At 60.1% G+C, this 96641-nt stretch carries 91 protein-coding genes and 8 pseudogenes; 47 read left to right on the forward strand and 52 right to left on the reverse strand.

All coding sequences use genetic code 11. From position 1 onward, the window contains the following. The 10 genes and pseudogenes from V6M90_RS26210 to tnpC (V6M90_RS26255) all read left to right on the forward strand — a co-directional run. Nucleotides 1–114, forward strand: a pseudogene (locus tag V6M90_RS26210) (inositol 2-dehydrogenase); the annotation flags it as partial. A gap of 97 nt (nt 115–211) precedes the next feature. Beyond that, entirely contained in the window at nt 212–1072 is an 861-nt protein-coding gene (locus V6M90_RS26215; RefSeq protein ID WP_332847370.1) for a sugar phosphate isomerase/epimerase family protein, read from the forward strand. 16 nt (nt 1073–1088) lie between these two features. Further along, nucleotides 1089–2117: a Gfo/Idh/MocA family oxidoreductase gene (locus V6M90_RS26220; RefSeq protein ID WP_332847407.1), complete on the forward strand. Its 1029-nt coding sequence runs from the start codon at nt 1089–1091 to the stop codon at nt 2115–2117. Between the two features lie 152 nt (nt 2118–2269). Further along, complete coding sequence (locus V6M90_RS26225) at nt 2270–2449, forward strand: hypothetical protein (RefSeq protein WP_076952495.1); 180 nt, start codon at nt 2270–2272, stop codon at nt 2447–2449. 60 nt (nt 2450–2509) lie between these two features. Next, nucleotides 2510–3445: a sugar ABC transporter substrate-binding protein gene (locus V6M90_RS26230; RefSeq protein ID WP_332847371.1), complete on the forward strand. Its 936-nt coding sequence runs from the start codon at nt 2510–2512 to the stop codon at nt 3443–3445. Nucleotides 3446–3511: 66 nt separating this feature from the next. After that, nucleotides 3512–5065, forward strand: a complete 1554-nt coding sequence (locus tag V6M90_RS26235; RefSeq protein WP_332847372.1) for a sugar ABC transporter ATP-binding protein — start codon at nt 3512–3514, stop codon at nt 5063–5065. Nucleotides 5066–5090: 25 nt separating this feature from the next. Continuing rightward, nucleotides 5091–6113, forward strand: coding sequence for an ABC transporter permease (locus V6M90_RS26240; RefSeq protein ID WP_076952492.1), 1023 nt, complete (start codon nt 5091–5093; stop codon nt 6111–6113). A gap of 795 nt (nt 6114–6908) precedes the next feature. Continuing rightward, nucleotides 6909–7238, forward strand: a pseudogene (locus V6M90_RS26245) (sulfonate ABC transporter permease); the annotation flags it as partial. A 215-nt stretch (nt 7239–7453) separates the two neighbouring features. Next, the gene (gene tnpB, locus V6M90_RS26250) at nt 7454–7789 is read left to right on the forward strand and encodes an IS66 family insertion sequence element accessory protein TnpB (RefSeq protein ID WP_017279403.1); all 336 of its coding nucleotides are present in this window, start codon (nt 7454–7456) and stop codon (nt 7787–7789) included. A gap of 83 nt (nt 7790–7872) precedes the next feature. Continuing rightward, nucleotides 7873–9399 (forward strand): annotated as a pseudogene (gene tnpC / locus V6M90_RS26255) (IS66 family transposase). A gap of 786 nt (nt 9400–10185) precedes the next feature. On the opposite strand, the gene V6M90_RS26260 reads toward tnpC (V6M90_RS26255), so the two are convergent. The 5 genes from V6M90_RS26260 to V6M90_RS26280 all read right to left on the reverse strand — a co-directional run bounded on the left by V6M90_RS26260 (nt 10186) and on the right by V6M90_RS26280 (nt 15608). Then, nucleotides 10186–10584: a hypothetical protein gene (locus tag V6M90_RS26260; RefSeq protein WP_332847373.1), complete on the reverse strand. Its 399-nt coding sequence runs from the start codon at nt 10582–10584 to the stop codon at nt 10186–10188. Between the two features lie 98 nt (nt 10585–10682). Then, nucleotides 10683–11063 (reverse strand): hypothetical protein, encoded by a 381-nt coding sequence (locus V6M90_RS26265; RefSeq protein ID WP_332847410.1) that lies wholly within the window; start codon nt 11061–11063, stop codon nt 10683–10685. A gap of 513 nt (nt 11064–11576) precedes the next feature. After that, complete coding sequence (locus V6M90_RS26270; protein ID WP_332847374.1) at nt 11577–13187, reverse strand: arylsulfatase; 1611 nt, start codon at nt 13185–13187, stop codon at nt 11577–11579. Nucleotides 13188–13203: 16 nt separating this feature from the next. Then, a complete protein-coding gene (locus V6M90_RS26275; RefSeq protein ID WP_332847375.1) occupies nt 13204–14019 on the reverse strand; it encodes an ABC transporter ATP-binding protein in 816 nt (271 codons plus the stop codon). Further along, entirely contained in the window at nt 14016–15608 is a 1593-nt protein-coding gene (locus V6M90_RS26280) for an ABC transporter permease (protein ID WP_027607858.1), read from the reverse strand. Before V6M90_RS26280 ends, V6M90_RS26275 begins: the two co-directional genes overlap by 4 nt. Before the next feature lie 288 nt (nt 15609–15896). Between V6M90_RS26280 and V6M90_RS26285 the strand changes: the two genes are divergently transcribed. Next, a complete protein-coding gene (locus V6M90_RS26285; RefSeq protein WP_332847376.1) occupies nt 15897–16898 on the forward strand; it encodes an ABC transporter substrate-binding protein in 1002 nt (333 codons plus the stop codon). A 53-nt stretch (nt 16899–16951) separates the two neighbouring features. Here V6M90_RS26285 and V6M90_RS26290 read toward each other — a convergent pair whose 3' ends face one another. Then, a complete protein-coding gene (locus V6M90_RS26290; protein ID WP_332847377.1) occupies nt 16952–17872 on the reverse strand; it encodes a LysR family transcriptional regulator in 921 nt (306 codons plus the stop codon). 179 nt (nt 17873–18051) lie between these two features. On the opposite strand from V6M90_RS26290, the gene V6M90_RS26295 reads away from it, so the two are divergent. Then, nucleotides 18052–18957: a TauD/TfdA dioxygenase family protein gene (locus tag V6M90_RS26295; protein ID WP_053137649.1), complete on the forward strand. Its 906-nt coding sequence runs from the start codon at nt 18052–18054 to the stop codon at nt 18955–18957. Between the two features lie 57 nt (nt 18958–19014). On the opposite strand, the gene V6M90_RS26300 is transcribed toward V6M90_RS26295, so the two are convergent. Further along, nucleotides 19015–20622 carry an alkaline phosphatase family protein gene (locus V6M90_RS26300; RefSeq protein WP_332847378.1) on the reverse strand — a complete coding sequence of 536 codons (1608 nt, stop codon included), beginning with the start codon at nt 20620–20622 and terminating at the stop codon, nt 19015–19017. A gap of 100 nt (nt 20623–20722) precedes the next feature. After that, nucleotides 20723–21667: a LysR family transcriptional regulator gene (locus tag V6M90_RS26305; protein ID WP_332847379.1), complete on the reverse strand. Its 945-nt coding sequence runs from the start codon at nt 21665–21667 to the stop codon at nt 20723–20725. A gap of 155 nt (nt 21668–21822) precedes the next feature. Here V6M90_RS26305 and V6M90_RS26310 point away from each other — a divergent pair, with 155 nt between their 5' ends. Then, the gene (locus V6M90_RS26310) at nt 21823–24171 is read left to right on the forward strand and encodes a TonB-dependent receptor (protein WP_332847380.1); all 2349 of its coding nucleotides are present in this window, start codon (nt 21823–21825) and stop codon (nt 24169–24171) included. Here V6M90_RS26310 and V6M90_RS26315 read toward each other — a convergent pair. Beyond that, nucleotides 24142–25329: a CynX/NimT family MFS transporter gene (locus tag V6M90_RS26315; protein ID WP_141605251.1), complete on the reverse strand. Its 1188-nt coding sequence runs from the start codon at nt 25327–25329 to the stop codon at nt 24142–24144. The two genes, V6M90_RS26310 and V6M90_RS26315, sit on opposite strands and share 30 nt — an antisense overlap. A 108-nt stretch (nt 25330–25437) precedes the next feature. Here V6M90_RS26315 and V6M90_RS26320 point away from each other — a divergent pair, with 108 nt between their 5' ends. The 6 genes and pseudogenes from V6M90_RS26320 (at nt 25438) to V6M90_RS30345 (ending at nt 29602) form a co-directional block, all read left to right on the forward strand. Further along, the gene (locus V6M90_RS26320; protein WP_332847381.1) at nt 25438–26304 is read left to right on the forward strand and encodes a LysR family transcriptional regulator; all 867 of its coding nucleotides are present in this window, start codon (nt 25438–25440) and stop codon (nt 26302–26304) included. Between the two features lie 223 nt (nt 26305–26527). Beyond that, nucleotides 26528–27343 (forward strand): energy transducer TonB, encoded by an 816-nt coding sequence (locus tag V6M90_RS26325; protein ID WP_332847382.1) that lies wholly within the window; start codon nt 26528–26530, stop codon nt 27341–27343. A gap of 54 nt (nt 27344–27397) precedes the next feature. Next, nucleotides 27398–28117 (forward strand): MotA/TolQ/ExbB proton channel family protein, encoded by a 720-nt coding sequence (locus V6M90_RS26330; RefSeq protein WP_027607855.1) that lies wholly within the window; start codon nt 27398–27400, stop codon nt 28115–28117. A gap of 1 nt (nt 28118) precedes the next feature. Further along, complete coding sequence (locus tag V6M90_RS26335) at nt 28119–28520, forward strand: ExbD/TolR family protein (RefSeq protein WP_034148436.1); 402 nt, start codon at nt 28119–28121, stop codon at nt 28518–28520. Between the two features lie 224 nt (nt 28521–28744). After that, nucleotides 28745–29281: pseudogene (locus V6M90_RS30340) on the forward strand (sigma-54 factor interaction domain-containing protein); the annotation flags it as partial. A 90-nt stretch (nt 29282–29371) separates the two neighbouring features. Next, complete coding sequence (locus V6M90_RS30345; RefSeq protein ID WP_456300341.1) at nt 29372–29602, forward strand: AAA-type ATPase lid domain-containing protein; 231 nt, start codon at nt 29372–29374, stop codon at nt 29600–29602. Between the two features lie 141 nt (nt 29603–29743). On the opposite strand, the pseudogene V6M90_RS30290 reads toward V6M90_RS30345, so the two are convergent. From V6M90_RS30290 to V6M90_RS26370, 7 genes and pseudogenes are all read right to left on the reverse strand, one after another. Next, nucleotides 29744–29928 (reverse strand): annotated as a pseudogene (locus V6M90_RS30290) (alkanesulfonate monooxygenase); the annotation flags it as partial. 271 nt (nt 29929–30199) lie between these two features. Continuing rightward, the gene (locus V6M90_RS26345; RefSeq protein ID WP_332847383.1) at nt 30200–30370 is read right to left on the reverse strand and encodes an LLM class oxidoreductase; all 171 of its coding nucleotides are present in this window, start codon (nt 30368–30370) and stop codon (nt 30200–30202) included. A 126-nt stretch (nt 30371–30496) separates the two neighbouring features. After that, complete coding sequence (locus V6M90_RS26350; protein ID WP_332847384.1) at nt 30497–30619, reverse strand: hypothetical protein; 123 nt, start codon at nt 30617–30619, stop codon at nt 30497–30499. A gap of 279 nt (nt 30620–30898) precedes the next feature. Next, a complete protein-coding gene (locus tag V6M90_RS26355) occupies nt 30899–31915 on the reverse strand; it encodes a SphA family protein (protein WP_332847385.1) in 1017 nt (338 codons plus the stop codon). Nucleotides 31916–32330: 415 nt separating this feature from the next. After that, a complete protein-coding gene (locus V6M90_RS26360) occupies nt 32331–32543 on the reverse strand; it encodes a transposase (RefSeq protein WP_332847386.1) in 213 nt (70 codons plus the stop codon). Between the two features lie 56 nt (nt 32544–32599). Continuing rightward, nucleotides 32600–33082, reverse strand: a complete 483-nt coding sequence (locus tag V6M90_RS26365) for a transposase (protein ID WP_332847387.1) — start codon at nt 33080–33082, stop codon at nt 32600–32602. 112 nt (nt 33083–33194) lie between these two features. Further along, entirely contained in the window at nt 33195–34313 is a 1119-nt protein-coding gene (locus V6M90_RS26370; protein ID WP_332847388.1) for a hypothetical protein, read from the reverse strand. A gap of 134 nt (nt 34314–34447) precedes the next feature. On the opposite strand from V6M90_RS26370, the pseudogene istB reads away from it, so the two are divergent. Together istB and V6M90_RS26380 are read left to right on the forward strand one after the other, a co-directional pair. After that, nucleotides 34448–35113: pseudogene (istB, locus tag V6M90_RS26375) on the forward strand (IS21-like element ISPsy20 family helper ATPase IstB); the annotation flags it as partial. An 81-nt stretch (nt 35114–35194) separates the two neighbouring features. Further along, nucleotides 35195–35704 (forward strand): reverse transcriptase domain-containing protein, encoded by a 510-nt coding sequence (locus tag V6M90_RS26380; protein WP_332847389.1) that lies wholly within the window; start codon nt 35195–35197, stop codon nt 35702–35704. Nucleotides 35705–35802: 98 nt separating this feature from the next. On the opposite strand, the gene V6M90_RS26385 is transcribed toward V6M90_RS26380, so the two are convergent. From V6M90_RS26385 to V6M90_RS26400, 4 genes are all read right to left on the reverse strand, one after another. Continuing rightward, nucleotides 35803–36150 carry a zinc-binding dehydrogenase gene (locus V6M90_RS26385; RefSeq protein ID WP_332847390.1) on the reverse strand — a complete coding sequence of 116 codons (348 nt, stop codon included), beginning with the start codon at nt 36148–36150 and terminating at the stop codon, nt 35803–35805. Nucleotides 36151–36172: 22 nt separating this feature from the next. Next, nucleotides 36173–36727: an NADP-dependent oxidoreductase gene (locus V6M90_RS26390; protein WP_332847391.1), complete on the reverse strand. Its 555-nt coding sequence runs from the start codon at nt 36725–36727 to the stop codon at nt 36173–36175. Nucleotides 36728–36797: 70 nt separating this feature from the next. Next, nucleotides 36798–37211 (reverse strand): DoxX family protein, encoded by a 414-nt coding sequence (locus V6M90_RS26395; protein ID WP_332847392.1) that lies wholly within the window; start codon nt 37209–37211, stop codon nt 36798–36800. A 48-nt stretch (nt 37212–37259) separates the two neighbouring features. After that, nucleotides 37260–38150: a DODA-type extradiol aromatic ring-opening family dioxygenase gene (locus tag V6M90_RS26400; RefSeq protein WP_332847393.1), complete on the reverse strand. Its 891-nt coding sequence runs from the start codon at nt 38148–38150 to the stop codon at nt 37260–37262. Between the two features lie 126 nt (nt 38151–38276). Between V6M90_RS26400 and V6M90_RS26405 the strand changes: the two genes are divergently transcribed. Both V6M90_RS26405 and V6M90_RS26410 read left to right on the forward strand, forming a co-directional pair. After that, nucleotides 38277–39179, forward strand: a complete 903-nt coding sequence (locus V6M90_RS26405; protein ID WP_332847394.1) for a LysR family transcriptional regulator — start codon at nt 38277–38279, stop codon at nt 39177–39179. Nucleotides 39180–39607: 428 nt separating this feature from the next. Beyond that, on the forward strand, nt 39608–40138 hold the full coding sequence (locus V6M90_RS26410; protein ID WP_332847395.1) for an SDR family NAD(P)-dependent oxidoreductase: 531 nt from the start codon (nt 39608–39610) through the stop codon (nt 40136–40138). A gap of 48 nt (nt 40139–40186) precedes the next feature. Here the strand turns inward: V6M90_RS26410 and tnpC (V6M90_RS26415) are convergent. Beyond that, a pseudogene (gene tnpC / locus V6M90_RS26415) lies at nt 40187–41645 on the reverse strand (IS66 family transposase). Nucleotides 41646–41718: 73 nt separating this feature from the next. Further along, nucleotides 41719–42042: an IS66 family insertion sequence element accessory protein TnpB gene (tnpB, locus tag V6M90_RS26420; protein ID WP_332847396.1), complete on the reverse strand. Its 324-nt coding sequence runs from the start codon at nt 42040–42042 to the stop codon at nt 41719–41721. A gap of 146 nt (nt 42043–42188) precedes the next feature. Between tnpB (V6M90_RS26420) and V6M90_RS26425 the strand changes: the two genes are divergently transcribed. After that, entirely contained in the window at nt 42189–42623 is a 435-nt protein-coding gene (locus V6M90_RS26425) for a hypothetical protein (RefSeq protein WP_332847408.1), read from the forward strand. A gap of 396 nt (nt 42624–43019) precedes the next feature. On the opposite strand, the gene V6M90_RS26430 is transcribed toward V6M90_RS26425, so the two are convergent. Both V6M90_RS26430 and V6M90_RS26435 read right to left on the reverse strand, forming a co-directional pair. After that, a complete protein-coding gene (locus tag V6M90_RS26430; protein ID WP_003172936.1) occupies nt 43020–44186 on the reverse strand; it encodes a catalase family protein in 1167 nt (388 codons plus the stop codon). Beyond that, entirely contained in the window at nt 44183–45991 is a 1809-nt protein-coding gene (locus V6M90_RS26435; RefSeq protein ID WP_332847397.1) for a di-heme-cytochrome C peroxidase, read from the reverse strand. The genes V6M90_RS26430 and V6M90_RS26435 overlap by 4 nt, the downstream gene beginning before the upstream one ends. Nucleotides 45992–46249: 258 nt before the next feature. Between V6M90_RS26435 and V6M90_RS26440 the strand changes: the two genes are divergently transcribed. The 4 genes from V6M90_RS26440 (at nt 46250) to V6M90_RS26455 (ending at nt 48585) form a co-directional block, all read left to right on the forward strand. After that, complete coding sequence (locus V6M90_RS26440; protein ID WP_003172938.1) at nt 46250–46981, forward strand: FKBP-type peptidyl-prolyl cis-trans isomerase; 732 nt, start codon at nt 46250–46252, stop codon at nt 46979–46981. 345 nt (nt 46982–47326) lie between these two features. Continuing rightward, entirely contained in the window at nt 47327–47782 is a 456-nt protein-coding gene (locus tag V6M90_RS26445; protein ID WP_078823893.1) for a YkvA family protein, read from the forward strand. A gap of 96 nt (nt 47783–47878) precedes the next feature. After that, the gene (locus V6M90_RS26450; RefSeq protein WP_332847398.1) at nt 47879–48217 is read left to right on the forward strand and encodes a helix-turn-helix domain-containing protein; all 339 of its coding nucleotides are present in this window, start codon (nt 47879–47881) and stop codon (nt 48215–48217) included. Further along, a complete protein-coding gene (locus tag V6M90_RS26455; RefSeq protein WP_003172941.1) occupies nt 48214–48585 on the forward strand; it encodes a hypothetical protein in 372 nt (123 codons plus the stop codon). Before V6M90_RS26450 ends, V6M90_RS26455 begins: the two co-directional genes overlap by 4 nt. On the opposite strand, the gene V6M90_RS26460 is transcribed toward V6M90_RS26455, so the two are convergent. Together V6M90_RS26460 and V6M90_RS26465 are read right to left on the reverse strand one after the other, a co-directional pair. Beyond that, nucleotides 48582–50348 (reverse strand): bifunctional diguanylate cyclase/phosphodiesterase, encoded by a 1767-nt coding sequence (locus tag V6M90_RS26460; protein WP_003172943.1) that lies wholly within the window; start codon nt 50346–50348, stop codon nt 48582–48584. The genes V6M90_RS26455 and V6M90_RS26460 overlap by 4 nt on opposite strands. A 117-nt stretch (nt 50349–50465) precedes the next feature. Next, nucleotides 50466–52547, reverse strand: coding sequence for a carboxy terminal-processing peptidase (locus tag V6M90_RS26465; protein WP_332847399.1), 2082 nt, complete (start codon nt 52545–52547; stop codon nt 50466–50468). A 138-nt stretch (nt 52548–52685) separates the two neighbouring features. On the opposite strand from V6M90_RS26465, the pseudogene V6M90_RS26470 reads away from it, so the two are divergent. Next, nucleotides 52686–52817, forward strand: a pseudogene (locus V6M90_RS26470) (NAD(P)H-quinone oxidoreductase); the annotation flags it as partial. Nucleotides 52818–52875: 58 nt separating this feature from the next. On the opposite strand, the gene V6M90_RS26475 reads toward V6M90_RS26470, so the two are convergent. Next, nucleotides 52876–53682: a hypothetical protein gene (locus tag V6M90_RS26475; protein ID WP_141063670.1), complete on the reverse strand. Its 807-nt coding sequence runs from the start codon at nt 53680–53682 to the stop codon at nt 52876–52878. A gap of 99 nt (nt 53683–53781) precedes the next feature. Further along, the gene (locus V6M90_RS26480) at nt 53782–54744 is read right to left on the reverse strand and encodes an alpha/beta hydrolase (protein ID WP_332847400.1); all 963 of its coding nucleotides are present in this window, start codon (nt 54742–54744) and stop codon (nt 53782–53784) included. Between the two features lie 143 nt (nt 54745–54887). Here V6M90_RS26480 and aroC point away from each other — a divergent pair, with 143 nt between their 5' ends. The 4 genes from aroC to V6M90_RS26500 all read left to right on the forward strand — a co-directional run bounded on the left by aroC (nt 54888) and on the right by V6M90_RS26500 (nt 58157). After that, entirely contained in the window at nt 54888–55979 is a 1092-nt protein-coding gene (gene aroC, locus V6M90_RS26485) for a chorismate synthase (RefSeq protein WP_003172947.1), read from the forward strand. Nucleotides 55980–55983: 4 nt separating this feature from the next. Continuing rightward, on the forward strand, nt 55984–57150 hold the full coding sequence (locus V6M90_RS26490; RefSeq protein WP_332847409.1) for an MFS transporter: 1167 nt from the start codon (nt 55984–55986) through the stop codon (nt 57148–57150). Further along, entirely contained in the window at nt 57147–57677 is a 531-nt protein-coding gene (locus V6M90_RS26495; RefSeq protein WP_141063667.1) for an acireductone dioxygenase, read from the forward strand. Before V6M90_RS26490 ends, V6M90_RS26495 begins: the two co-directional genes overlap by 4 nt. Before the next feature lie 210 nt (nt 57678–57887). Beyond that, nucleotides 57888–58157, forward strand: coding sequence for a response regulator transcription factor (locus tag V6M90_RS26500; RefSeq protein WP_003172950.1), 270 nt, complete (start codon nt 57888–57890; stop codon nt 58155–58157). Nucleotides 58158–58231: 74 nt separating this feature from the next. Here the strand turns inward: V6M90_RS26500 and V6M90_RS26505 are convergent, their stop codons facing one another. Then, complete coding sequence (locus tag V6M90_RS26505; protein WP_003172952.1) at nt 58232–58510, reverse strand: DUF3509 domain-containing protein; 279 nt, start codon at nt 58508–58510, stop codon at nt 58232–58234. A 394-nt stretch (nt 58511–58904) separates the two neighbouring features. Between V6M90_RS26505 and V6M90_RS26510 the strand changes: the two genes are divergently transcribed. The 5 genes from V6M90_RS26510 to V6M90_RS26530 all read left to right on the forward strand — a co-directional run bounded on the left by V6M90_RS26510 (nt 58905) and on the right by V6M90_RS26530 (nt 64553). Continuing rightward, complete coding sequence (locus V6M90_RS26510) at nt 58905–60731, forward strand: long-chain-acyl-CoA synthetase (RefSeq protein WP_332847401.1); 1827 nt, start codon at nt 58905–58907, stop codon at nt 60729–60731. Between the two features lie 96 nt (nt 60732–60827). After that, a complete protein-coding gene (locus tag V6M90_RS26515) occupies nt 60828–61343 on the forward strand; it encodes an ankyrin repeat domain-containing protein (protein ID WP_003172954.1) in 516 nt (171 codons plus the stop codon). A gap of 41 nt (nt 61344–61384) precedes the next feature. Then, nucleotides 61385–61915 carry a hypothetical protein gene (locus tag V6M90_RS26520; protein ID WP_305428959.1) on the forward strand — a complete coding sequence of 177 codons (531 nt, stop codon included), beginning with the start codon at nt 61385–61387 and terminating at the stop codon, nt 61913–61915. A 67-nt stretch (nt 61916–61982) separates the two neighbouring features. Next, entirely contained in the window at nt 61983–62174 is a 192-nt protein-coding gene (locus V6M90_RS26525) for a PLDc N-terminal domain-containing protein (protein ID WP_003172956.1), read from the forward strand. 291 nt (nt 62175–62465) lie between these two features. After that, nucleotides 62466–64553 carry an LTA synthase family protein gene (locus V6M90_RS26530; protein WP_003172958.1) on the forward strand — a complete coding sequence of 696 codons (2088 nt, stop codon included), beginning with the start codon at nt 62466–62468 and terminating at the stop codon, nt 64551–64553. A 52-nt stretch (nt 64554–64605) separates the two neighbouring features. Here V6M90_RS26530 and V6M90_RS26535 read toward each other — a convergent pair whose 3' ends face one another. Further along, complete coding sequence (locus V6M90_RS26535) at nt 64606–64758, reverse strand: DUF3309 family protein (RefSeq protein WP_015885095.1); 153 nt, start codon at nt 64756–64758, stop codon at nt 64606–64608. A 328-nt stretch (nt 64759–65086) separates the two neighbouring features. Here V6M90_RS26535 and V6M90_RS26540 point away from each other — a divergent pair, with 328 nt between their 5' ends. Together V6M90_RS26540 and csrA are read left to right on the forward strand one after the other, a co-directional pair. After that, complete coding sequence (locus V6M90_RS26540; protein ID WP_003172960.1) at nt 65087–65902, forward strand: SDR family oxidoreductase; 816 nt, start codon at nt 65087–65089, stop codon at nt 65900–65902. Between the two features lie 127 nt (nt 65903–66029). Then, complete coding sequence (csrA, locus tag V6M90_RS26545; protein WP_003172961.1) at nt 66030–66227, forward strand: carbon storage regulator CsrA; 198 nt, start codon at nt 66030–66032, stop codon at nt 66225–66227. Nucleotides 66228–66235: 8 nt separating this feature from the next. Here the strand turns inward: csrA and V6M90_RS26550 are convergent, their stop codons facing one another. From V6M90_RS26550 to mnmC, 5 genes are all read right to left on the reverse strand, one after another. Beyond that, the gene (locus tag V6M90_RS26550) at nt 66236–66463 is read right to left on the reverse strand and encodes a YheU family protein (RefSeq protein WP_003172962.1); all 228 of its coding nucleotides are present in this window, start codon (nt 66461–66463) and stop codon (nt 66236–66238) included. A 59-nt stretch (nt 66464–66522) separates the two neighbouring features. Further along, nucleotides 66523–67707 (reverse strand): osmoprotectant NAGGN system M42 family peptidase, encoded by a 1185-nt coding sequence (locus V6M90_RS26555; RefSeq protein ID WP_078732404.1) that lies wholly within the window; start codon nt 67705–67707, stop codon nt 66523–66525. Between the two features lie 163 nt (nt 67708–67870). Then, nucleotides 67871–69619: an N-acetylglutaminylglutamine synthetase gene (ngg, locus tag V6M90_RS26560; protein ID WP_003172964.1), complete on the reverse strand. Its 1749-nt coding sequence runs from the start codon at nt 69617–69619 to the stop codon at nt 67871–67873. A gap of 3 nt (nt 69620–69622) precedes the next feature. After that, the gene (locus tag V6M90_RS26565; RefSeq protein WP_003172965.1) at nt 69623–71395 is read right to left on the reverse strand and encodes an N-acetylglutaminylglutamine amidotransferase; all 1773 of its coding nucleotides are present in this window, start codon (nt 71393–71395) and stop codon (nt 69623–69625) included. Between the two features lie 224 nt (nt 71396–71619). Further along, nucleotides 71620–73605 (reverse strand): bifunctional tRNA (5-methylaminomethyl-2-thiouridine)(34)-methyltransferase MnmD/FAD-dependent 5-carboxymethylaminomethyl-2-thiouridine(34) oxidoreductase MnmC, encoded by a 1986-nt coding sequence (mnmC, locus tag V6M90_RS26570; RefSeq protein WP_003172967.1) that lies wholly within the window; start codon nt 73603–73605, stop codon nt 71620–71622. A gap of 154 nt (nt 73606–73759) precedes the next feature. Between mnmC and pap the strand changes: the two genes are divergently transcribed. Together pap and V6M90_RS26580 are read left to right on the forward strand one after the other, a co-directional pair. Then, nucleotides 73760–75274: a polyphosphate:AMP phosphotransferase gene (gene pap / locus V6M90_RS26575; RefSeq protein WP_141063619.1), complete on the forward strand. Its 1515-nt coding sequence runs from the start codon at nt 73760–73762 to the stop codon at nt 75272–75274. A gap of 171 nt (nt 75275–75445) precedes the next feature. Then, nucleotides 75446–76630, forward strand: a complete 1185-nt coding sequence (locus V6M90_RS26580; RefSeq protein ID WP_332847402.1) for a thiolase family protein — start codon at nt 75446–75448, stop codon at nt 76628–76630. A 64-nt stretch (nt 76631–76694) separates the two neighbouring features. Here V6M90_RS26580 and V6M90_RS26585 read toward each other — a convergent pair whose 3' ends face one another. The 6 genes from V6M90_RS26585 to V6M90_RS26610 form a co-directional block, all read right to left on the reverse strand. Further along, nucleotides 76695–77348, reverse strand: coding sequence for an HAD family hydrolase (locus tag V6M90_RS26585; protein WP_003172970.1), 654 nt, complete (start codon nt 77346–77348; stop codon nt 76695–76697). A 29-nt stretch (nt 77349–77377) separates the two neighbouring features. Then, complete coding sequence (locus tag V6M90_RS26590; RefSeq protein ID WP_305428966.1) at nt 77378–78367, reverse strand: ABC transporter ATP-binding protein; 990 nt, start codon at nt 78365–78367, stop codon at nt 77378–77380. Then, nucleotides 78364–79164 (reverse strand): ABC transporter permease, encoded by an 801-nt coding sequence (locus V6M90_RS26595; protein WP_003172972.1) that lies wholly within the window; start codon nt 79162–79164, stop codon nt 78364–78366. Before V6M90_RS26595 ends, V6M90_RS26590 begins: the two co-directional genes overlap by 4 nt. After that, a complete protein-coding gene (locus tag V6M90_RS26600; protein WP_176156617.1) occupies nt 79151–79987 on the reverse strand; it encodes an ABC transporter permease in 837 nt (278 codons plus the stop codon). The genes V6M90_RS26595 and V6M90_RS26600 overlap by 14 nt, the downstream gene beginning before the upstream one ends. 5 nt (nt 79988–79992) lie before the next feature. Then, nucleotides 79993–80799 carry an alkaline phosphatase family protein gene (locus V6M90_RS26605; protein WP_042944435.1) on the reverse strand — a complete coding sequence of 269 codons (807 nt, stop codon included), beginning with the start codon at nt 80797–80799 and terminating at the stop codon, nt 79993–79995. A gap of 143 nt (nt 80800–80942) precedes the next feature. Continuing rightward, the gene (locus tag V6M90_RS26610) at nt 80943–82019 is read right to left on the reverse strand and encodes an ABC transporter substrate-binding protein (protein ID WP_003172975.1); all 1077 of its coding nucleotides are present in this window, start codon (nt 82017–82019) and stop codon (nt 80943–80945) included. Nucleotides 82020–82370: 351 nt separating this feature from the next. Between V6M90_RS26610 and V6M90_RS26615 the strand changes: the two genes are divergently transcribed. After that, a complete protein-coding gene (locus V6M90_RS26615) occupies nt 82371–83096 on the forward strand; it encodes a UTRA domain-containing protein (protein WP_003172976.1) in 726 nt (241 codons plus the stop codon). A gap of 61 nt (nt 83097–83157) precedes the next feature. Here V6M90_RS26615 and V6M90_RS26620 read toward each other — a convergent pair whose 3' ends face one another. From V6M90_RS26620 to soxR, 5 genes are all read right to left on the reverse strand, one after another. Beyond that, nucleotides 83158–83487, reverse strand: a complete 330-nt coding sequence (locus V6M90_RS26620; RefSeq protein ID WP_003172977.1) for a hypothetical protein — start codon at nt 83485–83487, stop codon at nt 83158–83160. Further along, complete coding sequence (locus V6M90_RS26625) at nt 83484–84023, reverse strand: hypothetical protein (RefSeq protein ID WP_003172978.1); 540 nt, start codon at nt 84021–84023, stop codon at nt 83484–83486. Before V6M90_RS26625 ends, V6M90_RS26620 begins: the two co-directional genes overlap by 4 nt. After that, on the reverse strand, nt 84020–85222 hold the full coding sequence (locus tag V6M90_RS26630) for a PepSY-associated TM helix domain-containing protein (protein ID WP_003172979.1): 1203 nt from the start codon (nt 85220–85222) through the stop codon (nt 84020–84022). Before V6M90_RS26630 ends, V6M90_RS26625 begins: the two co-directional genes overlap by 4 nt. A 290-nt stretch (nt 85223–85512) precedes the next feature. After that, nucleotides 85513–85971, reverse strand: coding sequence for a VOC family protein (locus tag V6M90_RS26635; protein ID WP_003172980.1), 459 nt, complete (start codon nt 85969–85971; stop codon nt 85513–85515). 89 nt (nt 85972–86060) lie between these two features. Continuing rightward, on the reverse strand, nt 86061–86501 hold the full coding sequence (gene soxR, locus V6M90_RS26640; protein ID WP_332847403.1) for a redox-sensitive transcriptional activator SoxR: 441 nt from the start codon (nt 86499–86501) through the stop codon (nt 86061–86063). A 98-nt stretch (nt 86502–86599) separates the two neighbouring features. On the opposite strand from soxR, the gene V6M90_RS26645 reads away from it, so the two are divergent. Then, complete coding sequence (locus tag V6M90_RS26645) at nt 86600–86965, forward strand: antibiotic biosynthesis monooxygenase (protein WP_003172982.1); 366 nt, start codon at nt 86600–86602, stop codon at nt 86963–86965. Here the strand turns inward: V6M90_RS26645 and V6M90_RS26650 are convergent. The 4 genes from V6M90_RS26650 to msuE all read right to left on the reverse strand — a co-directional run bounded on the left by V6M90_RS26650 (nt 86954) and on the right by msuE (nt 91013). Further along, nucleotides 86954–88057, reverse strand: a complete 1104-nt coding sequence (locus V6M90_RS26650; protein WP_003172983.1) for a sigma-54 interaction domain-containing protein — start codon at nt 88055–88057, stop codon at nt 86954–86956. The genes V6M90_RS26645 and V6M90_RS26650 overlap by 12 nt on opposite strands. 12 nt (nt 88058–88069) lie before the next feature. Continuing rightward, entirely contained in the window at nt 88070–89221 is a 1152-nt protein-coding gene (locus V6M90_RS26655) for an acyl-CoA dehydrogenase family protein (RefSeq protein ID WP_181408598.1), read from the reverse strand. Nucleotides 89222–89297: 76 nt separating this feature from the next. Beyond that, the gene (ssuD, locus tag V6M90_RS26660; protein WP_141063615.1) at nt 89298–90440 is read right to left on the reverse strand and encodes an FMNH2-dependent alkanesulfonate monooxygenase; all 1143 of its coding nucleotides are present in this window, start codon (nt 90438–90440) and stop codon (nt 89298–89300) included. A gap of 9 nt (nt 90441–90449) precedes the next feature. Then, a complete protein-coding gene (msuE, locus tag V6M90_RS26665) occupies nt 90450–91013 on the reverse strand; it encodes an FMN reductase (protein ID WP_003172986.1) in 564 nt (187 codons plus the stop codon). Nucleotides 91014–91411: 398 nt separating this feature from the next. Here msuE and V6M90_RS26670 point away from each other — a divergent pair, with 398 nt between their 5' ends. The 3 genes from V6M90_RS26670 to V6M90_RS26680 all read left to right on the forward strand — a co-directional run bounded on the left by V6M90_RS26670 (nt 91412) and on the right by V6M90_RS26680 (nt 94924). Further along, nucleotides 91412–91681 (forward strand): hypothetical protein, encoded by a 270-nt coding sequence (locus V6M90_RS26670; protein WP_003172987.1) that lies wholly within the window; start codon nt 91412–91414, stop codon nt 91679–91681. A 234-nt stretch (nt 91682–91915) separates the two neighbouring features. Beyond that, nucleotides 91916–93076: a cysteine desulfurase family protein gene (locus tag V6M90_RS26675; protein ID WP_003172988.1), complete on the forward strand. Its 1161-nt coding sequence runs from the start codon at nt 91916–91918 to the stop codon at nt 93074–93076. Nucleotides 93077–93115: 39 nt separating this feature from the next. Next, nucleotides 93116–94924: an aminopeptidase P family protein gene (locus V6M90_RS26680; protein ID WP_332847404.1), complete on the forward strand. Its 1809-nt coding sequence runs from the start codon at nt 93116–93118 to the stop codon at nt 94922–94924. 99 nt (nt 94925–95023) lie between these two features. Here the strand turns inward: V6M90_RS26680 and V6M90_RS26685 are convergent, their stop codons facing one another. Then, nucleotides 95024–95305 carry a hypothetical protein gene (locus V6M90_RS26685; protein WP_332847405.1) on the reverse strand — a complete coding sequence of 94 codons (282 nt, stop codon included), beginning with the start codon at nt 95303–95305 and terminating at the stop codon, nt 95024–95026. Between the two features lie 168 nt (nt 95306–95473). After that, nucleotides 95474–96361, reverse strand: coding sequence for a threonine/homoserine exporter RhtA (gene rhtA / locus V6M90_RS26690; protein WP_332847406.1), 888 nt, complete (start codon nt 96359–96361; stop codon nt 95474–95476). Nucleotides 96362–96641: the final 280 nt, after the last annotated feature.

Genomic DNA, 96641 nt, shown 5'->3' on the forward strand with positions numbered 1-96641 from the left:
TCGGCATGGGATGGGTTTGCGGCGGCGGTGGCGGCGGATGCGTGTATTGAAGCGCAGGGCAGTGAGCAGATCGTCAAAGTCGGCCTGCCGCCACGCCCGCACTTATACGGCTGAGTAATATTTCACTGACGGCATTCGGTCAATGTGGGAGGAGGCTAACCAGCTCCCACTTCGGATCGGGTTCCTGTTTCAGAAATAGGAGTACCTGAACATGCGCATCGCACTAGACCCCTACATGTACCGCCATCTGCCCCTTGGCCAGATGGTCGACAAAGCTGCCGAGCTTGGCTACCAGTATATCGAGCTGTCGCCCCGTGAAGACTTCTTGCCGTTCTACAAAGCCGCCCGCGTCGATCGCGGGCGCATCAAGGAGTTTCGCAAAGCTTTGAGTGATGCAGGCGTGCAACTGTCCTCGCTGTTGCCCATGTACCATTGGGCCGCCGCCGACGAAGGCTTGCGCGTGGCTGCGGTGCGTAACTGGAAACGTGCGATCCAGATCGCCGTGGAAATGGATTGTGAGCTGGTCAACACCGAATTCACCGGGCAGTCGGACAACCCCCTGGTCTGCGAAAACCAGTTCATGCGTTCCATGGACGAGCTGATACCGGAGTTCGAGCGCGAAGGCGTCAAGCTGGATATCCAGGCGCATCCGTACGATTTTTGCGAACGCAACAATGAGTCGGTGGACATCATTCGTGGCCTTGATCGCGATTGGATCAACTATCTATACGCCGCACCACACACCTTCTTTTACGACGACGGAAAAGGCGATATCGCCTCGATGCTCAAGTATGCCGGCTCCAAGCTGAGCCACTTGATCATTGCCGATACCTACAATCACCGCGCGTCGTCTAACTTGCGTTACATCGTCAATCCGCCAGGCGTGACGGCGACCGTGCATCAGCACCTGGACATCGGCCAGGGCGAAGTGAACTGGGACGCGTTTTTTGGCACGCTGCGCGAGATCGAGTTCGATGGTATCGCCACCGTCTCGGTGTTCGCCTGGGAAGACCGCCCGGATGAATCCAACCGGATGATGCTGGAGCGGGTAACCCGTGAACTGTGTCGATAAAGGAGCTGACCCCATGATGCGTATTGGACTCGTGGGCTACGGTCACGGCGGCCGCTTCTTTCACGCACCGTTGATTGCAACGCTGCCCGGTGCAATCTTTGTCGGTGTAGTGACCCGCTCGCCCGAGCGGCGCCAACAGTTGGCCACCGATCACCCAGGCCTGAAGGCTTATGACAGCATTGGCCAGATCGTCAAAGCTGGCGTGGATGTCCTGGTGGTTTCCACCACGCTCAAGGGCCGCCCGGCCCTGGTGCTGGAAGCCATTGAACACTGCGTTGACGTAGTCAGCGACAAGCCCTTCGCCGCCAACGCCGAGCAGGCCCAGGCGCTGATTACCGCCGCCGAACGCCAGGGCGTGTTGCTCAGCGTTTACCAGAACCGGCGCTGGGACTCCGATTACCTGACCCTGCGAAAACTCATCGACGCCGGCGCTCTTGGCCAGATCAGCCGCTTCGAATCCCGCGTGGAGCGCTACAGCCCACATGCGGTGGGCAATGCCAGCGGCGGCGGTTGGCTGCGCGACCTGGGCAGCCACTTGGTGGACCAGGCGCTGCAACTGTTCGGCCCGGTGGAGCAGGTGTTTGCGCAATTGCATTACACCGCTGAACACCCCAGCGTCGACCACGGTTTCTTCGTCTCCCTGACCCACGCCAACGGCGTGATTTCCCACCTGTGGGGCAACGCCCTGCAAAACTGCCAGGCGCCGCGGTTCCGCGTGAGTGGCAGTTTGGGCTGTTACACCGTTGACGGCCTGGACGGTCAGGAAGAAGCGCTGATGGCCGGCAAATCACCAAAAACCGAAGGCGAGCACTGGGGCGCCGAGGAACATCGGCGCTGGGGCTGGTTCGAACAAGGCCCGGAGCGCGAACGGGTACCGTCGGAGAAAGGTTGCTGGACGCAGTTCTATCGCCAGTTGCAAGCGGCTGTGCAAGGGCAGGGGCCGTTACCGGTGGATGCCCGTGATGCGCTGGAAACCACCCGTGTACTGGACGCCGCGCGTCTCAGCGCGGAGCGCCGGCAGGTCATCGACATGGCGGCGCTGTAGGAGATTTCCAAAAAAAATAGAACAAAATTCTAAAAGATGTTGATATGGAAATTTTTTTCCAATAAAGTCTTTTCCAGGTTGCAGAAAGTACGTTCGGACGCGATTCGGGCGACTCAACAAAAACAAGATCAAAAACAACCAGGTACCGTCAGATGAAAATCTTCAACGCTGTACTGCGCGTTTTACGCCCTGCCCACACGCCACGCGGTCTGCCCCGCGCCCGGCCGTTCTATTTCTCCTTCCTCAACGTGCTGTGCGTCGAAAACCAAGGCGCGCTGGTGTGCTGCATTCCGGGAGCACCGGTGGTTCGGCTGCCGTCATCTTCTCTCTGAGCTCATATCTGATAAACGCTACGTCCAAAAAACCAACAAGAAAGTGGAGACAGACCGTTCATGAAGACCCCGATCCGTTTTACCGCGCTGGCCCTGTCGTTGATGCTGGGCAGCGGTGTCGCGTGCGCCGCCGACCTTAAAGTGGGCGTGAGCATGTCCGCCTTCGATGACACCTTCCTGACCTACCTGCGTGAAGACATGGACAAGCAGGCCAAGTCCTATCCCAAGGGTGACGGCGTGCAATTGCAGTTCGAAGACGCGCGCGCCGACGTGGTCAAGCAACTGAGCCAGGTCGAGAACTTTATCAGCCAGAAGGTCGATGCGATCATCGTCAACCCGGTTGATACCGCGTCGACCAAAAACATCATCAACGCCGCCAGCAAGGCCGGCATCCCGCTGGTGTTCGTCAACCGTCGTCCCGACCAGAAAGACTTGCCCAAGGGCGTGGTAGCGGTGACTTCCGATGACCTCGAAGCGGGCAGGATGCAAATGCAGTACATCGCCGAAAAGATGGGTGGCAAGGGCAAAATCGTGATTTTGCTGGGTGACCTGGCCAACAATGCCACCACCAATCGGACCAAAGGCGTGAAAGAGGTTCTGGCTAAATACCCCGACATCAAGATCGAGCAGGAACAGACCGGTACCTGGCTGCGTGACCGCGGCATGACCCTGGTCAACGACTGGCTGACCCAGGGCCGCGAGTTCAACGCCGTGCTCGCCAACAACGATGAAATGGCGATCGGTGCATCCATGGCCCTCAAGTCCGCAGGTACCAAGCCGGGCAGCGTATTGATCGCGGGAGTTGATGGCACGCCGGATGGTTTGAATGCGATCACCCGGGGTGACATGGCCGCCTCGGCGTTCCAGGACGCCAAAGGGCAAGCGGTCGGTTCGGTGGAAGCGGCGCGCAAGATGGCGAAGAACGAGCCGGTCGAGCAGAACGTGATCATCCCGTACCAATTGATCACCCCGGACAACGTCAAAAACTTCAAATAGCCCCGACACAAAAAACAATAAGCCGGCAGGGCGGTCACGGCCGCCCTGCAGAAGGAGAACCTCCCTATGCTCGCTCAAGCGACGTCTTCCCAGCCTCCCGGTACGCTGTCCCCTGAGCTGGAAGAACCCTACCTGTTGGAAATCGTCAACGTCAGCAAAGGCTTTCCCGGCGTCGTTGCCTTGGCGGACGTGCAATTGCGCGTACGCCCAGGCTCGGTCCTGGCGCTGATGGGCGAGAACGGTGCCGGCAAGTCCACCCTGATGAAAATCATCGCCGGTATCTACCAGCCCGACGCCGGCCAGATTCGTCTGCGCGGCAATCCGATCCGCTTTGACACGCCGCTGGACGCCCAAAAGGCCGGCATTGCGATGATTCACCAGGAACTCAACCTGATGCCGCACATGAGCATCGCCGAGAACATCTGGATCGGCCGCGAGCAGCTCAACGGCTTGCACATGGTCAACCACCGCGAAATGCACCGCTGCACCGCCGAGTTGCTGGCGCGCCTGCGCATCAACCTGGACCCCGAGGAACAGGTGGGCAACCTGAGCATCGCCGAACGGCAGATGGTCGAGATTGCCAAGGCCGTGTCCTACGATTCCGACATCCTGATCATGGATGAACCGACGTCGGCGATTACCGAGAAAGAAGTGGCCCACCTGTTTTCGATCATTGCCGACCTCAAGTCCCAGGGCAAAGGCATCGTCTACATCACTCATAAAATGAACGAAGTGTTTGCCATCGCCGATGAAGTGGCGGTGTTTCGCGACGGCCAGTACATCGGCCTGCAGCGTGCCGACAGCATGAACAGCGACAGCCTGATTTCGATGATGGTGGGGCGTGAGCTGAGCCAGCTGTTCCCGGTGCGCGAAACGCCGATCGGCGATTTGCTGCTGTCGGTGCGTGACCTGCGCCTGGACGGTATGTTCAAGGACGTGTCGTTCGACCTGCACGCCGGGGAAATCCTCGGCATCGCCGGCTTGATGGGCTCGGGCCGCACCAATGTGGCGGAAACCCTTTTCGGCATCACCCCAAGCAGCGGCGGGCAGATCACCCTCGATGGCGAACCGGTGCGCATCACGGACCCGCACATGGCCATCGAGAAGGGCTTTGCGCTGTTGACCGAGGACCGCAAGCTCAGTGGCCTGTTCCCGTGCCTGTCGGTGCTGGAAAACATGGAGATGGCCGTGCTGCCGCACTATTCGGGCAATGGTTTTATCCAGCAAAAAGCCCTGCGCGCGCTGTGCGAAGACATGTGCAAGAAATTGCGGGTGAAAACCCCGTCTCTTGAGCAGTGCATCGACACCTTGTCCGGCGGGAACCAGCAAAAGGCCTTGCTCGCGCGCTGGCTGATGACCAACCCACGCCTGCTGATCCTGGATGAGCCGACCCGCGGCATCGACGTTGGCGCCAAGGCTGAGATCTACCGCTTGATTTCCTTCCTTGCCAGCGAAGGCATGGCGGTGATCATGATTTCCTCGGAGCTGCCCGAAGTGCTGGGCATGAGCGACCGGGTGATGGTGATGCACGAAGGCGAACTGATGGGCACCCTGGACCGCAGTGAAACGACCCAGGAAAAAGTCATGCAGTTGGCTTCCGGAATGACGGCAGTCCACTGACCACAGAATAAGAAGGTGATTGGCTATGAACGCAATAACAGACAACAAGCCTGCCACGGCCCCGGCCAAGCAACGGCGTCGCTTGCCCACCGAGCTGAGTATCTTCCTGGTGCTGATCGGCATCGGCCTGGTGTTTGAGCTGTTCGGCTGGATCGTGCGTGACCAGAGCTTCCTGATGAACTCCCAGCGCCTGGTGCTGATGATCCTGCAAGTGTCGATCATTGGCCTGCTGGCCATTGGTGTGACCCAGGTCATTATCACCACCGGCATCGACTTGTCCTCGGGCTCGGTACTCGCGCTGTCGGCGATGATCGCTGCCAGCCTGGCGCAAACCTCTGACTTTTCCCGGGCGGTGTTTCCGAGCCTGACCGACCTGCCGGTGTGGATCCCGGTGGCGATGGGCCTTGGCGTGGGGCTGCTGGCGGGGGCGATCAATGGCAGCATCATCGCTGTCACGGGCATCCCGCCGTTCATTGCCACCCTGGGCATGATGGTGTCGGCCCGTGGCCTGGCGCGTTACTACACCGAAGGCCAGCCGGTGAGCATGCTCTCGGACTCCTACACGGCCATCGGCCATGGCGCGATGCCGGTGATCATCTTCCTGGTGGTGGCGGTGATCTTCCATATCGCCCTGCGCTACACCAAGTACGGCAAGTACACCTACGCCATCGGCGGCAACATGCAGGCAGCGCGCACCTCGGGCATCAACGTCAAGCGCCACCTGATCATCGTCTACAGCATCGCCGGTTTGCTCGCAGGCCTGGCGGGCGTGGTGGCTTCGGCGCGTGCCGCCACCGGCCAGGCCGGCATGGGCATGTCCTACGAGTTGGATGCGATTGCCGCCGCGGTGATCGGCGGCACCAGCCTGGCGGGCGGGGTAGGGCGCATCACCGGCACCGTGATCGGCGCGCTGATCCTGGGGGTGATGGCCAGCGGGTTCACCTTTGTCGGGGTGGACGCGTATATCCAGGACATCATCAAGGGCTTGATCATCGTAGTGGCAGTGGTGATCGACCAATACCGCAACAAGCGCAAGCTCAAGCGATGATCATAGTTAGTAAAACAGGTTGTTATAGTTTCATTTGCCAAAAACCTAGCTAGGGTTGCTAAAATTGTTGTGCTGACCCCAAGTACCGGTAATGTGACATTATCGAAAATATGTTATTGCTAGCTGAAGGGGCACGCCGGATCAAGACCGGCTTCGATACGCTCCTGAAAAGCTGCGAGGCGATGGTTCAATTGTCTTATTCCATGCAATTTTTGCGATATCTATTTTCCTATAACGACGAGTCCCCAAAAGCAGCGACCACTGCCCACAATTAGCAGTGTAGTCCGGACTATTTTTAGTCCGGGGGGGGGGGGGGCGGAGCACTGGGAGTAGTTGATTTTTCAGTGACCTGCTTGAATTTCGATCAAATGCGGCACAATCCAGCGTGCTGATCATCATTTTCTCCCGTTCTTCTTCAAGCTTGCAGTGCCTCTCGGTCTATGCATAGGGGATGGATATGCGCGTAACCGCAGGGGATGGGCCACTTCTTTAAAGGCGGGTAGTTTTTTCTGCGACCTGAGTGACGGTTCGAATCTCGAACTATTTGGGGCAGCACTGGTTCTGCGGTTTCAATAATAGGCGAGCGACGACATAGGGCGCCAACACCCTTACCACCACCTTTCGTATAGCGAACTGACAGCAATATTTATGCACTTGTAATATTCAGATAGTAGAGTTGGATTGTCTCCGCCAGATCCGCTGCCTGGCTCATGGAGAAAGCGCCCCCGCTTTGGTGGGTTGCTCCTCACCCTCATCGTACCTATCTGAAGTTGTATGCTGTGGGAATGACAGCCTATGAATAGAGTGTTCCGTGAATTTTTGCCGGCCTCCACGCTGCGGTTGCTGCCTAACCGCTGGAACTTAGTCGCCCTGCCGCTGGTGATCGGCTTTCTACTATTGTTCTCTATTACCGCTCGGGAAACCTGGGCCCCCATCACCACATTGGAAAGTGACGTCATCTCTCTGGACCCGGCCAACCTGCCGGAGTATGCGATGCGCACTACCCTGCGCATGCTGGCGGCGATGGTTGCTGCGCTGATTTTCACCTTGTTGTACGGCACTCTGGCCGCCAAAAGCCGACGCGCCGAAAAATTGTTGGTGTCAGTGCTTGATATTGTGCAATCGGGGTCAGATCATCCATAAATGGATACGCGTGCATGCGCAGAAAAACCTGACACTTCAAACCGCCTTCATCCCGGTCAAGACATCGCCGCCGGTGCCGATGCATCAGGCCCTTCCTGCCACGATCCGAATCGAAGTGCCGCATTCAAAAGGCGTAGTTGTGGTGAGCCGGCAGAAAATGCAGCGGGGTGTTCTGCTTTCCTGCGAGGCCTGCTGCGATGATCCGCATCGACTCCATCTGGCTCGCCACCGAGCCCATGGACATGCGCGCCGGCACTGAAACTGCGCTGGCGCGGGTCGTGGCGGTGTTCGGTGCGGCGAAGCCGCACTGTGCTTATCTGTTTGCCAACCGTCGTGCCAATCGCATGAAAGTGCTGGTGCATGATGGCTTGGGGATTTGGCTTGCAGCACGGCGCTTGAATCAAGGGCGCTTCTTTTGGCCGGGCGTGCGGCACGGCTCTGAAGTCGAGTTGGATGCAGAGCAACTTCAAGCCTTGGTGCTCGGTTTACCTTGGCAACGCGTCGGTTCCGGAGGAGCCATCACGGTGCTCTAACTTGTCTGCCATGGCGCGCTTGCCAGCGCAATTGGCCCATCCGTCTATCGCCGCCACTAGCCCTCTCTGGCAAAATCGGTGGCATGACTTCGCATCCGAATCTCGATCAATTAAACCCTGAAGAACTGCGCGCCTTGGCGGCGCAGTTGATCCAGCGCGTCGAGACGATGGACAAGCAAATCACTCATCACAAGTCGGTCAACGAGAAACTGGCCCACGAGATCGCACTGCTCAAACGCTTCAAGTTTGCCAAGCGCAGCGAGCAGTTGAGCCCGAATCAAGCCAGCCTGCTCGACGGCTTGATCGATACGGATATCGCCGCTATCGAAGCCGAACTTGAGGCGCTGCAACCGGCACCTGTCGAAGCCAAAGTGCGCCAGCAACCCAAGCGCGCACCGCTGCCACCGCAGTTTCCTCGCACGCTGATCCATCACGAACCAGACAGCAGCCACTGCCAGTGCGGTTGCGCCCTCAAGCGCATCGGCGAGGATGTCAGCGAGAAGCTCGACTACACGCCGGGCGTGTTCACCGTGGAGCGTCACATCCGTGGCAAGTGGGTCTGCGATCAGTGCGAAACCCTGATCCAGGCACCGGCTCCGGCGCAGGTCATCGACAAGGGCATCCCGACCGCCGGCCTGCTGGCCCACATCATGGTGGCCAAGTTCGCCGACCATCTGCCGCTGTATCGCCAAGAGAAAATCTTCGGCCGCGCCGGGCTGCCCATCGCCCGTTCGACCTTGGCGCAGTGGGTGGGCAACTGCGGCGTGCAATTACAGCCGCTGGTTGATGCGTTGCGCGAAGCCGTGCTGACGCATGGCGTCGTCCACGCTGACGAAACGCCGGTACAAATGCTGACGCCTGGCGCGAAGAAAACTCATCGCGCTTACGTCTGGGCCTATGCCACCAGTCAGTTCTCCAACCTGACGACGGTCGTTTACGACTTCAGCCCGAGCCGCGCTGGCGAACATGCCCGAGCCTTCTTGGGCAGTTGGAACGGCAAGCTGGTCTGCGATGACTTTGACGGCTACAAGGCAGGCTTTGAACTGGGCGTTACGGAGATCGGCTGCATGGCCCATGCCCGCCGGAAGCTCTTCGACTTGCACGCGACCAACAAGAGCCAGGTCGCCGAAAAAGCGCTGCACTACATCGCGGCCTTGTACGAAGTTGAGCGAGAAGTCCGAGAGCTGGAGCCGGGTGATCGGCAGCGAATACGGCAGGAAAAAGCAGCGCCAATCGCCGACGCACTTCATACCTGGATGATCGCCCAAAGATAGCTTGTGCCTGAGGGTTCGGCCATCGCCAAGGCGCTGGATTACAGCCTCAAACGCTGGATAGCGCTGACGCGCTATCTCGATGACGGTGCTGTGCCCATCGATAATAACTGGTGCCAGAATCAAATCCGGCCGTGGGCTCTTGGGCGCTCGAACTGGCTGTTCGCGGGCTCGTTACGCAGCGGTAAACGTGCGGCGGCGATCATGAGTTTGATCCAGACGGCACGGCTCAACGGGCATGATCCGTATGCTTACTTGAAGGATGTTCTTACACGCCTGCCGACGCAGCGTGCGAGTGAGATTACCGCGCTGTTGCCGCACAGGTGGGCGCCCGTTTAATCACACAAGGTGTGTTGGGCGGACGCTTACCGAAATAGAACTCAATTTCATCAAATAAAGGCTACGAGCAAGCATCGACCCGGTAATAGTTGATAGAGTTTGCAATAAAGAAAAAATGACTATGGCACTGAATCCCGCAGTCAGGTGAGCACTAGTGCGACTAAAAAGCCTTTGCCCTCGGCCTGAGTATTTCTCGCCGACTGTCTTCCGAGTATTGAAATCAAGCACGTCAGATTTTATGTGTTTGCTAGTTTTCTATCTGTTGTTTTGTCTGGTCAACAATGGGAGCTTTGGGACAACTGCACCATCTTAGAACTAAGTAGATCATGCCCATGCTTCGCTGCTTTGAGATCCTGACCTAGTGCTGCAGTGGCAAAGAAACTATATATTTAAAAGCTAAAATTTTTCAGGCTGATTGGCTCGGTCTCAGTGTAACGACGTCCATGCAGAGTGTTCTGTTAAAATAGTACGAAGTCTCGCTGCCACCTTCAGCAGCGTAAAAGCCTGGCGTCCAATATCGTCAGCGAAATTATTATTTTTTGCAGTAGTAAGTGTGTTTGCAGTCTCAAGTAAATTTATGATTTCGGCGTTCAGTGCCTGTACCGACTTGAATACTTGGTGATTAACGGAGTGGCCCATAGTCATTTGTCCGTAAATGTTAACTTGTTGATATAGTTTCTGAGAAATGCTCAATAGTGTTTTAGCTCGATCCTGAAAGCTGAATGTGACCCTTTCCTGTTGCCTTAGGCCAGCGCGGTAACCGTGAAATGGTTAAGAGGCTGTCTATTATTCACTGGTATAGCTGAACTGCGTTATTTTCAACTGGTCGCGTTCCTTTGCTTCCGGAAGGATCTCGGCCATTTGCTTGATTTGGACTATATGTGCATCGATTAGACGCAACATTAGCTCACGCACAACTTGGCCAAATCGCTCTTCTTCCTGAAGTGGCAGAGGGAAAAGGCGTCTGATTGCTGAGTTCTTAGGCCATCCGGAACACAAACGAGTTTCGAAATGATGGATCGTGTTGACGTTGGCTGAGGAGACAGTGACTGTCAGATCGTCATATGGGGGCTTGGTGGTATCATTTTTACCTGAATAAGCCCCTTTACGAGTGGCCACCGCTTCAATCTTAATGAGTAGTCCATCACCATCAGGCTTGGCTGTGATGCGGGTCTGTTTTTTCATTTTCGTTCCTCTAGAACAACCGGCTATTCCGGTCTGCTTCTAATGACTTCGCCCAGTGTCCGATACCAGTGACATTTTTTGCTGCTCGTCACCGTCTGTTAGGATGATTTTCGTTCTGTTTTCAGACTTTTGGTGGCTGTCCCACCCCAACCAACATTCGCTGTGCTTCCAGAAGTGCTCGGCGTATTGGTGGTATCACTGTCGATGCCACTCGCAGCAGCGGCATATCCCTCGTCGTAGGGACGCTGATCGGACATCATCCAGGAATGGATTAACCAGCCGTCCACCTTCGCTTTCGTCAACTCGAGAGGTAGCTTAATCATTTGTGTCTCCGTGAAACTTCGGAGACTCATTAGACCATTACACCCTTCTTTACGGCGCTGCATGATTGGACGTAAACCCAGCATAAAAACAAGGATGATTATTGAAGCGAAAAACATTGCAGTTCGTGGAGCTAAATTGAGGTTTCTGAGGCGCATATGTCATTCCTGATTGACATGTCGAACAGGCTATCGACCCAAAGTTAGAAACTTTTAGCACGTCGTCGAAAAGCGATGTGGCTGGTAGAAGGCTGTCACAATCTGATGTGCATACTCAATCACCATTGAGCATTGTTGAATGACCAATTTAGCAGCGCCAAGGCCGATGTTCTTGCATCAGGCTTGGATGGTAACGAGGTGCAGTCGGCGAGATGGGCATCAGGTCGGTCGCAGTCAGAAGTAGCTTGTGCCTTCAATAGGCTGGGATGCAGTACGAGATCATCGTGACGATCAACGGCCCCCCAGGCCCGTTCGATCGCATTCAGGGTATCCCCGACTATATTGGAGCGGCTGGGTCACCAGCGAGCTGAGGATGGTGTGCCGCGATTGATTCTGCTGGCATGTATTTCGATAGCGTGACGGTGCTTGAATGAGAAGGAAATTAAGGAGTCCCTGCAGCGCCAGTTGTCCCGGAAAGATTGGCCTGTGTCATCGATCCTGAACATCAGACATTCAATCCGGCTGAAACGGCGACGCGCTGAGCAAGACACCCGTTTCGTCGACGTACTGCTGCCAGTGGCCGATCAACCTGGCGAGCTTGTCCGGATGACTCAAGGCCAGGTCGTGGATTTCTCCAGGGTCCTGGCCCAGGTCATACAGCTGCCAGGTCGCCGGGCCCACCGGGCCGGGGATGTACACGGCTTTCCACTGGCCCTGGCGAATCGCGCGGCGGCCAAACAGTTCCCAGCCGGTTACGGTGTCGTCGTCGTGCACCTGGGCGGTCTCGCCGGAGAGGAAGCCCAGCCACGACTTGCCCCGCAGCGGCGCCACCGGCTTGCCACGCCATTGTTTGCCCGGATGACGCACGCCGGCCAGGTCGAGGATGGTCGGCGTGATGTCCATCACCGTGCCGAACCCATGGCTGATACGACCTTTGAGCGACAACTGCGGATAGTGCACCAGCGCCGGCACGCGAATCCCGCCCTCGGTGGTGAACGCCTTGAACAATCGCGACGGCGCCGTCGCCACCTGCGCCCATGACGGACCATACCAGACGTAGGAGTTGGCGCGGCCGATATTGTCGAGGCTGTTGTCGTAATGCTGGTTGAGGTAGGTGAGCAACTGCGGCCCGAACTTGGGGAACGCCTCCAGCAGCGCACCTTCGGCGCCGTTGTCGGACATGAACACAATGAACGTATTGTCCAACTGCCCCTGCTGGCGCAGGTAATCCACCACTCGGCCGATGTTCCAGTCCATGCGCTCGACCATCGCCGCATACACCTCCATGGCCCGCGCCGACACCTGGCGCTGTTCGTCGCTCAAGGCGGCCCACTGGGTGTTCAGCTCGATCAACGGATGGGGCTCGACGTCGGCGTCGATCAGCCCCAATGCCTTGAGTTTTTCCAGGCGTTCCAGGCGCAGCACTTCGGGGCCGGCGTCGTAGCGGCCACGGTACTTTTCGACGATGTCCGCAGGCGCCTGCAACGGCCAGTGCGGGGCGGAAAACGGCAGGTAGGCGAAGAATGGTCGGGCCTGGTCGCGCTCCTTGAGGTAGTGCAGCAGCTTGTCGCCGAAGGCATCGGAGGAATAGAAATCCTTGGGCAGTTGCTCGACGAACCGGTCGTCTTCGATGTACAGCGCCGGGGTGGACTTGAGCAGGCCCGGGGTGTCGTCGTTATAGGTCGGCTCGAAGCCGTAGTGGTTGGCCGCCCCCGGCAACAGCGAGAACGAGCGCTCGAAACCGCGGGCGTGGGGCGCCAGTTCGGCGGTCAGGCCCAGGTGCCACTTGCCGCTCATCAATGTCTGGTAACCGGCCTCGCGCAACAGCTCCGGCAGTGCCACCACCTTGTCATTCAAGTAGCCCTCGTAGCCGGGCTTGCCGATCAGCTCCGGCGTCAGCGCCTCGGCCATGGTGCCGATACCGGCGATATGGTGGTCGGTGCCGGTGAGCAGCATCGAGCGGGTAGGCGAGCACGTCGGGGCGGTGTGGAAGTCGGTCAGGCGCAGGCCGTTCAGGGCGAGTGCGTCCAGGTGCGGCGTGGAAATTTCCCCGCCAAACGCACCGAGGTCCGAGAAGCCCATGTCATCGGCCAGGATCACGAGAAAATTGGGACGTTGCGGCATCAAGGCACTCCTTTTTTCAGCAGGCAATAAAGGCCAATGGCAGATCGCGGATCTGTTCGCGCACCGGCGGCTGGTAGTGGCCATCGTTGGTCAATTCATGCAGCAGTTCTTCACGCAGTTGATGGAATTCAAAACTGCTGCGCTGACGTGGATGTGGCGGGGCGACGTCCACCACCTGCTTGATCCGCCCCGGCCGAGGCTCCATCACCACCACGCGGTCGGCGAGGAAAATCGCTTCCTCCACATCGTGGGTCACCAATACCGTGGTGATTTTGGCGCGGGCGCGGATCGCCAGGAGTTCGTCCTGCATCTGCTGGCGAGTCAGGGCGTCGAGGGCGCCGAAGGGTTCGTCCAGCAGCAGGATGCGCGGGCTGGCCACCAGGCCGCGGGCAATCGCCACCCGTTGCGCCATGCCGCCGGACAGCTGGTGTGGATAGGCGCGGGTGAAATCGGTGAGGCCGACCAGCTCGATAAAATCGCTGATGCGCCGATTGCGCTCAGCGTCGCTCAGTGGCTCGTTGACCAGGCCCAGGCCGATGTTTTCCGCCACGGTGAGCCAGGGGAACAGACGATGCTCCTGGAACACGATGCCGCGCTCGCCGCCTATGCCGCTCACGGCTTTACCGTCGACGCGGATCTCGCCGCGAAACTGCGTATCCAGCCCCACCAGCAAACGCAGCAGGGTGGATTTGCCGCAGCCGCTGGAGCCGACAATCGCAACGAATTCGCCTTCGGCAATCTCCAGGTTGAATTCGCGGATGGCTTCCAGCTCGAAGCCGTCGACGTCGAAGGTCTTGCCCACATGGTTGAAGCTGACGATAGGTGCGTTCATGCGTGTCTCCAGCGGGTGGCGCGGGTTTCGATGCGCTGGCCGATCAGGTTGAGGGCCGCGCCGGTAAGGCCGACCAGGAGCATGCCGCTCATGATCAGGTCCATGCGCAGCAGTTGTTGGGCGCCGATCATCAGGCTGCCGATACCGCCGTTGGACGGCATGAAATATTCCGCACCGATGGTGCCCAGCCAGGCGTAGATCAGGCTCAGGCGCAGGCCGGCGAAAATCCCGGCTGCGGCGCCTGGCAGTACCAGGCGTCGCAGCCGTTGGAACAGGTTCAGGCGCAACACCTGCGCCGCTTCGTTGAGCTGTGGCGACAGATTCAGCACGCTGCGTTGAGTGGCGATAAACAACGGGAAGAAGGCGGCGAGGGCGATAAACACCCACTTGGCCAACTCACCCAGGCCAAACCAGGCAGTGAGCAATGGCACCCAGGCGAAAATCGCGATCTGGCGCAAGGCGCTCAGGGTCGGCCCGAGTACCCGCTCACTGCGCCGTGACAGTCCGAGCCACAGGCCCATGGCAAAGCCAACGCCGCCACCGAGCAGCAAGCCGCCCAGGCTTCGCCCCAGGCTGGTGCCCAGTGCACCGCTGAGGTTGCCATCCACGACCCCGGCGACGGTGGTGTGCAGCACCACCCATGGGCTGACCAGAATGTTCGGGTCGACCCAGCCTTGTTGCGTCGCGACCTGCCACAGCGCCAGCAACAGCAGGGGCAGCACCCACGGTTGCAGGCGCTGCCAGCCTTGATAGCGCGGCCCGCGACGAATCTGCGCCGTGGCAGGATGGGGCCAGTGCACCCATTTGCGGTCCAGCCAGCCAATGCCACGGTCCATCACCACGCCGAATACGCCGATGACCACGATGCACACGAAGACAATATCGAGCATGAACAGCTGGCGCGCCCACACCATCAGGTAGCCGATGCCTTCGCTGGAGGCCAGCAACTCCACCGCCAGCAGCGAGGTCCAGCCGGCCGCCAGGGCCAGGCGCACGCCGGCCATAAAGGCGGGCAGCGCGGCAGGCAGGATCAGGCGCCGGATCAACAGGTGCGTGGGCAGGCGCAGCACGCGGGCGGCTTCACGCAACTGGGGTTGGGCGTCGCGCACGCCCACCAGGGTATGCAGGGTGACGGGCACCACGATCGCCTTCACCAGCACCACCAGTTTCAGGGTTTCGCCAATGCCGAAGAACACCATGAACAGCGGAATCCAGGCCAGGGTCGGTACCTGCGACAACGCGCTGAACGTCGGAAACACCAGGCGCTCGGCGCGCGCGCTGAAACCCAGCATCGCCCCCAGCAGCGCCCCGGCGCCAATGCCCGCCAGCAACCCCCAGGACAGGCGTTGCAGGCTGATCGCCAGGTGGCTCCACAGCTCGCCGCCGGCCAGTTCCACGGCGCTGCTCCACACCAGGGACGGTGGCGGCAGGATCTGCTCGCTCATCCAGTGATTGCGGCTGGCCAGCCACCACAGCGCAAACAGCGTCACCGGCAGCAACCATGGCAACAGCCGTTCACAGCGCAGCGGCCAACGTGGCGTGGCGCCGGGAGCCGCGAGCGGGAGGCTCAAAAGTGAGATTCGGGCCATGGAGGACCTCCGTTGTCGCCAGGGGCGTTATGTGATTTCGATCTTATAAAAACGTAATCAAGATGATTGAGGGATAAGAAAAACCATTTAAAGCCTCGCCCCGGCACGCATCCAATGCATTCGAAGAATATTTTCGATGCTATTCATGCATAGCCCTCTGGAGCCTGCGTTTCCCTTCGTATAGTCCTAAAAGCTATTAAATTGTGAATTTATAGTATTTAAAGTTTTGACCAGGTTGTGCCTACTTTCTGCTCCCCAGGCGACCCTCGCCCACAAGGAGCTGCGCTTATGAAACTGCCGTTCAAACGTCTGATCACCCTGGTCGCAGGCACCGCCCTGGCGGGCCTGGTACAGGCTGCCGACCTCAAGGAAATCCGCATCGCCGTGCCCGACCTCAGCGCAGGCAGCCAGCACAGCGGCGGGGGCATAACGGACGTGCTGCGCGAGCAGCAGATCTTCGAAAAAGCCTTCGCCGACCAAGGCATCAAGATCCAGTGGAATTACTTCAAGGGCGCCGGCCCTGTGATCAACGAAGCCTTCGCCAACGGGCAGGTGGACCTGGCGTACCTGGGCGACCTGGCGGCGATCATCGGCCGCTCCAATGGCCTGGAGACGCGCCTGCTCAGTGCCACCGCGCGGGACATCAAGCAGTACCTCGGCGTGGTGCCGGGTTCTGGCATCAAGACCTTGCAGGACCTCAAGGGCAAGCGCGTCGCGGTGTTCCGTGGCACGGCCAGCCAGTTGTCGTTCGACAGTGCATTGGCCAGCCAGGGCTTGAGTGAGAAGGACCTCAAAGTCATCAGCCTGGACTACAACGCCGCCAATGCCGCGCTGGCCGCCAAGCAGATCGACGCCACCTGGGGCGGTTCGAACCTGACGGCATTGCAAGCCAAGGGGCTGGCTGAAATACCGCTGACCACCAAGGACCTCGGTGGCGCCGGCAGCATCCAGGCGGTGCTGGTGGGCAGCAAACAGTTTGTCGACGAGCACCCCGACGCCGTCGCCAAGCTGCTCAAGGCCCAGCAGCAGGCGGTGCACTGGTTGACCGATGACAACAACAAGCAAGCCTACATTGCGCTGGTGTCCGGGCTGGCCAGTTACCCGCCGGTGATTCTCACCAATGACTTGAAAGACCAGACCCTCAGCGAGATTTTCCCGTCGACCCTGGACCCGGTGTTCCTGGCTAAATTGCAGGGTTCGGTGGACCTGGCTTCCAAGGAGAAGCTGATTCGCAAGTCGTTCCAAGTGAGTGACTGGGTGGCGCCGAATCTGGCGTCGTCGGGGCTTTGAGTCGGGTGGTGCCTGGGCTATCGCCATCGGGGGCTTGCCCCCGATGAGGCCCTTCAAACCGCCACACTCCCTTCCTGCCTGTCCACCTCCATCAGCGTCTCGATCATCGCTTTTGCCGCCGGCGACAACCGCGAACCGGTGCGGCTGACAATCCCGCAGCGGGCGCTCATGGTCTCTATGTTCTGCGGCAGGTTGCGCCAGTGCAGCAGCTTCAACGTGCCTTGGGCGATGTCTTCGGCGAACGCCTCCTCGGTGCCGACGCCGATGGCGTTGGACTGCAGCACGATCTTCACCAGCGCCGGGAAATGTTCGGTCTGGATGCTCGGGGAAAAATCCATGCGCCCGCTCAGGTTCGCCAACAGTTTGCGAATGCCCTGTGAGATCAGCGGCGCCGCCAGCGGGTAGTCGAACATGTCGTTGGTCGACAGGCTGTCCTTGGCCAGCAACGGGTGCCCCGGTCGGCAAAAAAATACCCCGCGCTTGGGGGTCAGTGCGCGGGTCTGGAAATTCGGGTCGGCTTCGAATTGGCGGATGTCGGCGATAAAGAACTCAATCTCTTCACGGCTCAGGGCACGGCTGAGTTTTTCCCAGTTATCCACCTGGAAACTGGTGCGGATTTTCGGGTGGGCGCTGATAAAGCGCGCCACCGCATCCGGTACCAGTTTCACCGCCGGGGCCGGGCCGCAGCCGAAGCGTAGGTCGCCAGCGTCGAGCTTGGTCATGCGCGTGACTTCGCTGCTCAGTAACGCCGCGCCATGCACCAGGGTCAGGGCGTGTTGCAGCACTACCTGGCCTTCCGGCGTGGGGCGCAGGTCCTTGTGACCACGGTCGACCAGCACGCAGCCGAACTCCTGTTCCAACCCCTGGATGCTGCGGCTGAACGCCGGTTGGGTGATGCCCATGGCATCCGCCGCACGCACGAAACTGCGGTGTTCGTTGAGGGCGATGAAGTACCGCAGTTGGCGAAGATCCATATACTTTCCCTGCATATTAAAAATAGGTCGAAGGCATTTGCGACCACGGGAGCGGAGGTTTTAAATGCAAGTTCTTATTCCGTCAACGAAGTACTCGTTCATTTGCTAGACCTAAATTGCATATGGATAGAGCGTTGTCGGAAAGCGTCCCCATCAGCAGGCAAAAGAGGGTCATCACCATGAGCAACGCCGCATTAGCTGTTCAACCCGTCGCCCAGGCGCTGGATATTCACCCGGTCGCCGGCCGCATCGGCGCCGAGATCCGCGGCATCACACTGTCCGGCGATCTGGATGCCGCCACGGTCGAAGCCATCCAGCAGGCGCTGGTGCAGTACAAGGTGATCTTCTTCCGTGAGCAGACTCACCTCGATGACCAGAGCCAGGAAGCCTTTGCCCATTTGCTCGGCGAGCCGATTGCCCACCCGACGGTGCCGGTGCGCGACGGCACGCGCTTCCTCATGGAGCTGGACGGTACCCGTGGCCAGCGCGCCAATTCCTGGCACACCGACGTGACCTTCGTCGATGCCTACCCGAAAGCCTCGGTCCTGCGTTCGGTGCTGGCGCCTAAATCCGGTGGCGACACGGTCTGGGCCAACACCTCGAGCGCCTACAACGACCTCAGCGTCGAACTGCGCGCCCTGGCGGATAACTTGTGGGCGGTGCACAGCAACGAATACGACTACGCCGCGCTCAAGCCGGATGTGTCGGTAGAGCGGCTTGAGGCATACCGCAAGGTGTTCACCTCGACGGTGTACGAGACCGAGCACCCGGTGGTGCGCGTGCATCCGGTCAGTGGCGAGAAAACCCTGTTGCTGGGGCACTTCGTCAAGCGCCTGAAAGGTTATTCCCAGGCGGACTCGACCCAGCTGTTCAACCTGCTGCAAAGCCATGTCACCCGCCTGGAAAATACCGTGCGCTGGCGCTGGAGCACTGGCGACGTGGCGATCTGGGACAACCGCGCGACCCAGCATTACGCCGTGGACGACTACGGCACCCAGGAACGCATCGTGCGCCGGGTGACGCTCAAGGGTGATGTGCCGGTGGGCGTGCACGGGCAGCGCAGTCAGACCACCAAAGGTCTCTGAGCTGACAACGCTTCAAATGTGGGAGGGGGCAAGCCCCTCCCACATTCGATGTGTGGTTTACCAGACGCCGATTTGCACCACTTTCTCCGCCTCCGGCTCACCATACCGAAACCGTTGGCCACGCAGATCAATCTCTGCGTGGCTGATAGTGGTGCGCCGCTTCAGCCCGCGCAGCCATTCGAACAGGTACCCCACATGGGTTTCGCGCACCTCGGCATAGGCCGGGTCGTTGCCCAGGTCGTGCAGTTCCTGCGGGTCGTTTTCCAGGTCGAACAGCTGTGGGCGAAACCCGTCGTACGCCAGGTATTTCCAGCGTTCGCTGCGCACCATGGTCATGCGGCAACGGTCGATGGGTTGCGCCAGGCGTTCGCGGGCCGGGGCCTGGAAGGCGTAGTCGTACTCGGCGATGGCGTAACGGCGCCAGCGCGTTGCCTGGCCGTGCAGCAGCGGGATCAGTGAGCGACCTTCTAGGCGATGCTCGGCTGCGGGCAGGTCCAAGGCCTCGAGGAAGGTCGGCAGCGCATCGATGGTTTCCACCAGGCGCGCGTCCACCGTGCCACGGCTGGCATCGGCAGCGGCGCGTGGGTCACGCACGATCAGCGGAATGCCCACGGCAGGTTCCAGCAAAAACTCTTTTTCGCCGAGGTAGTGATCGCCGAGGAAGTCGCCGTGGTCGCTGGTGAACACGATCAGGGTGTCGTCCCAACGGCCGTTGCCTTGCAGAAAATCGAACAGTCGCCCCAGTTGGTCGTCGACCTGTTTGATCAAGCCCATGTAGGTGGGAATTACCGTGAGCCGTACCTCGTCACGGGAAAAGTTCAGGCTCTCCTGGTGCTGGCGGAACGCCTGGTACACCGGGTGATCGCTGGTTTCCCCTGGCTGGATCGGTGCCTGGATATGCTCGGCGCCATACAGCGCGTGATACGGCGCCGGTGCGATGTAGGGCCAGTGTGGCTTGATATACGACAGGTGCAGGCACCACGGTTGTTCGGCCTGCTCACGGATAAAGTCGATCGCACGGTCGGTGGTGTAGACGGTTTCCGAGTGTTCCTCGGCCACGCGCGCGGGCAGGCCTGCATTGCGCATGTGCCAACCGCTGAGGACTTCGCCGTTTTCACCTGCGGCCGCATTCGCCCATTCGTGCCACGGATTGGTACCGCTGTAGCCCTGCTCGCGCAGGTAATGGGTGTAGGGCGCGGACTCGCGTTTTTCATCGAACACCGGGCTGTCGGGGTAAATGCCGTCGTGACGCAGGTACGCCTCGAAGCCGACCTCGTTCAACGGCTCGGCCTGCTCGCTGTCAGGGTCGATATTCAGGCGTTGCAAGGCTTCCACATTGGGCGTGGCGTGGGTCTTGCCGACCAGCGCCGTGCGGATGCCGTGGGGGCGCAGGTAGTCGCCGATGGTCAGTTCTTCCAGGGGCAACGGCACCGCGTTCCACGCCACCTGATGGCTGCTGACGTAGCGCCCGGTATAGGCCGACATGCGCGAGGGCCCGCAGATGGTGCCTTGGGTATAGGCGCGGCTGAAGCGCACACCGGCGGCGGCCAGGCGATCGATGTTCGGTGTGTGCAAGTGGGCGTGGCCGTAGCACGACAGGTAATCGCGGCGCAGTTGGTCGCACATGATGTACAGCACGTTGCGCACGGGTTGGGGGTGGGACATGGGGCTTCACCAGACGGAGGACAGGTGAGGTTTTTCGCCGTTCGGGTGGGGGGCTGGCAAGTGCATTTGGGGACTGGGTTTGATGCAGTGAATGCATGGCCTAAACGGCGACGTTCTCCAGCGCACACACATCCTCATCCAACTCATCGATCTGCTTGATCTGCTCGATCATCGCTTCCGCCAGCGGCGACAAGCGATACCCCGCACGGCTGACGATGCCGTAGCGGGTGTAACGCTCCTCCAGATCCTCAGCCAGGCCCTCGATCTTCAAGCACACCAGTTCGCCCCGGGCCATGTGCAGCACATCGCTGTTGGCGCTGACGATGCCGATGGCGTCGGAGCGCAGCACTACGCCCATCAGGCTATAGCCGTTCTCGCATTCGACATTGGGCAGGTAATCGGGCCGGCCGCTGAGGTCGACGATGACCTTGCGCAGGTTGGGCGGGCGGATGGTCACGGCCAGCGGGTAACTCATCAGCTCGGCGGCGCTCACGCTGTCGCGCAGGGCCAGCGGGTGGCCGGCGCGGCAGCAGAAATACCAGCGGCGCGGGCGCAGGCGGTGGGTGTGATAGTCCGGGTTGGCTTCGAAGTGGCGAGTGTCGGCGACGAAAAACTCGAACTCTTCACTGAGCAGGCGTTTGCTCAGGCTCTGCCAGTCGTCCATCTGGTACTGCACCCGTGCCTTGGGGTAGCGCCCGATAAAACTGCCGATGGCGCGGGGGATCAAGCCGCCGGCCGGTGCCGGGCCGCAACCGAAGCGCAACTCCCCCGCCTCCAGGCCATTGAACTGGCTGATCTCGTTGGCCAATTGCTGCGCACCGCTGACCAGGCGCCGGGCGTGCTCCAGCAATACCTGGCCTTGTTTGGTCGGTGCAAGGTCTTTACGGCCACGGTCAATCAGCTGGCAACCGGCGCTGTGTTCCAGGGCTTGGATACTGCGACTGAACGCCGACTGCGACAGGTTCACCGTCAATGCGGCTGCGACAAAACTGCGTTGTTCGGCAAGGGCGATGAAGTGACGAAGCTGGCGCAGATCGATATGCATTTTTCACATCAAAAATATCCGGGAAATGCATTGGCTATGCATTAGGTCGACTCCTTATAAAGGCTATCTCTTATGCAGTAAATGTTCGTTAAAACATAAATAAATAACCTAAAGGAATATCTCTCGATGGATATTTTCAGGTTCCGGAGCCGCTTATGAGTCTGTTGAAGTCCGCTGTCCCTTCTTCTCCCTGGCGGCTCAAGCGCTTGCCGCTGGCGCTGTTGCTGGCCGGTAGTGCCAGCTGGACGCCCAGCCACGCGGCCGACGCAAACACGCCTGCGCCCGAAGGCGAGAGCGCCAATGGCCAACTGGAAACCGTCACGGTGACCGCTCGACGCCGCACCGAGAGTGCCCAGGAAGTGCCGACGCCCATGAGCGTGATCGGCGGGCAGGCGCTGGAGAGCCAGCGGGTGTACCGGATTCAGGATTTGCAGCAACTGGTGCCCAGCGTCAACGTCGCCTACATGCATGCGCGTCAGTCCAGCGTGTCGATTCGCGGCCTCGGCAACAACCCGGCGAGTGACGGCCTTGAGGGCAGCGTGGGGCTGTATATCGACAACGTTTACCTCGGGCGGCCGGGCATGGCGGTGTTCGACCTGATGGACATCGAACAGCTTGAGGTCTTGCGCGGCCCGCAAGGGACCTTGTTCGGCAAAAACACCACCGCCGGGGTGATCAACATCAGCACGCGCGCGCCGAGTTTTACCCCGGAGCGCAGCATTGAAACCTCGTTGGGCGAGGACGGCTACTTCCAGACCAAGGGCACGATTTCCGGCCCGCTCACCGATGACCTGGCGGGGCGTTTCTCGGCGTATCGCACCCGCAGCGACGGCGATATCAAGAACGAATACAACGGCCATGACCTCAACGGTGGCTCGCGCCAGGGTTTTCGCGGGCAACTGCTCTACAAGCCCAGCGAAACCTTCAACCTGCGCTGGATCGGCGATTACAACGAAGAGGATTCCAGCGCTGGCACCCGTGTGCTGTACAGCACCGGGCCGACCATCAACGGCACCAACCTCTACCAGTCGCGGGCCAACGCGGCAGGCGCGACCCTGGTCGATGGCACCCACCGCAAGGTCAACCTCGACAGCGACCAGAAGGTCACGGTGTTCCAGGGCGGCACGTCGCTGGAAGCCAACTGGACGTTGCCGAGTGACTTCACCCTGACCTCGGTCAGTTCGTATCGTTTCTGGAATTTCACCCCGCGTAACGACGACGGCCTTAACGTGCCAGCGTCGTATAACGGCGGGGTGTCGGTGGAAGACAAACAGTGGTCCCAGGAATTCCGGCTGGCTTCGCCTACCGGCGGTTTCTTCGATTACGTGCTGGGCGCCTACTACTTCGGTAATTCGCTGGATAACAAATCCTTCAGCTATTACGGGCCGCAGGCCGACATCTGGAACGGCACGCCAGCCGGCGCACTGGCCAACGTCAGCAGCGTCGGCAACGGGCACATTCGCACCGACAGTTTTGCACTGTTTGCCCAGGGCACCTGGCACCTGACCGAGCGCCTGGATTTCACCGCTGGCCTGCGTGGCACCTATGAAGAAAAAAGTGCCTGGGTCACGCGTAACACTCCCCTCGGCGGTGCGGCGGTCACCGGTGCTGCCGCTACGGCTCGACGTGGCCGCGCGGGGGCATACGATTCCGGTGATCTCACGCAATACAGCACCAGCCCCTCGGGTTTGCTGAACCTGAGCTACCACTTCAACGAAAACCTGCTGGGCTACGCGACCTTGTCCCATGGCGAGAAGTCCGGCGGGGTCAACCTGGCGGTAGGCTCAGCACCGACGGCCGGTGCCGACTCATTGCTGATAGGCACCGAGCGCGCCAACAACGCCGAACTGGGTTTCAAAAGCACACTGTGGGACCGGCGGCTGCAGCTCAATGCCAACCTGTTCTGGACCCAGGTCAACGGTTACCAGACCAATGCCTATGACCAGAACAACCGTGTGCAGTACCTGACCAACGCCGGTTCGGTGCGCTCGCGGGGCGTCGAGGTGGAAAGCACCCTGGTGCCGATCAAGGGCCTGACGCTGAACATCAACGGCTCGTTCAACGATGTGAGCTACCTGTCTTACAAGGATGCGCCGTGCCCGCCGGAAGTCAGTCTGCGCCCCGGTGCGCCGGCCTCCTGCGACCTGAGTGGGCATCAAGTGGTGGGGGCGTCGAAATGGATCGCCAACGCCAACGGCGAATACAAGTGGAACCTGGATAACGGCTTCGAACCCTATGTCACCGCCAGCTATGCCTTCCGCTCCAAGGCCGTGGGCACGGTGGAGGACTCCGACTATGGACAGATTCCTGCCTACGCCGTGGTCAACCTGTCCACCGGCCTGCGCGGCAACTATGAGCAGGGGCAGTGGGACGTGTCGTTATGGCTGAAAAACGCCTTCGACAAGACCTACTACACCACGCTGTGGACGGGGGGGAACGGCGGCTACGAAGGCCTGCTCGGTACGCCGCGCACGCTAGGGGTGACCGGGCGCTATGACTTCTAGCCCCGTGCGATAGGTGGCCGGGCTGAACACGCGCGTCACCACCAGCATCGCCACCGCCGTGACCGTCAGCACCACCCAGGCGCTGACAAAGTTGCCGGTCAGCCCGCGCAGCCAGCCGGTCAGCCATGGCGACACCGCATTGATCAAGAAGCCCACGCCTTGCACAAAGGCCGCCAGTTGCCCGGCCTGGCGTGGGTCGCGATGGTGGTCGAGGGTCAGCAGCAGGCTCAGGGCGAAACACGCGCCCAGGCCGAAGCCGCACAACGCCACCCAGAGGTGCGGATATTCCTGCGGCGCGACGATCAGGCCGAGGTAACCCACGGTCTGGGCCAGCAGGGCGATGCCCAGCAGCGGCCGACGGTCGATACCGCGCTGCGCCAGCACCGGCATCAACAGCGCGGCGATCACCTGGAAGATGGTCATGAACGCCAGCAGCGAACCGCTGGGCAGCACGCCCCAGCCCAGTTGCTGATAGTAGGCCGGCAGCCACGCCACCAGGCTCATGTAGCCGCAATTGACCAGGCCGAAATACAGCGCCAGCAACCAGGCGCGACGATTGCGCAGGTCCTTGAAGGCCGGCACCACCTGTGGATTTCTGGCCGCGCCCAGGGGCAGCCAGGCCCATAGCAGCAAGGCGCCCAACGCCGGCAGCAGCCACACCCCCAACCCCGCCTGCCATTCCTGGAAATGCGTGGCCACCAGCGGGCTGAGCAGCGCTGCCAGCCCGCCGCCGGCCATCAGCGAGGCCGAATACACACCCATCGCCACCGGCACCCGATGACGGAATTCGCGCTTGATCATCGCCGGCACCAAGGCCTGGATCAGCGCCACACCCGCACCGCCGAGCAACGCCGTGACCAGCAGCGCCGACGCCTGGCCCATCAGCCAGCGTGCCAGGCACGCCAGCAGGATCATCATCAGGCCCAGGGCGATGCCACGCCGTTCGCCGAGGCGGGCTTCGACGCGCACGCCCACCAGCGCCACCAGCCCCATGCACACCACCGGCAGGCTGGTCAGCAGGGCGCTGCTCTGGAAACTCAGGCCGGTGGCCTGGCGAATCTCGCCGAGCAACGGGCTGATGGAGCTGAGGATCGGCCGCAGGTTCAGGCCGAGCACCACCAGCAGGCCCCAGCCGGCGAGGGATTTATTCAGGGTCATGCAACGCTCTTGCAGTCGGCAAATGAGGCGTGAGTATGGCCAGCACCCAAGGTATTCTGAAATTAAATATAACCATGCCAACCAGTGGCAAAGAGAATGGTGACGCTGATGTTCGATCCCGTGTTGTTGCGCAGCTTTGTCGCCGTGGTGGACTGCGGCAACTTCACCCGCGCCGCCGAGCGCCTGCACGTGACCCAGTCCACCGTGAGCCAGCAGATCCGCCGCCTGGAAGAGGCGGTGGCGTGCCAGTTGCTGGACCGCGACCAGCGCCGCGTGGTCGCCACCGCCGAGGGCGAACGCTTGCTGGCCTATGCGCGGCGCATCCTTGCATTGCATGAAGAAGCCACCGATGTGTTGATCAACCAACAGAGCGACGGCGTACTGCGCCTGGGGGTGCCGGAAGACTTTGCCGCAGAGCGCCTGATGCCGTTGCTGTCGGCATTTGTGCTGGCCTATCCACGGGTGCGCCTGGAGGTCACCAGCGGCCTGGGGCCCGAGTTGCAGCGCCAATACCGCAGTGGTGAATTCGACGTGTTGCTGGTCAAGCAGATGGGCAGCAGCGATGACTGCCTGGCCTCGTGGCCCGAGCCGCTGTGTTGGGTCGACAGCCGCAGCACCCCGTGCCTGGGGCGCGACCCTCTGCCGTTGGTGGCATTCCCGGTGGGCGGCCTGTACCGCAATGAAATGTTGCACCACCTGGAAGTGGGCGGCTGGCGCTGGCGCATCGGTTATTCCAGCGCGAGCCTGGCCAGCGTGTGTTCGGCGGTGGCGGCGGGGTTGGGTGTGAGTCTGTTGCCGCGACGGGTCGTGCAGCCAGGGCATGTGGAACTGGGGCCGGACAGCGGTTTGCCCGTGGTGCAAGGCGTGCGCCTGGCGTTGTATGCCCGTCATGGCCTGAGTGCTGCGGGGCAGTGCTTACAGGCCGAACTGTTCGATTTGTGCGCAAACAGCCCCGTTGAGCCATGCCTTAACTGAATATTTTGTATGCCTGAAAAGCATCAAAAAAAACACCTCGGCGCCAGGCCACGCCGGCCGGGGCTTTGGTGTTTGCAGAGCATTCGTTTATTCAAATTTGATCTATCTATAACTTCAAAGATTACTTTAAGAGATAAGCGTCTGGCCCCGATGATTCAGCCCTCGACGGCCTTCCACGCAGGCCCGTCGGTTTTTCTGTTTCGAAACCGTAGGGAGTCAATCAATGGGCAATGTCCAGACCGCCGCCAGTGCACCCGAGGCGCAATGGCGCCAGGCACCGAGTGGTGAGTTGGTCGACCTTGGCCGGCCGCACCGCGCGCCGTTGGGGCAATTGCGAACACAGCAAACCCCAAAGCGCTTCTCCAGCCGCCGCGAAGGGATCCTGCTCGGTTTGTTGGTACTGGCTCTGCACGGTGCAGTGATTTATTGGGTCAGCCAGAAACCCACGCCGGTGCTGTCGATTGTGCCGCCGGAAATTCCGCCGATGACCATCGAATTTTCCCAGCCGGCACCGCCCGTGGTGGAACCGCCACCGCCTGTGCCGCCACCACCGCCACCGCCTGTTGTCGAGCCACCGCCGCCGGTGGTGGATGAGTTGGCCGCCAAGCCGGCGCCGCCCAAGCCGATTCCAAAACCCAAGCCGAAGCCGGTGCCAAAGCCTGAGCCCAAGCCCGCACCGAAACCGGTGGAGCAGGCGCCCACGCCACTGCAACCCGCGCCACCGGCCCCCGCGCCCGCTCCGCCCGCGCCAGCCCCGGTGACACCTGCTTCGGCCAACGCCGCGTACCTCAAGAACCCGGCGCCGGAGTACCCGTCACTGGCGCAGCGTCGCGGTTGGGAAGGCACGGTTTTATTACGGGTGCATGTACTGGCCAGCGGTAAGCCGGGCGAGATCCAGGTCCAGAAAAGCAGCGGTCGCCAGCAACTCGACGACGCCGCACTGACCGCCGTGAAGCGGTGGAGCTTCGTGCCGGCCAAGCAGGGCGATGTGGCCCAGGACGGCTGGGTCAGCGTACCGATCGACTTCAAGATTCACTAACTATTGCGCTGCGGTGTGCACCACACGCCGCGACTTGTACAGAGGGAAAACATCATGGCATTAGCATCTCCACTTGAATCCATCGAAAGCGCGGTGATCTGGCTGCTGGTGGTCTTTTCGGTCGCCACCTGGGGCCTGGCCCTGCTCAAGGGCGTGCAGTTCGGTCGCCTTAAAGCGCAGGATCGCAAGTTCCACAAACAGTTCTGGGCGGCGTCGAGCCTCGACTCGGCCGCCGAGCTGGCCGAAACCCAGCCCGGCGCCGCTGCGCGTGTGGCCCAGGCCGGTTACGCCGCGATCCAGGTCGGGGAAGCGCCGCATGCGGCCGACCTGAGCCAGGCGATCAACCACCAGGACCGCCTCGAGCGTGCCCTGCGCCAGCAGATCGTACGTGAGCGCCGCTCCCTGGAAACCGGCCTGGCCGTGGTCGCCAGTATCGGCAGCACTTCGCCGTTTATCGGCCTGTTCGGCACCGTGTGGGGGATCATGGAAGCGCTCAAGGGCATCAGCGCCGCCGGCTCCGCCAGCCTTGAAACCGTGGCCGGCCCCATCGGTGCCGCCCTGGTTGCCACTGGCGTGGGGATCGCCGTCGCGGTGCCGGCGGTGCTGGTCTACAACTACTTCCTGCGTCGCCTGAAGCTCACGGCGGCGGACCTGGATGACTTTGCCCACGACTTCTACAGCCTGGCGCAGAAGAACTCCTTCCGTGTGCTGCTGCACCCGGCCCTGACTAAACATGCGCCGGGCAACCCGCAAAAAGTGAAGGAGGCGTCCTGAAATGGCCTTCTCCACACAAGACAGTGATGAGGTACTGAGCGAGATCAACGTCACGCCCCTGGTGGACGTGATGCTGGTGCTGCTGGTGGTGTTTATCGTCACCGCGCCGCTGTTGACCAACGCGATCCCGATCAACCTGCCCAAGACCGAGGCCGTAGCCCCGGTGGAGCAGAAGGACCCGCTGGTGGTGAGCATCGACGGCGCCGGCAAACTGTTTATCAACAAGGACGAAATCCAGCCGGACCTGCTGGAATTCAACCTGCAGGCGGCCAAGGCCAAGGACCCCGAAGTGCGGGTGCAACTGCAGGCCGACGACGGCGTGAATTACGGCGAAGTGGCACGGGCCATGGCGTCGATTGAGCGGGCAGGGATTACCAAATTGTCGGTGATCACTGCGAGGTAAAACGGATAGCAACAGACATTGGCGAAGACGCCGAGGCCATCGTGCTTTTATCTGAGCGACCACAGCGTGCGACTTATACAGGCTCCGGCTACTGATCGCATGCAGCAGTCCTCAAGCGCTAAACGTCAGGCTAACGCAGCGTCCAGCCCCGCGATCACAGCCACCTCGGCAATCTAAACCGCTGACTCGGCTTCATTCTTGATGGTTACCATTGGAAATTGCCTATGAACATTGCACGTGTACACCTCAGCCCTATATTGACATTGCCCCAGGGTGATAAAGACCCTCTTTCAATCCGAGCGAAAGCGCTGGTATTTGCCGACCCCCGATCTCGGTCGTTACTGGGGTATCTAAAAAAGGTGGCGCCCAGTGACGCACCCGTGTTGATCAATGGTGAGACGGGCACGGGTAAGGAGTTAGTGGCACGCTACATTCATTCGAGCAGTGGCCGCACTGGTGCTTTTATTGCGGTCAATTGCGGTGGGATTAGCTAGACGCTTACTGAAAGCGAGTTCTTTGGCCTCGAGGCCGGTTCGTTCTCCGGCGCTGTCGGTCGGCGAGCCGGCTGGTTCGAGGAGGCGGATGGAGGAACGCTGTTTCTAGATGAGATCGGCGATTTGCCGTTGCCTTTGCAAGTTAAATTGCTGCGTGTTCTACAGGAGAAGGAAGTGGTTCGCGTCGGCTCGCGCAAACCGATCAAGATCAACATACGATTGATGACGACTATCAACGTCAATTTGGAACAGGCCATTGGGGCCGGTAATTTCCGGCTCGATCTGCTCTATCGGATAAACGTCGCTCAATTGGAAGTTCTGCCGTTAAGGGCGCGTCCCTTTGATATCCTGCCGCTGGTGGAACACTTCAGGAGCGTCTACAGCGCCCGCCTGAAAATCAACGAGCCTATGCTCTCGGAGTCGGCCACTCAGGCGCTTCTGGATTATCCCTGGCCGGGGAGCATTCGTGAGCTTGAGAATGTTGTTCACTTGGCGATACTGGTGGCTGGCGATAGACCGGCGCGCTCCGAGCACTTGAAGGTGCAAGTTCTGACGGTGTGCAAAAGCTTCCCAAGAAGTGCTTCGTGAACAGTTGCAGCGATTGTTCGATGTTCCAGGTGATTCGCTATTGCATGATATCGAGGAGTTGATGGTGCGCGAAGCTTTTGCCTACTGCGACCCTGAGCTTCAGGCTTGTTTGACCCGGCCGGATGCGTTTCCTATACGACGTAACTTAGGCCATTTCAACTGCGCGCCCACGTGAATCGCTTCCTCCAAATGGGAAAAACCGACAGAATAAAACAGTCCACCCCCAACTGATGGTACTCTTCGATTCGCTCCGCCACCTGCGCAGAGCTGCCGACCAACGCTGTTCCCGCGCCGCCGCGTACCAAGCGTACACCGGCCCAAAGATTGGCTGACCCTAAAGTTCTCGAGCACCGGACACACGGCCCTGCATCAACTGCGTCTGCCTGTTTTGCCCCACCTAAGTTTGCCCATGGGCCGCACCGACACGCTCGGCGGCTTCGGAGGCGCCGCCAAAGTAAATAGGAGTACGTGCGCGCCTGGCGCAATCGGCGTCTTAATGCCGCTGCGGTACTAACGCCCTTGATGCGTGGGCGGTTAGGCTGCGCACACCGCCTGGAACACCTGTAGAAACTCTGCGGTGTGTGCGTTACGTTCATCTTATTCGAGAAAATCACCAAGGGAACGTTTTTCAAAACGGCTGGAGCCAGTCACCATATGCAACGCCAGGCGGCTTTCACTGATTTGCAACGTCCCCGCGCGGGCCAGCAGCTCAGTACCCGGTCGCAGCGTCAGGAGGAACTTCAGGCGGCGCGCTTCCTGGGACAGCACCGCAGTGATCAGCCACGAGTCTTAAAACCCGGCAACAATCCGACCTTTGTCAAGCCTCTGCTGGTGAGAGGATGGCCATCGCCATTGGTGGGTAAAAAACAGTACAGTTGGATCGGTGGGCGTACATCATCTGTCATGGCGCAGGCGCTCCTTGCGCAAGCCCTGTTGAAAAGGCAGCGGTAATACCTGCTCGCCAAAGCGCAGCACTTCGCTGACTGACAGTCCGTCTTCCAAGATCAGATGATTCAAGCCAATTCCGTGCGGCTCTTGCAGGCGTGTAGCGACTTGTTGCGGGGTGCCCACCAGGATCAGCGGTTGTCGGGCTTCCCGCTGCTGCAGGTTGGGATGCACTTCCCACTGGCGCAGCGGGTGGCGTGCACGGGATAAATTGGCCAGTGGGGCACGGGCAATTGAGCAGCCGATAATAAAGTGGCGGCGGTCTCCCTGGTGAGGTCCTCGCTTTCGCCGAGGATCAACCCAAACGTACGGCAAAGTTGAGCGTAGGTTGATCCGGCGCTAGCGCTGTATCTACTGGGCCAGTCTTAGTGGGTAGCTAGGCGCTAACATGCAGATCACCTGCACCTGGTAATCCGCTCGGGAGCGATTCTGGACGCCGGTTTCTTTATAGGTGTTGAGCCAGAAAGCTTTGTCTTCGGTAATTTTCCAGAACAGGCCCGGGCCAAAGCCCAGCACCTTCTCCCGGGAGTCGGTCAGGGTGTTGCCGTTGACCTTGTCATCCGAGATCTGCCGGAAGTAGTAGCCGTTTATGCCGACCGAGACCTTCGGAAATACCTCGTACGAGGCGGTGAAGTTGGCCCATGCCGATTGTCCTGACTGGGTGTCACGCACCGCTTTCCCTTCAAAGAACTGCTGCGAACTGCTCGCAGGGTCGTCGTTCTTGAAGTTGTACAGGTAGTTCAGCCGCCAGCTCACTTCCCAGCGAGGCGCAGGCATCCAGGTCGCCGCCCAGTAAGGGTTCAGCGAGAAGTGGTTGGACCCGGGATTCAGGTCTTTGTCTTTGTCGTACTTGCCTGTTGGCAGAATAGTGTCGAAGGCCATGCGCTGCACAAAAACCGGCCGGCCATTGGCGTCAATGATCGGATCGAACTGGACCTGGGGCCCGACCGTCACATCGCCCAGGCCGGTAGCGTTGTCCTTGAGCTTGGCGCCGTTCTCACCGAAGTCGCCGTCCAGGGAAACCACAGGCACCAATAGGCTCCAACCCAGGTGTGCTCCCCCTGCGAAGGTGTCTGGTGAGTAGTAGTTCAATTGATTGATCATCGTGATGACGTTGATCTTCGGATCATCGAAGACGGCGTTGTTCTTGCCACCGTTGGTCCTGATGCTGCTGGCGGTGCTGAATTTCAGGTAGGTCTGGTGAGCCAGCCCGGGTGGCCCTGCAAATCCTTCGTAGAAGCTGGTGCCGCCCAGGTTCATACCGCTGGGTTGGCTTACGGAAGGTGGAGGAGGGCCGTCGGCTGCATGGGCGGCAAATGAGGCGAAGCTGAGTGCCAGGCATGCTGGCAGGGATTTGGTCAGACTCATCGAAGTGGCTCTATTCTTGGAATTGTGAGCGGGGGAATCTCCCCTGGCACTTCGACTTTAAGCCACCGGTGGTGCGTAATGCTTGAGCGCAACCGCCAGAGTTGACTGAGCGTGCCATGATGGGACGATGATGCTCAACGCGCACTATGCTGAGGCCATCGGCGAGTTGAAACTGGCTTGAGGTAGAACCCAGTAGCGTGTCTTGGAATAATCCCTTTCGGGAGTATCAGTTTTTGTGTGTTCGGGTTGGTTAGGGCCTGCCGTCAAGCAGGCCGTTGTTTTACCAACTCGGTCTGGTGAATCGGTGTCCGTACAGGATAGCAAATTGACTCATTGCCACTTTCCAGTCGTGTGCCGCATGGCCCCAGTTGGCTGTGATATTGCCAACCCAAGTCATATCGGTTTCGTGGCGGCCTCATTGGTAGGGAAGTGCCCTCGAGATCTTGATGATCTTGCGTAGCTCATTGATGCTTTCGATGGCATTGGTTGTATAGACCACTTTTCTGATACTCGCCGGTAAGACAAAAAAGGTATAATACGATCCCAACCTCGAGGCCATACAGCAACTAGTCGGATACTGCTTACCCCAAGGCCGCGCTTCAAAGGCGTTAAGCTCTTGCTCGGCCACATCGGCATTGATTGCCTGGTAAGATCGGCTTGAGCGCTTTGGCCAGTGCCGGACGCTTATCTAAGCGGCATAGTCCAGCTGTTGCCGATCAGATGCACGATGCAGGTTTGCAGCGTTGTGGCAGGAAAAACTGCTCCAAAGCCTCCGGTATTCCTTTGAGGCCATCTGTGACGGCGATCAGAACATCTTCTACCCCCCCCTCCCCGGGTTCTGAGGTTGTTTAAGACCTTCATCCAAAACTTGGCGCCGTCGGTACTCTCGATCCAGATCCCCAGAGTGTCGCGTGTGCCATCGGGTAATACCCCCAGCGCCAGATAAATAACGTTGTTGCGCACTAACCCCTCGTCCCGGACTTTGACCCGTAGCGCATCAAAGAGGATGACCGGATACATAGGCTCCAAGGTGCCCTGCTGCCAGGCGCCGACTTCTTCTATGACTGCATCGGTGACTGAACTGATGAAGTCATGGGACACGTCGGTTCCATGCTGCTCGGACAGAAAAACGCGGATCTCACGTACCGTCATGCCCCGGGCGTACATGGCGATTCTTTTGTCGTCGAAGCCTGTAAAGTGTAAGCGTCCTGAAAATTTATCTATCTAGACCCGCAGTCAAGACATGGGTTGATATCTAGTTGTTGCCCCAAACAGCTCGTCATTTCCCAGATGGGGAAACCACATCTTGCCAGCCATCCATCAATTCCATATTTTGCGCAACGAGCCGGCAGGGCTTGCCAGTTGCCTTGCGACAATTGCTGAGGGCCTGCTGTCGCGCTGTCTTGAGTGAGCGCGCGCCGTAGTACCAATAAATGCCGCTACTCTCCTTGGACATTGCCATCGCTTTCTCGGTAACGCTTTGAAGATAAGCCTCGGCGCCCGCACGGTCTTCGGGCACCAGCCTCGAAAGCAGCGGCATTAATGCGCTGTCGTCCATGGCAGGAAACCGGTTGCGCCTGAGAAAATCTTCGATATATGGCTTTAAAAGTATATTAGCCTCTTGTTTGTAGAGCGTGTGCCCATCCCTACCGAATGGGGGTAGCAACGCCAGCTCAGCGCTACCGCCCCACGAGCGATAACTCGCGATCATCCGGGCAACAAGATCCGGGTTGAAAAACGGATCATTCTTGGCGTAAATCCAGAGTGTTGGCGTTGGGTTGTCTTTGCCGAATTTCGTTAGGTTTCGCACAAGATCGGTTTGATATAATGAGCAATCAGAGTCGGCAGAGCCCACATTCGTGTAGTGGTAAACGCCGCCAGAGATGTTGATTACCGCTGCCAATGGATGACCTGGTTGAGCCGCCAGGTCTAGCATTGAAGCTCCGCCGATAGAGATACCAACACCTACTGCCAAAGATGGATCGACGTCTGGACGCTCGCGCACAGCCGCCAATGCGGCGCCAAGTTCTTTGCCATGCGCATCGAGAAACCGGGCCACATTGGGATCGGTGCAGGTTCCCCCTTCATTCATGAAGGTTCCGGTCGAACGGCCATAGCCGGGCCATACAATCGATGCGGCAAGCCAGCCACGGTGCGCAAAGTCGTGAGCGATATGAGCAAGCCAATCGGCATGTGCGGTAGACGGAGATGTTGCCGCCGAGCCGTTAACAATCAGTGCGATGGGGAAATTCTGCCCTTTTACGGGGCGGACGATCAATGCTTCGATTTTCTCAATATGGGAGTCGATCTGAATCGGCAATAAGAACTGTTCTTCGCGTACCAATATGTCGGCATGAGTTTGGCTTGCACAAAGCATCAGACCAAACATGATAGTCATGAAGCGTCGCATCGATTGCATTTAGAACACTCGCTCATACGTTAGAAGCCAAGCTTACACTGATGCGGCAGTAGCTGATCAACGTACGCGGACGATGAATAGACCTTAAGAAAGCCTAAATACGGTAAGCGTCTGCGGATCGCGCGGTGCGCTCGGTGAATCATCAGATGAACATGGCAAAACTCCCCATGCACCGTGACTTAGCTGGCTTTGACTTCAGCGCTTCCAGCGCTGATGCCCGGCTGGTCAGCGATCTATCCAGCTTAGCGTTCACTGAAACCGAGCAGAATGTCGTGTTCATCGGCGGCCCTGGAACCGGAAAAACACACTTGGCCAGTGCCTTGGCTGTATCCGGAATTACGGCCCACAACAAACGCGTGCGCTTTTTCTCCACGGTGGAACTGGTCAATCTGCTGGAGCGTGAAAAGTACGATGGTAAGGCAGGCCGCATCGCCCAGGCACTGCTACGAACAGACCTGGTGATACTGGATGAGCTGGGGTATTTGCCCTTCAGTCAAAGCGGCGGTGCCCTGTTATTTCACCTGCTGTCCAAACTGTACGAACACACCAGCGTGGTCATCACCACCAGCCTCAGCTTCTCGGAATGGTCGAGTGTGTTTGGCGGCGCCAAAATGACTACGGCGCTGCTGGATCGGCTGACACACCACTGCCATATCGTTGAAACAGGCAACGAGTCTTACCGGCTGCAACACAGCACATTGGCTGCCCAGACAAAGATCAAAACACGCGAACGAAAGCGAAGGGACGGAAATGATATCGAGGACGATGAGCCATTTTGATCCGCACCATAAATGCCCTGCTGCATGCGGTGGGGCTTGATGCGTCTTTAATCGGAACACTGCTGCTAAGCTTATCCACAATTGCTGGGACAGAAATCAGCAATCCGTCCTGGCTCAATTTTCAATCGGCAGGGTGGGTCAGTTTTCAATCAGCGCCAACACTCAGGGTCGTATTTCCCGCCACCTGTACGGGAAAAGCGCATTCCAAAGGACAACGGCAAGGAGCGCATCCTTGGCATCCCGACGGTCTCCGATCGGGTGGCTCAAGGGGCGGTGAAACGTTATGTGGAGGCTGTGATCGATCCGATTTTCCATCCTGATTCGTATGGGTACAGGCCCGGAAGATCGGCCCACGATGCTTTGCGTCAATGTTCCATTCGGTGCCGTCGTAAGAACTGGGTATTGGAAGTGGATATCAGCGCGTTCTTCGACCACGTTGGGCACGACCTGATCATCAAGGCTCTGGAACATAACCAGATGCCGAAATGGGTGATCTTGTACTGTCGACGCTGGCTGCAAGCGCCGATGCTGAGTGAGACGGGGTTGCTTCAGGAACGGGGACGAGGGACACCTCAAGGGGGTGTGATGTGATCTCGCCCTTGTTAGCCAATTTATTCCTGCATTACGCCTTTGATCGTTGGATGGACAGGACACATCGCGGCGTGCCGTTTGAACGGTGATGGTGAGAGTCAGTGCTTCAACACGATCTTTCCAGACGCACCTGCTGCCATTGCATCATGCGCGGCCCCGATCTGCGCCAATGGAAATACCTGGCTAATCGGAATAATCAAGTGTCCCTGCGAAGCGGCTGCTAACACCGCATCTAGCGTTGCTGCATCAGTCTGGTGATAGAGTTCATAGATTGTTAAGCGGTTATTGATGTTCGCCCCTTCGGGTACCGGCACGATGCTCGCGACTCGACCGCCGTCCCGTACATGCCCGATAAGATTAAGGGCCACCGGCGTCGCTGCACTAATCGCAAAGTCGAACACCCGTTCTGCGGCGGGCACTGTAATGTCGAGTGCCTGCCCGGCCAAACTGCGAGCCTCCTCCAGGCGCTCAGGCCGGGACACCGGCCACTGGTTGTGCACCAATCTGTTTGATGTATTGCACAGCGGCTCGACCCACAGCGCCGAGTGCTCCTGAAATCAAAACACAATCACCAGCTTTGATGCGCAGCGCATCAACTTTGATGCGCAGCGCATCAACGGTCTGCCGGCCCGTAAGTCCTGCCTTCACCAACGTCGCACCTTGCTCAAAATCAAGATTGTCTGGAAGTTTCGCAACCGAGCTGGCGGGCAACACCCCGTATTCGGCATGAGCCCCCCTACCGTTCGCGGTGAAGTCTCCGACCACTCGGTCGCCAACCGCGAAGCCCGTCACGCCCTCGCCGAATTTTGCCACAATGCCAGCTGCATCGCCGCCTAAGATGGCCGGAAACGGCAACGGAATGTGTTGGGCCATGTATCCCTGCCTGAGTATCAGGTCAAAAGGGTTAACCCCTGACGCTTCGATCTTGATAAGCACCTCACCGGCGCCCGGTTCTGGGGTCGGAACCTCTTCAACAACGAACTGGTCGGTACCACCATAGGCTTTCAGAAGAGCAGCTTTCATCATCGATCTCCAGATGGGTGTTTCGTGCCGCGCGCTCGGGTCGCTATCGCGGTGCGGGCGGATTTTGAGTTCAAAGTAATCGGCGAAGGTTTGAGGAGCGACGCGCGATGTTGTCGAGCGCCCATGCACCACCGCCGGCGAACGCAAGGAAAAGGAACACGAAGCAGAACATGACGGCAGCTTCACCCATGTTGAGCACGGGCCAGAAGCCATGCGGGGCGTGGGCGATGAAGTAGGCGACTGCCATTTCCCCCGAGGCGACGAATGCTGCAATACGAGTGAACAATCCGAAGGTCATCAATGCTCCAGTGATGATCTCGATCAACCCTGCGACGAGCATAATGGTGGGCAGCGGATAGGCCATGCCTGGGATCTGTGCCGGAAATTCGAATAATTTCATTGTCGCGTGTTCGAGGAACATCAACGCTATAACAATCCGCAGAACGGAGAGAACTCGGGACGTCCAAGCAGGGGAATTGAGCATGTTATCTCCTAAGGGATTGGCAGGCTTACGATTGAAGCGGCCTTTGGACTAATTGGCTTCACCGCTGGTGCGGCTAACCTCATGAGGGTGTTTCAGAGTAGGTGGCATCCCGAATCGGAAACTCGATGCGGTGATCCCTCCAGCGAAGTCAGACTGGTGGAAGGTGACGGCCCCGAGTTCGTCTGCGGCTGCCCCTAAGGCGACCATCAGCGGGATCAGATGATCTTCTCGGGGATGAGCTGCGCGGGCGCAAGGTGCCTGCTCCCAATTCATAAGGCGGGTTACCCTTTCATCTGGGGCAAGGTGTATCAAGGTCTGTTGCAACCAGGCGTCGAATTGGCGCGATGGTTCATATGCTTCGGGACTGCGCATGGCGCTGAGGTTGTGGTAGCTAAGGCCGCTGCCCACAATCAGCACGCCCTCATCACGTAACGAGGCCAGTGCACGGCCTACTTCAAAGTGGGCTTGCGGCTCCAGCTTCGAATCGAGCGAAAGTTGCACAACCGGGATGTTCTCTTCCGGGTAGAGGGGCTTCATCAGGCTGAACGTGCCATGGTCGAAGCCTCGGTCGGGATCCAGGGTCGCCTCGATACCTGCGGTTATGAGCATGTCGCGCACACGCCGCGCCAGTTCGGGCGAACCTGGGGCAGCGTAGTTGATGCGGTAGAGGTAATCAGGGAAACCGTAGTAATCAAACAGCATGCCGGGATTGGCGCCGGACGAGATGAAAAACCCCTGTTCCTCCCAATGCCCGGAAACCACAAGGATGGCTTTCGGCGCGCTGCCCAGCTCGGTACGCATCTCGATAAGCGACTGCTCCAACTTGTCGAATACATGGCGAAGGTCCCCTTTCATCCAAGGCCAGGGGCCGCCCCCATGGCTTAGGAAATAGGTGGGAAGACGGGAGCTAGGTATAGAGTGACCTTGCAGCTTAGGCATAGAGTGACCTTGCAGCTTAGGGGAAAGGAAACTTGCTGACGGTATTTCTGCTAGAAGGCTATCATTTCTTCTGAGTTGAACAATCCAGCTTTTGTTGATGGATAATTTCCTTTAGGTTGATGATCTATGGATACGCTTTTGAGCATTCGAGTGTTTTGCGCGGTCGCGGAGCATAAGAGCTTCACAGCCGCAGCTACCCGGCTTGGCCTCTCGCCGGCGATGGCGAGCAAACATGTTCATCATCTGGAAAATAAGGTCGGTGCTCGTCTGCTAAACCGTACGAGCCGCCATGTCAGCTTGACCGAGACGGGGCAACTTTATTTCAGCCAAACTCGACCCATGTTAGAGGGATTGGATGAGGTCGAGGCTGCTGTGAGCAGCATGACGGTGGCACCAAGTGGCACGCTGAAACTGAGCGCACCGGTCTGGGCTGCTAATTCCCACTTTGCTCGTGTACTTGCTGAATACAACGAGCTCTATCCTGATGTGTGTTTTGATTTGGATTTGAGCGGACGTATGGTCAATCTGGTAGACGAAGGCATCGACCTTGCGTTGCGCGCGATGACCTCTGCCAGCCTTGACCCCGGCTTGGTAGCGCGTCCACTGATGGATGTGCATTTTCATCTCGTTGCATCCCCCGCCTACCTGAATCACGCTGGTCGCCCGGTTGTGCCTAGTGATCTCAACGGGCACGCGCTCCTCATGTATAGCGGCGTAAACTCCAGCAAAGGCTTAATCCTGAAGGGGCAGGAAGATGAAGGGCCTGTGAAGTTTCGAGTCGTCATGCGCAGCGAGAACGAAACCATGCTGCATCTAGCTGCTCTGGAAGGAATGGGGCTGGTCTTTCTGCCTGCGTGGATGACACAAGTCGATATCGCGAGAGGCAGTCTGGAGAGGGTTTTACCCGAGAAGGTCATGTTCACTACGACGCTGCACGCAGTTTATCCGAGTCGTAAATACCTCTCCGCTAAGGTGCGTACGTTCATAGATTTCCTTTCTGCCCGTCCCAACCTCCGCAACCGCGGCTGAATCAGCATTCCAAAGGACAACGGCAAGGAGCGCATCCTTGGCATCCCGACGGTCTCCGATCGGGTGGCTCAAGGGGCGGTGCTCAATAGCAACGGTAGTCCTCCTGGCACTCGATCTCATGCAGTAACCACAAACCTTTAGCTTTGCTGTCGGTGGCGCTTGTCGAAGATCAAGGCTGGACATTTTCCGCCTACCTTTTCGGTTAAATTCAGGCGACCTAAGCTTAATAAAAAATCGTTGCATTCATAAAGGAGGACTCATGAGAACAATCATCACCGGCGCAACGGGAGGCTATGGGGTCGCTCTTTGCCGCCAGGCCAAGCTCTGTGGGCACTATGTAATTGCCGTTAGTAAGTCCCCTGAAAAATTGCAGGCGCTCTTGCGGAGTGGGTTAGCCGATGAGGTATTTGGACTATTTAGCGGAGGGCTTGGACGCCAACCTAACGAATTTTGAGAGCCACCTGCATAGCAAGGGGCTGACGACGGTCGACCTGCTGATCAACAATGCTGGAATCGGCAGTAAGCAGCATTCGCTGTTCGATGAAAGTGCCGATGAGTTCAGGCGAGCGCTTGAAGTTAACTGCATTGGCCCTGGACAATTGATCAGGCGGTTGGCCGCCTCGTTCTCTCTGGAAATAGTGGTCAATATCTCCTCACGCCGTGGCTCGGTTGCTCAAAACTCCGATGAACGCATTTCCAAAGCCGGCTGTTCCTATACCTACCGAGTTTCGAAATCAGCACTCAACATGCTGTCGCTATGTATCGCTGATGAACTGGGTGAGCAGTTGCTGAGCTATACGGTCCATCCCGGACGGCTGCGCACAGGGATTGGTGTTCAAGGGGCAGAAATGACGGCCCAGGATTCTGCTGTGCGGCTATTTCAATTGATAGCAGCGCGCCCTGATCCTTTCATGTTTTACAGTTTGGAGCATGAGCAAGCGCAAACCTTACCTTGGTAACAGACCAGTAATTCATGTTTGAGCGTCCGGAGCACACCCCATGCGTAGTTAAACGGCCACCCACTTATGCGGTAGCAGATCCGTAATCTCACTCGCCCGCTGCGTCGGCAGCCGCGTGAGCACATCCTTGAGATAAGCATATGGGGCATGTCCATTGATGCGCGCTGACTGGATCAGGCTCATGATCCCTGCGGCCGCCGCTGCGTAGCGACCCAGCAAACAGCCAGTTCGACCGCCCAAGCGCCCACGGCCGGATCAAGTTCTCGATCTGGTTGTTGTCGATGGGCACAGCACCATCCTCCAGGTAGCGCGTCAGCGCTACCCAGCGTTTAAGGCTGTAATCCAGGGCCTTAGCCGTAGCAGAGCCCTCGGGTACAAGTTCGCGTTGGGCCAGCATCCACTCATGCAGTTTTTCAGCGATGGGCACCGCCGTTTCCTGGCGTAATCGCCAACGGTCTTCGTCGCTCATTTCTTTAGTGTGTCGCTCGACTTCGTACAGCCCGCCAATCGAGTGAAGCGCCTGCTCCGCCAACTGGCTTTTATTGGCAATATGCAAGTCGAAGAACTTGCGGCGTGCATGGGCCATGCAGCCGATTTCTGTGATGCCTTGTTCGAAGCTGGCCTTGTAACCGGCGAAGTCGTCACAGACCAGCTTGCCGTTCCAGGTGCCCAGAAAGTTACGCGCATGTTCGCCGGCACGGCTGGGGCTGAAGTCGTAGACCACAGCTTTGAGTGCCGAAAACGGCGTAGTGCTGTAAGCCCAGACATAAGCACGGTGGGTTTTCTTCTCGCCGGGCGCCAGCATTTGTACCGGCGTTTCATCGGCGTGAACCACGCGCTGGGCCAGCACCACTTCGCGCAGCGCATCGACCAGTGGCTGAAGCTGCTCGCCGGTTTGACCCACCCACTGCGCCAGTGTCGAGCGTGGGATTGTCAGGCCGGCACGGCCGAAGATCTTTTCCTGTCGATAGACCTTATCGATCACCTGCGGCGGTACCGGGGCCTGGATCAGTGTTTCGCACTGCCGGCAGGCCCATTTCCCACGCACATGCTGTTCGACGGTGAACACGCCCGGCGTGTAGTCCAGCTTCTCGCTGACGTCTTCACCGATACGCTGAAGTTGGCAGCCGCACGCGCACTGAGTGTTGTCTGGCTCGTGATGGGTCACGGTGCGCGGGAACTGCGGCGGCAGCGGCGCACGTTTGGGTCGCTGGCGTGGTTCTGCCTGTGCGGGTGCGGGATGAAGGGCTTTTAATTCCGCCTCGATGGCTTCAAGGTCGGTGTTGAGCAGGTCATCGAGCAAGCTGGCTTGCGCCGGGCTGATCTGCTCGCTGCGCTTGGCAAACTTGTGCCGCTTGAGAATGGCGAACTCGTGAGTGAGCTGTTCGTTGACCGTCTCGATTCGATGGATCTTCTTGCTCATGGTGTCGACCTGGGCCTGCAATTGCTCGGCCAGCGCGCGGAGCTGTTCTGGGGTCATTTGGTCGAGATTGGGCAAGAAAGTCATGCCGCCGATTGTGCCAGAGCAGACGCGGGACGACGACAAGTAGACGGGCCAAATGGCCGGCGTTTACAGCATGCTAATCACACCGCCGGCGCCAACGCGCTGCCACGGCAGGCCCAGTACCAACGCCTGGAGTTGCTCGCTGTCGAGTTCGACCTCGCAGCCATGGCGAATGCCAGGCCAGTGGAATGCCTTGGTTCAGTCGACGCGCTGCAAGCCAGACGCCCACGCAATCGTGCACCAGCTCTTTCATCCGGTTAGCCCGGCGATTGGCGAACAGATAAGCGCAGTGCGGCTTCGCCGCACCGAACCCCGTGATCATTCGGGCTAATGCGGTTTCGGTACCGGCGCGCATGTCCATCGGCTCGGTGGCCAGCCAGATGACATCGATGCGGATCATTGAGTGACAGCCCGAATAAACTGCGCGCAGTCTTCAGGATCTGACGTTGGCCATTTCACCGTGATCACTTGCTCGGCCATGGGCAACTCGATGATCACTGGCGCTTCGGCTGGCCGTTTACGACCAAGGGGACTCCCCAGGGCGCAGTGATATCGCCATTGTTGGCGAATATCTATCTGTACTACGTGTTGGATCTGTGGGCAAGGCAGTGGCGCCAGCGGCATGCCCGTGGCGATGTGATTGTGGTGCGTTACGCGGACGACAGCGTGGTGGGGTTCAGGACGCAATGGCAGGCTCAGCAGTTTCTGGTGCCGTTGCAGGAGCACCACGCGGTGCCGGGAAACCTGATACGTCTGGGTGGTTTTCGTCTGGCGGTATGCCGTCTATGGCGGCAAGCCTCAAACGGCGCAGCCAACGTAATAGACTTCAATGATCACGCTATGGACGCCTTGCCGACCTCTACATACCTAGACCTAGAAATGCACATCCTTACCCTGAGGATCGCTTCGCGTTACATACCCGAGGCAGGAGCCGTATGCGGTAGTTCTGCACGTACGGATCTGTGCGGGGGCGGCAGGTAACTGCCGTCCCTACCGCGACTGTTTGTTAGGGGATTTAGCTCGGTAAAACGTTAGGGGGCATGCGGTAGATGGGCCGTGAGGTCATTTGGGTAGATCTTTGCACGCCGGGGCACATAAACAAATAGGTAGCCTGAAGCGGCTGCCTAACTGGCAGGCCTTTACGGCGTCCCGGTCATTGAAACCCAGCGAAGCTTTACAGCAATCAATATTGAGTACACAATTGAGTCCATCATAGAAACGCAACGTCATGAAAAGCTGAAAATTTCAAAGACTTGGGAGGTGAGTTATGATCCCGTCCGCTGCGCCATATTCGGTTACCTGGAACGCTGAACGTCAGGTCGCCACAAGAAGCCCGCTCATTGAGCGGGCTTTTTTTCGTCTGCGATTTTTATTTCTCTACGGTGCGTTGCGGCTGTGTCGGTAGTCGCTGACCGCTTCGTACACGGCCTTGCGCAAACGGTTGATACCGCCGATGGGGCGGTGTTCCTCCAGGCCAAACCAGGGGTTGAATGACTGGTTGTCGCACGCCAGGTTCAACGCCGGGGTGTCGAAGTCCTGGGCAGGAATCCGCACCCTGGCGACGGTTTCATACGGCGCATCGCTTTCCTTCCATTCGATGCTGGTGTCTTCGATCGGCATGAATTTTTGCGGGTTCTGCCGCTGGATCTGCAACACGAAACACGCCGGCACGCGGTCGGTGGAAAGCTGCTGGCTCAGGGCGCTGCGCAGAAAGTTCGGCAGGTCCTGGTTCTGTTTGGGCAGCACGTACTCCGGGCAGTTTTGCGGGTCGGGCGCCACGCGAAACTTGGCGTTGGCCGTACCGAACTTGTAGGGCGAGACCGAAAAGTATGTCGTCTGCGTCGGGCTGGCCGGGGCGGGTGCCAGCGTCGCCAGGGCGATAAACAAGTGGCGCACTTGCCAACTGCGTGGGTCGAGCCTGGGGAAGAACGCCAACACCTTCTTGCCATCCGCCTGGGCGCCGATGTTCTGCGCGTACTCGGCCACATCGCTGACAAAGAAGTTCGGGTGGCTGAACATCACGAAGTCCTGTTCGGCACGCGCTTGCTGGTCGGCCAGCAACTGTTTGCCCGGGACATCCAGCAGCTTGATCGCCATGCCGCGGGCGTCGCGGATGCTGTCGAATTGCGGATAAGCGTTGCCGTTGGACAAGCGCATCATCGCTTGCCAGGTTTTACCCGGCGTGGCGAATACGCCCTGTCGCAGCGCCGGGTCAAGGTCGGCCAGCACACTGACTTCGGCCTTCACGCAACCATGCGCCTTGGCGTGCGCATCGCGCAGGTAGCGCGTGCCTTCACGGTGCTGGTCGACGATGCGCACCGCGGTCTGAATGATGCCCTGGGTCATCGTCGCTTCACCCGTCGGGATCTGTTCATTCGGCGATACCGGCCCGCTGTGTTGCCAGGCGTACCAGGCGGTGGCCGTCAGCCAGCCGAGCAGGCCCAGGCCCACCAGCCACAGCAGCGTCTTGCCGAGAAACGCGCCGAGGCGCAGCCACAGGCGTGCGAGCAGGGAGCGTTGGTTGTATTGAGATCGGATAATCATGGCAGTTGTTGCTCCAGCGGGCCGCCCAGCACTTTGAGGTATTCCAGCAGCGCCCAGCGTTCCTGCGGCAGCAGGCCACGCCCGATCACGCCATTGCCACGCTCACCGGCGCGGAATTCGTGACCGCTGTTGTGGTTGCCGGTGATTTTGGTATCGAACAGGAAGGCGTTCTTGAAGGCATCGGTCTCAAAACCCAAATGGCGCGGGTCGTAGTTGAAGGTGCCTTTATAAAAGGTGACGCTGCGCTCGTCCTGGGGTGAGAGCAACTGGTAGATCGTTGGCACCGAACCGTTATGCAGGAACGGCGGGGTGGCCCATACGCCCGCCAGTGGGCGGGCCTTGTAGGCACGCAACTCGCGCACGCCGATGGGCAGGCCATAGCCATCCAGGCGGGGGCGCTCGGTCGGGGTCACACCGGCGGCGCGGTAGGCGTGGTCTTCGACGAAGGCGGTCACGTAGGCCAGGCCTTTGGCCACGGACATTTTTTTCAGGTCCAGGGGCTCGGTAGGCGTGGGATGCAACTGGACGTTGAGCCTGGTCAGTTCCACGGGGTCCCATCGCAGGCTGCTGAGGTCGTAGCGTTGGTCGGCGATATTACTGGCAGTGTTCGGGTCGGTGCCGATGTAGTCCACGGGCAGCATTTTCAGGTGTTGCACCGGGCGGCCGCCTTCCTGGCTGACGGTGGGCACGTGGCAGCCGGCGCAGTTCTCGGCAAACAGTGCCCGGCCTTGGGCGGCGAGGGGTTTGTCGATGGCGCCGAACAGCTCCTCGGGCCAGGTGGGTGGTTTGAGGCGTTGCAGGGTTTCTTCGATGAGGTTGAGGTCGCGCACCCGCACGCTGGACGGGTAGCGGGAATCGCCCTGGAGCGGCTGGCCGGCATCGTCGAAGAACGTCAGGGTCGCGCCGACGCCAAGGGCTTCGCCGATATTGCGCGCCATCGGCTGCTGGGCCGAGCCGTTCCATTGCACCCAATCGAAGGTCCAGATATCCCACAGTTGCGGGTAGTCCACCGGTGCATTGGCGACGCGATAATTGTCCGGGGTAATGGCGTCGCCAAAGCTGGCGTTGGCGATGCGGCCAAAGGCGTCGGTACGGCCCGGACCTTCTTCGGTGGGGTAGAGGCCGCGATGGGTGTCGTTCCAGGCGACCTTGAGGAATTTGTCGAGCGAGCGCTTGAAATCCTGGCGCAACTGGCTGTGCTCGGTGTCGTAGCGATCACCCAGTACCTGGCGGGCGAAACGCTCGAACTTCCACGGGTTGTAATAGGTGGCGGCAAGGCTGGCGACGAGGGCCTGGCCGAAACTGCCGCCGCGCAAGGTGGGTACGCTGGAAGGCAGTACATGTTGGGCTGAACCGCCGTCGATACGCAGCGCCTGGCCTTTGAAATGCAACTCGCCGGTGTGGCAGGCGGCGCAGGTGATATCCAGGTATTCAACGTTGCTGTCGGCGTTTTTGTGCCGGGCGAAACCGACCGGCAGGTTGCCGGGGTTTTGCGCGGTGGGCACCTGCTTGGGATCGACCAGAAAACCGAAGCGCGCCAGGTACGCAGGCGTGGCAAAGCGTTGCTCGGAAAACGGCAGTTCCAGGGCGGTGAACCAGTCGTAGTGCAAGCCTTTTACCTGAGTACCCTGGGGCGTGAAGTAATAAGTCTGGCGGTCGGCGGCACTCCATTGATCCTGGTAATGCACCTGCTCAACGGGCACATAGTCCGGCAGCTTGGGGTTGACGGTGTAATAGAGCACCACGGCCAGGATCAGGCCCAGAGCGGCGAGTATCAGGAGTAAAACGCGGTAAACAATGCGCAAGATGGCTATCCTTGTCTCGGTCTTGTCGAGGAGTCGTGTTGTTATGCCACTACGCCACACATGCGGCAAGTGGCCATGAGCTCGGTACCAGGCGATCCCACGATCCTTCGTGGGCCCCCATGATCAATGAAAATGCTTTTAAACACGTGAACTTATCAGAAGTTTCCTGCTCACATGCCGGTAGCCATTGGTCGTGGCCGCCTGATAAGCTCGCGACTTTATTCGAATGCCCTTTTGGCGCATGAACAAGGAAATAGCATGAAACAGCATCGGTTGGCGGCGGCGGTGGCCCTGGTTAGCCTGGTACTTGCGGGTTGTGATTCGCAGACCAGCGTAGAGCTGAAAACCCCGGCGCAGAAAGCTTCCTACGGTATCGGCCTGAACATGGGCAAAAGCCTTGCCCAGGAAGGCATGGATGACCTGGATTCCAAAGCAGTAGCCCAGGGCATCGAAGATGCCGTCGGCAAAAAAGAGCAGAAGCTCAAAGACGACGAATTGGTCGAGGCGTTTGCCGCACTGCAAAAACGTGCTGAAGAACGCATGACCAAGATGAGCGAAGAGTCGGCAGCCGCCGGCAAGAAATTCCTCGAAGACAACGCCAAGAAAGACGGCGTTGTCACCACCGCTTCCGGTCTGCAGTACAAGATCATCAAGAAGGCCGACGGCGCACAGCCTAAGCCGACTGACGTGGTGACGGTTCACTACACCGGCAAGCTCACCAACGGCACCACCTTTGACAGCTCCGTGGACCGCGGCAGCCCGATTGACCTGCCGGTCAGCGGCGTGATCCCGGGTTGGGTCGAAGGCCTGCAACTGATGCACGTGGGTGAGAAGGTCGAACTGTACATCCCGTCCGACCTGGCCTACGGTGCCCAGAGCCCGAGCCCGGCGATTCCAGCCAACTCCGTGCTGGTATTCGACCTGGAACTGCTGGCCATCAAGGATCCAGCCAAGGCTGACGCACCTGCAGCACCTGCCGCCAAGAAGTAATCGGCAGCTGAACACACAACGCCCCGTCTCGACGGGGCGTTGTTGTTTCTGTGGCTTGCACCGATCTAATGTAGAAGGGATCAAGCCTCTCCCACATTGACGCTGCTGCAAATCCGAACGAACGTCCCTGGCGGGCTACAGTCTGATATAAGACTCGAGCACGGGTAGCCATACGCAAGCGCCAAGTCAATGAAAACTTGGGTTTTTTTCATGTGCGCAAAAAACGCCCGATCTGACTGCAAGCCTTGTATTCCGTGGCTTTCAGGCGGTAAAACAGGCTCTGTTCACAAGGTTATCCACAATTTGTGTGGATAACCTTTCTGTTTGATGGAACTGGAGTGACAGATGAAACCACCCTTCAATTTCACCCGTTTCCTGCCCATGGCCGCGCGCTTGCTCGGCCGTGGGCGTTTGCCGACCTTGCTGTTCGCCGTTGCCGCCAAAGGTTCCAGCCAGGGCAACCGTCTGGGTAAGCTCAAGGATGATCTCAAACTGCTGCAGGCCCTGTGCCTGGCGTACTGGCGCGGCGAGTACCGCGCGATCAGCCCTAAGGCGTTGATCTCGGTGGTGGCAGGGTTGATGTACTTTTTGAGCCCGATTGATGCGATCCCGGACATTATCCCCATGTTCGGTATGTTCGATGACATCGCTGTACTGGCATGGCTCATGAAGACCCTGGAGGGCGAATTGAGCGCTTTCCGTGCCTGGCGTGATGCGCAGCGCCCGGAAAAGCTCGCGGTGGTTGAGCGCCTGCCGGCGACGCCCGCTCTGTTAGCCAGGGAAAACCCGCAAAAAAACTGACGATGCGCCTATCCCCCTGCGCCCTTTGTGGCTGTTAGGATTACACTCCTACGGAAAGAGCTTACTTAGTAAGAGTTGTTATCCTACGGGGCGGTCATGGATATTCAGATAATTTCACGCAATGGCGAACCCGAGTACGCGGTGTTGCCATGGGATCAGTACCAGGCGCTGTTAAAAGCCGCCGGTCAGCAACAGCCTACGCAAGTTCCTTCTCCTACTGTTCAAGCCGCACCTGCCCCGGCCCTGCGCCCGCTGGCGGACCTGCGCGGCTTGCGTGAAGCCAAGGGCCTGGCCATTGAAACCCTGGCCCGTACCGTGGGCATCAGCCCCTCGTATCTTGGATTGATCGAAACGGGTGAGCGTCAGCCGGATGCCGCGATACGCCGCAGCCTGGCCTGGGAATTAGGCGTTGCAGGTTGGAGGGATGAATCTTGAGCCTACGTATCAGTCGGCAACACTGGGATGGGTTACTTAACGAACTGGACCAGGCGCGCCGCCAGCGTCATCTGCTGACGTATCGCGCGCTGTTGGAGCGCTTGCAGTTTCCGACGCCGGCCATGCAGACCCTGGCGGCCGCCCTTGAGCATTTGGCGGCGCTGGACGCCAAGGCCGAGCAGCCGTTGCGCAGCTCGCTGGTGATCAGCCAGGGCGCCAGTCGCCTGCCGCGTACCGGTTTCTTCGAGTGCGTGGAGCGTCTGGGGCGTTTCAGTGGGCCGTCCGATGGCGTGGCCGCCGCTTCCTGGCACGCCTCGGAAGTGGTGCGGGTGTTCGAGTACGAATACCCGGAGTCCGCCGAAGTTTAAACCACGGGCAGGCTGTCCATGCTGTCGATCACATGGATGCTGTAGCCGGTTACATTCTTTGCATGATGCTTGGCCTGCGACGCCAGTTCCGCCAACTGGCTGGCATCGAGTTGTCCACAGGCCTGTGGATATAAATGCACCACCCCGATCGACAACGACAGCAGCGCGAATTCCTGTCGCACGCCCTGGCGGTTCAATGCGACGAAGCAGCCGGCATCCACGTGCTCGGCGCGGTAGAAACGTCGGCATTGGGTATGGAAGTCATCCAGCAATTGGTTGAGTCGCTTGCGCCAGTCCTGCGGGCCGAGCACCAGTAGAAAGTCATCCCCGCCGATATGCCCGACAAAGTCGCGGCTGGGGTCGACCCGGTCGTTCAGGCATTGCGCCAGGCACAGCAACACTTCATCCCCACGCCCATAACCGTAGATATCGTTGAACGGCTTGAAGCTGTCGATATCCACGTAGCAGATCACCGACTCGCGCTGTTGCTGCAACAGCCGCGTGAGGCATTGCTGGATCGGCACATTGCCGGGCAGCAGGGTCAGGGGGTTTGCGTAGCGCGCCTGTTGAATCTTCAGCTCGGTGATTAGCTTGAGCACATCGATTACCCGGCCCAGGCCCAGATAGTCGCCATTGAGCGTGATGATGAAGTCTTCTTCGATACGCTGGCGGGCACGGCTGGTGAGCAAGCGGCTGACTTGCTGCAGCGACTGGCCCAGTTCCACCGCCAGAAAGTCCGCGCTCATCAAGCGGCTGATGGGCTTGCGTGCAAACAGGTCGGTGGCGAACGGTTTGAGCAGCGCGTCGGACAGCGAATGCCGGTGCACAATGCCTACCGGGTGACCGCGTTCATCCAGGACCGCCAGGGAGTTGAGGTTGGCCTGGCGCCGGAACGCCTCCAGCACCTGGGCGGTGGCGGTGTCCTGGTCTACCGCCGGTTGTTCGTTGAGCAGGGCGCTGAGGTCGCTGCCTTCGTCGTTGAGTGTCACCGCATGCTGGTCAGGCTTGGGCAGCATCAATCGCGCTTCGTTCGGTGGATGCTCCTGCGGACGACAGAGCAGGTAGCCCTGCACCAGGTCCACACCCATTTCGGTCAACACTGCCAGCTCTTCCGGCAGTTCGATGCCCTCGGCAATCACTTGGGCGCGGGACGCTCGGGCGATTTGCAGGATCGAACCGACGAATTCGCGCTTGAGTGCGTCCTGATGAATGCCGTCGATGAAGTGCCGGTCGATCTTCACGTAGTCCGGGCGCAGTTCCGACCACAAGCGCAGGCTCGAATAGCCGGCGCCTAAATCATCCAGCGCAATCGAGAAGCCCATGTTGCGGTAATGGTGCAGGGCGGTTTGCAGCAGGTCGAAATCGTCGGTGGGGGTTTGCTCGGTGAGTTCGATCACCACCTGGCTGGGCGGGATGCCGAGGTCGCGCAGCAGTTGCAGGGTGCGTCCCGGCTGGTGCGCCGTTTCCAGCAAGGACTCCGGCGAGACATTCAGGAACAGTTTGCCCGGCAGCTTCTTCTCGCTGAAGCGTCGGCAGGCGCTTTCGCGGCAGGCCATTTCCAGTTCGCTGAGGCGCCCGGCGTGGCGGGCCACGGCGAACAGGGCGACGGGGGAGTGCAGCGGGCTGTTGGACGGGCCACGGCTGAGGGCTTCGTAGCCGAGGATGCGTCGTTCGGACAGGCAGATGATCGGTTGGAACAGGCTGTGCAAACTGCTTTGAGCCAGGATAGAGCCCAGTGCATTCAGCTGTTCGGTCATGGTCATGGTGATCTCGATCGAAAAAAAGGACCGCAGGCGATGAGCCTGCGGTCCTTCATTTCACGACAGAATGATGTCTATATGATGACACTCCGACGAGCGTTCACATTAAATTGCCATCATTTACTGCTTAGCCACCTGCTTGGTGATCTTCAGGTAGTCCAGCAGCACCCGGCCTGTCTCGGCCAGGTAGGCATCGTCTTCCGGTTTGGTTTTATCCGCCTCGGTCGGCAACGCGTCTTCGTCTTCTTTCTTCAGCTCCTTGAGTGGATCTTCACCCTTGGCCTTGCGGCGGATGTTTTCCAGCACCAGTTGCTTGTTTTCGATGTCGGTGTGCTGTGCACGACGGTCGACTTCGTTGAGGCTGACGGTTTTTTCTTCCATCAGCTTCTTGGCCAGGGCCAGCTTGTCGCGGATAAACACGAACTCGGCATCCTTGGCGGAGCGAGCATCGTGGTCAGCCTTCAACTGCGCCAGGAACGGCTTGAACGGGTCCGATGCAGGCTTGATTGCAGGGCGGATGGTGTCCCATGGCATGGCTTCGGGCAAGGCGCTTTCGCCGATTTCCTTGGTGTCGATGACCGACGGGAAATCGATATCCGGCAGTACGCCCTGATGCTGGGTGCTCTGCCCGGAAACCCGGTAGAACTTGGCCAGCGTCAGCTTGAGTTCGCCATGATTGAGCGGCTGAATGGTTTGCACGGTGCCTTTGCCGAAGGTCTGGCCACCGATGATCAGTGCACGGTGATAGTCCTGCATGGCGCCGGCGAAAATCTCCGAAGCCGAGGCCGAGAGACGGTTGACCAGCAACGCCATCGGCCCTTTGTAGAAGGCCCCCGGGTTTTCGTCTTCGAGCACATCGACACGGCCGTCCGCGTTGCGTACCAACACGGTCGGGCCCTTGTCGATGAACAGGCTGGTCAACTCGGTGGCTTCCTGCAGGGAACCGCCGCCGTTGTTGCGCAGGTCGATGACCACGCCGTCGACTTTTTCCTTCTGCAGTTCCGTGAGGATTTTCTTCACGTCGCGGGTGGTGGACTTGTAGTCCGGGTCACCGGCACGGAACGCCTTGAAGTCGAGGTAGAAGGCCGGGATTTCAATCACGCCCAGCTTGTAGTCCTTGCCATCCTGCTTGAGGTTGAGGACTTTCTTCTGCACGGCCTGGTCTTCGAGTTTCACCGCTTCACGGGTGATGGACACGATCTTGCTGGTCTGGTCGTTCGGCGCATTGGTGTGCGGGATCACTTCCAGGCGCACGACGCTGCCTTTCGGGCCACGGATCAACTTGACCACTTCGTCCAGGCGCCAGCCGACTACATCGACCATCTCCTTGTCGGCCTGGGCCACACCGATGATCTTGTCCGACGGGGCGACCTGCTTGGTCTTGTCGGCCGGACCTGCCGGCACCAGACGCACGATCTTGACCTGGTCATTGTCGCTTTGCAGGACGGCACCGATGCCTTCCAGCGACAGACTCATGTTGATATCAAAATTCTCTGCATTATCCGGCGACAGATAATTGGTGTGCGGGTCGTAGGACATCGCGAAGGTGTTGATGTAGGCCTGGAAGATATCTTCGGCACGGGTCTGGTCCAGACGCGCCAGTTGATTCTTGTAGCGCTTGGTCAACAGTTCCTGGATGGCCTTGGGCTCTTTGCCGGCGATCTTCAAGCGCAGCACTTCGTCCTTGACGCGTTTGCGCCACAGGTCGTCGAGGGCGGCGGTGCTGGTCAGCCAGGGGGCGTCCTTGCGGTCCACCAGAAGGGTTTCCTTCTGGGTGAAGTCGAGCTTGTCGACGCCTTTGTTCAACTCACCCAGGGCGAAGTCCAGACGCGCTTTGACGCGGTCCAGGTAACGCTTGTAGATGGTGAAGCCGGGCTGCAGGTCGCCGCTCTTGAGGAAGTCGTCGAACTGCGTCTTCCACTTGTCGAACTCAGCGATGTCGCTGGCCAGGAAGTAGCTGCGCGATGGGTCCAGCAGCTTGATATAGCTGTCATAGATGATCACCGAGCGCGCATCGTCCAGCGGCGGTTTGCTGTAGTGATGACGCTTGAGCAACTCGACCACGTTAAGGCTGGCAATCACCTCGTCGCGGTCGGGCTGAAGATTGTCCCAGCTGTTGGCTGCGAACGTATTGGTCGACATCGACGCGAAGCCGAGACCAATGAAAAGAGCGAGGGCGGTGCTGGGGAACAGATGCTTCATGCTGATTCGACGTGGGGGCAATTGATAACGCATATTAGGCCGTCTTTGAAGTTGCCGGTTCCATAGGGGCCGGTCGCATAATGCAAAAAGCCCGACGCTACAGCGCCGGGCTCAGTCCAGAGTCACTATGGAGGCACTGTGAAAGCATTGCAAGGCGTTGAAGGTCATGTGGAGTGGTTGGAACAACCAAGTCCTACATGTGACGTAGGCCAAGTTCGCATTCGCGTGGCGGCTGCGGGCCTCAATCGCACCGATTTATTACAGGAAACGGCTGCTGGTGATTGACGAAAGCCTGGCCTGATCCTGCAGTTGGTTGCATTTGAGCGTGTCAGCGATGAGTGGCAATCCAGATCAACAGCCCCGCCTGAAACACCGTAAATGCCACCAGGCAGGTGATGGTAAAGCGCAACCCGCTGTCCTCACGTTTGAACTTGGTGACTTTTTCCTCTTCCTTGCGCAGCTTGACCTCATGCTCCAGCAGCTTGTGCTCGGCCTGTTGCAGCATCTGCGCCGCTTCAAGGATCTCCACGAACTGCACCTTCTCGGTGTTCCAGCTGTCCAGCACGCTGCCGACCTTGCCCGGCTGCACGTTGCCTTTCAAATGCTGCACATCGGCGTAGGCCACATCAAAGCCCTGGATTCGCAGAAAGTGATCACGGCGCAGGCGCGTGGCCTCGTTGAGCGCGTCCTTGTTGGACAGGTCGACGCCGTCGACGCGGTAGTGCGACCACTTCTTTTTCGCCCAGGCGGCGCCTTGGGCCACGAGGAAGCGCCCGATACCCCGGTTGGCCGGCTCGATTTCCAGGCTGTTGCCTGGCCCGAAGTGCACGCGATGGGTGTCGTGATCAACCCAGATATCCAGATGGTTCTGCTCGCGCCGCACCCGTTGGGCCGGCAGCTGAATGACCATGCGCAACAGGCTGTGGTGCTGGTCATGGCGCTCGGCATAGCCGAACTGCACGAAGCGCAAAGGCCGCACACCGGTGGCGCGGTCGGTGACCAGGGGCGCCAGGCGCAGCATTTTGAAATGCTCGGCCTGAACGTCCGCCCACGGCAGCGGCGCCGTGTCGACGGTCTCGGTGTTTCCAGCCGGTGTGTCGGCGGTCGGTTCGGGTGTAGCTTCAGTGGTTGTCATGCGACGTGTTCCTGTCCAGGCCCTGCGAGTCGACAGTCTTTTTACTGTCGACCCAGGGCTTATCGGCCGTTTTTGCCAGGACTGGAGGCCAATTGCCGCTTAATGGGAGTCAAGCCCCTGGATAAAGCGCACCACACGCTCGCCCAACTCCGCAGCGAGGGGCAACTTCGGGTCGTTGTAGGAGGCCAGTTGCTGTTTCACGTCATTGGGCACGATGCGCATCACATGGTTCATGCCTTCAATCACCGTCAATTGTGCGTCGGGCTTGGCCTGCTTCAGCTGCCGGGCATCGCCGACACCCACCTGGATATCGTGAGTGCCCTGAACGATCAACGCAGGCATGCGCAGTCTGGCAAAGGCCGCCGAAGGGTCGGCGCGAAACAGGCTGATCAGGTAAGGCTGCACGCTGGGCCGGAAAATGCCTTCCAGCGGGCCTGGCACATCGGTATCCACCTGGCCGGCCTTGAGGTGATCGAGGATTTCATTGCTGCGCAACAGCAGGGCAGGGGGCAGGTGATTGGCCAGTTGCTGACGGATCACCTGATCCACCGGCCGGGCGCTGCCGGACAGGGAAATGACGCCGGCCGGGTCGAGTTGCGGTGCGGCCAGGGCCGCGACCAGCGCACCTTCGCTATGGCCGAGCACAATCAGCGGGCCCATGCGTTTGTCGGCCTTGAGCAATTGGCCCCAGGCCACGGCATCGGCCACGTAGGCGTCGAGGGTCAGGTTGCGCTCATCGGGGGTGGCGGCGAGGCTGGCGGCCACACCGCGCTTGTCATACCGCACGCTGGCGATGTTATGCCGCGCCAGCACCCAGGCCAGGCGCTTGAGGCTGTCATTGCGCGCGCCGTCGGCGCTGTTGCCGTTACGGTCGGTGGGGCCGGAACCGGCGATGATCAGCACCACCGGCACCGGTTTGTCGGACTGGGGCAACAGCAACGAGCCGAACAACTCGCCGCTGCTGGTATTCAGGCTGATGGGGCGTTGCAGTACGACAGGGGCGGCGGCCTGGGCCACGCCGACAAACAGGGTGAGGGTGAACAGTAAGACTCGCAGCATCATTGCGCCATTATCGAGGAGGTGCCGGTTGGACCCGCGTCCACCGGTAAGGTTTCGAGGATGAACTAGTCGGTTAGCCTGCGTATACTGGCCGCCTTAAGTTATTACGGTTGACTTGATTCAACTGATTTCACGGAGCGCCCCGCATGTCCGGCAATACCTTCGGCAAGTTGTTCACTGTCACCACCGCGGGCGAAAGCCATGGCGCGGCGTTGGTCGCCATTGTCGACGGCTGCCCGCCCGGGCTCGAGCTATCCCTGGAAGACCTGCAGCGTGACCTCGACCGCCGCAAGCCCGGCACCAGCCGCCACACCACCCAACGCCAGGAGCCGGACGAAGTCGAGATCCTCTCCGGCGTGTTCGAAGGCCGCACCACCGGCTGCGCCATCGGCCTGCTGATCCGCAACACCGACCAGAAGTCCAAGGACTACTCGGCGATCAAGGACCTGTTCCGCCCGGCCCACGCCGACTATACCTACCACCACAAATACGGCGAACGCGACTACCGTGGCGGTGGCCGCAGTTCGGCCCGCGAAACCGCCATGCGCGTGGCCGCTGGCGCCATCGCCAAGAAATACCTGGCCACCCAGGGCATCGTGATCCGTGGCTACATGAGCCAGCTGGGCCCGATTGAAATTCCGTTCAAGACCTGGGACAGCGTCGATGACAACGCTTTCTTCAGCCCGGACCCGGACAAAGTGCCGGAACTGGAAGCCTACATGGACCAACTGCGCCGCGATCAGGACTCGGTCGGGGCCAGGATTACCGTGGTGGCCGAGGGGGTAAAACCCGGCCTGGGCGAACCGATCTTCGACCGCCTCGACGCCGAACTGGCCCACGCGCTGATGAGCATCAACGCCGTCAAGGGCGTGGAAATCGGCGCAGGTTTTGCCTGCGTCTCCCAACGCGGCACCGAGCATCGCGATGAGCTGACCCCGCAAGGTTTCCTCAGCAACAATGCCGGCGGCATCCTCGGTGGTATCTCCTCCGGCCAGCCGATCGTTGCGCACCTGGCGCTCAAGGCCACGTCGAGCATCACCACTCCCGGCCGTTCGATCGATGTACACGGCAACCCGGTGGACGTGATCACCAAGGGCCGTCATGACCCATGCGTGGGCATCCGTGCCACGCCGATCGCCGAGGCGATGATGGCCATCGTATTGATGGACCACCTGCTGCGTAATCGCGGGCAAAATGCGGATGTGCGTGTGAGTACGCCGGTGCTGGGCCAGCTGTGACGGGCTGGTTGTGACAGCCCTTCCTTATTGGCGCCTCTCCAGCTTCTACCTCTTCTACTTCGCCCTGCTGGGGGCGACTGCGCCGTTCCTCGCGCTGTACTTCGATCACCTGGGGTTCTCCAGCGCGCGCATCGGCGAGCTGGTGGCCATCCCCATGCTGATGCGCTGCGTGGCGCCCAACCTGTGGGGCTGGCTGGGCGACTACACCGGCCGGCGGTTGGCCATCGTGCGGTTTGGCGCGGTGTGTACCCTGGTCAGTTTTTCGCTGATCTTCGTCAGCCAGACCTACGCCTGGTTGGCCCTGGTGATGGCCCTGCATGCGTTCTTCTGGCACGCGGTGTTGCCGCAGTTCGAAGTGATCACCCTGGCTCACCTGCAAAAACAAACCTCGCGCTACAGCCAGATCCGCCTGTGGGGCTCCATCGGTTTCATCCTGACGGTGGTGATCATGGGGCGCCTGTTCGACTGGCTGAGCCTGGACATCTACCCGGTGGTGGTCCTGGTGATCATGGCCGGTATCATCGGCGCCAGCCTGTGGGTGCCGAACGCGCAACCGGCTACCCATGGCAATCGCCTGGCGGGTGACGGCTTCCTCAAGCAACTGCGCAGCCCCGGCGTATTGGCGTTTTATGCCTGTGTGGCATTGATGCAAATGAGCCATGGGCCGTATTACACCTTCCTCACCCTGCACCTCGAACACCTGGGCTACAGCCGTGGCGTGATTGGCCTGTTATGGGCCCTGGGGGTGGTGGCCGAAGTGCTGATGTTCCTGGGCATGAGCCGCATCCTCACGCGCTTTTCGGTACGCCGGGTACTGCTGGCGAGCTTCCTGTTGGCGGCGCTGCGCTGGTTGCTGCTGGGCTCGTTCGCCGAGTTTTTCTGGGTGTTGTTGCTGGCGCAGGTGATGCACGCCGCCACGTTCGGCAGCTTCCATGCGGCGGCGATTGCCTTTGTACAGCGCAGCTTTGGCGCTAAACAGCAAGGCCAGGGCCAAGCGCTCTACGCCGCCCTCGCCGGCACCGGCGGGGCATTGGGCGCGCTGTATTCCGGCTACAGCTGGAATCTGCTGGGGCCGACCTTCACCTTTAGTATTGCCAGCCTCGCCGCCTTCGCTGCAGCCGTTATCATTGGCCTTCGATTGCACGAGCAGAACCAAGGAACCCTTCAATGAGTTATGTCGCCGTCTACCCCGTTGCTACGCCGGACACTCCGAACAAGGTACTGACCCATTTTGACGACATCGCCGCTGTCCTGGCCGATCACGGCGTGCGGTTCGCGCGTTGGCAGCCTGAGCCGGTCGAGAAGGGCGCCAGTGACGCTGCGCTGATCGCGGCGTACCAGACGCAGATCGACGCCCTGGGTTACGCGCACGTAGAAGTGCTGCGCGTCACCGACGACCATCCGCAAAACGCCGAGTTGCGCGCGCAGGGTCTCCACGAGCGTCGTTGCAAGGAGGATGAGGTGCGTTTTTTCATCGCGGGCCAGGGCCAGTTCGGCCTGCATATCGGCGACTACGTGTATGCCGTGCGCTGTGAGAAAAACGATCTGCTGGTGATCCCGGCGGAGGTGGCGCATTGGTTTGATAGGGGCGAGAACCCGCACTTCGTGGCATTGCGTTTTTTCAATTCGGTGGACGGCTGTGCGCCCGAGTTGACCGGCGATTCGATTGCCGCTCGCTTCCCTGGTTTGGACGACTGAACCCAAGGGATTGGGGGTGTTCAACCCCTGTACGTTTGAAGTTGCTGTGGGAAGAAGCCTAATCATATGTAGGGCTTGGCTGTTTATCACGAGCCTTGCCCACTGATTCCATTCGATATGTAACTCTCTGCGCTCTCAATGTTTATATCACCTGTCAATAGGAGGAATCCGAAGGGTGATAGGGCATCAGCCAATAATAAGGAGAGAACCATGAATGGCCCACAGGAGCCGTGTCCGAACCCGTATTCCGTGCCCAGTGCGCTCAGACGGCGCTTGAGTCTTTCAGGCAAGCCCCTGACTCCTTCAGAACTGGAGATCCTGCGATGGGCATCGGAGGGCAAGACCGTCTGGGAGATCAGCCAGATACGCGCCACGTCCCAAGCCACGGTCAAATTCCACCTGCGCAATATCTACGGAAAACTGGATGTCAGCAACCGCGTCCAGGCGATGAACGAGGCGGTACGTCAGGGGCTGTATTGAACCCATGCAAAAGGGCCGCGACGCTGGATGGCGTCGCGGCCCTTTTTTCAGTCAAGCGTGCCGGTGATGCGTGATCAGGCCGAATGGTAGGTCGGCAGGGCGAAGCGATTCTGGCTTTGCAGCATCGAGATTTGCGGCAGTTCGCTGGCTTGTTCGGCCAGGTCGCGGCGAATGGCGCTGATGACCCAGGTCAGTTGGTCGGCAGTGTGCAACTGCTGATAGGAAATCGAACGCTTGACCTGTTTGCCTTCGCTGTTGCGCAGGGTCAACAGAATGCCGCCATCAGGACGTGGCTGAGTAGTAACGTCGTAGTTGGAAAATACAGAAGCGAATTTATCTTGGATCAGGCTCATGTCTATCAGCTCCGTTGGCTCAAGTGGGCAAGCATGGAGTGATAGGTGCAGTGATTGTGCCAGCTAATGACTTGCAAAAAAGTCTTTATAAATCAGCAGTTTATAAAAATTTAGGATTTTTGATTTCGTGCAATTTGCATGAATGGCCATCATGCATCCTGCATTTTGCTTTATCGCAGCCGGTCGATTACCGACACGTCTACTGATAATGACTGCTGGCGCGCGGTGAAATTCCCTGCTTGGGTGCTCGTTCATCGGGATACAAAACTTTTCAAATCCCGCGTGTACAGTCACGCAAATGCTGACGTATTTTCCTGCAAGGCATTTGGCCGCTGCCTACAGGGGCGTCGGCGTCGCGGGATCATACGAATAATAAGAAAAAGGACGTTCCACCATGAACCCTCCGCAAAACGACATGATCACTTGGGGCAAGTTGCTGCGTAAGGTGCCTGCCATCGTCAGCGCGCTGCCACGCGTGATTCGCGGCATGCGTGCGGCCAATGTCACCGACCCCGCGCAGCCCTGCGGGTTGGGCTGGCACTTTGAGCAAGCCACGTTGCGCAACCCTGATGGCGCCGCGTTGTTGTACGGCGATTGCGTGCTCAGCTACCGCAACGCCAACGAGCGCGCCAACCGTATTGCCCACCACTTGCATGCCCAGGGCATCGGCAAGGGTGATGTGGTGGCGCTGTTTATCGAAAATCGCCCCGAACTGCTCCTTAACGTGCTGGCCGTGGCCAAGCTAGGCGGCATCTGCGCGATGCTCAATACCGCGCAGACCCAGGCGACGCTGGTCCATAGCCTGAACCTGGTGAACCCGGTAGCCATTGCCGTCGGTGCGGAATTAGTGGGTGCCTATGACGCAGTGCGTGACCAGGTAGCGATCAAGGCCGAGCGAACCTGGTGTGTCGTGGATCAGCAGTCCGGCGCGGTGCCGCCGGGTTACATCGACCTGCTGGCGTCCAGCGCCGAGTGCCCGGTGGACAATCCGGCCAGCACCGCACAGGTCTTCTTCAACGACCCCTGTTTCTATATCTACACTTCGGGCACCACCGGCCTGCCCAAGGCCGGCATCATGAAGCATGGCCGCTGGACCAAAACCGCCGTCAGCTTCGGCAGCATTGCCCTGGACATGGGCCCGGACGATGTCCTCTATTGCACCTTGCCGCTCTATCACGCCACAGGGCTGTGTGTGTGCTGGGGCTCGGCGATTGTCGGTGCGTCGGGCTTTGCGATTCGCCGCAAGTTCAGCGCCAGCCAGTTCTGGGACGACGCACGCCGATTCAAGGCAACCACCCTCGGCTATGTCGGCGAACTGTGTCGCTACCTGCTCGACCAGCCTCCCGGCGAGAGCGATCGTGATAACCGTGTGACCAAGATGGTTGGCAATGGCCTGCGCCCCGGTGTGTGGGCGCAGTTCAAGGCGCGCTATGGCGTCGAGCATATCTGTGAGCTGTACGCCGCCAGCGACGGCAATATCGGCTTTACCAACGTGCTGAATTTCGACAACACCATCGGCTTTTGTCTGCAGCACTGGGCGTTGGTCGACTACGCCCACGACTGCGGTGAGCCACTGCGCGGCAGCGATGGCTTTATGCGCAAGGTGCCCACGGGCGGGCAGGGCCTGTTGCTGGCGAGGATTGATGAAAAATCGCCGTTCGACGGCTACACCGACCCGGAAAAGAACCGCAAGGTGGTACTCACCGACGTGTTTGAAAAGGGCGACCGTTACTTCAATACCGGGGACTTGTTGCGCAGCATTGGCTTCGGTCATGCGCAATTCGTCGACCGCCTGGGGGACACCTATCGCTGGAAAGGTGAAAACGTCTCCACCACCGAAGTCGAGAATGTACTGCTGCAACACCCGCAGATCGCCGAAGTGGTGGCCTACGGTGTCGAGGTCGAAAACACCAATGGCCGTGCCGGCATGGTTGCCATCACCCCAAGCGAGTCGCTGGCTGCGCTGGACATGCGTGAGCTGCTGCAATTCGCCCAGGGCCAGTTGCCGCACTATGCGGTGCCGTTGTTCTTGCGGATCAAGGTCAAGATGGAAACCACCGGTACGTTCAAATACCAGAAGGTCAAGCTCAAGGAAGAGGCGTTTGATCCGGACAAGGCCGGCACTGACCCCGTATATGCCTGGCTGCCCGGATCGGATTGCTACGTGCCGGTCACGGCGCAGTTGCGGGCGCAGATCCAGGGCGGCCAGTTCCGCTATTGATTCTGCCTATGGGCGCTTTTGACAAAAAAACCATGACAGGTGGGAACTCCCTCGCGACACTGGGCGCCATAGTCAGTACCAGAAAGGAGCCCCTACATGTCAGACCAGCCTAAACAGATGACCGAAGACGAAGCCGCCGAATTTGCCGAGCAGGTCTTCGACGTCGCCCGCCGAGGCGACGCGGCCATGCTCGCCGCGCTGCTGGCCAAAGGCTTGCCGGCCAACTTTCGCAACCACAACGGCGACACCTTGCTGATGCTCGCGGCCTACCACGGCCATGCCGAGGCGGTAAAAGTGCTGCTGGAATTCAAGGCCGACCCGCTGATTGCCAATGACAAGAACCAATTGCCGATTGCCGGCGCGGCGTTCAAGGGCAATTTGCCGGTGGTCAAGGCGCTGATCGAAGGCGGTACGCCGGTGGAAGCGGCTTCGTCCGACGGGCGTACAGCATTGATGATGGCGGCCATGTTCAACCGCGTGGAAATGCTCGATTACCTGCTTGGCCAGGGCGCCAACCCCAAGGCCACCGATGCTCAGGGCGCGACGGCGCTGGCGGCGGCCCAGACGATGGGAGCGACGGATACGGCGGCGCGGTTGCAGAAACTGGTGTAGGCTACGCGCCCTCGAAAACCCGCCCGCTACAGGATCACCCCATGAAGACCGCCCTCGTCGAACTCATCAGCAAAATCAGCGCCGGGGTCATGGGCGAGGACGAGGTGGCGCGCATCGCCGATGAAGCCGCCCAGGCTTATGCCGATCCGGTGGCGTTCCTGGCGGCCAACCCGGACATCAACTACGACGACAGCTTCCCGATTCCGCTGGGGGAGTGGGTCGTGGTCGGCAGCCTGCCGGACACCGTGCTGTTCCAGGCCGACACCTATGGCGATCTGTTTGCGCAGATCGTCGCTTCGTTCGGCCCGGGCGTGGCGTTCAACCTCAAGCCCAAGCAATTGGCCAAGACCGAAGACCTTACCGCGCTCAACCGCATCCAGATCCAGATGAGCGCCCTGAGCCCGCAAGACGGTGGCTATGTGTTGCTCAACTTCAGCCAACTGCTGGATGACCAGATCCAGGCCGTGCTGGTGTTCGGCAACGACCTGCCACGGGTGCTGGAACTGTGCGCCGAAGTCGGCATTCAGGCCGAGCCGTCGCTGGAAGCGCTGAAAGTGGCGGTGCACGCCTGAAATAAAACGGAACCCCTGCCAGGCCTGACTATCCTACAAGTGCATGCCCCCACTTAGGAGCGACACCATGGGTTCCACTTTTAATGGCTTGATCGGGTTGATCATCCTGGCGCTGGATATCTGGGCGATCATCAACGTGTTCAAAAGCGGCGCGAGCACCGGTGCCAAGGTGCTGTGGATCCTGTTGATCCTGCTGCTGCCGGTACTGGGCCTGATCATCTGGGCGATTGCCGGGCCGCGCGGTAACGTACGGATCTGATCGCCTCACTCCTTCTGGAGTGGGCACAGTCAATGTGGGAGGGAGCAAGTCGAATCGTCGCACCGCCCTCCCACATTTGGTTTAAGGCGTCCGGAAGATTTGTGTATCGAAATATTCGCTGCACAGAATTTTCACACCCTGTCCAAGACAATTTCCCGGATTTATCTGCCTGCCAACAAGGTGGTGCAGCCGTGCCCGTTCACTAATTAATAGCCTTGCTGTGTTTGATCGGGCACCATTCGCGCCACTGCACTATTTCATCACTTAACTTCCAATGGGTCCTGAAACGACATGGCAAACCCGGACGCCCTGAGTCAGCAGCGAGCTTCAAATCGCCTGCTGCAACCGACCGTCAAATCTCATCTGGCGTACACGCTGCTCTGCGCACTGGTCATGATGGTGATGTTTTCCCTGCTGCGCCTGGCGCTGCTGGTCTACAACCGCGAGATGATCCTCGACACGCCGGCCTCGACGTTTCTTGAAGCCTTCGCCAACGGCCTGCGCTTTGATATCCGTCTGGTGGTGTACCTGCTGATTCCGCTGCTGCTGGCCCTGTTCAGCGTACGTGCGATGGCCGCGCGCGGGTTCTTCCGTTTCTGGCTGACGATTGCGTCCAGCATCGCCTTGTTCCTGGGCCTGATGGAGATGGACTTCTACCGCGAGTTCCACCAGCGCCTCAACGGCCTGGTCTTCCAGTATGTGAAGGAAGACCCGAAAACCGTGATGAGCATGCTCTGGTACGGTTTCCCGGTGGTGCGCTACCTGCTGGCCTGGGCCGTAGGCACGCTGATCCTGAGCATGGCGTTCAAAGGCGCCGACCGCGCCACGCGTCCACGCGGGCCGTTCAGCGGTGGCAGCATCGGCACGCGCCCGGTCGCGCCGTGGTACAGCCGCATCGCCGTATTCGTGGTGTGCCTGCTGATCGCCGTGGTTGCCGCCCGTGGCACCCTGCGCCAGGGCCCGCCGCTGCGTTGGGGCGATGTGTACACCACCGATTCGAATTTCGCCAACCAACTGGGCCTCAATGGCACCCTGTCGCTGATCGCGGCGGCCAAGGCGCGTTTCGGCGAAGACCGCTCCAATATCTGGAAAGCCACGCTGGACCAACCGCTGGCCACCCAGACCGTGCGCGACATGCTGGTGCTGCCGCAAGAGAAACTGGTCGATACCGACACCGCCGCTGTGCGCCGTGACTACATGCCACCGGCCGAGAAGACCCTGCCGATCAAGAACGTGGTCGTGATCCTGATGGAAAGCTTCGCCGGTCACTCGGTAGGCGCATTGGGTCGCCCAGGCAACATCACGCCGTACTTCGACAAGCTGTCCAAGGAAGGCCTGCTGTTCGACCGCTTCTTCTCCAACGGCACCCACACCCACCAGGGTATGTTTGCCACCATGGCGTGCTTCCCGAACCTGCCAGGTTTTGAATACCTGATGCAGACCCCGGAAGGCAGCCACAAACTGTCGGGCTTGCCGCAGTTGCTCAGTGCACGCAAGTTTGACGACGTATATGTCTACAATGGCGACTTCGCCTGGGACAACCAGTCGGGTTTCTTCAGCAACCAGGGCATGACCAACTTCATCGGCCGCAACGACTTCGTCGACCCGGTATTCTCCGACCCGACGTGGGGCGTGTCCGACCAGGATATGTTCAACCGGGGTCTGGAAGAGTTGAAGGCGCGTGAAGGCGGCAAGCCGTTCTACGCACTCCTGCAAACCCTGTCCAACCACACGCCGTACGCACTGCCGACCCCATTGCCGGTAGAGAAAGTCACCGACCGTGGCAGCCTCAACGAGCATTTGACGGCCATGCGCTACTCCGACTGGGCCCTGGGCCAGTTCTTTGAAAAGGCCCGCAAGGAGCCGTATTTCAAAGAGACCCTGTTTGTGATCGTGGGCGACCACGGCTTCGGCAACGAACAGCAGATCACCGAGATGGACCTGGGCCGCTTTAACGTGCCGATGCTGATGATCGCACCGGGCATGCAAGAGAAGTTCGGCGAGCGTGACCACACCGTAGGCACTCAGATCGACATCGTGCCGACCATCATGGGGCGCCTGGGTGGCGATACCCGGCATCAGTGCTGGGGCCGTGACCTGCTGAACCTGCCGGAAGGCGACAAGGGGTTTGGCGTGATCAAGCCGTCGGGCAGCGACCAGACCGTGGCCCTGGTCACCGCAGACCGTATCCTGGTACTGCCCAAGGAGATGCCGCCGAAGTTGTGGCAATACGAATTGGGCGCCAACCCGACCGGTAAAGTGATTGCTGAATCGCCGGACGAAGCAGCACTCAAGCAAAAACTTGAGTCGTTCCTGCAGACGGCTACCAAGAGCCTGCTGGATAACACCGCCGGTGTGGTTGACGGCAAGCCGGACTAACTAACCGGCAATAAAAAAGAGGCCTTTGAAGGCCTCTTTTTTTATCTCGTGTTTATATCCGACCGAGTAACAACAGCACCAGCAGAACCACCAGCACGACGCCCAGAATACCGGACGGGCCATAACCCCAGTTACGCGAGTGAGGGAACACCGGCAGGCCACCGACCAGCAGGAGGATCAAGATAATGATCAGAATGAGGCTCATGGTTTTTTTCCTTATTGGCCTTCTGCAAAGACCGGTTGTTAACGATACGCTCGTACATCTTGTAACGAACGCCTTAACAACTCCGACTCTGTCCCATCCAAGAAAATTCCAAGTTTTTTTAAAGCATTTCGCTCAGTCGGTTATTTCTTTTAAACCGCGCGCACTTAACGATCTTAGTTGAAAAAAGATTGAACTAAGGCGCTGCGCAGGTATCCGACCGAGCCTGCGGTTTGCCTGGGGCATTCATCACTCTGATGGTGCGTGGGTGCGGGAAAAACCTTCGCTACACTGCCGGTCACTTCTTCTGTGAACCACAAGGCTACTTCCTATGCAAAATCGCATGATGATCACCGGCGCCGGGTCCGGCCTGGGTCGTGAAATCGCTCTGCGCTGGGCCCGCGAGGGTTGGCAGTTGGCCTTGTCGGACGTGAGCGAGCCAGGCTTGCAGGAAACCCTGCGGCTCGTGCGCGAGGCCGGCGGCGATGGGTTTATCCAGCGTTGCGATGTGCGTGACTACAGCCAACTCACCGCGTTCGCGCAGGCGTGCGAGGTGAAGCTGGGGGGCATCGATGTGATCGTCAACAATGCCGGCGTCGCCTCGGGCGGCTTCTTCGCCGAGTTGTCCCTGGAAGATTGGGACTGGCAGATCGCGATCAACTTGATGGGCGTGGTCAAGGGCTGCAAGGCCTTCCTGCCGCTGCTGGAAAAGAGCAAGGGGCGCATCATCAATATCGCCTCCATGGCGGCGCTGATGCAGGGGCCGGCCATGAGCAACTACAACGTGGCCAAGGCCGGTGTGGTGGCGCTCTCGGAAAGCCTGCTGGTGGAACTCAAACAGCAGGAAGTCGGGGTGCATGTGGTGTGCCCGTCGTTCTTCCAGACCAACCTGCTGGATTCCTTCCGCGGTCCGACCCCGGCGATGAAAGCCCAGGTGGGCAAGTTGTTGGAGAGTTCGCCGATTTCGGCGGCGGATATTGCCGATTACATCTTCCAGCGTGTCGCGGAGGGTGAGTTCATGATCCTGCCCCACGAACAGGGGCGCATGGCATGGGCGCTTAAGCAGAAGAACCCGCAGTTGCTTTATGACGAGATGACGACCATGGCCGATAAAATGCGCGCCAAGGCCCAAGCTACTAAAGGCTGAATGGGTATGAGTCTGTCAGGCAATTTACCTGTATGTGTAGGTATTGCCTGATTTCATCGCAAGCCGTTGCTGCAGCCCTACCCAGCGCGCATGGTTGAGGTCCTGTTACTCAAAAAGGACAACCGCCATGCTGGTCTTAAGCCGCGCCGTAGGCGAAATCATCTCCATCGGCGATGACATCGCCGTGCACATCCTTGAATTGAACGGTTCCCAGGTTAAGTTCGGCGTAACCGCGCCGGCCGAGGTGCATGTGCATCGCGCCGAGGTGTACCAGAAAATCCAGGAGCAACAAACCGCCCAATCCCAGCCCCTGACCGCCCCCTGAAAGAGGCGTCAGTCGAACAGATGCTTGGGCACGTCGTGCTTGAGCATCAATTGGCATTGCTCGCTTTCCGGATCGAACACGATCAGTGCCTGGCCTTTGGTCAACGCCTGGCGCACCCGCAGCACGCGGGTCTCCAGCGGCGTGTCGTCGCCATTGTCGGTGCCGTCACGGGTGACGAAATCTTCGATCAGTCGGGTCAGGGTATCGACTTCAAGCGCATCGTGTGGAATCAGCATACAAGCCTCGGGTATCAAGTCCCGGCGATGCTACTGCGCCGGGACCCGTGTTGCCAGCGTCAGGACTTATTACCGACCAGACTGTCCACCGACGGTACGCGCGTGTCGCTCTCCATCTGTGTCTCGTGCTCGATCTGATGACTGAAGCGGTCCAGTGAACCCTGGGCCGGCTGGGCATCGCTGGCGAACACCGGCGGGCTGAGGATATACGCACCCAACAGACGGCTCAGCGCGGCGAGGCTGTCGATGTGGGTGCGTTCGTAGCCGTGGGTCGCGTCGCATCCGAACGCCAGCAGCGCGGTGCGGATATCGTGGCCGGCGGTCACCGCCGAATGCGCGTCGCTGAAGTAGTAGCGGAACAGATCGCGGCGTACCGGCAGGTCGTTGTCCGCCGCCAGGCGCAGCAAATGCCGCGACAGATGATAGTCATACGGCCCGCCGGAATCCTGCATCGCCACGCTGACCGCATGTTCGCTGGACTGCTGGCCGGGGGCGACCGGGGCGATGTCGATGCCGACGAATTCACTCACATCCCAGGGCAACGCGGCGGCGGCACCGCTGCCGGTTTCCTCGGTGATGGTGAACAGCGGGTGGCAGTCGATCAACAACGGCTCGCCGCTGTCGACAATCGCCTTGAGTGCGGCGAGGAGGGCCGCCACGCCGGCTTTGTCATCCAGGTGGCGCGCACTGATATGCCCGCTCTCGGTGAACTCGGGCAAGGGGTCGAAGGCCACGTAGTCACCCACACTGATCCCCAGGGAGTCGCAATCGGCGCGGGTTGCGCAGTAGGCGTCCAGGCGCAGTTCCACGTGGTCCCAGCTCACTGGCATTTCGTCCACGGCGGTGTTGAATGCGTGCCCGGAGGCCATCAACGGCAACACACTGCCACGGATGACACCGTTGTCGGTGAACAGGCTGACGCGGCTGCCTTCGGCAAAGCGGCTCGACCAGCAGCCGACCGGCGCCAGGGTCAGGCGGCCGTTGTCCTTGATGGCACGCACAGCGGCGCCGATGGTGTCCAGGTGCGCCGACACCGCGCGGTCGGGGCTGTTTTTCTGGCCCTTGAGGGTGGCGCGAATGGTGCCGCGCCGGGTCATTTCAAAGGGAATGCCGAGTTCTTCCAACCGCTCGGCGACATAGCGCACGATGGTGTCGGTAAACCCGGTGGGGCTGGGAATGGCGAGCATTTCCAGCAGCACTTTCTGCAGGTAGTTGAGATCCGGTTCAGGGATGGTTCGGGTCATGAAAACTCCTGATGAGATAAGGGTGCTTTTGTGGCGAGGGAGCTTGCTCCCGCTGGGCTGCGGAGCAGCCCCAGTCAATTCACCCGGTTCTTTCAGTTAAAGCGCGTTGGCCTGTTTCAGGGCTGCTACGCAACCCAGCGCGAGCAAGCGCCCTCGCTACAGGTCATTGGGCGGCCGGTTGGCTGTGCGGAAATAGCAGGTCCACAAACTTCTCCGCTGTCGGTTGCGGTTCATGGTTGGCCAGGCCGGCGCGTTCGTTCGCTTCGATAAACACGTACTCGGGTTGATCGGCGGCAGGCACCAGCAGGTCCAGGCCCACCATCGGGATGTCGAGGGCGCGGGCGGCGCGTACGGCGGCATCCTTGAGCGTCGGGTGCAGGATTGCGGTGACGTCTTCCAGGCAACCGCCGGTATGCAGGTTGGCGGTACGGCGTACGGCCAGTGTTTCGCCGCGCGGCAGGATGCTGCTGTAGTCGTAGCCCGCGGCGGCCAGGGTGCGTTCGGTCTCGGCGTCCAGCGGGATTTTGCTTTCGCCGTCGGTAGCCGCCTGACGACGACGGCTTTGCGCCTCGATCAACGCGCCGATGCGATGTTGACCGTCACCGACCACTTGCGCCGGGCGCCGGATCGCCGCGGCGACCACCTCGAAACCGATCACCAGGATGCGCAGGTCCAGGCCCTCGTGAAAACTTTCCAGCAGCACCCGGCTGTCGAATTGCCGCGCCGTCTCAATCGCCTGCTGCACCTCTTCGATGCTTCGCAGGTCCACCGCCACGCCCTGGCCTTGCTCGCCATCGAGCGGCTTGACCACGATGCGCTGGTGTTCGTCGAGGAACTCCAGGTTCTCGTCGGCACTGCCCGCCATTTGCTGCGACGGCAGGTTCAGCCCGGCGGCCTGGAGCACCTTGTGGGTCAGGCTCTTGTCCTGGCACAGGGTCATGCTGATGGCGCTGGTCAGGTCACTCAGCGACTCCCGGCAACGCACGCGGCGCCCGCCATGACTGAGGGTGAACAACCCGGCGTCGGCATCGTCCACCTGCACATCGATGCCACGACGGTGGGCTTCCTCGACGATGATGCGCGCATAGGGATTGAACCCCGCCTGTGGACCAGGGCCAAGGAACAGCGGCTGGTTGATGCCGTTTTTGCGCTTGATCGCAAACGTGGTCAATGCGCGAAAACCGAGCTTGGCGTAGAGGTTCTTGGCCTGGCGGTTATCGTGCAGCACCGACAGATCGAGGTAGCTCAAGCCACGGCTCATGAAATGCTCCACCAAGTGACGCACCAGCACTTCACCCACGCCGGGGCGGGTGCATTGCGGATCGACCGCCAGGCACCACAGGCTGCAGCCGTTTTCCGGGTCGTGGAAGGCTTTTTGATGATTCAGGCCCATGACGCTGCCGATCACCGCGCCGCTGTCTTCGTCTTCCGCCAGCCAGTACACCGGGCCGCCTTGATGACGCGGCGTGAGGCGTTCGGCATCGATCGGCAACATGCCGCGCCCTTGATACAACTGGTTCACCGCCTGCCAGTCGGCCTCGCTCTGTACCCGGCGGATACGAAAGCCGCGAAACACGCGGGTTGAGGGGCGATAGTCGGTGAACCACAGGCGCAACGTGTCGGACGGGTCGAGGAACAGCTGCTGCGGATCGATCCCGAGAATCTGCTGGGGCGCGGCCACATACAGCGCGATGTCGCGCTCGCCGGGGTGCTCATTGAGCAGTTCCCCGGCCAGGCTGGCCGGGTCCGGGAAGGTGTGCCCGATCAACAGCCGGCCCCAGCCGCAATGCACGGCAATCGGTTCGGCCGCCGATGGGCTGCCGTCTTCGGCCAGGCGTGCTTGCAGGCGTTCGTACGTGGGCGCCTGGCCTTTGAGCAAGCGTTGGCTATACGCCGCTGCGTTAGGTTTCATGGATCAGATTCCTTGTTCGCTGAGCCACAGGTTCAGCGCCGCCAGTTGCCACAACTTGGAGCCGCGCAACGGGGTCAATTGGCCTTGAGGGTCGGTCAGCAAGCGGTCGAGCATGGCCGGGTTGAACAGGCCGCGGTCCTGGCTCGGGTCCAGCAGCAGATCGCGTACCCAGTTCAAGGTGTCGCCCTGCAAATGCTTGAGGCCAGGCACCGGGAAGTAGCCTTTCTTGCGGTCGATGACTTCACTCGGAATCACCCGGCGCGCAGCTTCCTTGAGCACCTGTTTGCCGCCATCGGGCAGCTTGAATTTGCCCGGTACACGGGCCGACAGTTCCACCAGGCGGTAGTCCAGGAACGGTGTACGCGCCTCCAGGCCCCAGGCCATGGTCATGTTGTCGACGCGCTTGACCGGGTCGTCCACCAGCATCACCGTGCTGTCCAGGCGCAGGGCCTTGTCCACGGCGGCATTGGCACCCGGCATTGCAAAATGCTCACGCACGAAGTCGCCGGCGGCGTCATTGGCGGTCAGCCATTTCGGTGCGACGGTGGCGGCGTAGTCGTCGTAGCTGCGGTCGAAAAACGCCGCGCGGTAGGCGGCATACGGGTCGCTCGCGCCGTCCACCTGCGGGTACCAGTGGTAGCCGGCAAACAATTCATCGGCGCCCTGGCCGCTTTGCACCACCTTGCAGTGCTTGGCCACCTCCCGCGACAGCAGGTAGAAGGCGATGCAGTCGTGGCTGACCATCGGCTCGCTCATGGCACGGAACGCCGCCGGCAGTTGCTCGATGATCTCACTTTCGGCGATGCGCAGTTGGTGGTGACGGGTGCCGTAGTGCTTGGCGATCAGGTCCGAATACTGGAACTCGTCGCCGCGTTCGCCGCCGGCATCCTCAAAACCAATGGAGAACGTGGACAGGTCCTGCACGCCGACTTCGCGCAACAGGCCGACGAGCATGCTTGAGTCGACACCGCCGGAAAGCAGCACGCCCACATCCACGGCAGCGCGCTGGCGGATGGCCACGGCTTCGCGGGTGCTGTCGAGCACGCGGTCGGTCCAGTCTTGCAGCGTCAGGTTTTTTTCATCGTCATGCGGGCCGTAGGGCAGGGTCCACCAGGTTTTTTGCTCGGTGGTGCCGTCGGCGTCGATGCGCATCCAGCTCGCCGGCGGCAGTTTTTCGATGCCCGCCAGCAAGGTGCGTGGCGCAGGTACGACGGCGTGGAAATTGAGGTAGTGATTGAGCGCCACCGGGTCGAGGATCGGGTTGATGTCGCCGCCCTTGAGCAACGCCGGCAGGCTCGATGCGAAGCGCAGGCGCTGACCGGTGCGCGACAGGTACAACGGTTTCACGCCGAGACGGTCACGGGCGATGAACAGGCGCTTGGCGTCACGCTCCCAGATGGCAAACGCAAACATGCCGTTGAGCTTGGGCAGCAGCGCTTCGCCCCAGGCGTGATAGCCCTTGAGCAGCACTTCGGTGTCGCCGCCGGAATAGAACGCGTAGCCCAACGCTTCAAGCTCCTGACGCAGTTCCGGGAAGTTGTAGATGGCACCGTTGAACGCCAGTGACAGCCCCAGTTGGGCGTCGACCATCGGCTGGGCCGAGCCGTCCGACAGGTCCATGATTTTCAGACGCCGATGGCCCAGGGCAATCGGCCCTTGGGCCTGGAAGCCCCACGCATCAGGGCCGCGTGGTGCCAGGTGATGGGTAATCCGTTCCACTGCCGCGAGGTCTGCAGGGTGGTGATCGAAACGTAACTCGCCAGCTAATCCGCACATAGGTTCCTTACCGGTTTTTCCGTTGGGGAGGGATAAACGTACCGTGCACCAAAATGGCCGGTACCCAGAAACTGACCCGAGCAGATTGTGGGAGTTTTAGAACAATACGTTATAAGGCGATCTGCCTTGATGGCCTGCTGCTCAGCCGGTGAGCGGCGCGGCTGCGCTGGAATGTGCGGTAGACAGGTCAATGTTCAATGCAAAGTTCGGGTCAGCCGCCCGTGTTATGACTCGGCCTTGCCGCGTATCAACGCACGCAAGGCGAACCGGTTCGGATGGCAGGCTTCGGCCACGCTGCGTGGCAGTGGCAAGGGTTCATTGTCCAGCCAGGCCGCCAGCAGCTCTGCACACAGCGGCGCGGTGACCAGCCCGCGCGAGCCATGGCCGCTGTTGATATACAGGCCGTCGAGCCACGGGCAGGGCGCCTCGGGGATCTGGCGGGCATCCTTGCGCAACGCCGCGTAGGTCTGGTCGAAGGCACCGCGCTCGGCCAGCGGACCGACAATCGGCAGGTAGTCCGGGCTGGTGCAGCGAAAGGCCGCTCGGCCTTGCAGCTGTTCGGCAGGCAGATGATCGGCGCCCAGGCGTTGCAGCAGGTCGGTGGAGATTTCGCGCAGCATGTCCAGGTTGCCGACATGTTCGGCCACGGTCGGCGTCAGATCATCGTTGTTAAAGTCGAAGCTGGCCCCCAGGGTGTGTTCGCCCAGGCGCGCCGGGGCGACGTAGCCCTCGGCGCAAACCACGGTGGTCAGTGCCTGGCTGCGCGGAGTGTGCGCCAACCGGGTGATCTGCCCGCGAATACGTTTGAGCGGCAGATCGGCGCTGACGGCGAAACGCTTGATTTCGGCGGCGCCGGCCAGCACCACCACACTGGCACTGGCCAGCACCGTATCGCCCGCCGTGGCCTGCCATTGGCCATCAACGCGTTGCAAGGCCAGGGCCTCATGATGCGCCAGCACCTCGATCAACGGGTGGCGTGCCTGCCACTCACACAACGCGGGTGGATGCACCCAGCCACCCTCCGGGAAAAACAGCCCGCCCTGTTCCAGTGCCACGCCGGCGCGGGCCTGGGCTTGCGCCGCGTCCAGCAGGTGCAGCAGGCTCGGTGCGAAGGCGTCCGCCAATTGCGCCTGGCGTTCGGCTTCCTTGGTATTGAAGGCCAGTTGCAGCACGCCGCAGCCGTCCCAGTCGACGCCGCGGTGCAGGTGTTCCAGCAAGCGCCGAGTGTGGCCGAAGCCGCTGAGAATCAGCTGAGAAAGCGCCGTGCCGTGGGCCGAGAGCTTGAGGTACAGCACGCCTTGCGGGTTGCCCGAGGCTTCCTGTGCCAGCGCCGCATGACGCTCCAGCACGCGCACGCGCCAGCCGCGCGCGGCCAGGCTGGCCGCCGTGGCGCAACCGGCCAGGCCACCGCCGATCACCAGCGCGCTGCGTTCGCCGCGAAGGCGCGCCGGGCGGGCGAACCAGGGTTTGCCGGGCGCGGGCAGCGGCGTTTCGGCCGGCCAGCCGAGGAATTCACCGCGCAGGATCTCCCACTTATGCCCGATACCCGGTGTGCGCTTCATTTTGAACCCGGCAGCATTGATCAGCCGGCGCACCCAGCCGGTGCTGGTAAAGGTACTGAGGGTCGAGCCGGGGGCCGCCAGCCGTGCCAGTTCGGCGAACAGTTCGGCGGTCCACATATCCGGGTTCTTCGCCGGGGCGAAGCCGTCGAGAAACCAGGCGTCGACCTGGGCATCGAGTTGCGGCAACTGGTCCAGGGCATCGCCGATCAGCAGCGTCAGGGTCACCCGGCCTTTATCCAGGACCAGCCGCTGGAAACCCTGGTGGATGGCCACGTATTGGCCCAGCAACTGATCGGCCAGGGCCTTGAGCTCGGGCCACAGCGACAGTGCGCGGGCCAGGTCGGCGTGGCTCAGGGGGTATTTTTCGACGCTGACAAAGTGCAGGCGCGCCCCGCGTGGCGCTTGTTGATTGAACAACTGCCAGGCGCACAGGAAGTTCAGGCCGGTGCCGAAGCCGGTCTCGCCAATGACAAAGCCGCCGTGATCGGGCAGGGCCGCGAAACGTTCCTGCAGGCGGTTCTGCTGCAGGAACACGTAGCGCGTTTCTTCCAGGCCCGACTGGTCGGAGAAGTACACGTCGTCGAAAACCCGCGAATGCGGGCGACCTTGGTCATCCCAGTCGAGCTGGGCATGGGCGATGGGGGTCATGGGCGGCTCATAAATAACGGCAGGCAAAGGCAAGGCGGCCATTCTAGCTGATCAACCGGCAATGAATTGATCCATGGCAATCGCGGGTGGAATTTCCTCCTACGTGTTGCTGCCCAATCCGCTAGTCTTGAGCCATCTTGAAACGGAGCTGCCCATGTTCGAATCCGCCGAAATCGGTCACGCCATCGACAAAGACACCTTCGACGCCGAGGTGCCGGCGCTGCGCGAAGCGCTGCTGGAGGTGCAGTACGAGTTGCAACAGCAAAAACGCTTCCCGGTGATCATCCTGATCAATGGCATCGAAGGCGCGGGCAAGGGCGAAACCGTCAAGCTGCTCAATGAGTGGATGGACCCGCGCCTGATCGAAGTGCGCACCTTCGACCAGCAGACCGACGAAGAGCTGGCGCGCCCTCCGGCCTGGCGCTACTGGCGGCAACTGCCGGCCAAGGGCCGCATGGGTGTGTTTTTCGGCAATTGGTACAGCCAGATGCTGCAAGGCCGCGTGCATGGACAGATCAAGGACGCGCGTCTGGACCAGGCCATCGCCGGTGCCGAGCGCTTGGAAAAGATGCTGTGCGATGAAGGCGCGCTGATCTTCAAGTTCTGGTTCCACCTCTCCAAGAAACAGATGAAAGCGCGGCTCAAGGCCCTGGCCGACGACCCGTTGCACAGCTGGCGCATCAGCCCGCTGGACTGGCAGCAGTCCGAGACCTACGACAAATTTGTGCATTTCGGCGAGCGTGTGCTGCGCCGTACCAGCCGCGACTACGCGCCCTGGCACGTGATCGAAGGGGTCGACAGCAATTACCGTGGGCTCACCGTGGGCAAGCTGCTCCTGGAAGGCATGCAAAACGCGCTGAAACTGCCCAAGGGCAAGGCCAGCGGCATGAACCCGGCGCCGCTGATCGCCTCGGTGGACAAGAAGAGCCTGCTGGACAGTCTCGACATGACCCTGCGTCTGGACAAGGATGACTACGAAGAACAGCTGATTACCGAGCAGGCGCGGCTCTCCGGCCTGATGCGCGACAAACGCATGCGCAAGCACGCGCTGGTCACGGTGTTTGAAGGCAACGATGCGGCGGGCAAGGGCGGCGCGATTCGTCGGGTGGCGGCGGCGCTCGACCCTCGCCAGTACCATATCGTGCCGATTGCCGCGCCGAGTGAAGACGAGCGCGCCCAGCCCTACCTGTGGAGGTTCTGGCAGAAGATCCCGGCGCGGGGCATGTTCACCGTGTTCGACCGCTCCTGGTACGGCCGCGTGCTGGTAGAGCGCATCGAAGGTTTCTGCACCCCGGCGGACTGGATGCGTGCCTACGGCGAGATCAACGACTTCGAAGAGCAACTGCGTGATGCCGGCGTGATCGTGGTCAAGTTCTGGCTGGCCATCGACAAACAGACGCAGCTGGAGCGCTTCCAGGCCCGTGAGGACATCCCGTTCAAACGCTTCAAGATTACCGAAGACGACTGGCGCAACCGCGACAAGTGGGATGACTACCGCGCGGCCGTGGGCGACATGGTCGACCGCACCAGCACCGAGGTGTCGGCCTGGACCCTGGTGGAAGCCAACGACAAGCGCTGGGCGCGGGTCAAGGTACTGCGCACGATCAACCAGGCGCTGGAGGAGGCGTTTGCTAAAACCGACAAGCACGACAAGAAGAAAAGGAAATAGCCTGGATGGCTCGGTCCGATGTGGGAGGGGGCGTGACCCGATGGCCCCTCCCACACAAACCGTGTGCCACCCCCATGCTTTTGCATCCATGGGGTGAATGATCGTCGCGGTTGGGCAGGCCTGGATTTATCCTCGATCCATCTCCCAACAACGACAAGATCGAGGTAGCCCATGCGTGAAGTTGTGATCGTCGACAGCGTACGAACCGGCCTGGCCAAGTCCTTTCGCGGCAAGTTCAACCAGACCCGCCCGGATGACATGGCGGCCCATTGCGTCAATGCGCTGCTCACTCGCAATGGCGTCGACCCGGCCACGGTGGAAGACTGTATCGTCGGCGCCGGCTCCAATGAAGGCGCCCAGGGCTACAATATCGGGCGCAACGTGGCGGTGCTGTCGCGACTGGGCACCGGTACGGCGGGCATGACCCTCAACCGTTTCTGTTCCTCGGGCTTGCAGGCGATCGCGATTGCGGCCAACCAGATCGCGTCGGGCTGCAGCGACATCATCGTCGCCGGTGGCGTCGAATCCATCAGCCTGACCATGAAGAGCGTCAATACCGACAACCTGATCAACCCGCTGCTCAAAGAGCAGGTGCCGGGCATTTACTTCCCCATGGGCCAGACCGCCGAAATCGTCGCGCGGCGCTACAACGTCAGCCGCGAAGAACAGGACCTGTACGCCCTGCAAAGCCAGCAACGCACCGCCCAGGCTCAGGCCGAAGGCTTGTTCAACGATGAAGTCGTGCCGATGGCGGTGCGGTACAAGGTCGAGGACAAGAACACCGGCGCGGTGCAGGTCCTTGAGGGCGTAGTCGATCGGGACGACTGCAACCGTCCCGACACCACCCTGGCCAGCCTGCAGGGGCTCAAACCGGTGTTTGCCGAAGACGGTTCGGTGACGGCGGGCAACTCCTCGCAATTGTCCGACGGCGCGTCGATGACATTGGTGATGAGCCTTGAGAAAGCCCTGGCACTGGGGCTCAAACCCAAGGCGTTTTTCCGTGGCTTCACCGTGGCTGGCTGCGAGCCGGACGAAATGGGCATCGGCCCGGTGTTCTCGGTGCCCAAGTTGCTTAAAACGCGAGGCTTGCAGGTGGCGGATATCGACCTGTGGGAGCTCAACGAAGCGTTCGCTTCCCAGTGCCTGTACGCGCGCAATCGTCTGCAAATCGACAACGCCAAGTACAACGTCAACGGCGGCTCGATCTCCATCGGTCATCCGTTCGGCATGACGGGGTCGCGGCAAGTCGGGCATCTGGTGCGTGAGCTGCAGCGGCGCAAGCTGCGCTACGGCATCGTGACCATGTGCGTCGGCGGCGGCATGGGAGCGACGGGCCTGTTCGAAGCCGTTCGTTAGCTTTGATTGAAGGCCAGCGGTCAACGTGGGAGCTGCTCGGCTCCCACCTTTGATTGCTGTTGAATCAGGTCCAGTGGTGGACCGGCCAGCCCGCCTTCTCGGCCTGTTCGCGCAACACCGGGTCCGGGTTCACCACGTGTGGATGATCAACCTTCAGCAACAACGGCAGGTCGTTGCGCGAGTCCGAGTAGAAGTAAGCGCCCTCCAACGTCTCGCCGTTGAGTTCCAGCCATTCCAGCAAGCGCGTGATCTTGCCTTCACGGTAGGTCAATACGCCCACGGTGCGGCCGCTGTACACGGCGTGGGCGACGTCCAGCTCAATGCCCAATACCTCATCGATACCGATGCGCGCCGCAATCGGTTTGACCAGGTGGGTGCCCGAAGCGGAAATCACCAGAATCCGGTCGCCATTCGCGCGATGCCTGGCGATGGTCTTGGTCGCGTCGCTGTAGATCAGCGGCTCGATCACATCCTCCACCCAGGGTTCCACCAGATGCTCGATCTCCTCCGGCGTACGGCCGATCATCGGCTCCAGGCTGAAGTCCATGAAGTCCTCCATGCGCAGCTTGCCCTGGCTGTAGGCGTCCATCAGTTCGTTGTTCCTGCGCATGAACGATTCGGGGTCGACCCAGCCCAGGCGGCCCATCTGCTCGCTCCACAGGGTGGCGCAGTCGCCGTGGATCAGGGTCTCGTCCAGATCAAAAATTACCAATGCCATCGGTCACGCTCTCTCAGTCAATCGTTGCATCAGGCTACTTCACACAGTGCACTGGGGTCGATGGAAAGTGCCAGGCGCTGGCCGTCCGGGTGCAGGTCGTCGGCAGAGCGGTTGAGCACATCGACCACCAATTCCACGCCCCGCGCTTCGATGCGGTAGCGGATCACGTTGCCCAACAGGCTGTGGCTGCGTACCAAGGCGTCCAGCTCGCCGCTGCGGCTTAGTTCGATGGCCTCGGGACGAATCGCGATGCGCCCGCTGATCGGGCGCTGCAGCAATTGGGTGGCCTTGTCGGCATCGAGCAGGTTGTAGTTGCCGATGAACCCGGCGGCGAACACGTCCACCGGCGCGGTGTAGAGGGTTTCGGCATCGCCGCTTTGCACGATCTTGCCCTGGTTCATCAGAAAGATGCGGTCGGACATGGTCAGGGCTTCTTCCTGGTCATGGGTCACGAAGATTGTGGTCAGCCCCAGTTCACGCTGGATCTGGCGGATCTGTTCGCGCAGGTGCTTGCGAATGCGCGCGTCCAGCGCCGACAGCGGCTCATCCAGTAGCAACAGGCGCGGGCGGGTGACCAGGGAGCGGGCGAGGGCCACGCGCTGGCACTGGCCGCCGGACATCTGGTGTGGGTAGCGCCCGGCCAGGTCCTTGAGTTCCACCAGTTGCAGCACCTCCTGTACGCGCTTGTGGCTGTCGTCGGCGTTGACCTTTTGCATGCGCAGGCCAAAGGCGACGTTCTGCTCCACGGTCATGTTGGGGAACAGCGCGTAGCTCTGGAACACCATGCCGATGTTTCGTTTTTGTGGGCTGAGCGGGACGATGTCCTGGCCGTCCAGCAGGATCTTGCCGCTGTCCACCGAGGTCAGCCCGGCGATGCAGCGCAGCAGGGTCGATTTGCCGCAACCGGACGGGCCGAGCAGGGTGACGAACTCGCCCTTGGCGATCTCGCAGTTGATATCGCTGAACACCGGCGTACCGGCGTAGCCTTTTTGCAAATGTTGGACGCTGACGAAGCTCATTGGCTTTTGTCCTTGTTCAAGATATTGGCGGCCCAGGTCAGCACCAGCACAAAGAAGAAATAGGAAATGACCACGGCACTGGTGAAGTGGCCGCTGCTGTTGCGCATGTTGTTGAGGTACACCTGCAGGGTCTCGTAGCGGGTGCCCACCAGAATGTTGGCGAACACGAACTCACCGAACAGGAACGAGAAAGAAAGCAGCAGCGCCACCATCAGGCCTTTGCGCAGGTTGGGCAACACCACGAAGATCGCCGCTTGCCAGGTGCTCGCGCCGAGCAGTTGCGAGGCGTCCATCAAGTCGCGAAGGTTGATCGCCTGCAGGTTGTTGGTGATCGCCCGGTACATGAACGGCAACGCCACGGTGAAGTAGCAACCGATCAGAATCCAGGGTGTACCCACCATTGCGAATGGTCCGGAACCGTAGAGTTGCAGCAGGCCCACCGACGACACCACCGGCGGCACCGCGAAGGGCAGCAGGATCAGGATGTTCATCAGCGCATCGAGCTTGGGGAAGTGGTAATGCACCACGAACAGCAGCGGCAGGATCAGCACCACCGACAGGATCAGCGCGCCCACGCACACCAGTAGTGACTGACCGAAAGCCATCAGGAAGCGTGGATCACTCCACAGCTGTACATACCACTTCACCGTAAAGCCGGCCGGCAGAATGGTCGCCGACCAACTGCTGGCAATCGAATAGATAAACGTGCCCACCAGCGGCAGTACCAGGATTGCAAACAGCAGGTACACCACCGTCCGGTGGTAGAGGGTGGCCGGGCCGGCTTCAGCGCGAGACATGGTAGCTCCTCTTGAGCAGCAGTTGATGGACCACCGTGACCAGGGTCATCAGCGCCACCAGCACCACGGCCAGTGCGCTGGCCATGTTCGGGTCAAGTGACACATCGCCGGAGACCAGCCCCGCGATACGGATCGGCAGCACGTTGAAGTTACCGGTGGTCAGAGCGTAAACGGTGGCGTAGGCACCCAGGGCATTGGCCAGCAGGATCACGAAAGTGCCCAGCAGCGCGGGCGTGAGTACCGGCAGGCCAATATGCCGCCAGAACTGCCAGCCGTTGGCACCGAGCAGGGACGCCGACTCACGCCAGTCTTCGCGCAGCGCATCGAATGCCGGGTACAACAGCAGCACGCCGAGGGGGATCTGGAAGTAGGTGTAGAGGATGATCAGGCCGGTTTTGGAATACAGGTTGAAGTCCTGGATGATCCCCGCCTGTTTGAGCATGAGGGTGATGCTGCCGTTGAAGCCCAGCAAAATGATGAACGCGAAGGCCAGGGGCACGCCGGCGAAATTGCTGGTCATGTTGGCGAAGGCGGTGACGAAGTTGCGCAGCGGCGAATCCACGCGGCGCAGCGAGTAGCTGCCGAGGGTGGCGATGATGATGCCGAAGATGCTGGAGTAGAAACTGATCTCCAGGCTGAACTGGATCGCTTGCAGGTAGAACTTCGAACTGAAGATGCGCACGAAGTTTTCAAGGCCCCAGCCGGCCTCCTCGGTTTGCAGGCTGTTGATCAGCACCCACACCAGCGGCGCGATTTCGAACACGATAAAGAACAGCGCGAAGGGCACCAGGCACAGCAGCGCCAGCCATTTGCCGCGAGTCATGGCATTCACTTCAATAGCTCCCGGCAGACGGGTTTGTCGTGGGGCACGCCCAACAGTTCGCAGACGGTGCCGCACAAGTCGGTTTGTTTCGGCGTGGCCTTGGCATCCAGGCTGAAGGCATCGCCGAGTACAAACAGCGGCACTTCGCGCTCTTCCGGCAACAGGCCGTTGTGGGAGCGATCGTTGTTCATGCCGTGGTCGGCGGTTACCAGCACCTGGTAGCCGGCGTCGAGCCAGCCTTGCAGGTAGTCGGCAAGGATGATGTCGGCCGAGCGTGCGCTGTTGCGGTATTGCGCGGTGTCGAGGCCGTGCTTGTGGCCGGCGTCGTCGATGTTCATCGGGTGCACCAGCAGGAAGTCCGGCGCGTGCCTGAGCCGCAGGCTTTCGGCGTCGGCGAACAGGTGGGAATCCGGGTAATGGTCATTCCAGTAGAAATGCCCGTGCTGGATCGCCAGTGCCGTGTCGTCGGTATGACGATCGCGGGCGGCGAGAAAGGGCGTGCGGTTATACAACTCGCTGACCCAATGGTAAGCCGCCGCCGCCGTGGCAAGACCGGCGTCGGTGGCGTAATGGAAGATGCTGCGCTGGTTGGACAGGCGCGAGACGTTGTTGTGCACGATGCCGCTCTGGATCGGCGGCACCCCGGTCAGGATGCATTCATACAGCGGGCGGGACAGCGAAGGCAGTTCACATTCCAGTGTATAGAGGGCTGCGCGTCCTGCGCCGACATAGGCCTGCAAGTGCCCCATGGCGTGCCTCGCGACCTCGAAGTTCAGGCCGTCGAGCACGACAAGGATGACTGGGTGCTTCATGGGGGGCGATGCTCCGCAACGATTGGCTTGGCTCAATGCCTCTGGAGGAACGGGGGGTCAAAAATGTGGGAGGGGCAAGTCGAATCGTCGCACCGCCCCTCCCACATTGGATCTCCACTGGATTTCCAATGTGGGCGACAGGCTTACTTCATCTCTACGATGACCTGCTCGTTCCACAGCTGAGGCAGCTTCTTGGAGGTCGCTTCCCAGGCATCGGCATCCTTGATCGGCTGCGGGTTGGCCTTGGTGTACTGCTCGCCCGGGATCAGGTTCTTGGCGATATCGGCCGGCAGTTTCAGGTCGGTTTCAGCCCGAATCGGACGCGCATTGCCCTTGGCCAGGTTGAGTTGGCCGGCGTCGCTGAAGATGTATTCGCGGGTCAGCTTGGCGGCGTTCGGGTGCTTGGCGTATTTGTTGATGATGGTGGTGTAGCCGGACTTCACCGAGCCGTCCGATGGGATCAGCACTACATAGTCATCCGGGTTGGCCATCTTTGCTTTGTAGCTCAGGCCGTTGAAATCCCAGACGATGCCCACTTCGATTTCGCCTTTTTCCATGGTGGCGATGGTCGGATTGGACAGGCCGAGGCGACCTTGCTGAGCGATCTTGGTGAAAAACTGCAGGCCGGGTGCGATGTTCTTTTCGTCGCCTTTATTGGCAATGGCCGCCGCCAGCACGGCGTTGGACGCCTGGGCCGCGGTGCTCACGTCACCCACCGACACTTTGTACTTGCCGGTTTGCAGGTCGGCCCAACTGGTGGGGACTTCGGAGCCGTGCAGCAGCTTCTTGTTGACGATAAACGCGATGGTGCCGGTGTAGGCCAGGGCCCAGTGACCGTCTTTGTCTTTGGCCCAATCCGGCACCGACGCCCAGGTGGACGGTTTGTACGGCTGGGTCACTTCCTGCTTCACGGCAATCGGACCGAACGCTGCGCCCACGTCGCCGATGTCGGCGCTGGCATTGTCTTTTTCGGCTTTGAACTTGGCGATTTCCTGGGCCGAGCTCATGTCGGTGTCCATGTGCTTGAGGCCGTAGGTCTTGGCCAGGTCTTCCCAGGTGCCTTTCCAGTTGGCCCAGTCATCGGGCATGCCGACGCTGTTGACGGCGCCTTCCGCTTTTGCGGCGGCTTCCAAGGTTTTTAGATCGGTATCAGCAGCCATGGCGGCGGTGCACATGGCAATGGTCGAGCCTAACAGTGATGCCAGGAAAAGCTGTTTCATCCGAAGCTCCTTTGGGCGTTTTCAACGCGGCGTTTTTTATGAACGTTAGCGGTGGTGTTGGTCTAGGTCAGCAATACCTGAGCCAATTTAGGCTCGATGGATGACAGTTTCATGTCGATGTCGTTTTTAGCGCGCCAAGGTCGCTGCGCGCAGGCTTAGCGTAGACCATGCTCGAGTGCCCGGATGGCCTGGACTTGGCCGATCTATTGCAGGATGGAGTGCGAGGCGGTGCGCGGACTGTCATCTGTCGGTCATCTGTAATACCTAGGCTGGTATGCGGTAGTACAAGCACATTTACCGAGCGCTTTATGCACCTGAACGGTGCTGGTCTAGTCCAGATAGGTAACGTTGATGCGTGATGAGGCAATCAAGGCGGTAACCTCCATTGGCCTGGCGCTGCAAGAGCAGATCGACCACGGCCTGTTGCCGCCTGCCAGCAAGCTGCCGGCCGAGCGCAAGCTCAGCGAGTTGTTTGGTACCACCCGGATCACCGTGCGGGAAGCCTTGTTACAACTGGAAGCCCAAGGGCAGATTTATCGTGAAGAGCGCCGGGGCTGGTTCGTTTCGCCGCCACGGCTGGCCTACAACCTGATGCAACGCAGCCACTTTCACGCAATGGTCAATGACCAGGGGCGAGTGGCCTCGACCGAAGTGATAAGCGCGCGCCTGCAACCGGCCTCGGCGGCGGTCTGCGCGTGGTTGCAGTTGCCGGCGCTGTCCAGCGTGATCCAGATCTGCCGGGGCCGGCGGATTGATGGGCGGTTGGTGCTGTATGTCGAGCACTACCTGAACCCGCAATATTTTCCAGGGATTCTTGAGTGCGATCTGAATCAGTCGATGACGGAGTTGTACGCGCGCAAGTACGACCTGCACTACGGCCGGGTACGTTTTGAGATCGTGCCGACATCGCTGCCGGTGGAAGCCGCCGCCACGTTGCGCGTGTCGGTGGGCAGCCCCGGCTTGCGTATCGCCCGGGTCAATTATGACCAGCACCAGCGCTTGATCGACTGCGACCTGGAGTTCTGGCGGCATGATGCGATTCATGTGGGGGTGGATGTCATGGGGTCAACACCTTGATCACAGAGTGCACGTTGGTTTCCAGCGCTGATACCGGCGGGGCATACAACCTGTGTGGTACTCATTGTGGCTGGATATCCGCTTGCTCGATTTCCACGACGTGGCCGGGACCGGCATCCAACAGCACATAAAATTCGGCGGATGGCTTCTTGAAGGTCAGGGTCGAGTCCTCGCCGAGCTTGCCGGGCACCAGAATGGTTTCGTCGTAGCCGATCACGTCCAGGGTCACGCCGGGTGCGCCGCTGCCATCGGAGAAGCCGCCCTTGCACTGGATCTGCTCGCCGGAAATTTCCTTGCATTCACACATCGGGTGGTGGGCCAGGGCGGTGCTGCTGAAACCGGCACACAGCAACAGCGCAGCACCGGCCTGTGTCAGGCGCTTTAACGTCATGGTTTAACTCCTTGCCTGTTCAGCCAGGCGACGGTGGCGGGCGAGGCCTGGCTCAACGGGATGGAACCCTGGTGCACGCTGCCGTCCCAGCCTTCCATGGTGACCCACAGGTGAGCGTCGGCAGGCGTGCGCTCCGGCACCGGCACGGCAGCGCCCATGCGGTATGGCGTGCCGAAAAAGATCACCCCGGCGGCGCGCAGACTGCGGGGTTTACCGATGCGCAGGTAAGTGGCCTTGACCTGGTCGGCGCAGGTGTCGCACAGGGCCGCGTTGAAAAACTTCATGGGACCGGCCGGATCCGGCTGCGGGCCTTCATTGCGGAACTCGGCGAGGGTCAGGCTCCAGGGGCCGACCTGCACGTCACCGACCACCCGCTCGCCGATGCCGGTGTCGCCGCGAAGCAGTGCGGCGTCGGAGAAATACCTGGGCATGAAACCCAGGGGCACAAGCACCAGCAAAAGGTTGATATGAAAGCGCCATTTGAGCCAAAAGGCGCGCAGTGGCGAACGCGGTGTACCACAAGCGACGTTGCTCATTGAGGGGCCTGCGAGGTTTCAGCCGGCATGGCGGCAATGGAAACAGGTTTGCGCTGGGCCTTGGCTTCGCGCTTGAAGGCGTTGAGGGTGGCCAGGGCGGTGCGCTTGGTCCAGATCAGCAGGCCGCTCAGCACCATCATGCTCATGATCAGGCCGAAGAAGGCCCAGATCAGCTTGATCCACAATCCGCCGAAGTCGCCGGTGTGCAGGGGACGCATGGACTCGGTGACGAACTCCAGTTTCGAGCGATCGGACAGCAGGTGCGCCGCGGCGATATCCCCGTCATAGGGGTTGATTTGCGCAGTCTGGTACATCAGTGGGTACCAACCGCGCCCACCGATCTGCAGGTGGCTGTAGGCATTGAGCGGCAGGCTGACGAAACTCGCCTCCAGGCCGGGGATACGTTGCGTGGCGATCCTGATGGCATCGTCCAAGGGAATCATCGGCGCCGGTACGCCAGGCGCGGACATCGGCACCTTGTCCCGCGCGATCACCGGGTCGACGGGTTCGGTGGAGATCGAGATCTGGTTGTCTCCCAGGATCGCGCGGATCAGGAACCAGATGCTGGTGATGGAGATCACCGCGATGAACCAGATCGACCAGATACCGCTCAGGCGATGGAAGTCGCCCCAGAAGATTCGCGCCCCGTGGCGGACGCGCAGGGTCGGGCGCAGGAAGCCCTTCCAGAATTTCTTGTACACCACCAGCCCCGTCACCAGCGATGCCAGCAGCGGTATACCCAGCGCCGATACCAGGTACCAGCCCCAGCTGTAGCCGTTGGTAAACGGCACGAGCCACCAGCCGTGCAGGGCGCGGGTAAAGGCCTGGAAATTGAAGGACGGGCTGATGCCCTGGATCGTCCCGGTGTACGGGTTGACATACACCTCGACGGAGCGCCCGTCGGGGTAGCTGAGGTTGACACTCAGGGCGAAGTGCGATTCGTCCGGACGGCTGATCGACTCGACGTACACCTGCGGCTCGTCGCGCTTGATGGCGGCAATGAGCTGGTCATAACTGAGTGGCTCAGCGTTATCCGACGGCTTGCTTGCGCGGATATCCGGGTTGGCCAGCCAGACGATTTCCTGGCTGACCACCGCCAGGGTCCCGGTGACGCAGACGATCAGTACAAAGAACCAGATGGGCAACGCCAGCCAGCTGTGTACGAGAAACCAGAGTTTGGAGCGCGACTTCTTCGACATAGGAACGAGGGTCTTGAGCGGAGGAGGGCGATGCAGGGCCCGAAAAGGCCGGTCGTAGCTTTTGCTGACGCGACGGGCTGTATCTAAGTTAAGACGGATGAGAGTGAGAAAGCCCTAAGGCATAAATGAAATAAAATGTTTCAGAGGTTGCGGCGCACGAAGATCGGGTTGCGGCTTTGCGGGATATGAACGGGGAGGCGGGTTTTCTGGAGTGAGCAAGCTTGCTTGCGCCGGAGTGCGCAGCGCTCCAAAAGGCCGGAGACCGCCGCGCAGTCGTTGCGCCTGGACCGTCAGCCTTGCTGAAACATCGCCTGGGCCCGTTCGCGAATCTGTTCCTCGGTCAGTTCTTCCTTGTGGGTGGCCAGGAACCAGAGATGGCCGTAGGGATCCTTCACACTCGCGGAGCGATCGCCATAGAACTGGTCCTTCGGTTCGGACACCACGGTGGCGCCGGCAGCGACAGCTTTTTGGAACTGCGCGTCGACATCTTCCACATACAGATGCAAACCGACGCTGGTGTGTTCTCCCGGATTGCGCAGGGCCATTTCATTGCACGGCGAACCCAGCATGATCGGCGAGCCGCCAATGCGCAGTTCGGCGTGGCCGACCTTGCCGTCGGGCATATCCAGGCGCATGACTTGGGTGGCGCCAAAGGCGGTTTTGTAAAATTCGATGGCATCAGAGGCTTTGTCGATGCCCAGGTAGGGCGTAATGCTGTGATAGCCCTCGGGGATGGGTTTAACGTTCATCTCGTTCTCCTTGATTGGGATTGCGAAGGGGTGGCCTTTTCACTATAGGCCACGCCAATCAAGGCCTCCGTGGGTCCCGACGAGAAGACTCAAGTGGGTTCCAGCAACTGCGCCCCCGGCCCACGCTCCCCGAGTTGATCGTCCTGATTGCGCAGCGGGCAGGCCTCCAGCGACAGACACCCGCAACCAATGCAGCCGTTGAGCTTGTCGCGCAGCAGCAACAGCCTGTTGATGCGTTCATCCAGATCTTCGCGCCAGAGTGCCGATAAACACTCCCAGTCCTTGGCCGTCGGCGTGCGGCCATTTGGCAGCGTTTGCAACGCCTCGCCAATCGTTGCCAGAGGAATGCCAAGACGTTGGGCGATCTTGATCACCCCCACCCGGCGCAATACATCCCGTGGGTAGCGCCGTTGATTACCGGCGTTGCGATGACTGGTAATCAGGCCCTTGGTTTCGTAGAAGTGCAGGGCCGTGACCGCTACGCCGCTGCGCGCGGCCAATTGGCCAACGGTGAGTTCCTTGGTGACCATAAAACTCCGATTAAGTACTTGACCTTGACTTAACTAGAGGTTTTACCCTGCGTGGCACTGGATCGCAAGATTCTGCCTACATAGAAAGGGGAGTGTTCATGCAGGTATCAGAGAAAAATCGCAGCTTCACTCAACTGATCGAGTTTCATATCGAGCCCCGGCAGCAAGTCGCCCTGGTAGCGGCCTTGTCTACCCAAAGCGAACGTCTGGCCCAGGGCCATGTCGGCTTCTTGAGTGCAAGCGTGCAGGTCAGCGATGACGGACGCCGGGTTCTCAACTACCTGCACTGGCAGTCCCGTGCGGATGGCGAGGCGGCGTTCAAGCGTTTTGAGCAGGGTGACGAAGATTTCTGGACGCTGATCCGCGCTCACCAGGCTACGGCCGTGACCTTTGGTTCGTTCCAGGTACTGCGCAGTTTCGAGCGCAGTCATGACAATGCGTTGCACTGCCGCTTATATGGATAGGTGCAGCATGCGCTCACCCTGCACATTTTCTCCTGGTCGGCGCTTGTTCACCGCCAGTTCGCCGATCTTGATCAGGCGTGTGCGTGTGACGTTGCGGCTCAGGCCCAGCAGGTTGGCGGTGTGCACCTGGTTGTAATGGCTGAAACGGTAGGCGGCGCGCAGCAGAGCGTCTTCGACCTTTTCATGCAGGGCGCCGGCCTGTTCTTCGAAGAGCTTCTGGAAGGCACGTTCCAGTAAGGCCTCGGCACTGTTGTCGATGCTGTGTTGGCTGTCGTCCTGGCGCTCGATGCGCATGTTCGACAGGCGCAAGTCGTCGCGTTCGATGACGCCGTTGCGGCAGATCAGCAGGGTGTGGTGAATCACGTTCTCCAGTTCGCGGATATTGCCCGGCCAGCTGTAGCTTCTGAGCTTGTGTTCGGCTTCGCGGCTGATGGTGATCGGGCCATAACCCAGGCGCTGGCTGTAGGCTTCGATGAAATGGCGGGTCAGCGGCAGAATATCGCCGGGCCGATCGCGCAGCGGGCTCAGTTCCAGGCTGACCACGTCGAGGCGGTAGTAGAGGTCTTCGCGGAAATGCCCGGCATTGATGGCTTTTTCCAATTGCACATTGGTTGCGGCCAGTACGCGCACATCAATAGGAATGCTCTTGCGCGAGCCCAGGCGCACCACTTCGCGCTCCTGCAATACGCGCAGCAATTTGACCTGGATCGCCATCGGCAAATCGCCGATTTCGTCGAGGAACAAGGTGCCGCCGTCGGCCTCTTCGAACCAGCCGGCCTTGGCACTCAGAGCGCCGGTGAAGGCGCCTTTTTCATGACCGAACAGTTCGGCTTCCACCAGTGATTCAGAAAAGGCGCCGCAGTTCACCGCGACGAATGGGCGGTTACGCCGTGCGCTGAGGTTATGAATGTGGCGCGCCACCAACTCTTTACCGGTGCCGGTCTCGCCGATGATCAGCACGCTGGCTTCGCTGGGTGCCACTTGCTGGATATGGTCGAGCAACGCCTGGGACTTCGGGTCCTCGAAGACCTGGGCCGTGGCGCGGATCGACGTCGCAAGGGCGGGCGAGGGCGGTAAGGTTAAAAGCTGCATGGGCACCTCTTCTTATGAGTAGAACGTCGGAGTCGGCAGGACCTGGTTCAACGCCCAGTCCCCCAGTTCGTGGAGTTTGTAGTCCACCGGGTCGTGCAGGGTTTGTGTACGCAGGTTGCGCCAGTAACGGTCCAGGCGCAGGGAGGCATGGGTGGAACGCGCGCCGGTGACTTCAAACAGGCGGCTGCACAGGTCCAGGCCCTGGCGGGTGGCCGCGACCTTGGCGGTGGCGATGGCAATCGCCAGTTGACCGCGTTCGTTTTCACTGAGGCCGGGGCCTTTTGCCCAGGCGCGGTCGAGCAACTCGGCGGCGCGTTCCACCAGCAGACGCAGGCCTTCCAGTGCCACCCAGAATTCGCCGTAGTGGTGCAACACGTAAGGGTCTTGTCGCACATCCTCGGCTGACGATTTGTGCCAGGCGCGGGTTTCGGTGAGGGTGTAGTTGCGTGCTTCGTCAAAGGCGCCTTCGGCAATGCCAAGAAACATATGCGTGAAGGTCAGTTGGGCAATCAACGGACGCAAGCAGGCGAAGGGTGTGCTCAGCGGGCCTGGGTCGAGCAGTAGTTCCGACTCCTCGACGCGCACCCGCTCGAAGCTGGCGCTGCCGCTGTCGGTCTGGCGTTGGCCGATGTTGTTCCAGTCGTTGTGCAAGGTGATGCCGCTGCGCCCGCTGGGGATGGCCGCAATCAACAGCTTGCCGCCGGCGCTTTCATCCACTGCGGAGGCGATCAGCATTTCCGAGTCGCTGGCGCCGGAGCAGAAGCTTTTCTTGCCCGAAAATTCGCGCCAGCCGCCGAAATCCTTGACCACTGTGCGTGTGTCCAGCGGGTTGAGGGCGTTGCCCCAGAACCAGTTTTTGCGTGCGGTCTGCTCGAACCAGGGTTGCCATTGCTCCGGGCGCGAAAACAGGCGCACGGTGGCGAGCATCAGGTGGTGGAAACCGAAGACATGAGCGATGGAACTGTCGACCTTGGCCAATTCTCGGACGATGCCCAAGGTGTCGCTCCAGCGCGCGCCAAGGCCGCCGTATTGGGTCGGAATGCTCAGCGCCAGCAGGCCGCTGTGGCGCAGAGCGTCGCGTTCGGCCTTGGGCGTGCCGCCGCGCTCATCGCGCTCGACGGCGCTGAGGGCGAACTTGGCGGCCAGCAGTTTGGCGGTCTGCATCGGTGATGGCAGGGCGCTGTGGGGTTTGGCTGTCACGCGGTGTTCCTCAATGTCTATTTGGCCGTTCTTACTGAACTCAGGCCTTTGTCGCCGGCAACACATCGTTGGCAATCATTTCGCCGAACGGGCCAGTAAGGTTGGTGATGCCACGCCCGGCGAGACTGGCATAGGGTTCCGGCAGCAGCGGGAACACCAACTCGGCAAAGCGATAGGCCTCTTCCAAATGCGGGTAGCCAGAGAAGATGAAGCTCTCGATGCCCAGGTCGGCGTATTCCTTGATGCGTGCGGCCACTTGTTGCGGGTTACCCACCAGCGCGGTGCCGGCACCGCCGCGCACCAGGCCTACACCGGCCCACAGGTTGGGGGCGATTTCCAGGTTGTCGCGACGCCCATCGTGCAGGGCCGCCATGCGGCGCTGGCCTTCGGAATCAAAACGCGAGAAGGATTTTTGCGCAGCGGCGATGGTTTCGTCGCTGATGTGCTCTATCAGTCGGTCGGCGGCCTTCCACGCGTCTTCTTCGGTTTCGCGCACGATCACATGCAGGCGGATACCGAACTTCACCGTGCGCCCGTGGCGAGCTGCGCGCTCGCGCACATCCGCAAGTTTTTCCGCGACGGCGGCGGGGGGCTCGCCCCAGGTCAGGTACACGTCGACCTGTTCGGCGGCGAGGTCGTGCGCCGCGTCGGACGAGCCGCCGAAGTACAGCGGTGGATACGGTTTTTGCACGGGAGGGTAGAGCGCCTTCGCGTTCTGCACGCGCAGGTGTTTGCCCTCGAAGTCCACCGATTCGCCCTGCAATACACGACGCCAGATTCTGAGGAATTCGTCGGAGACTTCGTAACGTTCTGCGTGGTCAAGAAAGCTGCCATCGCCACGGTTCTCATCGGGGTCACCACCGGTAACCACATTGATCAGCAAACGGCCGTTGGATAAGCGATCCAGTGTCGCGGCCATACGCGCCGAGACGGTGGGGGAGATAATGCCCGGACGGATCGCCACCAGGTAGCGCAGGCGTTCGGTCAGCGGCACCAGCGCCGAGGCGATGACCCAGGAGTCTTCGCACGAACGTCCGGTAGGAATCAGCACGCCGTGGTAACCCAGGCTGTCAGCCGCCTGAGCCACCTGTTTCAGATAGTTGAGGGTGACGGGCCGCGCACCTTGGGTCGTGCCCAAGTAGTGACCGTCGCCGTGAGTCGGTAGAAACCAGAAAACGTCCATGACCCTTCCTTAAGCGATTTTCAGCAGAGAGGGGGCATGCGCAGCAAACAACGGTGCTGCACGTTCTGCCGCCAATTGAATTCGGGCCTTTAACAGCTCGCTGGTGATTTGGTAGTCGGTGAAGTCGGCCTCGGTGGCGTACACGCCAATCGGCAGGGTCAACGCCTGGAAGAAGCTGAACAATGGGCGAAGCTGGTGATCGAGGACCAAGGCGTGGCGCTCGCTGCCGCCTGTGGCGGCAAGCAATACCGGCGTATTGATCAGGGCATTGAGGCCGATCAGGTCGAACAGGTGCTTGAGCAGTCCGGGGTAAGAGCCGCGATAGACCGGTGCGGCGACGATCAGCAAGTCAGCCTTTTCGATAGCCACCAATTGTGCTTCGACGTCGTCGGGCAACTCGTCACGGGACAGCGCCCCGCCGAGTGGCCTGGCAATGTCGCCCAGTTCAATCAGGGTGGCCTGGATCGGCAGCAGCCTGGCCAATTCGGCCAGTAACGCTTGAGTCAGTACCAAGGTGCGGGACGGACGCCAGGTTCCGCCGGAGAGGGCGACGACATTCAGGGGACGGCTCATGAACAATTCCTTTTTCAACAGGGTACATAGCAGGGTTGTGCAAGGTGTTGAGCAAGAGCTGTACCAATCAGTGCAAGCCTTGAACGCCGTGGGCTGCGGCCCCGCTGCTGACCAATGCCGCTGTTGTCTGCCCGCCGATTTGTTGAATGGCTGTTGCGTGGACAACAGTTGCGTGGTGAACAGTTGAGGGCCGAATTGGAGCCAGTTATAGAGGGTTGTGTTTATTCCGTAAACGAACAAATTTCCATATTTATAGAACTTAATGAAATATTAAGTTGGCGCTATCCAAGGTGCCTTGGCGGTTGATAGCGACTATCACGGGAGGTGATTTTTCACTGGGTAAGGCCGGGAGTAGCCTGTGTTCATTGACTCGAAACCTCCTTTGCAGGGCTACCGCCATGAACCGATTTCTCGCTGTTTCCTTATTGTTTGTCACCGCTGTCCTCGCCGGTTGTGCGACGCATCCTTCGCCTGAGCTGCGTCCCTACACCGCCGAAGAATCACGCCAACTGGCCCTCGAAGCCCTTAGCCGTCGCGGCTTGTCGTTTGATGAGTATCAACGCCAGCGCGCCGCACTGACCGGGCAGCCGCAGAAACCCTTCGGTTTTGATCGTCAGGGCGAAATGAACGCCGAGCGCAGCGTGGTTCTGCATGGTCGTCCCAGTTGAGCAGTCGCTGTGCGGCAAAAAGCCCGAGGTTTCCCCTGAGGAACCTCGGGCTTTTTGTTTTCCATGGCGTGACTTCAGCCTGTTAAGCTGAGTTTCAGGAGCGTTCCTACGCACATTTACATAAAGTGGTCCTTCTTTAATGGCATTCGATGCGGTAAACCTGACGACCTCTGTTCCGGTCGATGCCTCCTGAGACACTGCTCTCGGGAACCAGCTCTGCGAGTCTTAACTGTCATGACTAAACGTCCGTTGTATTTCGACTATGCAGCCACTACCCCGGTGGATGAACGAGTCATCCAGGTGATGGTCGAGTGCCTGGGCTTCAACGCCAATTTCGGTAACCCTGCGTCCAGTTCCCATGCGTTCGGCCAGGCGGCCCGGCAAACGGTTGAACAGGCGCGTCACCAGGTGGCCGAATTGGTCGGTGCCCAGCCGGAGCAGATCGTCTGGACTTCCGGCGCCACCGAATCGAACAACCTCGCGATCAAAGGCGTGACCCAGGCACGCGGCGTGGCGGGTGGGCATATCATCACCAGCCAGATCGAACACAAGGCCACGCTGGATACCGCACGGCAATTGCAGGAAGCGGGCGTGGCGGTGACTTACCTGGTCCCGGACGCCGACGGGTTGATCAGTGCCGACGCGGTGAGTGAAGCGTTGCGCGACGACACCTTTCTGGTGTCGCTGATGCTGGTCAATAACGAACTGGGCACCCTGAATGACATCCCCGCCATCGGCGCGTGCGTGCGTGAACATGGCGCGTTATTACATGTGGACGCAGCGCAGGGGGCGGGCAAGGTGGCCATCGACCTGGCGCAGTGGCCGGTGGACCTGATGTCGTTTTCCGCGCACAAACTCTACGGCCCCAAGGGTATTGGCGCGTTGTACGTGGGGCCTCGGGCGCAACAGAAGGTCCTGGCGCAGATTCATGGCGGGGGCCACGAGGGTGGCCTGCGCTCCGGTACCCTGGCGACCCACCAGATCGCGGGCATGGGCACGGCGTTCGCCTTGGCCGCTGCGTCTTTTGCTGAAGAAAAAGCCAGGATTATCGCCTTGCGCCAGCGTCTGCTGGACCAATTGGATACGGTCGGTGGCGTGCGCCTCAATGGCAGCCTTACGCAGCGTATTCCCCATACCCTCAGCCTGACGTTCAGTGAAGGTGAATTCAACGCCAGTGCACTGAGCGCCGGCATCGCTTTTTCTGCCACTTCGGCGTGCAGCTCCGCCAGCAATGCACCGTCCCACGTGCTTATGGCCCTGGGCCATGATGCGCGCAGTGCAAGCCGTACCATCCGCTTGAGCCTGGGTCGGTTTACCACTGAGCAGGACATCGATCAGGCCGTGCAATTGATCAAGGCCGCGCTCGCCAGTGCACCGGCGTTCTGGGCCGTTTGATTTTCACATAACAATTATGAGTGGTTAGCAGGAGACACAATGAGTACGCAGCCTTTGACCCATGGAACGGTTCCCCAGCGCCTGGCGCAGACCCGCGAACTGATGAGCCGCGAGGGCATCCATGCCTTGCTGGTGCCGTCGGCCGATCCGCACTTGTCCGAATACTTGCCGGGTTACTGGCAGGGGCGTCAATGGTTGTCGGGGTTCCATGGTTCTGTCGGAACGCTGATTGTCACCGCGGATTTCGCCGGGGTGTGGGCCGATAGTCGTTATTGGGAGCAGGCAACCAAAGAGCTCAAGGGCAGTGGCATCGAATTGGTGAAGCTGCAGCCGGGCCAGCCAGGACCGTTGGAATGGCTGGCCGAACAGACGCCGGAGGGTGCTGTGGTGGCGGTGGATGGCGCTGTGATGGCGGTTGCTTCGGCGCGTACCCTGGGCAGCAAACTGGCGGAGCGCGGTGCGCGGTTGCGTACCGATATCGATTTGCTCAATGAGGTCTGGAAGGACCGTCCGAGCCTGCCGAACCAACCGCTCTATCAACACTTGCCGCCGCAGGCTACTGTCAGCCGTGGCGAAAAACTCGCCGCACTGCGCGCCAGTTTGAAAGAGAAGGGGGCCGACTGGCACTTCATCGCTACCCTGGATGACATCGCCTGGCTGTTCAACCTGCGTGGCGGCGATGTGTCGTTCAATCCGGTGTTTGTGTCCTTTGCACTCATCAATCAACAGCAGGCCACCTTGTTCGTGGCGTTGAGCAAAGTTGACGCCGAGCTGCGCGTTGTCCTTGAGCGCGACGGTGTGACAGTGCGCGACTACAGCGAAGTGGCCGATGCTCTGCGCGCGGTGCCATCGGGAGCCAGCCTGCAGGTTGACCCGGCCCGCGTGACTGCCGGCCTGCTGGAACACCTCGATGCCGGCGTCAAGCTGGTGGAAGGCCTGAACCCGACCACTCTCGCCAAATCGCGCAAGAGCCTGGCGGATGCCGAACATATTCGTCAGGCCATGGATCAGGACGGTGCGGCGTTGTGCGAGTTTTTTACCTGGCTGGACAGTGCCTTGGGTCGTGAGCGTATTACCGAACTGACCATCGACGAACACCTGACCGCTGCACGCATGCGTCGCCCGGGTTATGTGTCGCTGAGTTTCAACACTATTGCCGCGTTCAACGCCAACGGTGCGATGCCGCATTACCATGCGACCGAAGAAGAGCATGCCGTGATCGAAGGCGATGGTTTGCTGTTGATCGACTCGGGGGGCCAGTACCTTGGCGGCACTACGGATATCACGCGGATGGTGCCTGTCGGCACGCCGAGCGAGGAACAGAAACGCGACTGCACGCGTGTGCTCAAGGGGGTTATTGCCTTGTCTCGCGCGCATTTCCCGAAAGGGATTCTGTCGCCGCTGTTGGATTCGATCGCGCGTGCGCCGATCTGGGCCGAAGGCGTGGACTACGGCCACGGTACGGGCCACGGCGTAGGCTATTTTCTGAATGTGCATGAAGGTCCGCAAGTGATCGCCTACCAGGCTGCTCCTGCGCCGCAAACGGCCATGCAGCCGGGGATGATCACATCGATCGAGCCGGGTACTTATCGCCCGGGACGTTGGGGCGTGCGTATCGAGAACCTGGTGTTGAACCGCGAAGCGGGCAAAACCGAGTTTGGCGAATTCCTCGCGTTTGAAACCCTGACAATGTGCCCGATCGACACTCGATGCCTGGAGACGTCGCTGCTCACGGCGCAAGAGCGCCAGTGGTTCAATGCGTATCACGCTGAGGTGCGCGAACGTCTGAGCCCGTTGCTCAGTGGCGCTGCGCTGGAGTGGCTGCAGGTGCGTACTGCGGCAATTTGATATAGCCCCCTGCGCGCTACCTGCCGGTGGCGTGTTGGGGCTGCCGTGAATATCTCTGGTAAAGGCGGTTGAGCAGTCGCACACGGACTGCTCGGTCGCTTACTTGCAAATGACGATCATGCTGCGGCTGGTATAGCCGGCGGGGTTGAGGCCGAAGGGGTAATCCCCTGGTTCCTCGGAATTGTCACCGGACTTGGCGATAATCCGGTAGCCCTTGGTGCCGCACGCGTTGGTCGCACTGGTATAGCACTGGTCCCAGGAAGACGACAGGCCGGAACAGTTGATGTGCAGCCCTTTTTTACCGCGTTTTATTTCTGTCCGTGTGGTCGCGGCACAGCCAGCAATGGCCACGATCATCAGCAGTATCAAAATTCGCTTCATTCCTATCCTTAATAGCCGCTTCGCAATGCTTGAAGCTGGCTCTACTCGCTCTCGAGCGTAGCGTTCGTGCTGTCCTTGTCGAAAATCTCCATGAAATGACATTCGTTTGCAGCTTCTTAAACATGGCCTAAATGCACGGCAAATACCAGAGCAACCTTCAAAGAACAGTCAATCGGCGGGAACCAGAGGCTTTGATTCGTTGCGCATGGTCAACGTCGCGCCGACCGAGGCCAGAATAATGCAGGTGATGGCCAGCCATTGCGCCAGGGACAGGTACTCCCGCAGGAAAAACAGACCGGACAGCGCACCGAATGCAGGTTCGATGCTCATGAGTGTGCCGAAGGTGCGCGCTGGGAGGCGAGTCAGTGCAACCATCTCCAGGGTATAGGGCAGCGCCGTGGACAGAATGGCGACGCCGATGGCGACTGGAATCAGCGCAGGCATGAGCAATGCGCTGCCAGCATGAACGATGCCGATAGGCGCGACAAACAGAGCGGCGATCATCACACCAAGGGCTGCGGTTTGAACGCCGTTGTCGTTGCCTGCCTTCTGCCCAAACAGGATATAGAGTGCCCAGCAGACGCCGGCACCCAGCGCATAAGCCGCGCCGGTCAAGTCGATGCCGCTGCTGGCTTCGCCCATGGGGATCAGCAGGAGCAGACCGATGATCGCAAGAGCAATCCAGAGGAAGTCCACTGCTTTGCGTGACGCGTAGATGGCTACGGCGAGGGGGCCAGTAAATTCGAGGGCGACGGCGATGCCCAGGGGGACGCTGCGCAATGACATATAGAAGAGGAAGTTCATGCCGCCCAATGCCATTCCATAGACGACGACGGTGCGTAGGGACTTGGTCGTCAGCTTGGCACGCCACGGTCTTAATATGAGCAGCATGATCACGCTGGCAAAGATCAGGCGCAGAGTCGTCGTGCCTTGTGCGCCGACGACAGGGAACATGCTCTTGGCCAGCGAGGCGCCTGATTGAATGGAAGCCATGGCGATCAACAGTAGGCCAACTGGGAACAGTACCGAGGCCAGGCTGCGGGGGGAGGTGGTCATGGGGGAGCGTCCGAAGTCATATTTGAGAGGCAGAGGGCGCTATGATGCTTAACTGTGGTGGGTTGAGCAATATATTGCTCAGTTAGCTGGGCTAAGCGTCTTTATAGGACGTACTTAGGATGTTTGATAGAAAACTAATTTAATGCTTGACCACAGATTCAGAGAGCCTATAATTCGCCCCACTTCCGGCGCAGTCGAAACGTAAAACTCCTTGGTAAACAATGAGTTAAGTGGTTTTCGACAGCAAGTCGCTTCAGTTCATCGAAGCCAAAAGGAAGTT

It is taken from the genome of Pseudomonas lactucae (assembly GCF_036688725.1).
Lineage (GTDB): Bacteria > Pseudomonadota > Gammaproteobacteria > Pseudomonadales > Pseudomonadaceae > Aquipseudomonas > Aquipseudomonas lactucae.

Coding starts and splice junctions, on each gene's coding strand:
- V6M90_RS26215 (WP_332847370.1), top strand. CDS start 212: ATGCGCATCGCACTAGACCCCTACATGTACCGCCATCTGCCCCTTGGC.
- V6M90_RS26220 (WP_332847407.1), top strand. CDS start 1,089: ATGCGTATTGGACTCGTGGGCTACGGTCACGGCGGCCGCTTCTTTCAC.
- V6M90_RS26225 (WP_076952495.1), top strand. CDS start 2,270: ATGAAAATCTTCAACGCTGTACTGCGCGTTTTACGCCCTGCCCACACG.
- V6M90_RS26230 (WP_332847371.1), top strand. CDS start 2,510: ATGAAGACCCCGATCCGTTTTACCGCGCTGGCCCTGTCGTTGATGCTG.
- V6M90_RS26235 (WP_332847372.1), top strand. CDS start 3,512: ATGCTCGCTCAAGCGACGTCTTCCCAGCCTCCCGGTACGCTGTCCCCT.
- V6M90_RS26240 (WP_076952492.1), top strand. CDS start 5,091: ATGAACGCAATAACAGACAACAAGCCTGCCACGGCCCCGGCCAAGCAA.
- tnpB (WP_017279403.1), top strand. CDS start 7,454: ATGATCCGCATCGACTCCATCTGGCTCGCCACCGAGCCCATGGACATG.
- V6M90_RS26260 (WP_332847373.1), bottom strand. CDS start 10,584: ATGAAAAAACAGACCCGCATCACAGCCAAGCCTGATGGTGATGGACTA.
- V6M90_RS26265 (WP_332847410.1), bottom strand. CDS start 11,063: ATGCGCCTCAGAAACCTCAATTTAGCTCCACGAACTGCAATGTTTTTC.
- V6M90_RS26270 (WP_332847374.1), bottom strand. CDS start 13,187: ATGCCGCAACGTCCCAATTTTCTCGTGATCCTGGCCGATGACATGGGC.
- V6M90_RS26275 (WP_332847375.1), bottom strand. CDS start 14,019: ATGAACGCACCTATCGTCAGCTTCAACCATGTGGGCAAGACCTTCGAC.
- V6M90_RS26280 (WP_027607858.1), bottom strand. CDS start 15,608: ATGGCCCGAATCTCACTTTTGAGCCTCCCGCTCGCGGCTCCCGGCGCC.
- V6M90_RS26285 (WP_332847376.1), top strand. CDS start 15,897: ATGAAACTGCCGTTCAAACGTCTGATCACCCTGGTCGCAGGCACCGCC.
- V6M90_RS26290 (WP_332847377.1), bottom strand. CDS start 17,872: ATGGATCTTCGCCAACTGCGGTACTTCATCGCCCTCAACGAACACCGC.
- V6M90_RS26295 (WP_053137649.1), top strand. CDS start 18,052: ATGAGCAACGCCGCATTAGCTGTTCAACCCGTCGCCCAGGCGCTGGAT.
- V6M90_RS26300 (WP_332847378.1), bottom strand. CDS start 20,622: ATGTCCCACCCCCAACCCGTGCGCAACGTGCTGTACATCATGTGCGAC.
- V6M90_RS26305 (WP_332847379.1), bottom strand. CDS start 21,667: ATGCATATCGATCTGCGCCAGCTTCGTCACTTCATCGCCCTTGCCGAA.
- V6M90_RS26310 (WP_332847380.1), top strand. CDS start 21,823: ATGAGTCTGTTGAAGTCCGCTGTCCCTTCTTCTCCCTGGCGGCTCAAG.
- V6M90_RS26315 (WP_141605251.1), bottom strand. CDS start 25,329: ATGACCCTGAATAAATCCCTCGCCGGCTGGGGCCTGCTGGTGGTGCTC.
- V6M90_RS26320 (WP_332847381.1), top strand. CDS start 25,438: ATGTTCGATCCCGTGTTGTTGCGCAGCTTTGTCGCCGTGGTGGACTGC.
- V6M90_RS26325 (WP_332847382.1), top strand. CDS start 26,528: ATGGGCAATGTCCAGACCGCCGCCAGTGCACCCGAGGCGCAATGGCGC.
- V6M90_RS26330 (WP_027607855.1), top strand. CDS start 27,398: ATGGCATTAGCATCTCCACTTGAATCCATCGAAAGCGCGGTGATCTGG.
- V6M90_RS26335 (WP_034148436.1), top strand. CDS start 28,119: ATGGCCTTCTCCACACAAGACAGTGATGAGGTACTGAGCGAGATCAAC.
- V6M90_RS26355 (WP_332847385.1), bottom strand. CDS start 31,915: ATGAGTCTGACCAAATCCCTGCCAGCATGCCTGGCACTCAGCTTCGCC.
- V6M90_RS26365 (WP_332847387.1), bottom strand. CDS start 33,082: ATGTACGCCCGGGGCATGACGGTACGTGAGATCCGCGTTTTTCTGTCC.
- V6M90_RS26370 (WP_332847388.1), bottom strand. CDS start 34,313: ATGACTATCATGTTTGGTCTGATGCTTTGTGCAAGCCAAACTCATGCC.
- V6M90_RS26390 (WP_332847391.1), bottom strand. CDS start 36,727: ATGAAAGCTGCTCTTCTGAAAGCCTATGGTGGTACCGACCAGTTCGTT.
- V6M90_RS26395 (WP_332847392.1), bottom strand. CDS start 37,211: ATGCTCAATTCCCCTGCTTGGACGTCCCGAGTTCTCTCCGTTCTGCGG.
- V6M90_RS26400 (WP_332847393.1), bottom strand. CDS start 38,150: ATGCCTAAGCTGCAAGGTCACTCTATACCTAGCTCCCGTCTTCCCACC.
- V6M90_RS26405 (WP_332847394.1), top strand. CDS start 38,277: ATGGATACGCTTTTGAGCATTCGAGTGTTTTGCGCGGTCGCGGAGCAT.
- tnpB (WP_332847396.1), bottom strand. CDS start 42,042: ATGATCCGCATCGATGTCATCTGGCTGGCCACCGAGCCGATGGACATG.
- V6M90_RS26430 (WP_003172936.1), bottom strand. CDS start 44,186: ATGATTATCCGATCTCAATACAACCAACGCTCCCTGCTCGCACGCCTG.
- V6M90_RS26440 (WP_003172938.1), top strand. CDS start 46,250: ATGAAACAGCATCGGTTGGCGGCGGCGGTGGCCCTGGTTAGCCTGGTA.
- V6M90_RS26445 (WP_078823893.1), top strand. CDS start 47,327: ATGAAACCACCCTTCAATTTCACCCGTTTCCTGCCCATGGCCGCGCGC.
- V6M90_RS26450 (WP_332847398.1), top strand. CDS start 47,879: ATGGATATTCAGATAATTTCACGCAATGGCGAACCCGAGTACGCGGTG.
- V6M90_RS26460 (WP_003172943.1), bottom strand. CDS start 50,348: ATGACCATGACCGAACAGCTGAATGCACTGGGCTCTATCCTGGCTCAA.
- V6M90_RS26465 (WP_332847399.1), bottom strand. CDS start 52,547: ATGAAGCATCTGTTCCCCAGCACCGCCCTCGCTCTTTTCATTGGTCTC.
- V6M90_RS26475 (WP_141063670.1), bottom strand. CDS start 53,682: ATGACAACCACTGAAGCTACACCCGAACCGACCGCCGACACACCGGCT.
- V6M90_RS26480 (WP_332847400.1), bottom strand. CDS start 54,744: ATGATGCTGCGAGTCTTACTGTTCACCCTCACCCTGTTTGTCGGCGTG.
- aroC (WP_003172947.1), top strand. CDS start 54,888: ATGTCCGGCAATACCTTCGGCAAGTTGTTCACTGTCACCACCGCGGGC.
- V6M90_RS26495 (WP_141063667.1), top strand. CDS start 57,147: ATGAGTTATGTCGCCGTCTACCCCGTTGCTACGCCGGACACTCCGAAC.
- V6M90_RS26500 (WP_003172950.1), top strand. CDS start 57,888: ATGAATGGCCCACAGGAGCCGTGTCCGAACCCGTATTCCGTGCCCAGT.
- V6M90_RS26505 (WP_003172952.1), bottom strand. CDS start 58,510: ATGAGCCTGATCCAAGATAAATTCGCTTCTGTATTTTCCAACTACGAC.
- V6M90_RS26510 (WP_332847401.1), top strand. CDS start 58,905: ATGAACCCTCCGCAAAACGACATGATCACTTGGGGCAAGTTGCTGCGT.
- V6M90_RS26515 (WP_003172954.1), top strand. CDS start 60,828: ATGTCAGACCAGCCTAAACAGATGACCGAAGACGAAGCCGCCGAATTT.
- V6M90_RS26520 (WP_305428959.1), top strand. CDS start 61,385: ATGAAGACCGCCCTCGTCGAACTCATCAGCAAAATCAGCGCCGGGGTC.
- V6M90_RS26525 (WP_003172956.1), top strand. CDS start 61,983: ATGGGTTCCACTTTTAATGGCTTGATCGGGTTGATCATCCTGGCGCTG.
- V6M90_RS26530 (WP_003172958.1), top strand. CDS start 62,466: ATGGCAAACCCGGACGCCCTGAGTCAGCAGCGAGCTTCAAATCGCCTG.
- V6M90_RS26535 (WP_015885095.1), bottom strand. CDS start 64,758: ATGAGCCTCATTCTGATCATTATCTTGATCCTCCTGCTGGTCGGTGGC.
- V6M90_RS26540 (WP_003172960.1), top strand. CDS start 65,087: ATGCAAAATCGCATGATGATCACCGGCGCCGGGTCCGGCCTGGGTCGT.
- csrA (WP_003172961.1), top strand. CDS start 66,030: ATGCTGGTCTTAAGCCGCGCCGTAGGCGAAATCATCTCCATCGGCGAT.
- V6M90_RS26550 (WP_003172962.1), bottom strand. CDS start 66,463: ATGCTGATTCCACACGATGCGCTTGAAGTCGATACCCTGACCCGACTG.
- V6M90_RS26555 (WP_078732404.1), bottom strand. CDS start 67,707: ATGACCCGAACCATCCCTGAACCGGATCTCAACTACCTGCAGAAAGTG.
- ngg (WP_003172964.1), bottom strand. CDS start 69,619: ATGAAACCTAACGCAGCGGCGTATAGCCAACGCTTGCTCAAAGGCCAG.
- V6M90_RS26565 (WP_003172965.1), bottom strand. CDS start 71,395: ATGTGCGGATTAGCTGGCGAGTTACGTTTCGATCACCACCCTGCAGAC.
- mnmC (WP_003172967.1), bottom strand. CDS start 73,605: ATGACCCCCATCGCCCATGCCCAGCTCGACTGGGATGACCAAGGTCGC.
- pap (WP_141063619.1), top strand. CDS start 73,760: ATGTTCGAATCCGCCGAAATCGGTCACGCCATCGACAAAGACACCTTC.
- V6M90_RS26580 (WP_332847402.1), top strand. CDS start 75,446: ATGCGTGAAGTTGTGATCGTCGACAGCGTACGAACCGGCCTGGCCAAG.
- V6M90_RS26585 (WP_003172970.1), bottom strand. CDS start 77,348: ATGGCATTGGTAATTTTTGATCTGGACGAGACCCTGATCCACGGCGAC.
- V6M90_RS26590 (WP_305428966.1), bottom strand. CDS start 78,367: ATGAGCTTCGTCAGCGTCCAACATTTGCAAAAAGGCTACGCCGGTACG.
- V6M90_RS26595 (WP_003172972.1), bottom strand. CDS start 79,164: ATGTCTCGCGCTGAAGCCGGCCCGGCCACCCTCTACCACCGGACGGTG.
- V6M90_RS26600 (WP_176156617.1), bottom strand. CDS start 79,987: ATGACTCGCGGCAAATGGCTGGCGCTGCTGTGCCTGGTGCCCTTCGCG.
- V6M90_RS26605 (WP_042944435.1), bottom strand. CDS start 80,799: ATGAAGCACCCAGTCATCCTTGTCGTGCTCGACGGCCTGAACTTCGAG.
- V6M90_RS26610 (WP_003172975.1), bottom strand. CDS start 82,019: ATGAAACAGCTTTTCCTGGCATCACTGTTAGGCTCGACCATTGCCATG.
- V6M90_RS26615 (WP_003172976.1), top strand. CDS start 82,371: ATGCGTGATGAGGCAATCAAGGCGGTAACCTCCATTGGCCTGGCGCTG.
- V6M90_RS26620 (WP_003172977.1), bottom strand. CDS start 83,487: ATGACGTTAAAGCGCCTGACACAGGCCGGTGCTGCGCTGTTGCTGTGT.
- V6M90_RS26625 (WP_003172978.1), bottom strand. CDS start 84,023: ATGAGCAACGTCGCTTGTGGTACACCGCGTTCGCCACTGCGCGCCTTT.
- V6M90_RS26630 (WP_003172979.1), bottom strand. CDS start 85,222: ATGTCGAAGAAGTCGCGCTCCAAACTCTGGTTTCTCGTACACAGCTGG.
- V6M90_RS26635 (WP_003172980.1), bottom strand. CDS start 85,971: ATGAACGTTAAACCCATCCCCGAGGGCTATCACAGCATTACGCCCTAC.
- soxR (WP_332847403.1), bottom strand. CDS start 86,501: ATGGTCACCAAGGAACTCACCGTTGGCCAATTGGCCGCGCGCAGCGGC.
- V6M90_RS26645 (WP_003172982.1), top strand. CDS start 86,600: ATGCAGGTATCAGAGAAAAATCGCAGCTTCACTCAACTGATCGAGTTT.
- V6M90_RS26650 (WP_003172983.1), bottom strand. CDS start 88,057: ATGCAGCTTTTAACCTTACCGCCCTCGCCCGCCCTTGCGACGTCGATC.
- V6M90_RS26655 (WP_181408598.1), bottom strand. CDS start 89,221: ATGCAGACCGCCAAACTGCTGGCCGCCAAGTTCGCCCTCAGCGCCGTC.
- ssuD (WP_141063615.1), bottom strand. CDS start 90,440: ATGGACGTTTTCTGGTTTCTACCGACTCACGGCGACGGTCACTACTTG.
- msuE (WP_003172986.1), bottom strand. CDS start 91,013: ATGAGCCGTCCCCTGAATGTCGTCGCCCTCTCCGGCGGAACCTGGCGT.
- V6M90_RS26670 (WP_003172987.1), top strand. CDS start 91,412: ATGAACCGATTTCTCGCTGTTTCCTTATTGTTTGTCACCGCTGTCCTC.
- V6M90_RS26675 (WP_003172988.1), top strand. CDS start 91,916: ATGACTAAACGTCCGTTGTATTTCGACTATGCAGCCACTACCCCGGTG.
- V6M90_RS26680 (WP_332847404.1), top strand. CDS start 93,116: ATGAGTACGCAGCCTTTGACCCATGGAACGGTTCCCCAGCGCCTGGCG.
- V6M90_RS26685 (WP_332847405.1), bottom strand. CDS start 95,305: ATGAAGCGAATTTTGATACTGCTGATGATCGTGGCCATTGCTGGCTGT.
- rhtA (WP_332847406.1), bottom strand. CDS start 96,361: ATGACCACCTCCCCCCGCAGCCTGGCCTCGGTACTGTTCCCAGTTGGC.